The organism is Streptomyces sp. NPDC086023, assembly GCF_044540325.1.
Classification (GTDB): domain Bacteria; phylum Actinomycetota; class Actinomycetes; order Streptomycetales; family Streptomycetaceae; genus Streptomyces.
Genome location: NZ_JBITRX010000003.1, coordinates 285641 through 397825 on the forward strand (window position 1 = coordinate 285641; position 112185 = coordinate 397825).

General features: G+C 74.8%; 106 protein-coding genes and 4 pseudogenes (2 of these 110 only partly in view). 58 read left to right on the forward strand and 52 right to left on the reverse strand.

The window, feature by feature from the left end:
- Nucleotides 1-351, forward strand: the 3' portion of a protein-coding gene (locus tag ACIF6F_RS07910; protein ID WP_399942816.1) for a histidine phosphatase family protein. Its footprint begins 252 nt before the window's first position; the window shows 351 of its 603 coding nt (coding positions 253-603); the start codon falls outside the window, past its left edge; its stop codon occupies nt 349-351.
- Here the strand turns inward: ACIF6F_RS07910 and ACIF6F_RS07915 are convergent.
- A complete protein-coding gene (locus tag ACIF6F_RS07915; RefSeq protein ID WP_399942818.1) occupies nt 273-959 on the reverse strand; it encodes a cysteine hydrolase family protein in 687 nt (228 codons plus the stop codon). The genes ACIF6F_RS07910 and ACIF6F_RS07915 overlap by 79 nt on opposite strands.
- A gap of 63 nt (nt 960-1022) precedes the next feature.
- Nucleotides 1023-1883, reverse strand: coding sequence for an SDR family oxidoreductase (locus ACIF6F_RS07920; protein WP_399942821.1), 861 nt, complete (start codon nt 1881-1883; stop codon nt 1023-1025).
- A gap of 135 nt (nt 1884-2018) precedes the next feature.
- Between ACIF6F_RS07920 and ACIF6F_RS07925 the strand changes: the two genes are divergently transcribed.
- Both ACIF6F_RS07925 and ACIF6F_RS07930 read left to right on the forward strand, forming a co-directional pair.
- Entirely contained in the window at nt 2019-2489 is a 471-nt protein-coding gene (locus ACIF6F_RS07925; RefSeq protein WP_399942824.1) for a MarR family winged helix-turn-helix transcriptional regulator, read from the forward strand.
- Nucleotides 2490-2796: 307 nt separating this feature from the next.
- Complete coding sequence (locus ACIF6F_RS07930) at nt 2797-3915, forward strand: hypothetical protein (protein ID WP_399942827.1); 1119 nt, start codon at nt 2797-2799, stop codon at nt 3913-3915.
- Nucleotides 3916-4073: 158 nt separating this feature from the next.
- On the opposite strand, the gene ACIF6F_RS07935 is transcribed toward ACIF6F_RS07930, so the two are convergent.
- Nucleotides 4074-5558 (reverse strand): hypothetical protein, encoded by a 1485-nt coding sequence (locus ACIF6F_RS07935; protein ID WP_399942830.1) that lies wholly within the window; start codon nt 5556-5558, stop codon nt 4074-4076.
- 386 nt (nt 5559-5944) lie between these two features.
- Here ACIF6F_RS07935 and ACIF6F_RS07940 point away from each other — a divergent pair, with 386 nt between their 5' ends.
- A complete protein-coding gene (locus ACIF6F_RS07940; RefSeq protein ID WP_399943463.1) occupies nt 5945-7234 on the forward strand; it encodes a cytochrome P450 in 1290 nt (429 codons plus the stop codon).
- 19 nt (nt 7235-7253) lie between these two features.
- Here the strand turns inward: ACIF6F_RS07940 and ACIF6F_RS07945 are convergent, their stop codons facing one another.
- Both ACIF6F_RS07945 and ACIF6F_RS07950 read right to left on the reverse strand, forming a co-directional pair.
- The gene (locus tag ACIF6F_RS07945; RefSeq protein WP_399942833.1) at nt 7254-7787 is read right to left on the reverse strand and encodes a TerD family protein; all 534 of its coding nucleotides are present in this window, start codon (nt 7785-7787) and stop codon (nt 7254-7256) included.
- Nucleotides 7788-7898: 111 nt separating this feature from the next.
- On the reverse strand, nt 7899-8129 hold the full coding sequence (locus tag ACIF6F_RS07950; RefSeq protein WP_399942835.1) for a hypothetical protein: 231 nt from the start codon (nt 8127-8129) through the stop codon (nt 7899-7901).
- A 124-nt stretch (nt 8130-8253) separates the two neighbouring features.
- Between ACIF6F_RS07950 and ACIF6F_RS07955 the strand changes: the two genes are divergently transcribed.
- The 4 genes and pseudogenes from ACIF6F_RS07955 to ACIF6F_RS07970 form a co-directional block, all read left to right on the forward strand.
- Entirely contained in the window at nt 8254-8469 is a 216-nt protein-coding gene (locus ACIF6F_RS07955; RefSeq protein WP_399942838.1) for a hypothetical protein, read from the forward strand.
- A 151-nt stretch (nt 8470-8620) separates the two neighbouring features.
- Nucleotides 8621-9127: a DinB family protein gene (locus ACIF6F_RS07960; RefSeq protein ID WP_399942841.1), complete on the forward strand. Its 507-nt coding sequence runs from the start codon at nt 8621-8623 to the stop codon at nt 9125-9127.
- Nucleotides 9128-9683: 556 nt separating this feature from the next.
- The gene (locus tag ACIF6F_RS07965) at nt 9684-10754 is read left to right on the forward strand and encodes a beta-propeller fold lactonase family protein (RefSeq protein WP_399942844.1); all 1071 of its coding nucleotides are present in this window, start codon (nt 9684-9686) and stop codon (nt 10752-10754) included.
- Nucleotides 10755-10798: 44 nt separating this feature from the next.
- Nucleotides 10799-10894: pseudogene (locus ACIF6F_RS07970) on the forward strand (IS5/IS1182 family transposase); the annotation flags it as partial.
- Nucleotides 10895-10959: 65 nt separating this feature from the next.
- On the opposite strand, the gene ACIF6F_RS07975 reads toward ACIF6F_RS07970, so the two are convergent.
- The 3 genes from ACIF6F_RS07975 to ACIF6F_RS07985 all read right to left on the reverse strand — a co-directional run bounded on the left by ACIF6F_RS07975 (nt 10960) and on the right by ACIF6F_RS07985 (nt 13665).
- Nucleotides 10960-12504, reverse strand: coding sequence for a caspase family protein (locus ACIF6F_RS07975; RefSeq protein WP_399942847.1), 1545 nt, complete (start codon nt 12502-12504; stop codon nt 10960-10962).
- A 16-nt stretch (nt 12505-12520) separates the two neighbouring features.
- The gene (locus ACIF6F_RS07980; RefSeq protein ID WP_399942850.1) at nt 12521-12958 is read right to left on the reverse strand and encodes a hypothetical protein; all 438 of its coding nucleotides are present in this window, start codon (nt 12956-12958) and stop codon (nt 12521-12523) included.
- Nucleotides 12959-13065: 107 nt separating this feature from the next.
- Nucleotides 13066-13665, reverse strand: a complete 600-nt coding sequence (locus tag ACIF6F_RS07985) for a flavodoxin family protein (RefSeq protein ID WP_399942852.1) — start codon at nt 13663-13665, stop codon at nt 13066-13068.
- Nucleotides 13666-13881: 216 nt separating this feature from the next.
- Here ACIF6F_RS07985 and ACIF6F_RS07990 point away from each other — a divergent pair, with 216 nt between their 5' ends.
- From ACIF6F_RS07990 to ACIF6F_RS08000, 3 genes are all read left to right on the forward strand, one after another.
- Nucleotides 13882-15108 carry a serpin family protein gene (locus tag ACIF6F_RS07990; RefSeq protein ID WP_399942854.1) on the forward strand — a complete coding sequence of 409 codons (1227 nt, stop codon included), beginning with the start codon at nt 13882-13884 and terminating at the stop codon, nt 15106-15108.
- Nucleotides 15109-15351: 243 nt separating this feature from the next.
- Complete coding sequence (locus tag ACIF6F_RS07995) at nt 15352-16728, forward strand: pyridoxal phosphate-dependent decarboxylase family protein (protein ID WP_399942857.1); 1377 nt, start codon at nt 15352-15354, stop codon at nt 16726-16728.
- 490 nt (nt 16729-17218) lie between these two features.
- Complete coding sequence (locus ACIF6F_RS08000) at nt 17219-17578, forward strand: hypothetical protein (RefSeq protein WP_399942860.1); 360 nt, start codon at nt 17219-17221, stop codon at nt 17576-17578.
- Nucleotides 17579-17700: 122 nt separating this feature from the next.
- Here ACIF6F_RS08000 and ACIF6F_RS08005 read toward each other — a convergent pair whose 3' ends face one another.
- A complete protein-coding gene (locus ACIF6F_RS08005) occupies nt 17701-19131 on the reverse strand; it encodes a hypothetical protein (protein ID WP_399942863.1) in 1431 nt (476 codons plus the stop codon).
- A 499-nt stretch (nt 19132-19630) separates the two neighbouring features.
- Here ACIF6F_RS08005 and ACIF6F_RS08010 point away from each other — a divergent pair.
- Nucleotides 19631-20062 (forward strand): annotated as a pseudogene (locus tag ACIF6F_RS08010) (sugar O-acetyltransferase); the annotation flags it as partial.
- Here the strand turns inward: ACIF6F_RS08010 and ACIF6F_RS08015 are convergent.
- Nucleotides 19974-20741 (reverse strand): DUF4386 domain-containing protein, encoded by a 768-nt coding sequence (locus ACIF6F_RS08015; RefSeq protein WP_399942866.1) that lies wholly within the window; start codon nt 20739-20741, stop codon nt 19974-19976. The pseudogene ACIF6F_RS08010 and the gene ACIF6F_RS08015 sit on opposite strands and share 89 nt — an antisense overlap.
- Before the next feature lie 164 nt (nt 20742-20905).
- Here ACIF6F_RS08015 and ACIF6F_RS08020 point away from each other — a divergent pair, with 164 nt between their 5' ends.
- Nucleotides 20906-22426 (forward strand): BTAD domain-containing putative transcriptional regulator, encoded by a 1521-nt coding sequence (locus ACIF6F_RS08020; RefSeq protein WP_399942869.1) that lies wholly within the window; start codon nt 20906-20908, stop codon nt 22424-22426.
- 1436 nt (nt 22427-23862) lie between these two features.
- Nucleotides 23863-24135 carry a hypothetical protein gene (locus tag ACIF6F_RS08025; RefSeq protein ID WP_399942872.1) on the forward strand — a complete coding sequence of 91 codons (273 nt, stop codon included), beginning with the start codon at nt 23863-23865 and terminating at the stop codon, nt 24133-24135.
- 37 nt (nt 24136-24172) lie between these two features.
- Here the strand turns inward: ACIF6F_RS08025 and ACIF6F_RS08030 are convergent, their stop codons facing one another.
- Entirely contained in the window at nt 24173-24769 is a 597-nt protein-coding gene (locus ACIF6F_RS08030; RefSeq protein ID WP_399942875.1) for a hypothetical protein, read from the reverse strand.
- Nucleotides 24766-25857: a hypothetical protein gene (locus ACIF6F_RS08035; RefSeq protein ID WP_399942878.1), complete on the reverse strand. Its 1092-nt coding sequence runs from the start codon at nt 25855-25857 to the stop codon at nt 24766-24768. Before ACIF6F_RS08035 ends, ACIF6F_RS08030 begins: the two co-directional genes overlap by 4 nt.
- Nucleotides 25858-26116: 259 nt before the next feature.
- Between ACIF6F_RS08035 and ACIF6F_RS08040 the strand changes: the two genes are divergently transcribed.
- Nucleotides 26117-27268 (forward strand): PP2C family protein-serine/threonine phosphatase, encoded by a 1152-nt coding sequence (locus ACIF6F_RS08040; protein ID WP_399942881.1) that lies wholly within the window; start codon nt 26117-26119, stop codon nt 27266-27268.
- 158 nt (nt 27269-27426) lie between these two features.
- Here the strand turns inward: ACIF6F_RS08040 and ACIF6F_RS08045 are convergent, their stop codons facing one another.
- The 3 genes from ACIF6F_RS08045 to ACIF6F_RS08055 all read right to left on the reverse strand — a co-directional run bounded on the left by ACIF6F_RS08045 (nt 27427) and on the right by ACIF6F_RS08055 (nt 30798).
- Entirely contained in the window at nt 27427-28503 is a 1077-nt protein-coding gene (locus ACIF6F_RS08045; protein ID WP_399942883.1) for a hypothetical protein, read from the reverse strand.
- A 480-nt stretch (nt 28504-28983) separates the two neighbouring features.
- Entirely contained in the window at nt 28984-30192 is a 1209-nt protein-coding gene (locus ACIF6F_RS08050; protein ID WP_399942886.1) for a PP2C family protein-serine/threonine phosphatase, read from the reverse strand.
- A gap of 60 nt (nt 30193-30252) precedes the next feature.
- A complete protein-coding gene (locus ACIF6F_RS08055) occupies nt 30253-30798 on the reverse strand; it encodes a hypothetical protein (protein WP_399942889.1) in 546 nt (181 codons plus the stop codon).
- 301 nt (nt 30799-31099) lie between these two features.
- On the opposite strand from ACIF6F_RS08055, the gene ACIF6F_RS08060 reads away from it, so the two are divergent.
- Nucleotides 31100-32284 (forward strand): zinc-dependent alcohol dehydrogenase, encoded by a 1185-nt coding sequence (locus ACIF6F_RS08060; RefSeq protein ID WP_399942891.1) that lies wholly within the window; start codon nt 31100-31102, stop codon nt 32282-32284.
- Complete coding sequence (locus ACIF6F_RS08065) at nt 32281-33303, forward strand: DNA topoisomerase IB (RefSeq protein ID WP_399942894.1); 1023 nt, start codon at nt 32281-32283, stop codon at nt 33301-33303. The genes ACIF6F_RS08060 and ACIF6F_RS08065 overlap by 4 nt, the downstream gene beginning before the upstream one ends.
- Nucleotides 33304-33313: 10 nt before the next feature.
- Here ACIF6F_RS08065 and ACIF6F_RS08070 read toward each other — a convergent pair whose 3' ends face one another.
- Together ACIF6F_RS08070 and ACIF6F_RS08075 are read right to left on the reverse strand one after the other, a co-directional pair.
- The gene (locus ACIF6F_RS08070; protein ID WP_399942897.1) at nt 33314-34435 is read right to left on the reverse strand and encodes an ABC transporter substrate-binding protein; all 1122 of its coding nucleotides are present in this window, start codon (nt 34433-34435) and stop codon (nt 33314-33316) included.
- Nucleotides 34436-34603: 168 nt separating this feature from the next.
- A complete protein-coding gene (locus ACIF6F_RS08075; RefSeq protein ID WP_399942900.1) occupies nt 34604-35968 on the reverse strand; it encodes an ROK family protein in 1365 nt (454 codons plus the stop codon).
- A gap of 175 nt (nt 35969-36143) precedes the next feature.
- On the opposite strand from ACIF6F_RS08075, the gene ACIF6F_RS08080 reads away from it, so the two are divergent.
- From ACIF6F_RS08080 to ACIF6F_RS08100, 5 genes are all read left to right on the forward strand, one after another.
- Nucleotides 36144-37469, forward strand: coding sequence for an extracellular solute-binding protein (locus ACIF6F_RS08080; RefSeq protein WP_399942902.1), 1326 nt, complete (start codon nt 36144-36146; stop codon nt 37467-37469).
- 11 nt (nt 37470-37480) lie between these two features.
- Nucleotides 37481-38476, forward strand: a complete 996-nt coding sequence (locus ACIF6F_RS08085) for a carbohydrate ABC transporter permease (RefSeq protein ID WP_399942905.1) — start codon at nt 37481-37483, stop codon at nt 38474-38476.
- Nucleotides 38477-38549: 73 nt separating this feature from the next.
- On the forward strand, nt 38550-39389 hold the full coding sequence (locus tag ACIF6F_RS08090; RefSeq protein WP_399943466.1) for a carbohydrate ABC transporter permease: 840 nt from the start codon (nt 38550-38552) through the stop codon (nt 39387-39389).
- Complete coding sequence (locus tag ACIF6F_RS08095) at nt 39386-40795, forward strand: GH1 family beta-glucosidase (RefSeq protein ID WP_399942908.1); 1410 nt, start codon at nt 39386-39388, stop codon at nt 40793-40795. Before ACIF6F_RS08090 ends, ACIF6F_RS08095 begins: the two co-directional genes overlap by 4 nt.
- 56 nt (nt 40796-40851) lie before the next feature.
- Nucleotides 40852-43065 carry a discoidin domain-containing protein gene (locus tag ACIF6F_RS08100; RefSeq protein ID WP_399943469.1) on the forward strand — a complete coding sequence of 738 codons (2214 nt, stop codon included), beginning with the start codon at nt 40852-40854 and terminating at the stop codon, nt 43063-43065.
- Nucleotides 43066-43129: 64 nt separating this feature from the next.
- On the opposite strand, the gene ACIF6F_RS08105 is transcribed toward ACIF6F_RS08100, so the two are convergent.
- The 8 genes from ACIF6F_RS08105 to ACIF6F_RS08140 all read right to left on the reverse strand — a co-directional run bounded on the left by ACIF6F_RS08105 (nt 43130) and on the right by ACIF6F_RS08140 (nt 50585).
- Nucleotides 43130-43495: a hypothetical protein gene (locus ACIF6F_RS08105; RefSeq protein WP_399942911.1), complete on the reverse strand. Its 366-nt coding sequence runs from the start codon at nt 43493-43495 to the stop codon at nt 43130-43132.
- 188 nt (nt 43496-43683) lie between these two features.
- Entirely contained in the window at nt 43684-44751 is a 1068-nt protein-coding gene (locus tag ACIF6F_RS08110) for an RNA ligase (ATP) (RefSeq protein ID WP_399942914.1), read from the reverse strand.
- Nucleotides 44752-44919: 168 nt separating this feature from the next.
- A complete protein-coding gene (locus ACIF6F_RS08115; protein WP_399942917.1) occupies nt 44920-46026 on the reverse strand; it encodes a sugar ABC transporter substrate-binding protein in 1107 nt (368 codons plus the stop codon).
- A gap of 232 nt (nt 46027-46258) precedes the next feature.
- Nucleotides 46259-47188 (reverse strand): Rieske 2Fe-2S domain-containing protein, encoded by a 930-nt coding sequence (locus ACIF6F_RS08120; protein WP_399942920.1) that lies wholly within the window; start codon nt 47186-47188, stop codon nt 46259-46261.
- 179 nt (nt 47189-47367) lie between these two features.
- The gene (locus ACIF6F_RS08125; RefSeq protein WP_399942921.1) at nt 47368-48159 is read right to left on the reverse strand and encodes a hypothetical protein; all 792 of its coding nucleotides are present in this window, start codon (nt 48157-48159) and stop codon (nt 47368-47370) included.
- A 146-nt stretch (nt 48160-48305) separates the two neighbouring features.
- Nucleotides 48306-48821, reverse strand: a complete 516-nt coding sequence (locus ACIF6F_RS08130) for a GNAT family N-acetyltransferase (protein WP_399943472.1) — start codon at nt 48819-48821, stop codon at nt 48306-48308.
- Between the two features lie 137 nt (nt 48822-48958).
- Nucleotides 48959-49582: a histidine phosphatase family protein gene (locus tag ACIF6F_RS08135; RefSeq protein WP_399942924.1), complete on the reverse strand. Its 624-nt coding sequence runs from the start codon at nt 49580-49582 to the stop codon at nt 48959-48961.
- Between the two features lie 280 nt (nt 49583-49862).
- Nucleotides 49863-50585: a PaaI family thioesterase gene (locus ACIF6F_RS08140; RefSeq protein ID WP_399942926.1), complete on the reverse strand. Its 723-nt coding sequence runs from the start codon at nt 50583-50585 to the stop codon at nt 49863-49865.
- 150 nt (nt 50586-50735) lie between these two features.
- Between ACIF6F_RS08140 and ACIF6F_RS08145 the strand changes: the two genes are divergently transcribed.
- Both ACIF6F_RS08145 and ACIF6F_RS08150 read left to right on the forward strand, forming a co-directional pair.
- Nucleotides 50736-51020: a DUF6400 family protein gene (locus ACIF6F_RS08145; protein ID WP_399942928.1), complete on the forward strand. Its 285-nt coding sequence runs from the start codon at nt 50736-50738 to the stop codon at nt 51018-51020.
- Nucleotides 51007-51273 carry a hypothetical protein gene (locus ACIF6F_RS08150; protein WP_399942930.1) on the forward strand — a complete coding sequence of 89 codons (267 nt, stop codon included), beginning with the start codon at nt 51007-51009 and terminating at the stop codon, nt 51271-51273. Before ACIF6F_RS08145 ends, ACIF6F_RS08150 begins: the two co-directional genes overlap by 14 nt.
- A gap of 63 nt (nt 51274-51336) precedes the next feature.
- Here the strand turns inward: ACIF6F_RS08150 and ACIF6F_RS08155 are convergent, their stop codons facing one another.
- Nucleotides 51337-51708 (reverse strand): hypothetical protein, encoded by a 372-nt coding sequence (locus tag ACIF6F_RS08155; RefSeq protein WP_399942931.1) that lies wholly within the window; start codon nt 51706-51708, stop codon nt 51337-51339.
- Between the two features lie 159 nt (nt 51709-51867).
- Nucleotides 51868-52362 (reverse strand): cupin domain-containing protein, encoded by a 495-nt coding sequence (locus ACIF6F_RS08160; RefSeq protein ID WP_399942933.1) that lies wholly within the window; start codon nt 52360-52362, stop codon nt 51868-51870.
- A 152-nt stretch (nt 52363-52514) separates the two neighbouring features.
- On the opposite strand from ACIF6F_RS08160, the gene ACIF6F_RS08165 reads away from it, so the two are divergent.
- Nucleotides 52515-53471 (forward strand): GlxA family transcriptional regulator, encoded by a 957-nt coding sequence (locus ACIF6F_RS08165; protein WP_399942935.1) that lies wholly within the window; start codon nt 52515-52517, stop codon nt 53469-53471.
- Between the two features lie 141 nt (nt 53472-53612).
- Nucleotides 53613-54611 (forward strand): type I glyceraldehyde-3-phosphate dehydrogenase, encoded by a 999-nt coding sequence (gene gap, locus ACIF6F_RS08170; RefSeq protein ID WP_399942937.1) that lies wholly within the window; start codon nt 53613-53615, stop codon nt 54609-54611.
- A 136-nt stretch (nt 54612-54747) separates the two neighbouring features.
- On the opposite strand, the gene ACIF6F_RS08175 is transcribed toward gap, so the two are convergent.
- Nucleotides 54748-54990 (reverse strand): hypothetical protein, encoded by a 243-nt coding sequence (locus ACIF6F_RS08175; protein WP_399942940.1) that lies wholly within the window; start codon nt 54988-54990, stop codon nt 54748-54750.
- A gap of 137 nt (nt 54991-55127) precedes the next feature.
- Here ACIF6F_RS08175 and ACIF6F_RS08180 point away from each other — a divergent pair, with 137 nt between their 5' ends.
- Nucleotides 55128-55322: a hypothetical protein gene (locus ACIF6F_RS08180; protein ID WP_399942943.1), complete on the forward strand. Its 195-nt coding sequence runs from the start codon at nt 55128-55130 to the stop codon at nt 55320-55322.
- Nucleotides 55323-55394: 72 nt separating this feature from the next.
- Here ACIF6F_RS08180 and ACIF6F_RS08185 read toward each other — a convergent pair whose 3' ends face one another.
- A complete protein-coding gene (locus tag ACIF6F_RS08185) occupies nt 55395-55769 on the reverse strand; it encodes a helix-turn-helix transcriptional regulator (RefSeq protein ID WP_399942945.1) in 375 nt (124 codons plus the stop codon).
- Nucleotides 55770-55834: 65 nt separating this feature from the next.
- Here ACIF6F_RS08185 and ACIF6F_RS08190 point away from each other — a divergent pair.
- Nucleotides 55835-56120: pseudogene (locus ACIF6F_RS08190) on the forward strand (DUF3224 domain-containing protein).
- Nucleotides 56121-56228: 108 nt separating this feature from the next.
- Here ACIF6F_RS08190 and ACIF6F_RS08195 read toward each other — a convergent pair.
- Nucleotides 56229-57077, reverse strand: a complete 849-nt coding sequence (locus ACIF6F_RS08195; protein ID WP_399942948.1) for an SDR family NAD(P)-dependent oxidoreductase — start codon at nt 57075-57077, stop codon at nt 56229-56231.
- A gap of 104 nt (nt 57078-57181) precedes the next feature.
- On the opposite strand from ACIF6F_RS08195, the gene ACIF6F_RS08200 reads away from it, so the two are divergent.
- The 3 genes from ACIF6F_RS08200 (at nt 57182) to ACIF6F_RS08210 (ending at nt 59637) form a co-directional block, all read left to right on the forward strand.
- A complete protein-coding gene (locus ACIF6F_RS08200) occupies nt 57182-57793 on the forward strand; it encodes a CGNR zinc finger domain-containing protein (RefSeq protein WP_399942950.1) in 612 nt (203 codons plus the stop codon).
- A gap of 66 nt (nt 57794-57859) precedes the next feature.
- Complete coding sequence (locus tag ACIF6F_RS08205) at nt 57860-58975, forward strand: LLM class flavin-dependent oxidoreductase (protein ID WP_399942953.1); 1116 nt, start codon at nt 57860-57862, stop codon at nt 58973-58975.
- A complete protein-coding gene (locus ACIF6F_RS08210; protein WP_399942955.1) occupies nt 58972-59637 on the forward strand; it encodes a CE1759 family FMN reductase in 666 nt (221 codons plus the stop codon). The genes ACIF6F_RS08205 and ACIF6F_RS08210 overlap by 4 nt, the downstream gene beginning before the upstream one ends.
- 17 nt (nt 59638-59654) lie before the next feature.
- On the opposite strand, the gene ACIF6F_RS08215 is transcribed toward ACIF6F_RS08210, so the two are convergent.
- On the reverse strand, nt 59655-60596 hold the full coding sequence (locus tag ACIF6F_RS08215) for a LysR family transcriptional regulator ArgP (protein ID WP_399942958.1): 942 nt from the start codon (nt 60594-60596) through the stop codon (nt 59655-59657).
- Between the two features lie 68 nt (nt 60597-60664).
- On the opposite strand from ACIF6F_RS08215, the gene ACIF6F_RS08220 reads away from it, so the two are divergent.
- Nucleotides 60665-61288, forward strand: a complete 624-nt coding sequence (locus ACIF6F_RS08220) for a LysE/ArgO family amino acid transporter (protein WP_399942960.1) — start codon at nt 60665-60667, stop codon at nt 61286-61288.
- A gap of 11 nt (nt 61289-61299) precedes the next feature.
- Here the strand turns inward: ACIF6F_RS08220 and ACIF6F_RS08225 are convergent, their stop codons facing one another.
- A complete protein-coding gene (locus ACIF6F_RS08225; protein ID WP_399942963.1) occupies nt 61300-62475 on the reverse strand; it encodes a hypothetical protein in 1176 nt (391 codons plus the stop codon).
- A gap of 373 nt (nt 62476-62848) precedes the next feature.
- Here ACIF6F_RS08225 and ACIF6F_RS08230 point away from each other — a divergent pair, with 373 nt between their 5' ends.
- On the forward strand, nt 62849-63763 hold the full coding sequence (locus tag ACIF6F_RS08230) for a LysR substrate-binding domain-containing protein (protein ID WP_399942966.1): 915 nt from the start codon (nt 62849-62851) through the stop codon (nt 63761-63763).
- 83 nt (nt 63764-63846) lie between these two features.
- Here ACIF6F_RS08230 and ACIF6F_RS08235 read toward each other — a convergent pair whose 3' ends face one another.
- The 3 genes from ACIF6F_RS08235 to ACIF6F_RS08245 all read right to left on the reverse strand — a co-directional run bounded on the left by ACIF6F_RS08235 (nt 63847) and on the right by ACIF6F_RS08245 (nt 66635).
- Complete coding sequence (locus tag ACIF6F_RS08235) at nt 63847-64497, reverse strand: hypothetical protein (RefSeq protein ID WP_399942968.1); 651 nt, start codon at nt 64495-64497, stop codon at nt 63847-63849.
- Nucleotides 64498-64601: 104 nt separating this feature from the next.
- Nucleotides 64602-65642 carry a vWA domain-containing protein gene (locus tag ACIF6F_RS08240; RefSeq protein ID WP_399942970.1) on the reverse strand — a complete coding sequence of 347 codons (1041 nt, stop codon included), beginning with the start codon at nt 65640-65642 and terminating at the stop codon, nt 64602-64604.
- 81 nt (nt 65643-65723) lie between these two features.
- The gene (locus ACIF6F_RS08245; protein ID WP_399942973.1) at nt 65724-66635 is read right to left on the reverse strand and encodes an MBL fold metallo-hydrolase; all 912 of its coding nucleotides are present in this window, start codon (nt 66633-66635) and stop codon (nt 65724-65726) included.
- A 101-nt stretch (nt 66636-66736) separates the two neighbouring features.
- Between ACIF6F_RS08245 and ACIF6F_RS08250 the strand changes: the two genes are divergently transcribed.
- The 3 genes from ACIF6F_RS08250 to ACIF6F_RS08260 all read left to right on the forward strand — a co-directional run bounded on the left by ACIF6F_RS08250 (nt 66737) and on the right by ACIF6F_RS08260 (nt 70098).
- A complete protein-coding gene (locus ACIF6F_RS08250; protein ID WP_399942976.1) occupies nt 66737-67696 on the forward strand; it encodes an AraC family transcriptional regulator in 960 nt (319 codons plus the stop codon).
- A 163-nt stretch (nt 67697-67859) separates the two neighbouring features.
- The gene (locus tag ACIF6F_RS08255) at nt 67860-69497 is read left to right on the forward strand and encodes an alpha/beta hydrolase (protein ID WP_399942977.1); all 1638 of its coding nucleotides are present in this window, start codon (nt 67860-67862) and stop codon (nt 69495-69497) included.
- Nucleotides 69498-69636: 139 nt separating this feature from the next.
- Complete coding sequence (locus ACIF6F_RS08260; RefSeq protein ID WP_399942980.1) at nt 69637-70098, forward strand: protein kilB; 462 nt, start codon at nt 69637-69639, stop codon at nt 70096-70098.
- A gap of 13 nt (nt 70099-70111) precedes the next feature.
- Here the strand turns inward: ACIF6F_RS08260 and ACIF6F_RS08265 are convergent, their stop codons facing one another.
- The 3 genes from ACIF6F_RS08265 to ACIF6F_RS08275 all read right to left on the reverse strand — a co-directional run bounded on the left by ACIF6F_RS08265 (nt 70112) and on the right by ACIF6F_RS08275 (nt 72673).
- Nucleotides 70112-71188, reverse strand: a complete 1077-nt coding sequence (locus tag ACIF6F_RS08265) for a sensor histidine kinase (RefSeq protein ID WP_399942983.1) — start codon at nt 71186-71188, stop codon at nt 70112-70114.
- A complete protein-coding gene (locus ACIF6F_RS08270; protein ID WP_399942985.1) occupies nt 71181-71885 on the reverse strand; it encodes a response regulator transcription factor in 705 nt (234 codons plus the stop codon). Before ACIF6F_RS08270 ends, ACIF6F_RS08265 begins: the two co-directional genes overlap by 8 nt.
- A gap of 68 nt (nt 71886-71953) precedes the next feature.
- Entirely contained in the window at nt 71954-72673 is a 720-nt protein-coding gene (locus tag ACIF6F_RS08275; protein ID WP_399942986.1) for a VanZ family protein, read from the reverse strand.
- Between the two features lie 244 nt (nt 72674-72917).
- Between ACIF6F_RS08275 and ACIF6F_RS08280 the strand changes: the two genes are divergently transcribed.
- From ACIF6F_RS08280 to ACIF6F_RS08295, 4 genes are read left to right on the forward strand one after another with little or no spacing between them, the layout of a single operon-like run.
- Nucleotides 72918-77219, forward strand: coding sequence for a HAMP domain-containing protein (locus ACIF6F_RS08280; protein ID WP_399942989.1), 4302 nt, complete (start codon nt 72918-72920; stop codon nt 77217-77219).
- Nucleotides 77220-77266: 47 nt separating this feature from the next.
- The gene (locus tag ACIF6F_RS08285) at nt 77267-79756 is read left to right on the forward strand and encodes a SpoIIE family protein phosphatase (protein WP_399942992.1); all 2490 of its coding nucleotides are present in this window, start codon (nt 77267-77269) and stop codon (nt 79754-79756) included.
- A gap of 14 nt (nt 79757-79770) precedes the next feature.
- A complete protein-coding gene (locus ACIF6F_RS08290; RefSeq protein WP_399942995.1) occupies nt 79771-80163 on the forward strand; it encodes an STAS domain-containing protein in 393 nt (130 codons plus the stop codon).
- Complete coding sequence (locus ACIF6F_RS08295; RefSeq protein ID WP_399942998.1) at nt 80160-80648, forward strand: ATP-binding protein; 489 nt, start codon at nt 80160-80162, stop codon at nt 80646-80648. Before ACIF6F_RS08290 ends, ACIF6F_RS08295 begins: the two co-directional genes overlap by 4 nt.
- A 54-nt stretch (nt 80649-80702) precedes the next feature.
- Here ACIF6F_RS08295 and ACIF6F_RS08300 read toward each other — a convergent pair whose 3' ends face one another.
- The 6 genes and pseudogenes from ACIF6F_RS08300 to ACIF6F_RS08325 form a co-directional block, all read right to left on the reverse strand.
- Nucleotides 80703-81173 carry an ATP-binding protein gene (locus tag ACIF6F_RS08300; RefSeq protein ID WP_399943001.1) on the reverse strand — a complete coding sequence of 157 codons (471 nt, stop codon included), beginning with the start codon at nt 81171-81173 and terminating at the stop codon, nt 80703-80705.
- 181 nt (nt 81174-81354) lie between these two features.
- Nucleotides 81355-81510, reverse strand: a complete 156-nt coding sequence (locus tag ACIF6F_RS08305; RefSeq protein WP_399943003.1) for a hypothetical protein — start codon at nt 81508-81510, stop codon at nt 81355-81357.
- 132 nt (nt 81511-81642) lie between these two features.
- Nucleotides 81643-84048, reverse strand: coding sequence for a SpoIIE family protein phosphatase (locus ACIF6F_RS08310; protein ID WP_399943006.1), 2406 nt, complete (start codon nt 84046-84048; stop codon nt 81643-81645).
- A gap of 93 nt (nt 84049-84141) precedes the next feature.
- Entirely contained in the window at nt 84142-84558 is a 417-nt protein-coding gene (locus tag ACIF6F_RS08315) for a CBS domain-containing protein (protein ID WP_399943475.1), read from the reverse strand.
- A 342-nt stretch (nt 84559-84900) separates the two neighbouring features.
- Nucleotides 84901-85239: pseudogene (locus ACIF6F_RS08320) on the reverse strand (hypothetical protein); the annotation flags it as partial.
- A gap of 166 nt (nt 85240-85405) precedes the next feature.
- Nucleotides 85406-85711, reverse strand: coding sequence for a hypothetical protein (locus tag ACIF6F_RS08325; RefSeq protein ID WP_399943009.1), 306 nt, complete (start codon nt 85709-85711; stop codon nt 85406-85408).
- 673 nt (nt 85712-86384) lie between these two features.
- Here ACIF6F_RS08325 and ACIF6F_RS08330 point away from each other — a divergent pair.
- The 10 genes from ACIF6F_RS08330 (at nt 86385) to ACIF6F_RS08375 (ending at nt 95814) form a co-directional block, all read left to right on the forward strand.
- Nucleotides 86385-86573: a hypothetical protein gene (locus ACIF6F_RS08330; RefSeq protein ID WP_399943012.1), complete on the forward strand. Its 189-nt coding sequence runs from the start codon at nt 86385-86387 to the stop codon at nt 86571-86573.
- A gap of 12 nt (nt 86574-86585) precedes the next feature.
- Entirely contained in the window at nt 86586-87710 is a 1125-nt protein-coding gene (locus ACIF6F_RS08335; protein WP_399943015.1) for a glycosyltransferase family 1 protein, read from the forward strand.
- A complete protein-coding gene (locus tag ACIF6F_RS08340; RefSeq protein ID WP_399943018.1) occupies nt 87707-88780 on the forward strand; it encodes a glycosyltransferase in 1074 nt (357 codons plus the stop codon). Before ACIF6F_RS08335 ends, ACIF6F_RS08340 begins: the two co-directional genes overlap by 4 nt.
- On the forward strand, nt 88777-89778 hold the full coding sequence (locus tag ACIF6F_RS08345) for a glycosyltransferase (protein WP_399943021.1): 1002 nt from the start codon (nt 88777-88779) through the stop codon (nt 89776-89778). Before ACIF6F_RS08340 ends, ACIF6F_RS08345 begins: the two co-directional genes overlap by 4 nt.
- Nucleotides 89779-90044: 266 nt before the next feature.
- A complete protein-coding gene (locus ACIF6F_RS08350) occupies nt 90045-90914 on the forward strand; it encodes a glycosyltransferase family 2 protein (protein WP_399943022.1) in 870 nt (289 codons plus the stop codon).
- A 220-nt stretch (nt 90915-91134) separates the two neighbouring features.
- Entirely contained in the window at nt 91135-91602 is a 468-nt protein-coding gene (locus ACIF6F_RS08355; RefSeq protein ID WP_399943025.1) for a hypothetical protein, read from the forward strand.
- A 90-nt stretch (nt 91603-91692) separates the two neighbouring features.
- Nucleotides 91693-92196: an SRPBCC family protein gene (locus tag ACIF6F_RS08360; RefSeq protein ID WP_399943028.1), complete on the forward strand. Its 504-nt coding sequence runs from the start codon at nt 91693-91695 to the stop codon at nt 92194-92196.
- A gap of 11 nt (nt 92197-92207) precedes the next feature.
- A complete protein-coding gene (locus tag ACIF6F_RS08365; RefSeq protein ID WP_399943031.1) occupies nt 92208-93839 on the forward strand; it encodes a phytoene desaturase family protein in 1632 nt (543 codons plus the stop codon).
- An 83-nt stretch (nt 93840-93922) separates the two neighbouring features.
- Nucleotides 93923-94918, forward strand: coding sequence for an SDR family oxidoreductase (locus ACIF6F_RS08370; protein ID WP_399943033.1), 996 nt, complete (start codon nt 93923-93925; stop codon nt 94916-94918).
- Nucleotides 94919-95109: 191 nt separating this feature from the next.
- Complete coding sequence (locus ACIF6F_RS08375) at nt 95110-95814, forward strand: 2OG-Fe dioxygenase family protein (protein ID WP_399943035.1); 705 nt, start codon at nt 95110-95112, stop codon at nt 95812-95814.
- 140 nt (nt 95815-95954) lie between these two features.
- Here the strand turns inward: ACIF6F_RS08375 and ACIF6F_RS08380 are convergent, their stop codons facing one another.
- From ACIF6F_RS08380 to ACIF6F_RS08395, 4 genes are read right to left on the reverse strand one after another with little or no spacing between them, the layout of a single operon-like run.
- A complete protein-coding gene (locus tag ACIF6F_RS08380) occupies nt 95955-97103 on the reverse strand; it encodes a YbdK family carboxylate-amine ligase (RefSeq protein ID WP_399943038.1) in 1149 nt (382 codons plus the stop codon).
- A gap of 2 nt (nt 97104-97105) precedes the next feature.
- Nucleotides 97106-98170, reverse strand: a complete 1065-nt coding sequence (locus ACIF6F_RS08385; RefSeq protein ID WP_399943041.1) for an iron-containing redox enzyme family protein — start codon at nt 98168-98170, stop codon at nt 97106-97108.
- A complete protein-coding gene (locus ACIF6F_RS08390) occupies nt 98167-98454 on the reverse strand; it encodes a CDGSH iron-sulfur domain-containing protein (RefSeq protein ID WP_399943043.1) in 288 nt (95 codons plus the stop codon). Before ACIF6F_RS08390 ends, ACIF6F_RS08385 begins: the two co-directional genes overlap by 4 nt.
- Nucleotides 98438-99127, reverse strand: coding sequence for a HemK2/MTQ2 family protein methyltransferase (locus ACIF6F_RS08395; protein WP_399943046.1), 690 nt, complete (start codon nt 99125-99127; stop codon nt 98438-98440). The genes ACIF6F_RS08390 and ACIF6F_RS08395 overlap by 17 nt, the downstream gene beginning before the upstream one ends.
- 163 nt (nt 99128-99290) lie before the next feature.
- Here ACIF6F_RS08395 and ACIF6F_RS08400 point away from each other — a divergent pair, with 163 nt between their 5' ends.
- Both ACIF6F_RS08400 and ACIF6F_RS08405 read left to right on the forward strand, forming a co-directional pair.
- Nucleotides 99291-99659, forward strand: coding sequence for a hypothetical protein (locus ACIF6F_RS08400; protein ID WP_399943049.1), 369 nt, complete (start codon nt 99291-99293; stop codon nt 99657-99659).
- Between the two features lie 214 nt (nt 99660-99873).
- Complete coding sequence (locus ACIF6F_RS08405) at nt 99874-101004, forward strand: glutamate--cysteine ligase (protein ID WP_399943050.1); 1131 nt, start codon at nt 99874-99876, stop codon at nt 101002-101004.
- A gap of 44 nt (nt 101005-101048) precedes the next feature.
- Here ACIF6F_RS08405 and ACIF6F_RS08410 read toward each other — a convergent pair whose 3' ends face one another.
- Nucleotides 101049-101246 carry a hypothetical protein gene (locus ACIF6F_RS08410; RefSeq protein WP_399943053.1) on the reverse strand — a complete coding sequence of 66 codons (198 nt, stop codon included), beginning with the start codon at nt 101244-101246 and terminating at the stop codon, nt 101049-101051.
- A gap of 498 nt (nt 101247-101744) precedes the next feature.
- Between ACIF6F_RS08410 and ACIF6F_RS08415 the strand changes: the two genes are divergently transcribed.
- Nucleotides 101745-103727 (forward strand): amino acid transporter, encoded by a 1983-nt coding sequence (locus ACIF6F_RS08415; protein WP_399943055.1) that lies wholly within the window; start codon nt 101745-101747, stop codon nt 103725-103727.
- 127 nt (nt 103728-103854) lie between these two features.
- Here ACIF6F_RS08415 and ACIF6F_RS08420 read toward each other — a convergent pair whose 3' ends face one another.
- From ACIF6F_RS08420 to ACIF6F_RS08430, 3 genes are read right to left on the reverse strand one after another with little or no spacing between them, the layout of a single operon-like run.
- A complete protein-coding gene (locus ACIF6F_RS08420; RefSeq protein WP_399943058.1) occupies nt 103855-104883 on the reverse strand; it encodes an FAD-dependent monooxygenase in 1029 nt (342 codons plus the stop codon).
- Complete coding sequence (locus ACIF6F_RS08425) at nt 104880-105416, reverse strand: isoprenylcysteine carboxyl methyltransferase family protein (RefSeq protein ID WP_399943061.1); 537 nt, start codon at nt 105414-105416, stop codon at nt 104880-104882. Before ACIF6F_RS08425 ends, ACIF6F_RS08420 begins: the two co-directional genes overlap by 4 nt.
- A 7-nt stretch (nt 105417-105423) precedes the next feature.
- Nucleotides 105424-106488, reverse strand: a complete 1065-nt coding sequence (locus ACIF6F_RS08430; RefSeq protein ID WP_399943063.1) for a type III polyketide synthase — start codon at nt 106486-106488, stop codon at nt 105424-105426.
- Between the two features lie 1137 nt (nt 106489-107625).
- On the opposite strand from ACIF6F_RS08430, the gene ACIF6F_RS08435 reads away from it, so the two are divergent.
- The 5 genes from ACIF6F_RS08435 to ACIF6F_RS08455 form a co-directional block, all read left to right on the forward strand.
- The gene (locus ACIF6F_RS08435) at nt 107626-108540 is read left to right on the forward strand and encodes a UbiA family prenyltransferase (RefSeq protein WP_399943065.1); all 915 of its coding nucleotides are present in this window, start codon (nt 107626-107628) and stop codon (nt 108538-108540) included.
- Nucleotides 108541-108694: 154 nt separating this feature from the next.
- On the forward strand, nt 108695-109435 hold the full coding sequence (locus tag ACIF6F_RS08440) for an SOS response-associated peptidase (protein ID WP_399943067.1): 741 nt from the start codon (nt 108695-108697) through the stop codon (nt 109433-109435).
- Between the two features lie 442 nt (nt 109436-109877).
- Nucleotides 109878-110039 (forward strand): hydrophobic protein, encoded by a 162-nt coding sequence (locus ACIF6F_RS08445; RefSeq protein ID WP_399943070.1) that lies wholly within the window; start codon nt 109878-109880, stop codon nt 110037-110039.
- Nucleotides 110040-110087: 48 nt separating this feature from the next.
- Nucleotides 110088-111668, forward strand: a complete 1581-nt coding sequence (locus ACIF6F_RS08450; protein ID WP_399943073.1) for an FMN-binding glutamate synthase family protein — start codon at nt 110088-110090, stop codon at nt 111666-111668.
- 103 nt (nt 111669-111771) lie between these two features.
- Nucleotides 111772-112185, forward strand: partial view of a thiamine pyrophosphate-dependent enzyme gene (locus ACIF6F_RS08455; RefSeq protein ID WP_399943075.1) — the start only. Its footprint extends 1299 nt past the window's final position; only the first 414 of its 1713 coding nucleotides appear in the window; its start codon is at nt 111772-111774; its stop codon lies off the right edge, out of view.

Sequence of the window (112185 nt, forward strand, 5' to 3'; positions counted from 1 at the left end):
GACTACGGCGAGCTCAACGGCCGCCCCGTCGCGGAGGTGGCCGCCGTCCGGGCCCGGCACATCGACACCCCCTTCCCCGGCGGCGGCCAGGGCTACCGGCAGGTCATCGAGGCCACGGCCGGTCTCCTCGTCGACCTCCACGCGCGCCACGACGGGCAGCGCGTCCTGCTCATCGCCCACTCGGCCAACCGCTGGGCACTCCAGTGCCTGCTCGGCGGCTGCGCGATCGAGGACCTGGTGGACGCGCCCTTCCGGTGGCAGGAGGGCTGGCACTACACCTTCCCCGCGGCCCCGCGCGACAGCAGCGCCACCACCCCGGCCGTCGACCGGACGTCGCCGAAGCTGCGGTAGACCGTCTCCAGTACGGCGTTGTGCGCGGCATCGCTGCGGGTCGCGCAGGCGTCGGCGACGAGCACCGCCCGGTGGCCGAGCGTCGCCGCGTCCCGCACCGTGGCGGCCACGCACACGTCGGTGACCAGCCCGCAGACCACGACCGTGTCCACCCCGCGCTCCGCCAGCACGCCGGGCAGCGGGCAGCGCCCCGGGAAGAACGCGGAGGGCGCGCTCTTCTCCACCACGGCGTCGCCGGGCCCGGGCACCAGCCCCGGGGCCAGCCGCTCCCCGGGCGGGCCGGTGCCGCCGGACCGCCGGTACGCCTCGGCCGCCTCGGCCCCGTAGAACTCGACCGCCCACGGGTCCGGCCGCGCCGCGACGGCCGGCAGCACCCACGCGACGGTCCCGCCGGCCGCCCGCATGGCGTCGGCGAGCTCCCGCATCCGCGGCACCACCGAGGCCGCGTACGCGCTGCCCGTCACGAAGAACCGGACCACGTCGACCACCACGAGCGCGGTCCGCTCCGGGCACAGCTCCTCGTACGCGAACCGACGCCCGCGCCGGCGCTCGCTCCGCTCGTACTCGCGGCCGCCGATGGCCCACCGGTGCCGCCGGTCCTCGTCCACGGCCCTCCCGTCACCCTTCGCGGCGGCGGCCCGCGCCGCCGCCGGGTGATGGCTCCCCGGCGGTCAGGCCACCCAACCCCGCGTCATGCCGACGACCGTCGAGCCGTCCAGGTCGGCGAGCTTGCCGGAGACGAACTCGCGGGCCCAGTCGGAGGTCTGGACGCGGAAGGCGGGCCGCTCGGCGGTGAGTGCCTCGATGACCGGCGCGGCCGCCTCGGCCGAGGTCTGGGCACCGGCGAAGGTCTGCATTGTGCGGTTGATGTACGCCTCCAGTGCGGGGGCGTACGGGCCGGCGGCCTTCAGCATCTCCGGCACGTCGACGCCGATGTTGTTGACGAACTCGCTGGCCACCGCGCCGGGCTCGACCACGGTGACGTCCACGCCGACGGTCGCCGCGACCGGCGCGAGCGACTCCATGAACCCCTCGACCGCGAACTTGGCGGCGCAGTAGGCCTCGTTGAAGGGCTGGCCGACCACGCCGCCCACGCTGGTGACGGTGATCAGGCGGCCGCCGCCGGCCCTCAGGTGCGGCAGCGCGGCGTGGCTGACGTTGATCACGCCGAAGAAGTTCACCTCCATCGTGGCGCGTACGTCGCCGAGGGAGGCCTGCTCCAGGGTGCCGACGCGGCCCGCCCCGGCGTTGTTGACCACCGCGTCCAGCCGCCCGTACTCGGCGATCACCGCGTTGACGCAAGCGGTCACGGTGTCGGTGTCCACCACGTCGAGGCGCTTCACGTCGACCCGGTCGGCGACGCCCGCCGCCTCGGCGGCCTCGCGCAGCGCGGTGGCCTTGCCCGGGTCGCGCATGGTGGCGACGGTCCGCCAGCCGGCCTGCGCCGCGGCCACCGCGGTGGCCAGGCCGATGCCGGAGGAGGCGCCGGTGATCAGAACGACCTTGTCGGTGCTGTCGGGGGTGCGGGTCATGGGGGACTCCTTCTGGATTCGGTGTGCATCAATGGCAGGCAGACAGGCACATACCGCAAGCAATTGCTACTTGCGTGCACACGCACACATCTTAGGTTTGTGTGCACGTGCACGCAAGCCGGTAAACTGGGGATCATGAGCCGCGAGGACATCACCCTGGGAGAACTCTCCGACCGGGACCACGCCTTCTACGGCCTGGTCTGGGCGGGCACGACACTCACCACCCGAGTGGACCAGGCGCTCACCCGCGCCCACGACCTGCCGCTCTCCTGGTTCGAGGTCATGCTCTGGCTCAACGCCCAGACGGCCCCGATCGCACCCTCCTCGCTCGGCGCCAGGACCCTGCTCAGCCGCAGCCAGGTCTCCCGCGTCCTCGACGCCCTCCAGGCCCGCGGCCTCATCGAGCGCGTCCCCTCCGTCACCGACGCCCGCTCGGTCGGCATCGCCCTCACCGCCGAGGGCCGCAAGGCCTTCGCGGAGGCCGACGCCACCCGTCGCCAGGCACTGGCAGAGGCCTTCGACGGCCGCCTCGAACGGTCGGACATCGACGCCCTGAACACCGTCTGGGCCAAGCTGAAGGCCACCGCGCCGCCGCGCAGCCGCTGAGCGGGCGGCCGGGGGAGCCCGACGGGTGGGAACGGCCGGCGGGAAGGGGCCGGGCGGCCGGAAGGGGCCGGGCGGGTCAGCCGATCGGATGACCCCCGCGTCCACCGTGCCGCGCACGGGCGCCAGCCGGTCCGGGGAGCCTCCCGGGCAGCGCCGGAGCCGACGATGGTTGCTGCGGGCACCCGCCCGGACCGCGCGCCCACGGCGCGCCGCCGCCCATCGACCGCACGGGGACGACCACCATGAACGCACACGACGCCCGCCTGCTCACCGCGGCCGCCGCCGACGCCACGGCCGGAGCCGGCCGGTGAGGCCCCGCCGCCCCGCCCGCGTCCTGCTGCTCCCCGTCCTGGCCGCGGCGGCGGTGCTCGCCGCCTGTACGCGCGCCGACGGGGCGGAGGGCGCCACAACCCCGGCGCCGACGCGTGCCGTGGCCGCCCCCGCCGCGCCGCCGGCCCCCGGCACCCTGCTGGTCGCCGACTTCGGCGCCGACACCGTCACCTTCGTGGACCCGGTGCGCGGCGCCACCGGCTCGGTACGGGCCGGCACGGCCCCGTACGGCCTGGCCCTCGGCGCGGACGGGCGGGCCTGGGTGGCGACGGCCGAGGGCGTCGCCGTCGTCGACACCCGTACGCGCACCCGGCAGGCCCTCGTCCCGTACCGCACCGCCACCGGCCGCCCGGACACGGGGGAGTACCGCGGCGGAGGCATGGGGATCGCGCTGTCGCCGGACGGCGGCCGTGCCTACGTCGGCGTGAACGTCCCCGGCCGCAACGGCGTCCTGGAGGTGGTCGACACCGCCCGCCTGGAGGTCACGGACACCGTCCCGGTCGGGCGGCGGCCCTTCGATGTGGACGTCTCCGCCGACGGCCGTGAGGTGTACGCCACCGGGCACGACTCCTTCGACGTGACCGTGGTGGACGCCGGCTCGCTCCGCCCCCGCCGCATCGAGGTGGCCCCGTACGGCACCGAGGGCGGGCTCGGCTCCTGGCTGAAGCCGCACTACGCCGCCGTACGGCCCTCGGACGGCAGGCTGCTGCTGCCCTTCGAGGGCGAGCGGCTGGTCGTACTGGACCCGCGGACAGGGAAGTCGACGGTGGAGCCGATGACGGCCGACACGCACCAGCACGGCGTCGCCGTCGCAGCGGACGGCACCCTGCTGGTCGTCGGCACCGGTCCGATCGACCCGGAGGAGGACGCGGACGCCTCGCTCACGCTCCGGGCGTCCGACGGCCGCGAGCGCGTCGTCCCCCTGGACGGGCCGCACGAGTCGGTGGCGGTGTCCCGCGACGCCCGGACCGCGTACGTCACCGGCGGGTTCACGCGGGACGGCCACTGGGACGGCATCACCGTCGTCGACCTCGCGAGCGGCGCGACCCGCCGCCTCCCGGCGGGGGAGCGGCCGTTGGGGATCGCCGTCCTCTGACGAGGGTCGCGGACCGGTGGTCGCGAGACCGGCCGCGCGGGGCCGCGGACGTGCGGGAACGCGGGCGCGCAGGGCCGCGGAGGTGCGCGGCCGCGGACGTGCGGGGCCGCGGATGTGCGGGGCCGGCCGGACCGGGGTCCGGCCGGCCCCGCACGCACTCAGGCCGACGTCTTGCCGTGGCCGGAGGCGAGGGGCCACTCACGGTTCAGCGAGCCCAGCGGGATCCGCTTCCGGAAGACGGGAGTGCCGAAGACCGAGAGCTGGAGCTGGAGGTGTCCGCTCAGGTCGAACCCGCCGTGCACCGACCAGGAGCCGGTCAGCGTCGCGGTGCCGTCCGTGGACGCGGTGCCGGTGGCCTCGGCGCCGGCGCGGAGGTACGGCGCGAAGTCCGCGCCGACGCCGGCCATCCCGTACAGGCCGACGGACGCCTCGGCGCCCAGCGCGGCCTTCGCCCGGCCGGCCGCCGTGACCGTGGCCGTCACCGGTGTGCTGGTGACGTCGGAGCTGCTGACCGGGGTCCAGCCCTGCCCGCGGGCGTAGCTGCCGCCGACGCGGAAGTCGCCCTTGACGTCCTGGCGCACGTCGAGGGTGATCCGGCCGTCGGCCTCCAGCAGCAGGTACACGGTCAGGTCGAGGTTGACGACCACGGGCACCGGTCCGACCTGGATGACGGGGTCGGCGTGCAGCTTGGCGAAGGGGATCCGCTGGGTGGCGGTGGCGGCCGCCCGGCCCTTGACGGCCCACTGCGCGGACCAGTCGCCGCTCATGCCGAGGAAGGCCGTGCCGGGGCCGGACCGGCCCAGCGCGCCGAGCGCGCCGCCGTCGTACGAGAACTCCACCTCCGGAGCCAGCTCCACGAAGCCCGAGACGGAGGCGGCGGCCGACACGGGCGCGCCCTCCGCGGTCGCGAGCGCGGCACCGACGTCGAGCCGGAGCCGGCCCACGGGCACCTTCGCGCCGCTGGGCCCGACGTGGACCCCGTCGGGACCGGTCCAGGAGAACTTCACGCCGTCCACGAGGGGTTCGACGCCGATGGTGGACGGGTCGACCGGCACCTGGCCTGCGGCCTTGTCGTCGCCGAGGAGCGCGCTGAGGGCTGCGGGCCGGGTGACGACCTCCGTGCCGCGGCCGGTGGTCCGTACGACCTCGGTGACCTCGGCGAGGAGGCCGTCCGGCGCGCCGGGGGCGGGCGGGCTGGCGATCACGTCGCCGGCCCGTACGGGGGTGCTCCCGGCCGAGGGCTCGGCGGAGGGCCCGGCGGACGGGCCGGCCGTCGCGCCGGGCTGCGTGGCGTCCGATGCGCCGGGTGTGGCCCTCGGTGGCGGAACGGGCTTCGACGGACCGGATATGACGGCGCGTCGGGTGCGCTTGTCGTACGACGCCACCTTCAGGGGGCTGCGCTTGGCGCCGCGGGCCGCGGCCGAGCCGCCCTTGGCGTCGGGGCGGGCCACGGCCGTCGGCGTGCCGCGCGGCGCCTCGGCGACGGCGAGCTGCTCGTTGCCGGCCGCGGGGGTGGGGGCGACGGCCGCCACCGGGGTGGCGGGAGCGGCCTCGGGGGCCGTGCCGGCGGCCGAGCAGCCGGTGGCGGCGAGGGCGAGGGAGGTCAGTAACGGGACGAGGATGGTCCTGGCGGGCCTGCGCACGGGGGCGTCCTCCGCGGTTCGAGGATGAGGGGGGTGGATGCCGCCAAGATTCCTACTGGGAAGTAATGCGGCAGCGGAATCATGACATGGGCACGCGACTCGCTCGTAATCGACGGATCCTCAGAACTGCTTCAAAAAGCGACAGTTGAGCCTTGGACGGCATCGGGGAGTGAGGGCGCGGCCAGGGTCGGCCGGACGGCGCGATGCGCCCTTTCACCCACCGCACGCACTCCCGTACAGTCGGTCGTGCCCGTGCCCGTGCCCGGCCCAGGCCCCGGTCCGTGGCGCCGCGCCCGCCGCCGGAGCCGACCACCCCACCCCGCCCCAGGAGCAGCCCCGTGGCCACCCACGCCGAGTCAGGCCCCGTCCCGGCCCCCTCGTCGCCCGTGCCCTCCCCGCCGGCCGGGGACGGGGTGCCGGTGCCCGAAGCCGGCCCCGCGCTCGTCGCGAGCTGGCGCGCGGACGGCGGGGAACTGGTGGACCTGCTCACCCGGACGCGTGAACTCCTGGGCGGCGTCGCCGCGTTCCGCCTCGGCCCGGACCCCACGGTGCTCGTCACCGACCCCAGGGCCGCCCAGCAGGTGCTCGCCCTGCACCCGGACCGGTACGTCAAGCGCTCGCACCGCGCCCGCCTGCTCGTCGGCGACGGCGTGCTCGCCGCCACCGGCGACGCCTGGCGCAGGCAGCGGCGGGTGCTCCAGGGCCAGTTCACCGGCAAGGGGATGCGGCGCTACGAGGACCGGATCGAGGCGGCCGCCCGTACGGCTGCGGGGCGCTGGGCGGCGTACGCGCGGACCGGCGAGGAGTTCGACCTGGGCGACGAGATGCGGCGCTTCGCCCTGGACACCATCTGGCGGTCCCTGACGGGCCACCCCCTCGACCCGCACACCGAGCGCGAACTGGCCGCCGTGTCCGCCGTGATGGGCGCCCTCCCCACCCTGCCCGCCGGTGCCCCGGGGGCGGCGGTGGCCGCCGAGCTGGCCAGGATCGACGCCGTCGCCCGGCATGCGATCGGGGCCGCCCGCCGGGGCGAGGCCGGACCGGACGGCCCGGGGCTGCTGCACGTGCTGCTCGACGCGGCGGGGGAGTACGCCGAGTACACCGACGACCTGCTCAGGGACGAGCTGGTCACCCTGCTGGTGGCCGGCCACGAGACCACGGCCACCACCCTGACCTGGCTGTACCTGCTGCTGGACCGCCACCCGGAGGCACGGGAGGAGGCCCTCGCCGCGGGCGGCGAGGGCACACCGGAGCGCCGTCAGGCCCTCGGCGCGCTCGTCCACGAGGCACTGCGCCTGTACCCGGCCGCCTGGATCCTGCCGCGCCACGCGGTCGAGGACGGCCTGCTCGCCGGGCACACGGTGCCGGCCGGCACCGACGTCCTGGTCTGCCCGTACCTCATCCACCGCGTCCCGGAGTTGTGGCCCGACCCTGAGCGCTTCGACCCGGCACGGTTCACCACGCCGGGCCGCCGCCCGTCCGAGCCCGGCAGCCACCTGCCCTTCGGCATCGGCCCCCGGGCGTGCCTGGGCCTGCAGTTCGCGCTGCGCGAGGCCACGGCACTGCTGGAGCACCTGCTGCCGGCCCACCGGCCGCGCTTCCGTGCCACCCCGGCCGGAACGGTGTTCGGGATCACGGTCCGCCCGGACGGCCCCACCCTCGCCACCCTGGGCTGAACCCGGGGCCCGGGCCCCGTCAGCGGGTGCGGAGCGCGCCCATGGCCCGTACGAACTCCGCGGGTCCGGACTGCGAGCCGCGCAGCCCCGGTACGAAGGTCCAGGCGCCGGCCCCGTCCCGCACGAACTCGGCGACCAGCACGGCCGGGCAGTCGCCCACCTCGGCGAAGCCGCCTTCGGCCAGCACGGTGTGCCCCTCGCGGATCCGGAACCCGGCGTTGGCTATCTCGCCGAAGGTCACCCGGCCGCCCTGGTCCTGCACGGACACGCCGACCACGACGCGGCCCAGCTCGGGCCGGATCCGGTCGAGTTCGACGGTCATCACCTCGTCGAAGCCGAAGCCCTGGCCGGTGCGGCTGTCGCGGTCGAGGGTGATCGTGCCGTCGGGCGACCGGCTGCCGAAGTGCACGACGTACACCGGCTCGCCGTGCGGGTCATCGGCCGCGTACGTGGCCGCCACCAGGTCGAGGTCGTGCGGCGGCCGCCCGGCCGGCGCGGGATCCCACTTCAGCGCGACCTCGACCTTCGCCGGACCCTTGCGGAAACCGCTCATCGGCGCCCCCACCCCTCTCCTCCGCCGGCACCCGCCGGCCACCGTCGTGAACCCACCATGCTGCCACCCCAAGTGATCAGGTGTGCCGTGCATTTCAGCCGCATTCCCCCGTCACTCCCGCGCCTCGGCGCAGATGACCCGGGACCTCAACGGGTCCGCACCGTGAGGTGCGCACGCGCCGGGATCCAGCGTCGGCGGGGCGGACGGCGTCGCCGACCGCTCCCAGGCCCTCTGCGGCGCGGCCCCGCCGTCGGCCCCGCCCAGATACAGCGTGGCGACACCGCCGGCGGCCACGAGCACCCCCCAGACGACGAGCGCCCACACCCACACCCTCCGCCGCATCACGGCCCACCCCCTGACACCGCCCGGCCGACCCCTCCAGCACACGCCCGACCGCCATGCTCCATCATGGGTCCGACAACGCCGACGGAACGGCCGTGCGGTGCAGCGAGGGGGAGAGCCGGGCATGCAGCTGGTCGTGGACGGGGAACGCTTCACCGTCACCGAGCGCGAGGACGCGCGCGGTGTCTACGACTTCGCCTGGGACTCGGGCCCGAACGAGGGCTACGGCTTCACGACCGCGGTCCACGGCGCCGATTCCCTCACCCCGGCCCAACTGGAGCAGTCCGCCCGCGACTTCCTCGCCCAGATCGACCCGGACACCGGCCACCTCCCGGACTGAAACCCGTCCGGAGCTTGTCCGGCGGACCACGCCGGGCGGCCGTCGACGCCGGATCCCCGTGGCCCTCCGCCGGTGAGAGCCCCGGGGGAGCAGCTCGGGCCGCCGAAAAACGCCTGGACACCGGTCGCGGTGGTCGGGGACGCTTCGCCCGATGACCAGAACAGACGACACGCCGCCCGCGTGGGACGAGCGCACCCAGCTCACCACGTTCCTCGACTACACCCGTGACACCGCCCGTGCCAAGTGCGACGGCGTCTCCGCGGAGAACGCCCGCAAGGCCCTCCTGCCGGGCTCACCGCTGATGACGATGAGCGGAGTGATCAACCACCTCCGCTGGGTCGAGTACTACTGGTTCCAGGTGGTCTTCCTCGGCGAGGAGGACGAGGGCCCCTGGACCGAGGAGGACCCCGACCGCGAGATGCGCATCGCCGTCGACTTCCCGCTGTCCCAGCTGCTCGACGAGTACGCCGGACAGAGCGCCCGCTACCGCGAACTGGTTGCGGAGAGCGGACTGGACGACCGGGCCAGGCGAGCCGTCCGCGACGGTCTCCACGTCGACCTGCGCTGGATCCTCCTCCACCTCACCGAGGAGACTGCCCGCCACAACGGCCACCTGGACATCCTGCGGGAGATGCTCGACGGCACGACCGGCGACTAGGTTCCGTCCGCCGACAGGTCCCGGCGGGGTTCGGAAGGCCTGCTGGTCCTCGTCGAGTTCCTCCCGCAGGCGGCGCAGCTCCGCGCGAGGGGGCTCCTGGCCGTCCAGCCGGGTGCGCTGTTCGATGGTGGGGGCCTGTAATGAAAACCTGCCCGGCCACCGCCTGAGCGGGAAGCGGAAGCACAGCCACACAGAGTGCGCGATGATCCCTACCGGATGGCGGTGATTTGCGTACGACGACACCACGGACGACGCGCGTCAGGCCCCTCGCCGGACAGGCAACTCGAAGATCATCCCACCCCCGCCCCCGGTATGCGACAGTCCCACTATCTGATCTCCACCGGACCCCGGGCCGGTTCAACGTGACAGCACCGCTGTTCGTGCTAACCCTCGCTGTCACCTGTGGTGTTGCCAGGGCTTCCCGTGTGACGCCGGTTACCTTGACCACGGTAGAAGGCGTTTGCGTGCGCAATGCATCATGTCGCCTGAGTGCAGACCAGAGGAGACAGCCCACATGGCCATGCCTTCCGGGGCGTCGGGACATGCCCCCACGACCATGACCACTGCCCGTGCGAGCCGGGCCGGTCGCCTGGCCCGCTGGGCGAGGTTCGGTGTGGTGCCGGTTGCGGCGCTGACCGTCGTGCTCGCCACCTCGCCGGGGTCGGCGACGTCGCAGGACCCGCGCCGGGGCACTTTCGCGTTCGTCACGCAGGGGAACAACGTCGCCGTGGTCCAGGCCGAGCGCCGGAGCCTCGACCTGGATGCACGCATCCATCTTCAGGAGGAGAGCAGCGCCATCGGTGTGGCAGCCTCCCCCAACGGCAAGCTGGTGTACGTGCCGGACTTCGCGAAGAGCGTCGTCCACGTCTTCAAGACGAGCAACGATACCCCGGTGGCCACGATCCGACTGGCGCCCGGTACCACTCCAGTCGGCATCGCCGTCTCACGTGACGGCAAGTACGCCTACACCGCGAACTCGACCAACAACTCCGTTTCCGTGCTTGACCTGCGGACGAACACCCGCGAAGGCGATGACATCCCGGTCGGGACCAGTCCTCGGGGGGTGTCCGTCTCGGCTGACGGCAAGCGCGTGTACGCGGCCAACGACCAGAGCGGTTCGGTGTCGGTCATCGACCCGAAGGAGCGCAAGGTCAAGACGATCGAGATCGGCGACCCCGAGGACCCCGACCGTTTTCCCCGGCCCCGCGCCGTGGCGCTCTGGGACGCGCGGCACATCGGCTTCGTGACGAACAACGGCAGGCCCTCGGCGGGCGGCTCCTCCGTGTCCGTGATCGACACCAAGACCAACACGGTCAAGACCGTCATCCACGGCCTGGCCAATCCCGTCGGCGTGGCCTTCTCCTCCAGGCACAACTTGGTCTACACAGCCAACAACGGGGACACCACGGTCGGCGTGATCGATGCCGAGACCAACCGGGTCACCGACGCCATCGACATCGGGTGCAGCCCGATCGGGGTCTCGCTCTCACCGGACCAGAAGCGCCTCTTCGCCACCTGTGCGGGCGCCGGTACGTTCACCATGATCGACACCAGGAGTCACAGGGTCCTGTCCTCGCTCGCAGTCGGTGTCCCTGCGTCACAGTCCGTGGTCGTCGACGTTCCTTGATCCGGGAAGGGTCTGCACGGTCAGCGGTGGATCCTCGGGCGGGTTCCACCGCCCGCCGGCTCGTCATCGACGCGGGCGCCCGCCTGGTCGTGGTGGTCGGCCGGCCGCTGCCGGGCAACCGCCACGACTCCCGCGGCTTCCCAACGCCCCCGGAACCGGTCACATGTGACGCGCAGTGCACCTCCGGTGGTGTCGGGGAGGGCGGTCAGGCGAGGGTTGCCGCCAGCAGGGTGACGTTGCCGCCGCCGTGGTTGCGGTCGAGGGTGATGTTCACGTCCAGGAGTGCGGGCTCGGGGGTGCGGAAGGTGATTTCGTAGACCCGGTAGTAGTTCTTGTTCTGGGGTCCTGACGCGGTGTCGGCGTGGTCGCGGTAGGCGGGGCGGGCGTCCTTGCCGAGCGCGGCCGTGAAGCGCACCGCGCCCTGGCGGTAGCCGACGTACAGGCGGAACACCCGGGTCGTGCTCTTCGAGGGGACGAGGATGCGGAAGCCCGCGCCGGGCCCGCCCTGGTACACCACCGAACGGACGTTGCGCGCCGCCTGGTGCGGGGAGGTGCCGCCGGTCCACGAGAAGGTCACGGGCTGCCGGCCCGCGTACAGCCGCGTCGGTTCCTCGGTGCCCAGCGCGGTGAAGTCTCCGATGACGAAGGCGTCCGCCTTGCGGGTCACGCAGTAGACGTTCAGGTGGGCGCACTCCGCCTTCGCCTCCCGGCCGCCGGCGAACTCGCCCGTGGCGTCTTCGTCCTGGGACAGGTACCCCCACTGGACCCAGTCGGTCCGGCCTTCCGACGACAGCTCGACGTTCCCGGTGAAGGCGCTCCCGGTGCCCCGGAGCAGGCCCCCGACGGAGGGTGGGGACGCCGAACTCCCGCCGCCGCCGAACGGGTCGAGGAGCGCCACGGTCACTGCGGAGACCGCCACCACGGCCGCCACCGCCAGGGCGGCGACCCGCCTGCGCGGGCGCGGTCGGGTCCGGCCGGTGGCCGGCCCGTCGGGCGGTTCCCGGTACGCCCTGTTGCGCGCCAGGGCGAGACGCGCGGCGCTGCTCCGGGTGGCCGCCAGATCGGGGTGGGTCCCGTTGCGTCGGGCCATCCTGCCGTACAGCTCGCGGTGCAGGGTGTCCAGGTCGAGCAACGGGGGCCCCTCGGGAAGCCCCTCCGACAGGACGGACAGGAGTTCGTCGGTGAAGTCCGTCAGCAGCTGCCCGGCGGGCGAGGTCGCCCGCTCGTGGCGCTTGGTCGCGGTGAGCAGGAAGATGCCGTCCACGGGCGGCTCTTCGGGCCGCGGCCGCCTGACCCCCATCGGCTCTGACGTCGCCGTCCCGCTGTAGCAGCAGTCCAGGATCACGATGTTGCGCTCGGCCCTGGACTCGTTGTCCTTGAGGGCCTTGACCACCGCCTTGTAGAGGAGCGACCAGTGCGACCGGTGCCTGGTGGACTGGGGCATCGCCAGCTGCAGGCCGTCGTCGCCGGCCGAGTCGACGAGGCCGTGCCCCGCGAAGTACAGGACGAAGGTGTCCTCGGCCTCCTGCGTGAGGGAGTGGATCCGGTCGATCACCTCCCCGGCGACGGCGGGGCGCAGGACGACGCAGTGCTCCGCAGCCAGACCCCACACCTCCGGGTCCGTCAGGGCCGCTCGCAACGCTTCGAGGTTGTTCTCGACCGCGGGCAGGTCCGCCAGGTCGTCCGACGCGTGGCGGGAGACCCCGACCAGCAGGCAGCGTGAGCGCGCCGGGTCCGGGAGCACGGCCACGTGGGGCCCGGCCCGGCTAGGTGCTGCTGTCCGGGACGGGAGTGGGGTCGCCGGTATGGCCGGGCTCCGGCGGGGTGGCGGCCGAAACCGTGGCGTCCGGGATCCCCAGGGAGCGGGCGATCTCGGTCACCTGTCGGGGTGACGCCCCGTCGATGACGACGGTGGTGTCGCCCCGGCTGATCCGCACGGTCGGCGCCGGCTGCCGGGACCGGCGGCCATGCCGCCACGCCGCGACCGCCAACGTCAGGCTGCCGAGTGCCGTGACGTTCCCGATGATCAGGCTGATCTCCTCCAGGGCGGACCCCATGGCTCCGGGCTCGGGCGGCGCGTGCACCGGTACGGGCCGGCAGTGCCGGCGTACCTCCGAGTCCCGGGACAGCCACATGAGCAGGGAAGCGGTGGATTCCTCGCCCTCGCGGGGATCGGTGCTCGTTACGGTCAGCGTGGCGTCCATGGGGCTCCCGCGGTCGCTGGTCGGCGGATGGCGAAGCGTCTCGATTATGGCGCGAACCAGGCCAGCAGACAGGGGAGTTGACCGACCGCGGTGTGATGGCGATCCGCTCAGGAGGACGCGGCCGGGAACGCCGCCGGCAGGGCCTCGCGGGCGAAGAAGGTCTTCGCGCGGACCATCGCCCGTTCGTCGTCCCGTATCTGGCCGGGCCGGGAGCCGTTGCCGAGCAGCACCCCGCCGAACCGCATGCCGAGGTACGCCGCGGTGTGCTCCAGCGAGGCGACCAGCGGCTCGGCCCGGGCCTCGTCGCGGTCGGCCATCGCCGTCACGCCCCACAGGGTCCGGCCGGCCACGCGCTCCTTGAAGTCCGAGCCGGGTACGGACAGCCAGCCCGACCAGTAGTCGAGGTAGCGCTTGGCCTGCGCGGACAGGCTGTACCAGTACAGGGGCGAGGCGATCACGACGTCGGTGGCCTCCAGCGTGGCGCGCCGCAGGGCCTCCTCGTGTTCGCCGGCGGTCCAGCTGTCGTCGTCGTGGCGCCCGTCCTGGAAGTCCGGCAGCGGCATCCGCGACAGGTCCACCCACCGCCGGGCGACACCGGCGGGCAGCTGCTCCGCGGCCGCCCGGGCCAGGGTCTCGGTGTTGCCTCCGGGCCGGGAGCTGCCGAGGACGAAGAGGAACGAGCGGCCGGCGGTCGGGATCGTGTCCATGGTCAGGTGTGCTCCGCTCTCGGTCACCCGCCGGGCGCCGGTGCCGTCGTGGCCCCGTCCGCCCGCGGGCGGGTTGGTGATCCGTGCTTTCCTCCCCGCCAACCCCCGCCGGATCACGGGGTATTCCCGCGCCGCCCGGCCGAACGGCCGCGGCCCCGCAGGCCCGGCGGGAGAAATTCGAAGGGCGGCCCGCCCGCGGCCGCATACCCTCCCGGCATGAGGGATTCGACGATACGTGCGGTGAACCGGCTGACCGGCCGCTGGGTGGAGACCGCGGTGGACGGTGCCGAGAGCACCGTCCTGACGGCGGCCGGCGTCTGGCCGCTGCTCGCGCAGCTCGCGGACGGTGCGGGCGGCCCGGCGCGCGAGGAGCTGGCCGGGGCACTCGGGCTCCCCCCGGAGCGCGCCGCCGCCGCGGCCGTCGAACTGCTCGGCGCCCTGGGCCGCATCCGGGGCCTGGACGCCGCGACCGGCCTCTGGGCGCACCAGGACCTGCCGCTGGATCCGGCATGGACCGCCAAGCTCCCCGAAGGGATCCGCGGCACCCTCACCGGCGACCCCGAGAAGGACCGCGTGGCGCTCGACGCGTGGGCCGCCGAGAACACCGGCGGCCGGATCGACCGCATGCCCGCGCGGGTCGACGCGTCGACCCTGCTGGTGCTGGCCTCGGCGCTCGCCCTGCGCCTGCGCTGGATCCAGCCGTTCACGGCCGGACCCGGTGAGGCGTACGAAGGTCCCTGGGCCGGCCGGGAGTTCCTGTGCCTGCGTCGCACGACCTCCCTCCTGGACCGGGTCCGCGTCGCCGGCACGACCGGCGGCCGGGTCACCGTGCTGGAAGTGGTCGGCGACGGCGGCGTGGACGTCCACCTCGTGCTGGGCGAACCCGGTGCCGCGCCCGGCCGCGTACTGCGCGGCGGTGTCGACGCGGTGACGCGGGCCGTCGCGTCGGTCGACGGCCACGCCCTGCCCGAGGGTGCGCCCGGACCGGGGCTGGAGGTCGGCACGCAGCGCTCGTACAGCCGGGAGCCGCGGCTCGCCGTCGAGACGGTGGCCTTCGAGGTCGAGGGTGACCACGACCTCATGGAGCGGGCGCGCCTGTTCGGCCTGCAGACCGCCTCCGACAGCAGTGCCGGCCACTTCCCCGGCATCAGCGCCGTCCCGCTGGCCCTCAACCGGGGCAGGCAGTCCGCCATGGCGCGGTTCCACGCAGAGGGCTTCGAGGCGTCCGCCGCCACCGCGTTCTTCGCGGCGGTGGGCTGCGCGGCCACCCTGCCCCCGTACCGGGTCCGCCGGATCGGCGTCACCATCGACCGGCCTTTCGGTTTCCTCGCCGTCCACCGCACCTCCCGGCTGGTCCTCGCCGCCGGCTGGGTGGCGGAGCCCCTGCCCTACGTCCACCAGGACCCGGACGAGGACGACGACTGGGGCGACGAGGACCGGTAAGGGGGCGGGCGGGGGCATCGGGTACGCGCCCGCCCGGCCACGCGCCGGCTGCCACCGCCTGCCGCCACGCGCCGGCCGTCGCCGTGCCGCCCGGAGGCACCGTGATGCCCGCCGGACCCCGCCGGACCCGTCGGACCCTCTCCGCCCCGGCGGGCCCGTGGCCGTGACCGTCGCGGGGATGCCGGGGGCGTCGCCCGCAACCGCCGCTTGCGCGGCCGCCGGTACCGGCCCAGACTCCGAAGTATGGACGCGCGCGAGGCGGCGCTCCAACAGGCGTACGGCCACGCCGTCCGCTGGCTGGCGAGCCTGTCCGACCGCCCGGTACCCGCCCGCGCCTCGGTCGACGAGATCGTGCGCGCGCTCGGCCCCGAACTGCCCGACGGCCCCGGCACCCCCGCCGCCGTGGTCGACCTGCTGGCCACCGCCTGCGAGCCGGGCCTCACCGCCTTCCCCAGCGGCCGCTTCTACGGTTTCGTGGTCGGCGGCACCGAACCCGCCGCCCTCGCCGCGGACTGGCTGGTCAGCGCCTGGGACCAGAACAGCGTCATGCGCGCCGTCAGCCCCGCGTACGCGGCCGCGGAGGACATCGCCGGCGCCTGGGTGCTCGATCTGCTCGGTCTGCCCGGCGGGAGCGCCGTCGGCTTCACCACCGGCGCCACCATGGCCAACTTCACCTGCCTCGCCGCCGCCCGCGACGCCGTGCTCGGGCGCGCCGGCTGGGACACCGACCGGGACGGGCTGAGCGGCGCCCCGCGCGTCCACGTACTCGCCGGCGAGGACCGGCACATGGCCGTCGACCTGGCCCTGCGCTACCTGGGCCTCGGCCGTCCGGGCCTCGTGCCCGCCGACGACCAGGGACGGATCCGGCCCGACGTGCTCCGCGAGGCCCTCGCCGCGGCGGGCGCCGGCCGACCGGTACCCGCGATCGTGGTCCTGCAGGCCGGCGACATCCACTCCGGCGCCTTCGACCCCTTCCCCGAGGCCGTGCAGGCCTCCCGCGAGGCAGGCGCCTGGGTGCACGTGGACGGCGCCTTCGGTCTCTGGGCGGCGGCGTCGCCGGAGTACGCACCCCTCATGGCGGGCTGCGCGGACGCCGACTCCTGGGCCACGGACGCCCACAAGACCCTGAACGTCCCCTACGACTGCGGCCTCGCCGTCGTCCGCGACCCGGCCGCGCTGCGGGCCGCCATGGGACTGCACGGCGAATACCTCATCCACCACGAAGAGGGCGACCCGATCGACAAGGTCCCTGAACTCTCGCGCCGCGGAAGGGCGTTCACCGTCTGGGCCGCGCTCCGGTCCCTCGGCCGGTCCGGCGTCGGCGACCTGGTCGACCGCCTCTGCCGGCACGCCGCAGCCTTCGCCGAGGGCATCGCCGGCATCGAGGGCGCCACGATCCTCCACGACGTCGTGTTCACCCAGGTCTGCGCCCACTTCGGCACCGACGCGCGCACCGACCTGGTCATCGACCGCCTCCTCGCCGACGGCACCACCTGGATCAGCGGCTCCACCTGGCACGGCCGCCGCGTCCTGCGCATCTCCGTCAGCAACTGGTCCACCACCGATGCCGACGTCGCCCGCGCCCTGGAAGCCGTCCGCCGGGCGGCCACCGCCCCCTGACCGGCCACCCGGTGGCCGCCGTACGGGTGATGACGGACCGGCTGCGGTTGTTGGTCTTGCGGGACCGCCGCCCCCAGGCCGCCCGCGCGGGCGGGCCCGCCAAACGTGGCGGACCAACGCATCGAACACCGCGGGAGCTGTTGTGACGGAGGCACCGCCCGGAACCTGACCGAGACCGTGCGGCGCATCGACGTCCTGCTCGACCGGATGGGGCTGGACCGCGACCTGGTCCTGCGCATCGACGGTGAGGGCGGCCTGTCCCACGCCTCGGGAGTGCCGGCCGAGGAGGTGGCGGCGCTGCTGCGCGGAGAACCCGTGGGTTTCCCGGCCACCGGGGCCGACGCGGTGGAGGCCCGGCACCGGTGCGTGGTCGAGAGGACTCTTCCTGCGCCGCACCCGCCTGCGTACCGGCCCGGACGGCAGCAGGCGGATCAGCTCCCTCGCGGAGATCGCGGCCGGCGCGGGGACCAGTGCACAGTGGCTGGACAAGATGATCAGGACGGGCCGGGCGCCGAACCTCGACCACGCCGCCGGCATCGCGGCCTTCTTCGGCGAGCGGATCGAGTTCCTGGTGGCCGAGCCGGCGGAGGCCCTGGACCGGGTCCTCCAGCAGATCCACCGGGACCTGCTGGAATGCGCGGTGGAACGCCAGGACCAGGACCTCGCGCGACTGCGCGGGACCGGCACGGTCGCCGGCGTGGACCCCGAGCTCGGCGTCGTCGCCTACGCCGCCCGCGCGCTGGCCGACGTCCCCGAGGACACGGCCCAGCCGCTGATCGCCCTCATCGCGTCCGTCGCACGGCGGGCCCAGGAGGACCGGGCCCGGGAGGCCCGCGCCGCCCGCGACTGAGGGCGCCGCACCACGCAGGACGAAGCAGGCGGCCACGACGCCGCGACCGCCCCGTACGCCGCGACCGCCCCGTACGGCGGGAGTGCGCGTACGGGGCGGTCGCTCGGCGGCGCCGGGTTTGCTCAGCCCACGCAGGTGGGGACGCTGCCGGGCGGGGCGCAGTTGTTCGGGACGTTCGTCTTGACCGAGGTGCCGGTCAGGGTGACCGTGCCGGAGGCCTCGTAGATGCCGCCCCCGTCGCCGGCGCGGTTGCCGGTGACGCTGCTGAGGCTGAGGTTCGTGGCGCCGACGCCGGTGAAGATGCCGCCGCCCTGTGCCGTGCCGCCGGTGGCGACGGCGGTGTTGCCGCCGATGGTCGACTGGGTGGCCGTCACCGTGCCGCCGGTGGCGTTCGCGATGCCGCCGCCCCGGGCGGTGCCGCCCGCGGCGGTGTTGCCCTGCACGATGCTGCGGTTCAGCGTGAGCGCGCCCGAGGCGCCGACCTGGATGCCGCCGGACAGGGCGGTACCGCCCGGGGCGCTGGAGAGGTTGCCGCTGACCTGGGTCGCGCTCAGGGACAGCGTGGTGTTGGTCGCCACTCCGCCGCCCTGGGCGTCGCCGCCGGGGGCACTGGCGCTGTTGTTGCGCACGACCGTGCCCGTGACGGTCATCGGGGCGGCGTTGGTCAGGGCTGCGCGCGCGATGCCGCCGGGGGCGCTGACGCGGTTGTCGTCGATGGTGCCGTTCGTGACCGTCGTCTGGGCGAAGGCCGCCAGGCCGGCGCCGAACGCCACGCTCTTCCGGTCCGCGGTGACCGTGACCGCGTTGTGGTGCAGGCGGCTGTTGGTGACGGTCAGCGGGCCGTCGTTGGCGACTCCCGCGCCCGCCGCCGCGCCCTCCAGGGCGTCCCCGGTGTAGGCGGCGGTGTTGCCGCTGACCTCGACGTTGTTCAGGGTGCCCGTGCCCGCACTGTCGATGCCGCCGCCCTGGGCGAACTCGGCGGACGTGGCGGTGTTGTCGCGCACCCGGCTGTTGTTCACGGTCAGCGTGCCCAGGCTGGAGATGCCGCCGCCGCAGGAGATGCCCGGGATCTCCTGGCAGTCGGTCTCCGCCCGGCCGCCGCTGATCGTGGCGTTGTTCAGCGTCAGGTTGCCCGCCCCGGCCACGAAGAGGATGCGGAAGGCGGGGGCGGTCGGGGCGCGCGTGATGGTCGCGCCGTTGCCGTTGACGGTGATCTCGCTGCTGATGGCCGGCAGGCCGTTCGCGGCGTGGTCCGCCGCCACCAGCGTGTAGGTGCACCCGACGGCCAGACTGAGCGTGTCGGCGCCCGGCTGGCTGTTGGCCGTGTTGATCGCCGCCACCAGGGCCGGTGCCGAGCACGCCACCGGCAGGGTGGCGGCATGGGCGGCCGGGGCCGGCAGCGCCACCGCGGCGCCGGCCGCCAGGCCGGCCAGAGCCAGCAGGCGGGCCGGACCGGTCCGCCCGGCAGCGGGCCGCCCGACACCGGTTTGCCTGACTCCGGTTCTCCTGACACGGCCGTCCGGATCCGTCGCCCGGGAGTCCTGCCAAGTCATCAGAGGCTCTCCTTCACCACACGGGAGGCTCCCGTGCCGGGCGCACTCCAGCCAGGAGCCGGTTACCACGGACGAACACGGCGAACCGGCCACAACGTTTTGTGACCAGGTGAACACCCTCTGCTTCCGGGGGCTCCCCGACCTGGCCCGTTCGGGCGTCGGCCCCGGCCGTCGAACTCCGTCGCCTTGCCGCTGCCACTGCCGTGCCCGCCGAGCCGCGCGCCGCCGTGGACCAGCGCGTGGTTCTGGTACTCGTTCGGGCCGGTGTCGGCGGTGCGCGGCAGGCGCAGCTCCTGCCGGGCCGGTTCCATCCGGCCCCCGGTGCGCGAAGCGGGCGAACCGGAGCGCCGAGCAGGCGGCCGCCGCGGCGAGCGACGCCAAGGCCGAACGGGGCGTCCGTCGCGTGAGGGACCACACCCCGGTGGCGGGCGAATCGGCCTCGCCGATCGTCGGCCGGCTCAAGGGGTACTGACGGCGTGACGCCGCTGCCGGGACCGGGCTCCACGAGCTGCTCGGCTCGGTCGGCGAGGGCGTCCGCATCCGGCCGCCGTTCCACTGCGACTTCGGCCGGCTGATCCGGATCGGCGCCGGTACGTTCGTCAACTTCGGCGCCGTCTTCCTCGACACCGCTCCGATCACCCTCGGCGAAGACGTCCAGCTCGGCCCGTACGTCCAGCTCCTCACCCCCGCCCACCCCCTGGAGGCGGGGCGCAGGCGGGCCGGCTGGGAGCGCGGCCTGCCCGTCACCCTGGGCGACAACGTCTGGCTGGGCGGCGGCGTGGTCGTCTGTCCCGGTGTCACGATCGGCGAGAACACCGTCGTGGGTGCCGGGTCCGTCGTCGTCAGGGACCTTCCGCCGGGAGTGCTGGCCGTGGGGAACCCGGCGAGGGTCGTCCGGACCCTCGGTCCCGACGAGGAGAAAGGCCCCTGACGAGCAGCCACAGGGCGAGCGCCATCTCGTTCACCGCCAGTGGCACGACGAGCAGGGCGTGCAGGGGAGAGGTGAGGCCCAGCACCCCGAACAGGACGAGAACGGCGTCGGCCAGGTACGGGACCACGGCGACCAGCCCCCACACCGGCAGGGCCCGGGGCACGAGGGACGACCGCAGCAGGGCGCGGTTCAGCAGGACCGCGCTCAGGCAGAAGAAGAGGGAAGCCGCCGGGTACCCCCACGCCCCGTACGTATCCGTCCACGCGGCCACCGCGCGGAGCCCGGCGTCGGCGCCACGGGCCGTGGCGGTCTCCGCGGTGCCCGCGGTCTCGGCCGCCTCCGCGGCCGCGCGGCCGGCGGCCACGAGGGCCAACGGCCCGACGGCCCCCGGCAGGACGAGGACGACCTCGACCGTCCTGGCGACGACGTAACCCACTGCCATGGCCTCGCCCCCGTCCTCCTTCAGCACGGGGAACAGCAGCGGCGGGATCATGGCGATGGCACCGGCCATCACCAGCACCAGCAGCGCGCCGGCCGTCGTGGCGCAGGCCCCGCCCACCACCTGCTCCCGGTCCGGATCCGTGCCGGGCTCCCCCAGCAACGCCATGCCGGCCGCGCCCGCGGCGGTGGCGATGACGAAAAGGGCCCCGACGGCTCGTGCCGTTGTCCGCCTCTGCATACCCTGGCTCCTGTCGGTCCGCGGCCCTGCGGCCGCCTGTCCTCCCACCGTCCACCGGGCCGGTGTGCGGCGGGTGTGCGGGCGGTGTGCGGGTGCACTGCGGGCGGTCAACGGCGGTCGACGGGCGGCCGACGGGTGGTGTCGGGCGGGGCGGGGGCGGTCCTGTGGTGCGGATCCGGCTGCTGGGCGGCGTCGGCGCCGAGACCGACGACGGCCGTCCGCTCGACGTCGGAACGGCCAGGACCCGGACCCTGCTGGCCGCCCTCGCGCTGTCGGCCGGCACGCCCGTACCGGTCCCCCGGCTCATCGACCTGGTCTGGGCCGACGATCCGCCGGGCACCGGCGCGAAGGCGCTCCAGTGGCACGTCGCCCGGCTGCGCGCGGGGCTGGGCGCCGGCACCGTCGTCCGCACCGGTGCCGCGTACCGCCTCGACGTGCCGCCCGACGCGGTCGACGTGGACCGCTTCCGGCGGCACCTGCGCGCGGGCGACCCGGCCGCCGCGCTGGCCGAGTGGAGGGGAGTGCCGCTGGCGGGCGTCGATGCGCCCGGACTGGCCGCGGCCGTGGCCGGCCTGACGGAGCAGTGGCTCGGCGCAATCGAGGCCGACCTGGTACGCCGGACGGACGCCGACGCCTACGAGGCGGTGGCCGCGCTGACGGAGCTGGTCGGCCGGTATCCGCTGCGCGAAGGGCTCTGGGCGCTGCTGATGACCGCACTGGCCCGCACCGGGCGGCGGGCCGACGCCCTGGCCGCGTACCGGGGCGCCCGGCGGCACCTCGTCGGACAACTCGGCATCGAACCGGGCCCGCGACTGCGCGAGCTGGAGGCCCGGATCCTGACGGACCGGGAACCTTCGGCGGGCCCGGCCCTCAAGGCTTCCGCGGCTCCGCCGTCCCCCTCCCTCCCCGCGCCCGTCGCGGGCGGAGGGGGAACGAGGGGCAACCTGCCGCGCCCCCTCGGTCCGATCGTGGGCCGGGACGCCTGCCTCCGCGGCGTCGGCCGAGCCCTGGCCGACGCGCCCGTGGTCACCCTGGTGGGGCCCGGAGGCATCGGCAAGACCCGGCTGGCGCTGGCAGCCGCGCGCCGGGCGGCCGCCGCCGACGGCGCCGGACCCGCCTGGTACGTCGAGCTGGCCGAGGTCGCGTCGCCCGACGACGTGCCGCGTGCGGTGGCCGACACCCTCGGGGCTGCGCAGCGCGCCGGGCGGAACCTCACCGACGCGGTCGTCGCGGCCCTCGGGTCCGGCCCTGCGCTCCTCCTCGTGGACAACTGCGAGCACGTGCTCGACGGCGCGGCCCGGCTCGTCAGGACCGTCGCGGAGCGCTGCGCCGGGGTACGCGTGCTGGCCACCTCCCGCGAACGGCTGGACATCGAGGGCGAACAGGTGCTGGCCGTAGGACCGTTGGACGTGTCCGCGGGGGCCGAGCTGTTCCACGTACGGGCCCTGGCCGCGGACCGGGCGTACGCGCGGCCGCGCACGAGGAGGCGGTGGCGGACCTCTGCCGCGGCCTGGACGGCGTACCGCTCGCGATCGAACTGGCGGCCGCCCGGGTCCGGAGCCATCCGCCGGCGGCCCTGCTGGAGCGCGTCCACGACCAACTCCGTACGACCGGGGTACGCCGGACCGGGCCGGCCCGGCACCGGAGCCTGGGGGCCGCGGTCGACTGGTCGTACCGGCTGCTGACGCCGCCCGAACGGGAGCTGTGGCGGGGGCTGTCGGTCTTCAGCGGCCCGTTCGGCCCCGGCGCGGCCACGGCGGTGACGGCCGGTGAAGAGCCCGCCCGCGATACGGCAACGGACACCGGAACGGGTACGGGTACGGACGCGGGTACGGACACGGGCACGGTGCTCGGCGGCCTCGCCGACCGGTCGCTGGTCAGCGTGGAGCCAGGCCCCTTCGGCCCCCGCTTCCGGCTCCTCGAACCGCTGCGCCAGTTCGCCGCCGCCGAACTGCGCCGCCACGGCGGCACCGCGGCCGCCGCCGACCGCCACGCCCGCTGGTGCGTCCACAGCGTCACGCGGGACGGCGCCCTGCTGACCGGCCCGCGCGAGGCCGAGGGCGTGGCACGCCTGCGGGAGCTGTGGCCCAACCTGCGCGGCGCGGTCGCCCGGGCCTGCGCGGCCGGCGACGTGCCGCTCGCCGACGCGCTGGTACGGCCGGTCGCGACCGAACTGGCGCTGCGGGGCCGCCAGGAGATCGGCGACTGGGCCGAACGCATCCTCGCCCTGCTCCCGGACCCGGTCCCGCCGCAGGACGCCGACCTGCGGGACTTCTGGTTCCTCTGGGCGGCAGAACGGTACGTCCAGAGCGGCGACCCCGCCGGCTACGAGGCACTGGCGGCCCGGCTCGGCCATCCAGGCCACCCCGGCCACCCCGGTGCTCCGGACGGCACGGACCGCCCGCTGGCCCGCTACGTCCGCGCGTACGCCGGCGGTGACGGCGGCGGCGTGGTGCGCCTGCTCCCGGCGGCCGCGGCCGCCCTGCGTCACCAGGGCGAGCCGTTCACGGCCTCGTACCTCGAACTCAACGCCGCCGGGACGATGCTGGGCGCCGGGCGGTTCGACCGGGTCGACCGGACGGCCTCCGCCCTGGCGGCGCGGTTCCTGGCGGAGGGCCCGCCGACCCTCGGGCACTGGGCGCTCCAGACCCTCGGCTACTCCGCGGCGCTCCAGGGCCGGGCCGCCGACGCCGAGCGGCACCTCGACGCCGCGGCGGCCGTCGACGTCCCCGAGGGATCCCTCTCAGCGGACCGGGTGGTCAAGGCGCGCACGGCGTTCCGCCGCGGCCGCCGGACGGAGGCCTTCCGACTGCTCCTCGCCTACATCGACGAACTCACCACCACCGGCAACGTGGTCGCCGCCGCAGTGGTCGGCATCGAGTTCGTCGGCATGATGGCCGCCTCGCACCGCGCCGCCGAGGCCGCGCAGGTCCTGGCGTACCTGGAAGCGCGCAACGCCTTCGCCGCCCGCGCCGCCCGCACCCTCGCGACCCTCGACGTCCCCCGCACCCCCACCCCCACTCCCACCACCCCACCCCTGACCGACCGCGAGGCCCTCGCCTACATGTCCACCGTCCTCACCCACCTCACCCCGCCGTGACCCGGCGCCAACCAGGTGTACGTGGTCAACGTCAACGCCGCCGATCCCGCCGGCAACGGCACGAGCCCGATCGTCGACCCCGAGGGCACGGTCCGCCGGCAGGCCGGTCCCGGAGAGGAGATCCTCGTGGACACCCTCGACCTCGACGCGGTCGACCGGGTCGGGGCCCTCGGGGGCAACGGCCTCAACCGCCCCTGGACGCAGCTCGCCGCACACGGCCCCGCCGTGCCGCTCCCGGCCTACGGCAACGCCGCGTTCCCGCCGCCCGCCTGGGCCGGCGGCCCGGCGTCCTGACGCGATTACGGAGCCTTCGGCGGCCGCCGCGGCCCGGTCATTCCCCGCGCCAGATGCGGCGGTACGCCTCCTGGTAGCCCGGTGGGTCCCAGGACGTGGCGCCGCCGCTGTTCGCCGCCGTCACCACGTGGACGGGGCCAGGTAAGCGCTGGGTGGGCGGCCGGCGAACGCGCGGTTGAGCTCGTCGACGATCTGCCAGCCCTGCTGGGCCGGCGGCTCCGGGCACCGTGGCGGCCTGGTACGCGCGGCTGTTGATCCGCCGGAACGCCGACGGATCGCCGTCGCCCGCCCCGATGTTCACCGGCGGCCCCTCGCCCGGCAGCCCCGCGGCCCGCAGGGCCGGGGCCGCGTCGGCGAAGTACAGGTCGTTGATCGCCACGGAGTGCGTCCACCGGTCCCCGAAACGGGAGACCAGCGAGGAGACCTCCTGCGGGGTGCGCCGGGTGGCGTCCGGGATGGGGATGTTCTCGGTCGCCAGCACCTTGCTCCCCGGGCAGTCCGCCAGCCGCCGCTTGATCAGCTCGGACTTGTTGCGGGCGAACGGGATGGAGTCGTCGGTGAAGACCACGACCCCGCCGCCGCCCCCCGACTCCGCGATCACCCGGTCCGCGCTGATCCGCGCCACCTCGGTCACCCGCGTCGTGATGTTGGTGAAGAGCGGCGGCCGCGTGCTCGGCCCGGGGGTGCTGACGGCGTGCCAGCCGACTTCACCGGGATTCCCGCTGCCCCGGCCCGCGCCATCTGCCGGGCCGTCGGCTGCGGGTCGAAGCCGCCGATCACGATGCCCGAGGGCCGCAGCGTCACCGCCTGGCTGAGCGCGGCCTGGATGCCCGCCGGGGTGCCCTCCCCGTCGATCACCCTGACCCGCCAGCCCGCGACCGCCGCGGCCTCCCTCACCCCGGCCGCCGCGCCGGCCACCCCGGGGTTGGTCATGGTCTGCGCCACGTACACGAGGCTCTTGCCCGGTGCCGCCGGGGGCCCGGTCGTGGGACCGTTCCAGGCGGCGTCCGTACGCTCCGCCCGCGCCACGGCCGCCTTCGCCGCAGCGAGCACCGCCGGGCAGCCCGCGGACCCTCGGGAGGCGTCGGAGTCCGGACCGCGGGACGTGCCGCCGCCCCCGCAGCCCGCCACCAGGGCAGCGGTGGCCGCGACGGCGACGGCGGCCCTGCGGCCCACGGGAAGGGGGCGCGGCGGTTCGGGTTCACGGTGCTCCTTGCCGGGGGTGCGCCGGGGCCGGGGCAGGACGGCGGGCAGGTCGAGCAGCACGCCCCGGGTGACGAGCGGGCCGAGCGCCGCCACCGCCCCGAACCGGGCGCCGCCCGCGCCGATCACCTCCCTGGCCGCGTGCCCCTCGTACAGCCGCCCCCGGTAGGCCACGTGTGACAGCGCGTCGAGGTGGCTCACGCCCTTGCCGTGGCAGTCCGCGGCGAGGAAGTCCTTGTGGGTGGCGGGCTCGGGCGGCTCGACGTCGCCGAGGTCGGACATGTAGTGCAGGGCCGGCTTCGGGTTCTCGGGACCGGGCCGGGTGTCCCAGGGGAGGCCCAGGGACACCGGCGTACCGTCCCGGACGAGGGCGGCGGCCCGGCGTACGTGGTCCGGGGTCACGCGGTTCCAGGCGCCCCGGTCGGCGGGGGACCAGCGGCCCCACGTGCGGAGCGCGGAGAACAGGGCGTCGAACTCCCGGCGGGAGACCGGGGGAACCCCCGCGGGGTCGGTGCTCATCGGTACGGGACTCCAGAGTCGGCGGGGCCGTGGGCCGGGTCGGCGGTTGCGGTGCGGACGGGGGGTGAGGGGCCCCTTCGGGACCGCTACCCGCTCCCAAGCCGGAACCCGGCGCCCGTCGGAGCGAAGGGCCGGTGCGCGGGGCGCCGGGGAGGCCGGCGGAAGCGCAGGTGAGCGGGTGTTCCGAGGTCCGCCGGCCCGGTCGGAGGGGGCCGGCGCAAGTGGCGGCCGTACGCCCGATGGGGGCACGCTTGTAGTCATGAGAGCGCCGTTGCGCTCGCCCCCGGGCCCGGGAGCCGGCCACCACCAGGTCCTCTTCTTCATCGCGGAGTGCGTGCCCTTCGCGATCGCCCTGGTGGTGCTCGCCATCGAGCTGACCCCTGCGCACGTCGTGTACACCGGCCCGCTGCTGGTCGCGACGCCCGCGCTGGCGGCGGTGACGATGGGGCCCAAGGGCACGCTCGCAGCCCTCGGGGTGGCCGTGGTCGTCAGCGTGATCACCGCGACCCACAACGACGCATGGGGCGGCCAGCAGGTCTACACGAATCTGGTCGCCCTCTTCCTGGTGGGCGCGGCGAGCGTGGTGACCAGCCGGGCCGTCCAGACGCGCCGGGCAAGCGAGCTCCACCAGGTGCGGCGGATCGCCGCGGCCGCCCAGGAGGTCCTGCTGCGCCCGGTGCCGGCCCGGCTGGGCCCCGTACGCGCCGCCAGCCTCTACCTGGCTGCCGAGGCCGGGGCGCAGATCGGCGGCGACCTGTACGACGCGGTGCAGACCCGGTACGGGGTGCGGATGATCGTCGGCGACGTGCGGGGCAAGGGACTGCCGGCCGTACGGGCCGCGGCGGTCGTGCTCGGCGCCTTCCGGGAGGCCGTGCACTACGAGGACGACCTGGTGGAGGTCATCAGCCACTGCGGGGAGGCGCTGCGGCGGGACGCGGCTCTCGCGGGGGCGGGGGCCGCCGGCGACGACGCGTTCCGCGAGGCCTTCGTGACCGCCGTGGTGGCCCAGATCCAGGACGACGCCACCGTCGAACTGATCAACCGGGGCCATCCGCCGCCGCTGCTGATCGGCGAGGGCGCCGCGCGCTGCCTGACGCCTGCCGTCCCGCTGCCGCCGCTCGGCCTGGAGGAGTTCATCGGCGGTCCGCCCGGGCGTCTGGAGAGCTATCCGTTCGTCCCGGGGGACCGGCTGCTGCTGCACACCGACGGCGTGATCGAGGCCCGGGACGGCGACAACGCCTTCTTCGACCTGGCCAGGGCGATGGAGGCGATGCGCGGCCGCACCCGGCAGGCCTTCCTGGAGGACCTCCGGGACGCCCTGCTGGAGCACACCGAGGGCAGGCTGGCGGACGACGTGGCGCTGATCGTGGTCGACCGTGTGGACCGCTCCGACCCGGTCAAGGGCCGGTGAGCCGGCGCGTCCGCATGCCTCTGGCGGCCCCTCTCAGGTCTCCGGCCGGGCGGGGAACCGGCCGCGCCGCCCGCACGGCCCCCGAGGGCGGTGCGGACGGCGCGGTGGTGCGGGCGTGGTGCGGGGCGCAGGACCGGATCCGGAGTCCGGCCCGGGGATCAGCGCCCCGTGGACGACCAGTGGTTGGCGTCCTTCTCCGGCGGCGAGAAGTGGATGACGCCGTAGGTGGCGCCGACCGCGATCAGCTTGGCGTTGAGGCCGTTGTGCGGGGTGGTCGAGATCCTGACGCGGTCGCCGGACGCCTTGGCCACGGTCACGCTGGCCGCCGTCCAGGTCGTGTTCATGTCGATGGCCAGGCCCCGGGTGTGCAGGCTGTTCAGGGCCGGCGCCACCTTCAGCCTCGGGTCGATGCCGAAGGCGGTGACCAGGCGCTGCGCGGCGGCCACCGAGGCGGCCGGGTCGAAGGCGCCGCTGACGTCGGTGTGCTGCCAGCACACGTCGACGCGGTCCTGCCCCTTGGCGGGCTTGAAGGCGGGCACCTGGTCGGCGGACAGCTTCTTCTTCGCGACCAGCCACGCGTAGTGCATCAGGTACGCGCGCTGCGGCGGCCGGAGCGTCGCGACCGGCGTCACGCTGATCCCGCCGTTCCGCATGGCCTTCACGAAGGCGTTGACGTCGCCCCGGAAGCCGTCCGCCAGGTCGGCGGTCCGCGTGCTGGTCGGGAAGCGGGCGGCCCAGGCCCTGCCGCTCAGCGCGGTGGAGGTGCAGGTGCGGACGAAGGTGAGGGTGCCCGAGCTCGGGAGGCAGGTGGTGCCCGAGAGGACGGAGACGGCCCAGGTGATGGCGTACGTCCTGGGTGCGGTGAACGGGCTCGGCTTGGTGTACTTGTGCTTCACCGGCAGCAGTTCGGTCCCGTTGGGCCCGCCGCTGAACTCGCGGGTGCTGCTCGTCCCGTCGCCCCAGGTGGTCTTGAGGGAGAAGGTGCACGCGCTGGTGTCGCCCCGGCTGACCAGCCGGAAGGACACGTTCGGGTCCGAACTCGTGCAGTTCGGGAAGGACTTCTTGAAGCAGTTGGGGTCGTCCGCCGCGAGCTTCAGGTCCTGGTCGGTCAGGGTGACGGTGCCGGGCGGTGCGGCGACCGTGGGTACGGCCGCGGACGCGTTCCCGGCGGTCAGGGCGAATGCGGTGACGGCCAGGGCGGTGGCCCAGCGGCGCGTGGCTAAGCGCAGGGTCAAGGGAGTCCCCCCAAGGGTGTTCGTGGATGTACGGGTGCCAAGGCTCCGGCGTCCCCCCCGACAGCGGTGGCATCCGGTCAGCCGAAGCCGCGGGAAGCGTAACGGCCCGTCCCGCGTGCCGGGGTGGCCGTCCACCCGGTGCCGGGGCCGGTACGTCGCCCCCGCCCCCGGCACCGGGCCGTCGCCCGCCCCGCAGGCCGCCCCCGCCCCCGACGCGGACCAGCACCGGAAACCCCAGCTCAGCGCGCTGGAGGCCGGCCTCCCGGCACGGCTGCGGACTGTGCCGCCGACCCCGCTCCCGGGGCTGGGCACGCACGCTCGTCGCCCGAACGGGCAGTCCCCCCTACGCCATTGGACGGACCGGCGGACCCGCACGATTCACGCCACGGCACCCACCGGCGTCCACGCCGGACGCCGCGCCCCGGGCCACGGGTACGGGAGGGAACGGAGGTGCGGGACGGTACCGGCCGCCACCGGACGTCAGCCGGCCGGATGCCATTCGGTGAGGAGGATGGTCGCGTCGTCCCGCAGCCGGTGGCCATGGTGGACCAGGACGTCCTGGATGAGCCGCCTGAGCGCCTCCGGGGCGCTCTCGCCTGAGGCCGTGGACCGGATCACGCTGTCGGTCAGCCGTAGTTCGCCGAACAGGTCGCCGTCGGGGGAGCGGGCCTCGGTGATGCCGTCGCTGTGCACCAGGACCCGGTCCCCGGGCTGCAGCCGGGCCCGGTCCGCCGCGGGCGATTCCCGGCCGTGGAACCCGAAGCCGAGCGGCAGGCGGGCCGTGCGCTCCAGCGCGCCGGGCACGACCCGCCCCTCACGGATCAGCAGCGGCGGCGGGTGGCCGCAGTTGACCCATACGAAGTCCCCGTTCTCCGTGTCGAGTTCGGCGATCACCGCGGTCATCAGCCGGTCGGGGATCCAGCGCACCAGCGTCCGGTCGATCGCCGTGACGATGTCGGAGAGCGACCCGCCGGACCGGCGGGTGGACCGGCACGCGGCCAGCCCGGCGGCGCTCATGCCGCCCGAGGCGAAGTCGTGCCCCATCGCGTCCAGCAGCGTCAGGTGCAGCGTGCCGTCGATGAAGCAGTGGTCGAAGGCGTCCCCGCCGATGTCGTACGCCGGCTCCAGCGCCGCGGCCGACGTCGCCCGCTCGGTGCCGATGGTCCGCGGGGGCAGGAACGCCCACAGCAGCTCGGCCTGCAGGGTCATCGGCCTGACGCGCTGCCGCTGCACCAGCAGGTCGTGGTGCGAGGACTTGGACACCACCAGCAGGGTGGCCAGGCTCGCCAGGGCCTGCCCGGCGGCGGTCAGCCCGGGCCCCAGGCCCGGCCCGGCGACCCGGAGAACGCCCACGCGTTCGACGCCGTCGACCATCGGGAACCAGGCGACCGCCTCGTCGCGGGCCTGCTGGACGCGCTGGCCGCGGTACGCCAGACCGGCCAGCGACCCGTCGATGTCGATGCCCTCCCGCTCGTCCGCCGCCAGGCCGGGCTGGGGGAGCGGCATCAGGCGCCGCTGCTGTACGTCGACCAGGTACAGGCGGCTGCCACCCGCGCCCAGCGCCCGCGCGGCCTCGTCGATCAGACCGGCCATCTGGGTGGCGGCCGCGCCGTGCGACCGCTCCAGCACCCCGGCCAGGACCGCCCCGAGCCGGTCCGGCGCCGTCGGCGCGGGCTCGTACCCGGTCACCGGCCGCTCCCTCCGGGACCCCCGCGCACCACCGGGCCGCCCGTCATCACCGGCCGCCTCTCAGGCGGCGACCGGCACGGGACGGCCGCCGGGCGTGAACGTACGGTCGACGGCGGCCAGCCGCAGGCCCTCCAGCAGCGCGATCTGCCGCTCGGCGCGGGCGGCGAGCCGGTGCATGGCCGCCTGGTCGACCCGGCTGTCGGTCCGCGCGACGTTCCCCAGGGAGCGCCACAGCGCCAGCTTCCCCTCCACGCCCAGCCGGAGCGCCTCCAGCTCCAGCAGGTCGCTCAGGGGCGAACGCGCGATCAGGCGGCCGTTCGGCTTGGCCCGCGCGGCCTTCTCCGCCAGCCGCATCACCAGGGACTTCACGTGCATGACCGGCACGTCGAAGGCCTCCATGACCTCCAGCAGGCTGTCCTGGTCCTCCTCGATGTCCCGGAGGAGGGTGACCAGCCGGGCGCCGGCCGGCGTACCGCGGTGGGTGCGGACCATGCGGCGCAGCAGCGCCACCCCGCCGGCCGCGCCGGCCCGGTGGTCGTTGAGGTAGATGCCGAGGAGGCGTTCCGGGCCGGGGGAGGGCGCGGAACGGCCGGTGTCCGGGGTCATGTCACCATCTCCGATCGCGTCGCGGGCGGTGCCGGCCCGCTCCCGCCGTCGGGACCGGCGCTCCTCCCCGTGGAGGAGCCACGGACTCCCCGCGGAGGAGCCACGGACACAGCGCCCCTACCCGCGTGCGCCGGGATCATGGCCCCGCGCCGCACCCCGCACGGGGCGCTCGCACCCCGTTACCGCCGGGAGGTTTCGCCCGGCCCCCGCCGGTTAGGCGCGTGGCACGGCCCGCACCGGACCGCGCCCCGCGCGCATCCGGCCGGGCACCGCGCACGACCGACCAGTGCGGGAGGCACTCATGCGCGCGCTGACCTGGCAGGGCCGCGAGGACGTCCGGGTGGAGACGGTTCCCGACCCCCGCATCGAGGACCCCACCGACATCGTGGTGAAGGTGACCACCACCGGCATCTGCGGTTCCGACCTCCACCTCTACACCGTGCTCGGCGCCTACCTCGACCCCGGCGACGTACTGGGCCACGAGGCGATGGGCACCGTTGTGGAGACCGGCCCCGAGGTGCGCACCCTCAGCCCCGGCGACCGTGTGGTCGTGCCGTTCAACATCTCCTGCGGCAGCTGCTTCATGTGCGACCAGGGCCTCCACTCCCAGTGCGAGACCACCCAGGTCCACGCCCACGGCAAGGGGGCGGCCCTCTTCGGCTACACCAAGCTCTACGGCCAGGTGCCCGGCGGCCAGGCGGAGTACCTCCGGGTCCCCTTCGGCGACACGCTGCCGGTCAAGGTCCCCGAGGGGCCGCCCGACGAACGCTTCGTCTACCTCTCCGACGTACTCCCCACCGCCTGGCAGGCCGTGGAGTACGCCGACCTCCCCCCGGGCGGTTCCCTCACGGTCCTCGGACTCGGCCCCATCGGGCAGATGGCGGCCCGGATCGCCCTGCACCGAGGCGCCCGCCTCGTCATCGGCGTCGACCTCGTCGACGCCCGACTGGCCCGCGCCCGTGGCGACGGGGTGCACACCCTCGACCTGCGGCAGTACGACGGCGCCCTCGGCGACGCGGTCCGCGACCTGACCGAAGGACGCGGCACCGACTCCGTCATCGACGCCGTCGGCATGGAGGCCCACGGCAGCACGAGTGCCTCCCTGGCCCAGAAGATGACGGCCAGGCTGCCCGACTCCCTCGCCCGGCCCCTGATGGAACGCGCCGGCATCGACAGCCTGACGGCCCTGCACACCGGCATCGACCTCGTGCGCCGCGGCGGCACCCTCTCCGTCTCGGGCGTCTACGGCGGCGCCGTCGACCCGATGCCCCTGCTCACCATGTTCGACAAGCAGATCCAGATCCGGATGGGCCAGGCCAACGTACGCGCCTGGACGGACGACATCCTGCCTCTGCTCACCGACGACGACCCGCTCGGCGTGGAGGGCTTCGCCACCCACACCCTGCCCCTGGCCCAGGCCCCCGAGGCGTACGCGCGCTTCCAGGCCAAGGACGACGGCATGATCAAGACGCTCCTGGTGCCGTGAGCGGAACGCGCCTGCGGACCAGCGACCCGCACCGCCCCGGCTGGCGCCGGGTCAGGCACGGCAAGGGATTCCGCTACCTCGACGCGGACGGCCGCCCGCTGGACGGCGAACAGCGCGACCGGATACGGCGGCTGGTCATCCCGCCGGCCTGGCAGGACGTGTGGATCTGCCCGTGGCCCAACGGCCACATCCAGGCCGTCGGGACCGACGCCGCGGGACGGCGCCAGTACCTGTACCACGCGAAGTTCCGGGAGCGGCAGGAGGCGGCCAAACACGAACACGTACGCCGGGTCGCCCGCGGCCTGCCCCGCCTGCGCCGCGCCGTGGCGGAGGACCTGACCGGCCGCGGACTGGGGCGGGACCGGGTCCTGGCCTGCGCCGCCCGGCTGCTCGACCTCGGCTTCTTCCGGATCGGCGGCGAGCGCTACGCCCGCGACCACGACAGCTACGGACTGACCACGCTGCTGCGCGAACACGTAGTCTGCCGCCGCGGCGAGGTCTGCCTGGACTTCCCCGCCAAGTCGGGCCGCCGGCAGAGCCGGACGCTCGTCGACGACGACGCGCTGGCCGTCGTCCGCGCCCTGCTCCGCCGGAAGGACCCCGGACCGCGGCTGTTCGCCTACTGGGAGGGGCGCGCCTGGCACGAGGTGCGCGCCGCCGACCTCAACGCCTACCTGAGGGAGCGCTCCGGGCAGGACATCACGGCCAAGGACTTCCGCACGTGGCACGCCACCGTCCTGGCCGCGGTGGCGCTCGCGGTCTCCGCACGAGCGGCCAGGGCCGCCCCGTCCGCGCGCAAGCGGGCGGCCGCCCGCGCGGTGCGGGAGGTCAGCGATTACCTCGGCAACACGCCCGCCGTGTGCCGGGCCTCGTACATCGACCCGGTGGTCTTCGAGCAGTACGAGGAGGGCACCACCATCGCCCCCGCCCTGGACCGGCTGGGCGAGGGCACTCCGCTGGGCACCCCCGCCACCCGGGGACCGACGGAACGCGCCGTCCTGCGGCTGCTCAAGGAGTAGGCGGGCGCCCTCAGCCGGTGTGCAGGACCCGGAAGCCGTCGGCGCCGGACCCCGCCGGATCCCGGTCGACGACCTGGACCGGCGGCCGGACCCACTGCCACACGCCGGTCCCCGGCGTACGGGAGAACGTGATCCGGCCGCGGGTGCCCTCGACGTCGACGGCCGGCCAGGCCGCGGCGATGCGCGCCCGGTCCGTGCCGTGCGCGCGCAGCACCGAGGCCAGGACGGTGACGGCGTCGTAGCCCTCGAAGGCGACGAACGACGGCGCCCCGCCGAGCCGCGTGCGCAGGGCGGCCCCGGCGCGTTCGCCGAGGGGACCGAGGCGCTCGGGCAGGTACCGCAGGAACGGGATCCCGGCGCCGTCCCCGCCCAGCGCCGCCGCCCACTCCGCGAACTCGGGCTGCCCGGCCGGGGCACCGATGAGGACGCCGGAGAGGCGTGGGTCGGCGCGCGCGGCCTTGACCAGCGGGACCGAAGGCTCCGGGGAACCGGCCAGGAGCAGCAGGGCCGTGGCGCCCAGCGCGGCGAGTCCGTCGCACACGGCGGAGGGGTCCAGCGCGCGCACGTCGAGTTCGGTGACGGTGCCGCCGCGGGTGGCGAGGTGGTCCCGGAGGATGCGGATGCCCGACTCCCAGTACACGCTCGGCTGGACGGCCACGGCGATCCGGCGGTGGCCCGCGCCGAGGAGGAAGTCGGCGTACACCCGCCAGCCGTGGGACTGGACCGGGGGAAGGCGCGCGACCCAGTCGGTCGGCCCTTCGGTGAGCGCGTCGATCACCGCCGACGAACAGAGGAACGGCAGCCCGAGCGCATCGGCCCGGGCAGCGGCCGCCCGGGCCACGACGCTGTGGTACTCGCCGGTCACGGCCACCACACCGAGGCCGGCCAGCTCGTCCACGGCCGCCACGGCCCGGTCCGGATCGGCCGCGGTGTCCCGCACCAGCAGCTCGACCGGCCGGCCCCCGATCCCACCACCGCCGTTCACCTCGCCCACGCCGAGTTCCAGGCCGGCGAGCAGCTGCCGCCCCGCCTCGGCCCACCCGGGCCGGCTCAACGGAGCGAGAGCCCCGATCCGCACGGCCCCGCCTTCGTCCCGCGGCCCGGCTCCGGCTGTCGATGTCGGCGTAGTCATGTGCGTGGGCCTCCTGTTGATGGGTTTGGTGCTGGTGCTGGTGCTGGTGGTGTCGGTTGTCTTCGCTCCCGATGTGTATGCAGGCGAGGGTCGTCATGTCCCTCCGGATGCTGGTTCAGAAGGGCCGGCGGGGCGGGGCAACCGAATTGAGCCGCCCTGCCGCAGCCGTCAGGAGCCCGTGCGGTTGCGGACCGCCGACTGCCAGTCCGGGGCCGGGGTTTCGGGGCGGGCTTCCGGGCGGCGGCCGCCGCGGGCGAAGAAGTCCGCCAGGGGCTGGATCGCGGCGCCGATCGTGACCGCGTCCGGGCCCAGCGTGCCCAGGCCGATGGAGGCGCGGGAGGCCGGGAAGCGCAGCGCGTTCGCCGCGGCATACTCCTTCACCCGGTCCAGGAAGCGCGTGCCGAGCTGGAGGCCCGCCCAGCCGCCGACCAGGATGCGGTCCGGCTGGAAGAGGTTGATCAGGTCCGCGAAGCCGGCTCCCAGGTACTCGGCCGTCTCCTCCAGCACGGCCGCCGCCGCGGCCTCCGGATCGCCGCCGGCCACGGATCCGGTCTCCGGCCCGAGTCCGTCCTCCGCTCCGCCGCCGGCCTCGGCGCCCTCCGGGTAGGCCGCCGCCAGCAGGGCCGCGAGGGCGGTCTCCTGGTTCGCGCCGGGCGGGGGATTGCCGCCCGCCTCGCGCCACCGCTCCAGAAGCGCCTCGGCCCCCGCGTAAGCCTCCAGGCAGCCGCGGGCCCCGCAGCGGCACCGCCGCCCCCGTACCCGTACGGTCAGGTGGCCCCACTCGACGGCCCGCCCGGGGCCCATGTCCTCGGTGACCACGCACGCGCCCACGCCCGACCCGAACAGCACGAACACCGCGTTGCCCGCGCCGCGCCCGGCGCCGAACCACATCTCGGCCTGGCCGAGCGTCTTCGCGCCGTTGTCGATGCAGAACGGCACCTCCGGCGGCAGCTCGACCGCCTCCCGCAGCAGCCGTTCCAGCGGTACGGCGTCCCAGCCGACGGTCTGGCCGTGCACCACGGTGCCGTCCTGCGCGGTGTGTTCCACGATGCCCGGGACGCCGACGCCCACGCCGAGCAGCCGTCCGGCCGGCACCCCGGCCGTCGCCAGCACCTCGGCGATGCCGGCGCGGATGTGGTCCACGACCACCGAGACCTCGTACGGGTCGTGCTCACGCGGCCCGGCGGCGGCCAGGGGGCGCTCCACCCGGGCCAGCTCCGTGAGGGCCAGGTCGAACAGCTCGATCCGGATGCGGGTCTCGCCCACGTCCACCCCGATCATGCTGCCGCCGGCGGGGCTGACCCGCAGGAGGGTGCGGGGCCTGCCGCCCGCGGAGTCCACGCTGCCGGCCTCCTCCACCAGGCCGTCGGCCACCAGCTCGGCGACCACGTTGCTCACCGAGCCGGAGCTCAGCCCCGTGGCGGGCCCGAGGGAGAAGCGGCTCAGCGGACCGTCGAAGTACAGCCGCCGGAGCACCGCCGTGCGGTTCTCCCGGCGCAGGTCACGAACCGTCCGGCCGCTTCTCGCTTCCAACCCTGCCCCCTGAATCGCCGCCGGCCGCCGTTGGCCGCCGCTTCCCTGCTTGCACGATACCGCTGTCAGGACCCTTGACGCGACCTTCTCTTGCGATTTAACTCACGTCCTAAATTAAGTCGCCGTCCGGCACCCGCACCCCCGTCACCCACGTTCCGAAAGGTTCCGACGAGCCATGCGCAGAAGCAGGATCAGAGCCGCCCTCACCGGCGTCGTCGCCCTCTCCCTCACGTTCGCCGCCACCGCCTGCGGCGGCGGCACCACCGGCGCCTCCGGGTCCGGCGGGGACGGGGGGAAGACCCTGACCTACTGGGCCTCCAACCAGGGCGCGAGCATCGAGGCCGACAAGAAGGTCCTCCAGCCCGAGCTCGACCGCTTCGAGCAGCAGACCGGCATCAAGGTGAAGCTGGAGGTCGTCCCCTGGTCCGACCTGCTCAACCGGATCCTCACCGCCACCACCTCCGGCCAGGGCCCCGACGTACTCAACATCGGCAACACCTGGAGCGCGTCCCTCCAGGCAGGCGGCGCCCTGCTGCCCTGGGACGACAAGGCCTTCGCGAAGATCGGCGGCCGCGACCGCTTCGTCGAGTCGGCGCTCGGCTCCACCGGAGCCCAGGGCAAGGACCCCGCGGCGGTCCCGCTCTACTCCATGGCCTACGCCCTCTACTACAACAAGGAGATGTTCCGGCAGGCCGGCATCGCCAAGCCGCCCGCCACCTGGGACGAACTCGTCGCCACCGGCAAGCGGCTCACCGCGAAGGGCGGCTCCGCCATCGGTGTCGAGGGCGGCAACCTCTCGAACAACATCCACCAGGTGTTCGTACTCGGCAAACAGCACGGCGCCGACTTCTTCACCCCCGACGGCAGGGCCGACTTCACCTCCGACGGCGCCGTCGCCGCGGTGAAGCAGTACGTCGACCTGATGGCCGCCCACAAGCTGGTCGCCCCCGGCAACGCCGAGTACGCCCAGAACCAGTCCCTCAGCGACTTCGCCAAGGACCGCACCGCCATGGTCCTGTGGCAGACCCCCTCCGCCACCTTCGCCTCCCAGGGCATGACCGAGGACGAGTGGGGCGTGGCGCCCGCGCCCGTCCCGGCCGGCACCCCCGGCCGGGGAACCTCGGTCAACTCCATGGTCGCGGGCATCAACATGGCCGTCTTCCGGAACACGAAGAACCTCGACGGCGCCCTCCGGTTCGTCAATTTCATGACCAGCGACGAGGAGCAGAAGACCCTCAACAAGGCCTACGGATCCATGCCGCCGGTCAAGAGCGCCCAGGCGGACCCCGCCTTCGCCACCCCCTCGCTCGCCGTCATCCGCGACACCCTGGCCACCAGCGCCGTCCCGCTCCCGCAGATCCCCGAGGAATCGCAGTTCGAGACCGTCGTGGGCACCGCGGTCAAGGAACTCTTCGCCGACGCGGCGGCCGGCCGCCCCGTCACCACCGCCTCGGTCCGGGCCAGGCTCCACAAGGCCCAGCAGCAGATGCCGAACCAGTGACGGACACCGCGATGACCACCACCGCCACTTCACCCGCCGGCGGGCCGGCGGTGCGGGCGGGCGGGCCCCGGGCGGCGCACCCCGCGCGCCGCCCCCGGCGCGGGCGCCGCGTACCGCTGCCCTACCTGCTCCTGCTGCCCGCCCTGCTGCTCGAACTCCTCGTCCACCTCGTGCCGATGCTCATCGGCATCGTCATGAGTTTCCGGGAGCTGACCCAGTTCCACATCGCGCACTGGAGCGGCGCGCCCTGGGCCGGCCTCGACAACTACGCCGTCTCCGTGGACTTCGACGCCCCCGTCGGCGCCGCACTCCTCCGGTCCTTCGCCACGACGTGCGTGTTCACCCTGTCCTCGGTCGCCGTGTGCTGGCTGCTGGGCACCGCCGCCGCGCTCTTCCTCCAGGACTCCTTCCGCGGCCGGGGCCTGCTGCGCGCCCTGTTCCTCGTCCCGTACGCCCTGCCCGTCTACGCAGCCGTCATCACCTGGGCCTTCATGTTCCAGCGGGACAACGGCCTGGTGAACCACGTGCTCCACGACCAGCTCGGCATCGGCGACGGCCCGGCCTTCTGGCTGATCGGCGACAACAGCTTCTGGGCCCTGCTGGCCGTCTCGGTCTGGAAGGGCTGGCCCTTCGCCTTCCTGATCGTCATGGCCGGCCTGCAGAACATCCCCCGCGAGCCGTACGAGGCGGCCGCCCTGGACGGGGCCGGCGTGTGGCGGCAGGTCCGGCACGTCACGCTGCCCGCCCTCAGGCCGGTCAACCAGGTCCTCGTGCTCGTCCTCTTCCTCTGGACCTTCAACGACTTCAACACGCCGTTCGTGCTCTTCGGCAGGGCCGCCCCGGAGGCCGCCGACCTGATCTCGCTGCACATCTACCAGTCCTCGTTCCAGACCTGGAACTTCGGCACCGGGTCGGCCATGTCCGTGCTGCTCCTGCTGTTCCTGCTGCTCGTCACGGGCGGGTACCTGCTGCTCACCACCCGGGGGAGGAACTCCGCCGATGTCTAGCCCGCCGATGTCCAGCCCGCAGATCTCCGGCCCGCAGATCGCAGGCCTCACCCCCCGGACCGCGCGGTCGCCCATGGCACCGCCCCGCGGCTTCCTCTGGGCCCGCCGGGTCTTCCTCACCCTGCTCACCGGCTTCGTGCTCCTGCCGGTCTACGTGATGGCCTCCAGCTCCCTCAAGCCGCTGGAGGACGTGTCGGGGAAGTTCCGGTGGCTGCCCTCCGGGCTCACCGCCCGCCCGTACCTCGACATCTGGCGCACGGTGCCGCTCGCCGACTACTTCGTGAACTCCCTGGTGGTGGCGGGGCTGGCGACCGTCTGCTCCGTGACGGTCGCGGTCCTCGCCGCGTACGCCGTCAGCCGCCACGCCTTCCGCGGCCGCCGCGTGTTCACGGTCACCGTCCTGTCGACGCAGATGTTCCCCGGCGTCCTCTTCCTGCTGCCGCTCTTCCTCCTCTACGTCAACATCGGCAATGCCACCGGGATCGCCCTGTTCGGCTCCCGCGGCGGCCTGGTCCTCACCTACCTGACGTTCTCCCTGCCCTTCTCCATCTGGATGCTCATCGGGTACTTCGACTCCATCCCGCGCGACCTCGACGAGGCCGCCAGGGTCGACGGCTGCGGCCCGCTCGGCGCCCTCTTCCGGGTGATCGTCCCGGCCGCCGTCCCCGGGATCGTCGCCGTCGCCGTGTACGCCTTCATGACCGCCTGGGGCGAGGTGCTGTTCGCCTCCGTCATGACCAACGACACCACCCGCACCCTCGCCGTCGGCCTCCAGGGCTACGCCACGCAGAACGACGTCTACTGGAACCAGATCATGGCCGCCTCGCTCGTCGTCAGCGTGCCCGTCGTCGCCGGCTTCCTGCTGCTCCAGCGCTACCTCGTCACCGGCCTGACCGCCGGTGCCGTCAAATGACCCCCGCCGAACGCCCCGTCATCCGAGAGGCCCCCGTGACCGCACCCGCCACCGCTCCCGCACTCGACCTCGCGGCCTTCCCGCCCGGCTTCTCCTGGGGCACCGCCACCTCCGCGTACCAGATCGAGGGCGCCGTCACCGCCGACGGCCGGGGCCCGTCGATCTGGGACACCTTCTCCCACACGCCCGGCGCCGTCGACAACGGCGACCACGGGGACACCGCCTGCGACCACTACCACCGCTGGCCCGAGGACATCGCCCTGATGCGCCGCCTCGGCACGGACGCCTACCGCTTCTCGATCGCCTGGCCGCGGATCCTGCCCGCCGGCGACGGCCCCCTCAACCCCGCCGGACTCGACTTCTACGACCGCCTGGTGGACGCCCTCCTCGACGCCGGCATCACGCCGTCCGCCACGCTGTACCACTGGGACCTGCCCCAGGCCCTCCAGGACCGTGGCGGCTGGACCGTGCGGGAGACCGCCGAGCACTTCGCCGCGTACGCCGGCCGGGTCGCCGCCCGCCTCGGCGACCGGGTCACCCAGTGGGCCACGCTCAACGAACCCCTCTGCTCCGCCTGGATCGGACACCTGGAAGGCCGGATGGCCCCCGGGCTCACCGATCTCGCCGCCGCCGTGCGCGCCTCCTACCACCTGCTCCTCGGGCACGGCCTCGCCGTCGCCGCGGTCCGCGCGGCCGCCCCCGCCGCGAGCATCGGCCTGGTCACCAACCACTCCACCGTGGCCCCCGCCTCCGCGCGCCCCGAGGACGTGGCCGCCGCGAACCGGGTGGACGGCCACGTCAACCGCTGGTTCCTCGACCCGGTGTACGGCCGTGGCTTCCCGGCCGACATGCGCGAGCTGTACCGCGTCGACCTGCCGGAACACCCCGGCGACGCGGCCGTCATCGCGGCCTCGCTGGACTGGCACGGCGTCAACTACTACTTCCCGGTGACCGTCGAGGACGACCCCGCGGGCCCGGTCCCGCACGCCCGCGACGTCCGGCAGCCCGGCCTGCCGCGCACGGCCATGGACTGGCCTGTCGATCCGGCGGGCCTGGAGTCGCTGCTGCTCAGGCTCACCGAGGAGTACGGCGTCCGCCGCCTGTACGTCACCGAGAACGGCTCCGCCTTCGACGACCGCCCCGCCCCGGACGGATCGGTCGACGACCCGGAGCGCGCCGCCTACCTGGAGGACCACATCGCGGCCTGCGCCCGCGCGGTCCGCAGGGGCGCCCCCCTGGCCGGCTATTACGCCTGGTCCCTGCTGGACAACTTCGAGTGGGCGTACGGGTACGCCAAGCGCTTCGGCCTCGTCCACGTGGACTACGCGACGCAGCGCCGCACCCTGAAGTCCAGCGGCCTCAGGTACGCCGACATCGTCCGCCGGCACCGCGCACAGGCGGACTGACCGCACATCCCCCCACCTCCGAGAAGGAGAGAGCCGCAGTGTCGTCTGTCATGCGCATGCTAGGAATCTCGGCCCCGCCGGGCCGCGGCCGCCCCCACTCCGCGTTCGCCGGCGGTCGGACCCGCCCGGGCCCCGACCGCCGCCCCCTGGCGGCCGGCCTGGTCACCGCACTCCTCGGGGCCCTGCTGGCCCTGGCCCCCGCCCCACCGGCCGCGGCCGCCCCCGTCCTGCTCTCTCAGGGGAGGCCCGTCACGGCCTCCAGCACCGAGCACGCCGGCACCCCCGTGGCCGCTGCGGTGGACGGCGACCCCGGCACCCGCTGGTCCAGCGCCTTCGCCGACCCCCAGTGGCTCCAGGTGGACCTCGGCGCCCCCGCCCTCCTCGACCACGCCGCCCTGCGCTGGGAGACCGCGTACGGAAAGGCGTACCGCATCGAGACCTCGCTCAACGGCGCCGACTGGACCACCGCCTACAGCACCGCCACTGGCACCGGCGGCAACGAGACCGTCCCGCTGTCCGGCACCGCCCGCCACGTCCGCCTCACCGGCACCACCCGCGCCACCGGATGGGGCTACTCGCTCTGGGAGTTCCAGGTGTACGGCACCCCCGACGGCGGTCCGACGCTGCCCGGCGGCGGCGACCTCGGGCCCAACGTGCACGTCATCGATCCCGCGACCCCGGACATCCAGGGCAAGCTCGACGCCGTCTTCCGGCAGCAGGAGGCGGCCCAGTTCGGCACCGGCCGGCACGCCTTCCTCTTCAAGCCCGGCACCTACCACGGCCTGAACGCCCAGATCGGCTTCTACACCCAGATCGCCGGCCTCGGCCTGCGGCCCGACGACACCCTCATCAACGGCGACGTCACCGTGGACGCCGGCTGGTTCGGCGGCAACGCCACGCAGAACTTCTGGCGCTCCGCCGAGAACCTGGCCCTCAACCCGGTCAACGGGACCGACCGGTGGGCCGTCTCACAGGCCTCGTCCTTCCGCCGGATGCACGTCAAGGGCGGCCTGAACCTCTCGCCCGACGGGTACGGCTGGGCCAGCGGCGGCTACATCGCCGACTCCCGGATCGACGGCCAGGTCGGCAACTACTCGCAGCAGCAGTGGTACACCCGCGACAGCTCCATCGGCGGCTGGTCCAACAGCGTGTGGAACCAGGTCTTCTCCGGCGTCGAGGGCGCACCCGCGAACTCCTTCCCCGAGCCCCGCTACACCACCCTCGCCACCACGCCGGTCTCCCGCGAGAAGCCGTTCCTGCACTACGAGGGCGGCGAGTTCAAGGTGTTCGTGCCGGCCAAGCGCACCGGCGCCCGCGGCGTCAGCTGGGCCGGCGGCACCCTCGCGGGCACCTCGGTCCCGCTGAGCCGGTTCTACGTCGTGCGGCCCGGCACCACCGCGGCGACCATGAACCAGGCCGTCGCCCAGGGCCTCCACCTGCTCTTCACCCCCGGCGTCTACCACGTGGACCGCACGGTCGAGATCAACCGCCCCGGCACCGTCGTGCTCGGCCTCGGCCTCGCCACGATCATCCCGGACAACGGGGTCACCGCGATGCGCGTCGCCGACGTCGACGGCGTGCGCCTCGCCGGGTTCCTCATCGACGCCGGACCCGTCAACTCGCCCACCCTGCTGGAGATCGGCCCGCAGGGCGCTTCCGCCGACCACTCCGCCGACCCGGTCACCGTGCAGGACGTCTACCTCCGCATCGGCGGCGCCGGCCCCGGCAAGGCCACCACCTCGATGGTGGTCAACAGCGACGACACGATCATCGACCACACCTGGGTCTGGCGCGCGGACCACGGCGACGGCGTCGGCTGGGAGACCAACCGCGCCGACTACGGCGTGCGCGTCAACGGCGACGACGTCCTGGCCACCGGCCTGTTCGTCGAGCACTTCAACAAGTACGACGTCGAGTGGTACGGCGAGCGCGGCCGCACGGTCTTCTTCCAGAACGAGAAGGCCTACGACGCCCCCGACCAGGCCGCCATCCAGAACGGCTCCGTGAAGGGCTATGCCGCCTACCGCGTCGACGACTCGGTGACCACCCACGAGGCCTGGGGCCTCGGCAGCTACTGCTACTACAACGTCGACCCGACCATCCGGCAGGCCCACGGCTTCCGCGCCCCGGTCAGGCCCGGCGTGCGCTTCCACAGTCTGCTGACCGTCTCCCTCGGCGGCAACGGCCAGTACGACCACGTCGTCAACGACACCGGTGCCCCCACCTCCGGCACCTCCACCGTCCCCTCGACGGTCGTCTCCTACCCCTGACGACCGCGTCCCGCAGAGACGGACGCCCCGCCGGCCGGTCAGCGGCCGGCGGGGCGTCCCGCGGTCAGGAGGTGCGCTTGAGCGTCCAGGTGTTGGCGCTGAAGCTGGGCACCGAGGAGTAGCGGCAGCCGCTGGAGTAGTACGAGCTGGTGATCGTCCAGCCGGCGGGCGGCCAGGTGGAGGCGCAGGCGTTGACCTGGGTACCGACCGGGTAGCCGGTCAGGTCCTTTATCTGCTTGGTGTTGGGGTTGAAGCCGGTGCCGCAGCCGCTGCTGTTCCACCACTGCACGTCCACCCAGCCGGCCGGGGTGAGCGTGCTGGAGCACATGTTGAGCGTGTCGCCGGGCGCCGCCGAGGCGGGGCTCGCGGTGAGCGCGAGGGCGGCACAGGCCAGGGCGGCGAGGGCGGATGCGGAGCGGGTGCGGATCACGGACGTCCCCTTCTTGGCAGACCGGAGCGGCCACCGACGGTCGGCGGCGCGTCATCCGGGAAGCAGGACATTGGTATCCGATATCCGGACTTGGCGGACAGTCACCTTTCGGGCACGACCGGGCGGCGGTTTAAGGCCGCCCGACCGCGCCGCGCTGCCGGTGCGCCCCCAGGTTCGGCGGGCGCAGGTCACTCGTACTCGGTGCCGCCCTTGCGGGTCAGGTAGGCCGGGCTGACCGCCTTGGCGATGGCCCGCCCGCCCGTCACCGGGCTGTAGCGCTCGGCGGCCGGACGCACCACCACGCCCTCGCGGACGTGCAGTTCCCGGCCGGAGACCGTCTCGCGCCCGGTGGCCGCCGCGAGCACCGTGGCCTGGTCGTACGGACCCTCGTAGAGCCGCGGGACCAGCGGCAGTTCGCCGTCGAGCACCTCGGCGGGGTCCAGCCAGCGGACCTCGCCGCCGATGTCGGCGGACACGTCGAAGACGGCGTAGCCGGGCCCGGTGGTCCGGGCGTCGGACCCGTACGCGAGGTCCTGGACGCCCGCGCCGAAGACCTCGCCGAAGATCCCGACCCGGGTGGCGCCGAGCCGCTCGGCCAGCCGGGCGGCGGCCTCCGCGACCCCGTGTCCCCGCACGGCGCGCCAGTAGACGTTGCCCTCCGCCTCCTTGAGCGCCAGACCGCGCGATCCGAACCCCTTGGAGGAGACCAGCACGCGGCCGTCCGCCGCCAGGAAGGTGAGCAGGCAGGCCGTCCCGTGCAGCTTCTCGGTCAGCACGACGGGCTCGCCGGGCTCGAAGATGTGCGGGTACCGCTGCAGGTTCTCGATGTCGACCCAGGGCAGCAGGTCGGGTGCGGACTCCACGTCGCCGCTCATCGTGGTCGGCACCGGGGGCACCCACTTGGTGACGCCCAGCAGTTCGGCGAAGTCCTCGCCCTCCGCGGCCGCCCGGTGCAGGTCGGTGCCGGCGACGGCGGCCGGTACGCAGACCAGCCCCTGGGACAGCTCCCCGCGCAGCCGGACCGCCTTGACCCGGTTGGCGGCCCCGCCGGCCAGCCGGCCGGTGAGCCCCAGCTCCTCGATCAGCGCGTCCGGGAGCACCGCCTGCTCGGGTATGTACAGGGCGACGTCGCCGGTGCGGAACCGGCCCTTCGCCACCACGGCCCGGTACAGGCCCACTTGGGCGAGTTCGAGGGCGTCGGCGTCGGGATGCGCGTGGACGGTCAGGACTTCTGCGGTGACGCGGAACGTGGACATGCCCCCACCCTGGCCGTCCGATATTCGGAGCGCGAGGCGTTTTCCCTCTGCTAGGCGGCGTTCCCTCGACCGCGCCGCAGCGGCCTCCCGCTGCGGCGCACCCGGAGGCCGAACCGGCCCCGCGCCCGCGGGCCACTCCCCGGCGGTGGCCCGCGGGCGCGGGTCCGGCTACTCCAGGCCGGCCTCGGCGCAGGCGGCCTTGAGCCGCGGGGTCGTGCAGATCTCGTCGACCGTGTAGATGCCGTCGCTGACGACCGTGCTCTGCACGGTGTCACGGGTCACGGAGATGCCCGGCACCAGCACCGCCGGAACCCGCCGGCCGCCCGCGCTGCCGACCATCTGGTTGATCATCCCGTCGAACTTCTGCCCCTCGGCGAGCAGGACGGCCAGCTCCGCCGCGGCCGAGGCCTCGGCGACGTACGGCTTGTAGACGCTCATGTACTGCTCGCCCAGCAGGATCCGCTGGACGCCCGCCAGCTCCGCGTCCTGGCCGGTCACCGGGGGCAGCGGGCTCACGCCGGCGGCCTTGAGGGCGGAGATGATGCCGCCGGCCATCCCGTCGTTCGCCGAGTAGACGCCGACGATGCCGTCCTTGCCGAGCGCGGCGATGGCGGACTGCATGTGGGCCTTGGCGTTCTCCGGCTTCCAGTCGGCGGTGTCGTACTCCTTGCCGACCGTGACCTTGCCGTCGAGCACCGAACGCGCCCCGGACTTGAACGCGGCGGCGTTCGGGTCGGTGACCGCTCCGTTGACCATCACGATCCGACCGCTGCCGGCCTTGTCGCCGAGGGCGTCCAGCAGCCCCTGGCCCTGCACCTTGCCGACGTCCTCGTTGTCGAACGAGGTGTACACGTCGACGGGTCCCTCCGCGAGGCGGTCGTAGGCGATCACCGGTATGCCGGCGTCCTTCGCCCGCTTCACGGCCCCGGCCACCGACTTGGCGTTCACCGGGTCGATGATCAGCACGTCGACCTTCGCGGCGATCATCTCGTCCACCTGGCTGTCCTGCCGGGCCGCGTCGCCCTCGGCGTTGGCGTAGACCACCTTGCCCTTGCCGAAGGTCATCCGGTCGACCTTCTTCTCGATCAGCGGCCTGTCGAACCGCTCGTAACGCGCCGTCTCCGTCTCGGGCAGGAGGAGGCCCACCTTGATCGCACCGCGGCTGTGGCGCTCGTCCGCGCCGCCGCCGGAGTCCGAGCCGCACCCGGCGAGGGCGGTGGCCCCCACTGCGGCGGCGCAGACGGCGGCGGCGATGCGAAGGCGATGTGCGTGCACGTGGTGAACCTCTCCGAAGGGCCATGTCTTTCGTGGCCGAAGTGGAGGCAGTCAACTCCGCTGCGGAACCGCCGTCAAGCTATTGATTCTTAACGATCCGGCAACCTGCCGGAGGGGTGGTTAGCCCGAATTCATGCCATATTTGTGCTTCTTTCGTGTGCGGCGCGGGCGGCACACACTTCAAGCCCTGAATGCAAGCCGCGAGTGCAAGTCGCCCCAGGCGGAAGCTCCTTCACGACTCCTGGCGCAGCCGGGCCTCGACGAACCCGTCCACGAGTCGGGTCTCGAACGAGGGCTGCGGAGCCGTGGCCGGACCGCGTACGTTCCACCCGTCGGCCAGCCGGAAGACGCTCCCGTGCCACGGGCAGCGGACGCAGCCGTCGGACACCTCGCCCTCCGACAGGGGCCCGCCCATGTGGGCGCAGCGGTCGGCCAGCACGTGCACCTCGCCGCCGGCCTCCCGCACGGCCAGCACGTCCACCCCGTCGACGGAGGCCCGTACGGCCCTGCCCGCCGGGAAGGCCGCCACCGGGCCCAGCCGGTGCCAGCCCGGCCCCACCAGGTGCGGCACCACCTCGGCGTGGTTGGCCCCGGCCGCCTGGCGGTACGCGAGGTGCCCGCCGAGGGCCCCGCCGACGCTCACGCAGGCCAGCCCGGCCAGCGCGAGGAGCTTGCCGCGGCCGGTCCGGCCGCGCACGCGGTGCGCCAGCGAGGCGGCGTACAGGGTGACGGCGCCCGTGTTCGACAGGGCGTGGACCAGTCCCACGCGGGCCTGCTCGGGCGGCAGCTCCGCCCAGTCCGTCCAGCCCGAGAGGGCGGCGGGGCCCGCCGATGCCAGCCCCACCCCGATGAGCGTGCGCGCCCCGCGGGCCTCCCCGGGCACCAGGTCCAGCACGGCGGCCGACAGCCAGGCCCCGATGGGCACCTGCACGAGCAGCGGGTGTGCCGGATGCCCCAGCGGGACGCCGTGCAGCACGTCGCGGGCGCCGCCCAGCGGCAGCGCCCGCACGGCCTTGCGCACCCCGCCGATCAGGCCGTCCGGGGCGGTCGACCGCTCCAGCCGTTGCACGGCCCGCAGGACGGGGCCCGGCCCGCTCCGGCGATCGCTCGGTGCCCCACGGTGTGTTCCCCGGTGTACGTGCCTCGCGCGGTGAGTATGCATGCCGGGCGGCTACCCGGGGCGGGTGCCGGGATGCGCGCTTCCCCGGGGCGGGGGAGCGGCCGGCGGGCCCGCCGGGCCGCCCCAGGGCGGTCACGCCGCCCCCGCGTCCGGTGGTTACGGCCGCCCCGGCACCTCGGCGGGTTCTTCGTGCCGACCGCCGGCCGGGCGTGCCCGGCCGGTCAGTCCGCGGCCACCGCCGCCAGGATCAGCCCGCCGTGGAACCGCTGGTAGACGGGTGTCCCGCCCGGCCACGCCGGGCTGCGCCCGAACGGCACAGCGACCGGACCGCAGGCCGTACGCAGGTCGGCCAGCAGCGCCCGCTCAGGCAGCCGGGAGCCGGCGTCCACAAGCACCGGATCGCCTGACCCGAGCGCCTCCGCGACGGTCATGACCCCGACGGTCCCCGGCTCGCGTGCGGCCGCCACCGCTTCGGGTGCGTCCTCGGGGAACTCGTCGTCGGCGTCGGCGAAGTCACCGGTGAACCAGTTCAGGAAGGCCGTGGCGAAGCCCCCGAAATGCTCCTGGTACCGGGCGGCGCAGCACACCACACCGGCCACGCCGACCAGCCAGTGCTGGAACGAGGGTGCGACCAGTCCGGCACCGTGCCCCTCCCGGAAGCCGAACACCGGCCCCCACGCCCCCGTCTCGCGGTCGACGTCCACGTAGTACGTCTCGGCGCCCGCGTTGGTGTGGACGATGCGGTACGAACCGGGGTCGCCGCACCGCCATCCGGCACCCGGGCGCCCCGAGTTGGCCGGGTGCAGGGCTCCGAACGCGTCGTGGTCGCCGACCGCCAGCAGCCCGGCCCGACGGCACACCTCCCGGACCGGGTCGGGCACCGCAACGCCCCAGCCGTCCATCTCCGCGTCGGTCGCCCCGTCGTCGAGCCGCACGCTCTCCTCGGCCCCCGCGGCCTCCCGCAGGGCCCCCACCACGTCCCGCCACGCGGGCGGTTCAGCTGTCCAGATCACGCCCGCAGCCTTTCACAGCGCCCGCCCGCCTCCTTGCCACCCGGTCACGGGGAGGCACGCGCGCTCCCCGCGGGTCCAGCGGCCCGCCGCCCTGCGCCCGGGCGGCCGTCTGACGCACCGCCCGCACCCGCCCGTCGCCCCGCGGGCTACGCCTGCCCGGGCAGCTCCCACTCGATCTCGCCCTCGTGCACGTGGGCGGTGGGTGCCAGGCCGGCGGCCGCGGCGACGGCGGCGGACGCCTGGTGGTCGGGATGGATGTGGGCGCGGACCGTCCGTACGCCCTGCCCGCGCAGCCACGCCACCAGCCCGCGCGCCGCCTCGCCGGCGATCCCGCGGCCCTGCCACGGCGTCCCGACCACCCAGGCGACCTCGGCCGCGCACTCCACCCCCGGGCCGGCGAGGGACACCGTCGCCTGCACCGTGCCGGCCAGGCTGTCCTCCTCGCGGACGCGGATCACCCAGTTCCACCACAGCACGGAGGGGTCGGGGGAGCCTGCCACCAGCCGTACGTACCGCTCGCTCAGAGCCTCGGGGGAGTACGGGGCACCGCCGATGAAGGCGTGCAGCGCCGGATCTCCGAGGACCGCGGCCATCTCCTCCGCGTGCTCCACGGCGAGCGGCTCCAGGCGCAGCCGCTCGGTCCCGATGGCCGCGATCCGCATGCCGGCCTCGCCGTCGGCCGCGCTCACGCCGTCCGCCCCGTTCACGCCGTCTCCCTTCCGGGCCCGGCGCCCTGCCGCCCCGGGGCCGACCCTACGGCCCTCCCGTGCAGACCCGCGTACGGGCTCCGCGCACCGGCTCAGACGTGGAGCTCGGGCGGGAAGCCGGTCCAGCGGAGCTCGGCGGGGAGGTGGCCGGTGTCGTTGAAGAGCAGGACCGCCGGCGGCCGGCCGGGCGCGTAGCGGATGACCGTCAGCGCCGCGTTGGCGTGATTGATGCCCAGCCAGCGCCACTGCGGGGCGTCGAGGGCGGCCCGGACGAGCCAGCCGACGAGGAAGTTGTGCGTGACGAGGAGTTCGTGGCGCGGTTCGGTGCCGGCGACGGGGCCGGTGAACTCGGCGAGCGCCGCGGCGGCGAGCCCGGGGCCCTGCTCGCGCTCCTCGGCCGGGAAGCCGTTCAGGAACCGCAGCATGGCATCGGCCGTCTCCGGGGGCAGTTCCTCGCGGGCGGGGAGGTACGGGATGTAGTCGCCGGCGGCCGCGCTGCGCCGCACCGGGACCCCGTCGAGCTGTTCGCCGACCAGCCGAGCGGTCTGCTCGGCCCGGGGGAGGGGCCCGTGGTGGATCGCCGCCAGCGGGACCCCACGGAGGCGCTCACCCAGCAGGGCGGCCTGGCGGCGGCCCGCCGCCGTCAGCTCGGTCTCGTCCGAGGAGGCCTCGCCGTGCCGGGTGAGGTACAGGTAGCGGTCGGCCGTGCCGGTCATGTGCGGGTCCTCCAGCGGAAGTCGATCATGCGGACCTGCGGAGTGACGCGGGGCCGGGACCTGCCGGTTCCCGGCAGGTGCGCGCCTCCGCCCGGACGCGGGGCGGAGGCGTGCTCTAGGGGGTGTTGCGAAAGTCCTGTGTGGTGCCCGCGGTGTCCGGTGCGTGCTCTCGGCGTGCCGGACGAAGACCCTCGTACTGGGCGTACTCGGGGCTTTGGCCGGTGCGGCGAGAGCGCGTGCCGGGCGCCGTGGGCACCGTGCGGGACTTTCGCAACACACCCTAGCTCCGGGGCTGCACCCACAACGCCTCGGCCGTGGCGCACAGTTCGCCGTCCGCGGTGGCCAGGGCCGTGCCGACGGTGTACTTGCGGCCCGAGCTGGACAGCAGCCAGGCGTACGAGACGAGAGCCGCGCCCACCGGCACCGGACGCAGCAGCCGGGCGCTCAGCGAGGCCGTGACCGCTCCGGCGGCCCGGCCGTCCAGCAGGCGCCCGGCCGCGTTGCCCGGGCAGTCCAGCGCGCCCCACACCAGCTCGTCCGGCAGCAGGGAGTCCGCGCCGCCCAGGTCCCGGCCGGGCGTCCAGGCGGTGGCGACCAGGTCGCGGCCCGGCACCACACCGCAGTGCAGGCGCAGTCCGGTGTCGGGCGTACGGTCCAGGCCGCAGCCGAAGCAGTCGACCTGCCCCGGCGGCGGCGCGGCCCGGTACGCCTCGGCCGCGGCGAGCGCCTCCTCCCACGACGGCGCGGCGGGCACGTCCTGACCACCGCCCGCGGCCGGGGTCGCCGCCGCCAGCACCACCTCGTCGGCCCTCAGTTCGCAGCCGCCGTCCGGGGTGCCGGCCAGCCGTACCGGCTGCTCGGTCGGCACCGGCCGCCGGAAGTCGACCCGAACCGCCTCCGCGGCCGCCCGCCCGGCCAGCACGCCGGCCACGTAGCCGCCGAACGCCACCCCCGGATACCCGTGCAGATGTTCCGGCACCTTGATCGTCTCGAAGTCGTTCATGGCGCCACCCCATCACAGGCGGGGCGTCCTGCTCCAGAGCCGGCCGGCCCGACCTGCCGCACCGCACCACCCCGGCCCCGCCGGGCCCGGGCCTGTGACCCCGCACACCCTCCCTTGACCCGAAAAGAAAGGTTTGCCTAATTTCCTGGCATGACCCCCCACGACCCGATACCCGGACCAGACCGTCCGGACGGCCCCGGCAGCCCGCTGACCGGGTTCGACGTCGACTTCACCGGGCACGAGATCGAGCGCCGCGCCCAGGTCCTCGCCGCGCTCGGCGCCGACTGGGACCCGGTCGAGGTGCTGCGCGGCGAGGAGCAGGCGTACGACCTCCTGTACTCCGGCCTCGACGCCGAGCAGCAGCGCCTCTACGACGACCTCGTGGCGGCCGGTGTGCTCCCGCGCCGCCCCGGCGGTGGCCGTGCTGCCGCTTGACCCGCAGGCCGATCCGGGCCGCCGCGCCTGGGTGACCTGCCCGAACTGCGACGACGAGCGCGGCTGCGGGCCGTGCACGGCCGGCCGGAACTGCGCCGACCACTGGCGTTACCTCCTGACCCACACCGGCAGCCTGCTGCACCTCCAGTGCCCCGGGTGCACCCACGTGTGGGTCCACGAGAGCGGCTTCGGCGCGACGAGGCCCGTACTCGACCACCACGCCCGCGCCCGCACCGACCTGGGCGCGCTCTAGGCAGGCGCTCCGCCCGGGCCGTCGGGGACGGCCCGGGCGGAGGTTCCACGAGCGGTGGCGGCACTACTGGTCGCCGGTGACGGGCGGCGGGCCGCACGGCGCGGTGATGCACTGCCACTGGGGGTTCTCGGGGACGTGGATGCGGTCCGGCTTGTGGGGCCGCTTCCCCTTCTTGCCGTGGTGCTTCTTCCCGTCGTGCTTCTTGCCCTGGTCGTGGTGCGTGCCGGAGCCGTCGCCCGGGTCGATGACGATCTGTTTCTCGTTCGTCCGCAGGAACAGCGTGGACTTGTTGTCGTCGCCCGCGTCCGCCACGACCGTGTGCGAGGTCGAGGGGGCGGCGGCGAAGGCGGTCGCGGGGACCAGCACACCGCCGGCGGCGATCGCGGTGGAGGCGGCGAACAGGACGAAGCGGTGGGGTCGGAAGGGGCGGGTCATGAGGTTCTCCTCTGATCGAGCGGAAGGGGTGATTCCAGTACGCCCTGCCGCCGCCCCCGCGTCATGCCCCTGGATCTCGTGTCTTGACAGGACCCCGAGACCGTGCGGGAGGGGACCCAGCAACCCTCCGGCCCGGCGCGCGCCCGCCCGCCGGGTGCCTCAGCCGGCCGCGCGGCGCTCCGGCAGCGGCGTACCGCAGGCGCTGCAGTAGCGCGCGTCCACCTCGATGGCGTGCCGGTGGCAGTTCCCGCACACCAGGTGCACCGCGCACTCCGCGGGACCCGACCGCGCCGGCGAGCTCCGGCCGATGCGCAGACCGGTGCGCCGGCGGTGCGCGGTGAGCAGCATCAGCCCGTCCGGGCCGGCGTCGATGCCCCGGGCCTTCCCCCGCGGCACCAGCACCACCATCCCGGGCCGCAGCTCACGGGCCTCGCCGCCCACGGTGAGGGTGCCGCCCCCGGCGACCACTATCACCAGGACGTCGACCTCGGCCTCCTTGTGGGCGGCCACCGAATGCCCGGCAGGGAAGCGGACCACGTTCGCGTCGAGCTGGCGGGTACGGCGCCGCAGCCGCCAGAGCGCGCCGCTCTGCTCGTGCCCGGGCTCCCGCACGAGGCCGGTGAGGGTGACGCCCTCCATCTCCGTCTCGGTCAATGCCAGCCTCGCCCCGTTCTCGACTTCCGTTCTCGCCCCGCCATGATCTCCTACCCGGACCGGCCGGGGAGGGCGGGCCCGCAGATCGGAGCGGCGGGAACCGTGAGCCGGGGGTCCGGGCCGACGCGACGGCACCACGTAACCTTCCCTGCGTGTCAGCCTCCCACCCGCACCGTGTCGCCGTCCTCGTCCTCGACGGGGCCAAGCCCCTCGACGTGGGCATCCCCGCGCAGGTCTTCACGACCCGCGCGAGCATGCCGTACGAGGTACGGGTGTGCGGCGCGGAGCCCGGCCTCGTGACCGGCGGCGACGGCCTGTCGTACGCGGTCGCGCACGGTCTGGAGGCACTGGCCTGGGCCCAGACCGTCTTCGTGCCCGGCTACCGGTTCCCCGACCGCGACGACCCGCCGGGCGCCGTCCTCGACGCGCTCGTCGCCGCGCACGAGCGCGGCGCGCGCCTCGCGGGCATCTCCACGGGGGCCTTCGCGCTCGCCGCCACCGGCCTGCTCGACGGCAAGCGCGCCACCACGCACTGGCACTACACGCGGGCGCTCGCCGAGAAGCGGCCGCTGGTACGGGTCGACGAGAACGTCCTGTTCGTCGACGAGGGCAGCGTCCTCACCTCGGCCGGTGCGGCCTCCGGCATCGACCTGTGCCTGCACGTCCTGCGCCGCGACCTGGGCGTGGCGGCCTCGAACCACGCCGCCCGCCGGCTCGTGGCCGCCCCCTACCGCAGCGGCGGCCAGGCGCAGTACGTACCGCGCAGCGTGCCCGAACCGCTGGGCGAGCGGTTCGCCGCGACCCGCGAGTGGGCCCTGCACCGGCTCGGCGACCCCCTCACCCTCCAGGACCTGGCCCGGCACGCGGCGGTGTCACCGCGCACGTTCTCCCGCCGCTTCGCCGAGGACACCGGGTACACGCCGATGCAGTGGGTGATGCGGGCCCGCATCGACCTGGCGCGCGAGTTGCTGGAGCGTTCCGAGCGCAGCGTCGAGCAGATCGCCGCGGACGTCGGCCTGGGCACCGGCTCCAACCTCCGGCTGCACTTCCAGCACATCCTGCGGACCACGCCGAGCGAGTACCGGCGCACCTTCACCCGCGGGGAGTGACCCCCGGGAGCGGGCCGTCCGCCGTCCGCCGGTGCACCCGCCCGCGAGGCTTGGCGCGATCCTTGCGGACCGTGGCAATCACGCCGCTGTCATGACCGTCCCGGACCGGCGAACCTGATCACGAACACGGAGGGACACACCATGACTCGCATCGCCATCAACGGATTCGGCCGCATCGGCCGCAACGTCCTCCGCGCCCTGCTCGAGCGCGACAGCAAGCTCGAGATCGTCGCGGTCAACGACCTGACCGAGCCCACCGCCCTCGCGCGGCTGCTCGCCTACGACAGCACCTCGGGCCGGCTCGGCCGCCCGGTGACGGTCGACGGCGACACCCTCGTCGTGGACGGCCGCCGCATCAAGGTGCTCGCGGAGCGCGAGCCGGCGCAGCTGCCCTGGGCCGAGCTCGGCGTCGACATCGTGCTGGAGGCCACCGGCCGCTTCACCTCCGCGACCGCCGCCCGCGCCCACATCACCGCGGGTGCCAAGAAGGTCCTGGTCAGCGCCCCGTCGGACGGTGCGGACGTGACCCTCGCGTACGGCGTGAACAGCGACACGTACGACCCCGAGGTGCACACGATCGTCTCCAACGCGTCGTGCACCACCAACGCCCTCGCGCCCCTGGCCGCGGTCCTCGACGAGCTCGCGGGCATCGAGCACGGCTTCATGACGACGGTGCACGCCTACACGCAGGAGCAGAACCTGCAGGACGGCCCGCACCGCGACCCGCGCCGCGCCCGCGCCGCCGGCGTCAACATCGTGCCGACCACCACGGGTGCCGCGAAGGCCATCGGCCTGGTGCTGCCGAACCTCGACGGCAAGCTGTCCGGCGACTCCATCCGCGTGCCCGTCCCGGTCGGCTCGATCGTCGAGCTGAACACCACGGTCGCCCGCGACGTCACGCGTGAGGACGTCCTGGAGGCCTACCGTGCCGCCGCGCAGGGCCCGCTCGCCGGCGTCCTGGAGTACTCGGAGGACGCGCTGGTCTCCGCCGACATCGTCGGCAACCCGCACTCGTCGATCTTCGACTCGGAGCTCACCCGCGTCGAGGGCCGGCACGTCAAGGTCGTCGCCTGGTACGACAACGAGTGGGGCTTCTCGAACCGCGTGATCGACACGCTGGAGCTCATCGCCGGTCGCTGAACCACCCCCGGGGCCGGTACGGCCGGCCCCGGACCAAGACCCTGACCGGGGAAAAGGGCCGCACGGAGCGGAACGGGCGTCACGACCCGCACCGCACCGTGCGGCCCCCATCCGTTCCCGCGGCGACGCGGAGCGCTCAGTGGGCGCCGCGGTCCTTGCCCTTCCGGCCCTGCCGCGCCGTCTCCTCCTGCGCCCCGGTGCTCGGGCTCAGGGCATCCCCGGCCTCGCCGTCGCGGCCCGCCGTGCTCCGGGAGCGCGCCCGGTCCGCCGCCCGCTCCGCCTCGCGCGGATGCGACGGGCCCGGCCGCCTGCGCCGGCTCTCCTGGCTGTCGTCGTCGAGCGGCACGCCTCCCGCACCGCCCTGGGGCACCTCGTCCATGGCACACCTCTCCCTTCACGTCGGGTCCGTGCAAGGACGCGGGTACCCGTTCCCGCCGGGAGCATCCGGCCCGCCGCGGCGGCCCTCCGCCGGGCCCCGGGTCGCGGTGCGCCGCGACCCGGCGTAGAGGTGGGGTCATGAACGAGGACAAGACGTCGTGGCACCCCGGCGAGATCGTGCCGGCCAGCGGGATCTACGAATGCGACTGCGGCGGCGAACACCACTGGAGCACCGACGTGCGGGGCCACCGCTTCCCGCCCCTCCCGGACGTGTGCCTGGGCGAGTACTGGACGCTGAAGACCGAGACCCACCCGGAGGCCCCGCAGGCCTGAGTCCGGGGCGCCGCCCGGCCTGACGCCGCCGGCCGGCGCGGCGGGTCGTCCGTTCCCGCGTGCCCGAGGGACCTACGAGGCCGCCCGGGTCCGGGCCGTCGGCAGCCGGCCCGGGCGTACTCGCCGGGCCCCGGTCGGCCTGGACCCCGTACAGCCCGGCCAGTTCCCGTACGGCCTGCCGGACCGCGGCGCGGAGCCCCGGCGGGTCCAGCACCTCGGCCTCGGGACCGAGCCGCAGCAGGTCGCGGCGAGGCCGAACCCCTCCGGCCGGTCGAACGTTTCGCCGAGCACCTCCACCGCCAGGAAGCGCGAGACCCGGTACGTACGGGGCTCGGGAGCCCCGTCGGCCCGCGCCACCAGGTACCAGGAGCCGCCCTTCAGCACGAGCCCCAGGGGCCGCAGTTCGCGCCGCACCTCGCCCCGCCACCGCCGGTAGTCGGCCCGCACCAGACGCCTCCGGCACCCTGCCGCGGCTGGCCGGTGCCACCGTCACGAACACCTTCTCCGGCGGCATCGAGGCCGCCGGCACCCTGTGCCGCTACGCCATCGCGTACCTCGGCCCCGCCGAAGGCACGTTCACCGGCCTCGAACTGCTCGCCGGCAGCCTCGACGGCCGCAAGGGCGGCTTCGTACCGGCCGAGAGCGGCACCTTCGGAGGGCACGCACTGCACGTTCGAGGTCGTGCCCGGCCCCGGCACCGGGGAACTGACCGGTCTGCGCGGCACCGGCCACTTCTTCTCGCCGCACGGCCCCGAGTCGGTGGCGTACGCCTTCGACTACGAACTGCCCGGGGCCTGACGGCCGCAGGCGCCCCCTGCCGGCGTGCGCCGCCCGTCGCGACGGCGACGCGTTCCGGCCGCCGGGGGCACCTCGGCCCGGTGCCGCGGCCCCCGGCGGGACGGGTTCCTACGCGTCGACGGCCTCGGTCACGTGCCGCCAGCCGTCGAGGTCCGTGATGCGTCCCTCCAGGGCGGCGCGCATGCCCGTGGCGCCGGAGGTGCCGAGGGCCAGGCGCAGCGGGGGACGGGGGCTGTCGACCGCGGTCCGGATGCCCGCGGCGATCCGCGCCGCGGGGGAGAACGCGGACTCCGGCAGCTCTCCGATGCCCTTCTGGACCTCGCGGACCGTCGCGTCGTAGTCGGCCAGGCCGGCCGCGACGTCGAGGTTGGCGAGGAAGGGGGTCGCGGTCATCCCGGGCTGGACGAGCGTGACCTTGATGCCGAGCGGCGCGACCTCGGCCACCAGCGCCTCCGACAGGCCCTCGACCGCGTACTTGGTGGCGGCCAGGAGACCCACGCCGGGGTGCGCGTACTGCCCGTACACGGACGAGCCCTGGAGGACGTGCCCGGACCGCTGGGCGCGGAGCACCGGCAGCGTCGCGCGGAGCACGTTGAGCACTCCGAAGACGTTGGTGTCGAACACGGCGCGGGCCTGCGTGTCGGAGGCCTCCTCGACGGCGCCGAAGAGTCCGTAGCCGGCGTTGTTGGCCACCACGTCGATGCGGCCGAACCGGGCGACCGTGCGCTCCACCGCCTCCCGGACGGCCTGCTCGTCACGCACGTCCGCCGGGATGAGGAGCAGCCGCTCGCCGTGGGCTTCGGCCAGCTCCGCCAGGGGAGCGGTGTCGCGGGCGAGTGCCGAGACGGTCTCGCCGTTCTCGAGCGCCTGGAGCGCCAGTTCGCGGCCGATGCCGGACGTCGCGCCGGTGATCAGCCAGGTGCGGGGACGGGTCTGGTGGTCGGGTGTCGTATTCATGTTGCGACCGTAGATAGTTAGCTCATAACGCGTCAAGTCCAATGGTGATCCAAGTTGTTTGTCAGAAGGGTTAGCGACTCATCCTGCTGAGGTACGGTGAGGGCATGGTCAGTGCAGCAGCCGGATCCCCGAAACACAGCCCGCGCGCCGTCACGGCGGCGGTGGAGACCGTTCTCGCGTTCGTGAACACCCGCGCGGACGGGTCCGGCCGGCTGGAGTCGTTCGGGGACGGGGGCTCGTTCACGGCGTGGCTGGCGGAGTCCGGCGCCTTCGGCGGTGGTCTTGCCGGCGAGCTCGTGGCGACCGACGCCGACGCCGCGGCCGCGCGCGAGCTGCGCGACGCCCTGGTGACCGTGCTGCTCGCGCACTCGGGTGACGAGGAGGGGCTGGGCGAGCCGCTGCGGCGGGCCGAGCGGCACCTGCGGCGGGCGGGCTCGCTCTACCCGCTGGCGACGGTGGTCACGGCCGACGGTGTCGAGCTGGCGTCGCCGCAGGCGGGGGTGGAGGGGGTGTTCGGAACCGTCCTGGCTGCGGTGACGACCTTCGCCCAGAGCGGCGACTGGGGGCGCGTCAAGGCGTGCCGGAACCCCCCGTGTCACTTCGGCTTCTTCGACCGCACCCGCAACGGGGCGGGGCTCTACTGCAGCCCCGGCTGCGGCTCTCAGGTGTCCATGCGCAACTACCGTCGGCGGCAGCGCGAGGGTGGTGGGGAATAGGCCCGGGATGCCCCTGGTTCCACGGTATGGTTGAACAATCAACAATCATGCGAAGGGGAGCCAGCCATGCAGTTCGGCATCTTCACCGTCGGCGACGTCACGCCCGATCCGACGACCGGCCGCGTGCCGAGCGAGCACGAGCGGATCAAGGCCATGCTCGCGATCGCGCAGAAGGCCGAGGAGGTCGGCCTGGACGTCTTCGCCACCGGTGAGCACCACAACCGGCCCTTCGTCCCCTCCTCGCCGACGACCATGCTCGGCTACATCGCGGCGCGCACCGAGAAGCTGGTGCTCTCCACCTCGACGACCCTGATCACCACCAACGACCCGGTGAAGATCGCCGAGGACTTCGCGATGCTCCAGCACGTCGCCGACGGCCGCGTCGACCTGATGATGGGCCGCGGCAACACCGGCCCGGTCTACCCCTGGTTCGGCAAGGACATCCGCGACGGCATCGACCTCGCCATCGAGAACTACGCACTGCTCCGCCGCCTGTGGGACGAGGACGTGGTCACCTGGAAGGGCAAGTTCCGTACGCCGCTGCAGTCGTTCACCTCCACCCCGCGCCCCCTGGACGGCGTCGCGCCCTTCGTCTGGCACGGCTCCATCCGCTCTCCGGAGATCGCCGAGCAGGCCGCGTACTACGGCGACGGCTTCTTCCACAACAACATCTTCTGGCCGGCCTCCCACACCGAGCAGATGGTGAACCTGTACCGGCAGCGCTACGCCCACTACGGCCACGGCACCCCGGAGCAGGCCATCGTCGGCCTCGGCGGCCAGGTGTTCATGCGGAAGAACTCCCAGGACGCCGTACGCGAGTTCCGTCCGTACTTCGACAACGCGCCCGTCTACGGCCACGGCCCCTCTCTGGAGGAGTTCACCTCGCAGACGCCGCTGACCGTCGGCTCGCCGCAGCAGGTCATCGAGCGCACCCTGTCGTTCCGCGACTACGCCGGCGACTACCAGCGCCAGCTCTTCCTGATGGACCACGCGGGCCTCCCGTTGAAGACCGTCCTCGAACAGCTGGACCTGCTCGGCGAAGAGGTCGTACCGGTCCTCCGCAAGGAGTTCGCCCGCCTGCGCCCGGCCGGCGTGCCGGACGCCCCGACCCACGCCGCCCGCGTGGCGGCCGCCCAGGACGAGGCCCAGGACAAGGCCCAGGAGCAGGAGGTACGGGCATGAAGCTCGTCGTCGTATCGGCAGGGCTCAGCTCCCCGTCCTCGACCCGCCTGCTCGCCGACCGCCTGACGGCCGCGACGCTCGCCCGGGTGGACGCCGAGCCCCAGGTCGTCGAGGTGCGGGACCTGGCCACCGAGATCGCCCAGCACTTCGTCACCGGCTTCCCGCCCGCCCGGCTGGCCGCCGCGCTCGACGCGGTGGCGGCCGCGGACGGCCTGATCGTCGTGACGCCGGTGTTCGCGGGCTCGTACAGCGGGCTGTTCAAGTCCTTCTTCGACCTCATCGACAAGGACGCCCTCACCGGCAAGCCGGTCCTGCTCGGCGCGACCGGCGGCACGGCCCGGCACTCGCTGGTCACGGAGCACGCGCTGCGCCCGCTGTTCAGTTACCTCCGCGCCCTCGTCCTGCCGACCGCCGTGTACGCGGCCTCGGAGGACTGGGGCGAGGAGGGGCTCGCCCAGCGCATCGCCCGTGCGGGCGCCGAACTGGCCCGCTTCATGGCCCCCGCGGCCCGGGACGCCGCCCCGGCAGCCGTCCCGGACGTCGACACCAGCGCCGCGATCGCCCCGCGCTCGCTGACCGGAGCCATCACCTCGATGGACCCCGCGGCCGCCTTCGGCCTGGTCCCGTTCGAACAGCGCCTGGCGGCCCTCCGGGCCGACTGAGGCCGCGGTCCTTCCGGTCAGGTCCGGCGCCCGGGCCGGGCCCGGGCCCGACCCGCCCGGCCCGGGGGCAGCAGCGCCTCGGCGGCGGTCGCCGCGACCGCTTCGGCGACCGCCGACAGGGCCGGCGAGTCGAGCTTCCACTGCTGCCAGTACAGGGGGACGTCCAGGGGAGGGGCCGGGGCCAGCAGGACCAGCCGGCCGGCCCGCAGCAGCGGCTCGGCCTGGGGTTCGGGTACGAGGCCCCAGCCGAGGCCCGCCGCGACCGCGTCCCGGAACCCGTCCGACGCCGGCACCAGGTGCCGGATCGGCCCGGCCCCCGACCGGCCGCGGGTCAGCGACCGTACGAAGGCGTCCTGGAGCTCGTCCCGCCGGTCGAACACCACGGTCGGCGCCACCCGCAGGTCCTCGGCCAGGGTCCCGGTGAAGTGCCGGGCGGCGAACTCCGGCGTGGCCACGGGCAGGTAGCGGGCCAGCCCCAGCGGCCGTACCGTGCAGCCCGCCACGGGATCGGGCGAGGACGTCACGGCCGCCATCACCTGCCCTTCCCGCAGCAGGGCGGTGGTGTGCGACTCGTCCTCGCGGTGCAGCTCGAAGCAGACCGGGGGATCCTGCGGCACGCGGGTGAGCGCCGGGAGGAACCAGGTCGCCAGCGAATCGGCGTTCACGGCCACGGGCACCCGCGCCGGCCCCCCTTCCTCCGCCAGGCCCAGCTCGGCCCGGGCGTCCCGCTCCAGCCGGGCCAGCTGCCGCGCGAACCGCACCACCACCTCGCCGGACCCGGTGGGCCGCACCGGCTTGGTGCGCATCAGCAGCACCCGCCCGGTCCGCTGCTCCAGGGCCTTCACCCGTTGGCTCACGGCCGAGGGCGTCACGTGCAGGGCGGCGGCCGCGGCGTCGAAGGTGCCCTCGTCGACCACCGCGAGCAGGGTCCTGACCTGGTCCAGGGGAAGCTCTTCCATAAGTACGGCTAACGGTACCTGAGAATCTTTAGCTGTACTCATCTCTTCGTGATCCTTACGGTCGAACCATGACCAGCAGCACCATCGCCGCCGTACTCGCCGGCTTCGGCACCGGACTCTCCCTCATCGTGGCCATCGGCGCGCAGAACGCCTTCGTCCTCCGCCAGGGCGCCCGCCGGCAGGCCGTCCTCGCCGTCGTGGCCGTCTGCGCCGTCTCCGATGCGGTGCTGATCGCGCTCGGTGTCGCCGGAGTGGGAGCGTTCGTCACCGCCTGGCCGGCGGCGCTGACCGCGGTCGCCCTGACGGGCGGCGGATTCCTCCTCTGCTACGGCTTCCTCGCGGCCCGGCGGGTGCTGCGCCCGGACCCCGCGGCCGCCCTCACGGCGGGCGGACCCGACACCGGATCCGCCCGCCGCGCGGTCCTGACCTGCCTGGCCCTGACCTGGCTCAACCCGCACGTGTACCTCGACACGGTCCTGTTGCTCGGCTCCCTCGCCTCCGACCGCGGCGACCTGCGCTGGGCCTTCGGCGCGGGTGCGGCCCTGTCGAGCCTGACCTGGTTCTTCGCCCTCGGCTTCGGCGCCCGCCTGCTGAGCCGCGCCCTCTCCCGCCCCAAGGCCTGGCGCGTCCTCGACGGCCTGGTGGCGGCGACGATGCTGGCCATGGGCGGCATGCTCGTCGCGGGCGCCTGAGCCGGGCCGGGTCAGGCGATCGGGCCCCGCCGGGCGTCGAGAACGGCGACGGCCTCGGCGAAGTCGGCGTGCGCGGGCCCGAAGGACCCCGCGGCGGTGCGGAACATCGCGCGGTCCGTCAGGGCGCGGGCGAGACGCCCCGGGTCGCCGGACAGGCGGCGTGCGAGCGCCACGCCTTCGTCGAAGTACGGCTCGTAGCGCTCCGCGAACCGGTAGGGGTGGTCACCGTCCCGGACGGTCACACGGACGCTGATGCGGCGCTGGACGTCGACCAGTTCGGGCAGTCGGCCGTCCTCGCGCAGCCCCGTCGCCGCCGCCTCCAGCTCCGGCAGGCCGCCGACGAAGGCATCCCGCACGTCCCTCGACCACCCCATGCCGGTGCCGAACGGAGGCATCGGCGACCCGGCGCTCGCCACCGGTTCGCCGGGCCGCCCGGAGAGGACGAACAGGGTGAGCCAGGACGAGGTGCGCCCCGGGCCCTTCGGCCCGCCCGCGGCCAACTCCTCCAGGAGGGTCAGGGCCTCCCCCCGCGCGGCCGCGGCCTCCGCCCCGTCCCCGGCGGCCTCGCGCATCCGGGCGTGGTGGACCAGCGCCCAGGCGAGCTCGTTCCGGTCCACCCGGTGCTCCGTGACGAACCGCAGGATCGTGTCGAGGAACCTGCGGAAGACGGCCGACGCCTCGTCGTGCAGGCCGGCGCCCTCCAGGTTCGCGGCCCACTCGACGAGGTTCCCGAAGGAGTACTCCAACGAGTCGCTCCGGGCCTCCTCCTCGTTGAGCTCCGCGGCCTCGCGGAAGCGGCCTTCCTCGGCCAGGACGGTCGCGAGCCGCGCGCTCCGGCCGGCCTCGGCCATCTCCTCGCAGACCGCGCGCCCTTCCGCCCGGCGCCCGACGGCGAACAGGGCCCCCTGGTAGGAGTCCAGCGCCCGGCACAGCCGCTGCGTCCGGGACGGCGTGCCGGCGTCGATGCTCCGCGCGACCTCGACCGCCTCGGCGGCCAGCGCCAACTCCGCCTCCGGGTTCCGGCCGGGCATCGCGAGGAGCGCGTCCACCAGTTTCGGGGCGTACGCCTGCCGGTTCACCTCCAGCAGGACCCGGTACGCGGACACCAGCTCGCCGACGGACGGCCGACCGGACCCCAGCAGCAGCACGCGCGCCTGCAGTACCGCGTCGTGATCGATCTTCCCCATGTTCCCCCCTGACTTCGGATGATCCGAGAAGCAGATTCTGGGAGTTCGGGGGCGGACCGGACAAGGCTCGCGAACTGTGCGTTCCGTCCTAGGAGAAATGCGTCTGACCTGCGATGATGTACACGTCTTTACGCCAGACCGCCGCCAGGGCGGCCCCGTCGGCGTCGCGGGCGTGGTCCGGGGAGTTCACCGTCGTCCGGATTCCTTTCGTGGAAGTGGTCGGCACCCGTCCGGTGGGCGCGCCCGGTTCCGGAGACCGGTCGTGCCCACCGGACGGGTTGCCGCCTGGGCCCGCCACAGATCCTCCAACCGGGCTTCCCTCAAGTCAATCCTTGGGTTTCCTTGGCTAAGCCCAAGCGGTAGCTTGGGTGTTGTGACGCTGGACGACCTGCGGGTGTTCGTGGCCGTGTGCCGCGCCGGGAACCTGAGTGCCGTGGCACGCGAGCAGGGCTGCACGCAGTCCGCCGTGAGCCAGCACGTGAAGCGGCTGGAGCGGGAGACCGGGGTGGCGCTGTTGGAGCGCCGGCCCCGGGGCGTGGCGCCGACCGAGTCCGGCCGGATCCTCTACGAGGCCGCCGCCGACGGCCTCGCCGGCCTGGACCGCGCGGTGCGCCGCCTCGCCGACCTGGCGGCCGGCGGGGGCGGCACCGTACGCGTCGGCACCGGCGGCGCGACCGTCCGGCACTTCATGGCCGAGGCGATCGTCGGCTTCCGGCGGAACCACCCCGCGGTGAGCCTGGAGTTCCGGACCGAGACCGCCAGCCGCCGCTGCCTCGACGCGCTCCTGGCGAACACCCTGGACCTGGCCTGGGTCACGATCGGGGCCCCCGTCCCCGGCCTCGAACAGCGGCCCGTGACCGAGCTGCCCTGGGTGCTCGCCGTACGCGCGGACGACCCCCTCGCCGGCCGCCCGGCCGTCGACGCCCGGGACCTCGCCGACATCCCCCTCGTCAGACTGCCGCCGAACTCCATCTCCGGCGCCCGCCTGGACGCGGCCCTCGCCGAACTGGGCGTCCGCGGCGGCTCGGACACGAGCGTCGCGGACTGGGACACCGCCCTGCTGCTCGCCGAACTGGGCCTCGGGCCCGCTGTCGTCCCCGCCGTGCCGGGGCTTCGGGCGCCCGCCGACGGCCCGCTCCGCCTCGTCCCCGTGCCGGCGCTGCCGCCCCTGCCGGTCGGCTGGGCGGTCCGCCGCTGGGACACCCTCACCCCGCCGGCCAGAGCCTTCGCCGCCGCGGTCGCCGCGAGCTGCGCCTCCGACCCGGACGGTGCACCCCTGCGCCCCTGAGGGACCCCCCACGGCCGCGCGCAGGGCGGTCAGAGGGGGCCGGGCACCCGGAGCTCACCGTCACCCGGATCCGGGCGGGGCGCTCAGACGGCCGGTGCGGTCACCGCCAGCAGGCCGGACGCCTCCAGGGCGCGTACGACGGCCGCCGCGTCCTCCGGCGCATACGCCGGGGCCAGTGTGGTCTCCACCTCGTCGCGGGCCAGGGCGCGCCGCTCAGCCCCGTCCAGCAGCAGGGCTGCGCCCTCGGCGGAGCGGAGGTGCTCGAAGTCGGCCAGCAGCGACAGCAGCCGGTCCCGGTCGGCGAGTTCGCTCATCCCGCAGTCCAGGCCGTCGTCCGCCAGGGTGGCGGGGTACGGGGCGCGCGCCCAGGCGCCGTCCTCGTACCAGTAGACACAGCCCAGCTGCCAGCTCTCGCGGAGCTCGTGGAGCGTCTCGTACGGAAGCCAGTCCGGGCCGCCGGCCAGCATGTCGACGGCCGGCTCGTGCCACTTGACCCCGCTGGACTCGTCCTCGCCGTACAGCACGTAGCGGCCCGGCCCGAACGGCGCGAGGGTCCACCAGGTGCAGCCGCAGTCGTCGTACCGGAGCCCGTCCTCGTCGAGCCAGTGCCCGGAGTCCCGGCGGGACGACTCCTTGGCGGCCGTGGTCTCCAGCGCGCCGAGCAGCGCCCACCGCGCCCACAGCAGCTCCGCCGCGGGCAGGTCCTCCGGCCGTCCCGGCCGCTCGATCGCCATGTCCCGTACGCTCCTTCACTCGTCCCCGGTCGGTCGTCGGCACGATCGTACGACCCGTCAGTGACACTCGCCGACGGCCGTCGGCCGCGCCCGGCCGCCCGGCCTCAGACCATCAGCAGCAGCCGCGTCGACGGTACGAGCTTGCGGTTGACGCTCGTGCTCTGCACGAAGATCGTGAAGTCGTCGTTGTGGTCCGGCCGGATCCGGACTTCCGAGTCCGGCAGGCCGAGCAGCGTCCGAGCCTCCGGACCCGTGTACACCCGGTCCGTCCCCTTCTCCAGCACCGCGATCCGCTTCCGCGCCTGGATCTTCTCCGGCTTGCTCAGCTGGTAGAAGGCACACCCGGTGCGGTACGTGTGTCCGCTCTCGACGACCCATTCCCGGATCGCCGTCTCGCGGGCCACCGGGATCAGCTCGTACCCCGACGGGTCCACCGCGCTGAGGCCGGCGGCCGCGATGGTGTCCTTGTTGACCGCGTCCGCGCCCGTCGAGAACACGGCGCGCGAGCCGCGGATGCCCTTCGTGCGGCCCACCATGAACTTCTCGGTGGCCTCCTGGATGACCTGCCCGGCCTCCTCCATGCCGCGGGTGCTCGTGGCGTCCCAGACCGCGATGTTGTCCTTCGGGAACCCGTACTGCATGGCCTCCCGCTTGCCCATCTGGTCCGGCACCAGCACAGCCAGCGTCCAGTTGTCCTGCTGCGTCTCGATCATCGTGGCCACGGCCCGCACCAGTGCCCGCGGATCCTTGGAGGGAGCGCCCGGGCAGCGGTGGCTCGCGTTCTCCTGACCGTCGGTCAGCACGAAGGTCAGGAAGCTGTGGTCGCCGTACAGCTGGGCCGTCTGCGCCAGCTCGTGCTGCGACTTGAGCGTCGCCGCCAGCAGGGACGTCATGCCGCCCGCGCGGTAGAGCTGCTTCAGGGACGGCATACGGAGCACGTCCTTGTCGTAGATGACGCACTCCACCTGGTTGGAGAACACGTACACCGTGACGCGGGTCTCCTGCTCCAGCTCCTGCGAGCGGCGCGCCAGGTACGCGATCTGCTGGTCGGCGACCTCGACGACCTTGCCGCTCAGGTGCGACATCGACGAACTGGCGTCCAGCACGAGTGCGACGTGGTTGATGTAGTTCTGGCTTCCGGACATGTTGGCCCCCCTCTTCGAAGCGATGATCCGATCCTGTCAGTCACCACTGACAATCGACCGGGACCCGCTCCCGCGCCCCTGTCACGACCCGAACGCCGCCCACGGCCCCAGCGCGAAGCCCGCCCCCGCCCGCCGCACCTCCACGGCGCCGGCCCCGCCGAAGTGCGCGGGCACGACCAGCTCCCGCAGGTCCGCGGCCCGTTCGAGGATCCGCCGCCGGGTGGCCGCCGCGCGCGCCGGGTCGAGGCAGAAGCAGCTGTTGCACGACGGCGCGAGGACCTGCACCGGGCTGTGCAGCACGTCCCCCGCGAAGACCGCCCGCTCGCCCCCGGACTCCAGCCGCAGCACACAGGAGCCGGGCGTGTGGCCGGGCGCGGCCTCCAGCGTGAGGTGCCGGTCGATGCGCTGCGCCCCGTTCCACAGGACGGCCTGCCCCGACCGGTGGACGGGCGCGATGCTGTCCTCGTAGATCAGCCGGTCGTCCACGCGCACGCCGCCGCCGTACGCGTTGTCCGGCCCGAAGTGGAAGTCGTCGGCGGCCGGCAGCAGGTACCGCGCGTTGGGGAAGGCCGGCACCCATTCCCCGCCCTCCTCCCTGGTGTTCCAGCCGACGTGGTCCGCGTGGATGTGCGTGTTGACCACCACGTCGACGTCCTCGGGCCGGATCCCGGCCCGGGCCAGCCCGCCGAGGAAGTCGCCCTGCCACCGGTGGAACGCCGGACTGCCGGGCCGGTCGCGGCCGTTGCCCACGCCCGTGTCGACCAGCACGGTCCGTCCCTCGCTGCGCAGCACCCACGTCTGGAGGGCCATCACCGCACGCCCGTCGACCGGATCCCGGTGGTCGGGCACCAGATGGGCCGCGTCGTCCCGCCACAGCCGTTCCGGCGCGTCCGGCACCAGCTCGCGGGCCGGGGCGAAAGCCCCCTGGAACTCGACCACCCGGATGACCTCCACGTCGCCCAGCACGATGCTCTGTCCGCTCTCGTTGTCCATGCGCACGACCCTAAGGAGCCCCTCGTGAGGCTCTCAATGCCCATCCGGCTCAACGGAATACGCGTACGTCTCACCGGCGCGCGGCCGGATACGCTGCCCCGATGGACGTGGTCAGCGACGCGATCTCCGCCGTACGCATCGGACGGGCCTCCTCCCGGCGCGTGCGGGTGGACGGCACCTGGTCCGCCCGTCTCGCACCGTACGAGGGGGCGGGGTTCCACGTGGTGCTGGAGGGCGGCTGCCGGCTGCTCACCGGTGCCGGGGAGGCGCTCGTCCTCGGACCGGGGGACGCCGTGCTGCTGCCGCACGGGGCGGAGCACGTGCTCGCCGACGCCGGGGCGGACGCCGGCGCGGCGGCGCGGGCCGTCCCCTTCGAGTCCTGGCACGCCGTCAGCCGGACGCGGGAGCAGCCGGATCCGCTGCCCCGAGCCCCGGAGCCCGGCAGCCGGGAACGCCCGGTCGGGCCCGGTGAGGTGGAGCTGCTGTGCGGCAAGTACCGGCTCGACCGCAGCCGCGCGCACCCGCTGATGGCGGAGCTGCCGGACGTGGTCCACCTCCCGAACCGGGTCGGCAGGCACCCCGAACTCCGTTCCGCCATCGACCTGTTGGGGCGGGAGCTGGGAGAGTGGCGGCCGGGCGGCGGCATCGCCGTACCCGGTCTCCTCGACCTGCTCCTCGTCTACATGGTCCGCGCCTGGCTGGACCAGGACACGGCCGGTGCCTGGCCCGCCGTATTCGGTGACCCCGTGGTCGCCGCCGCGCTGCGCGCACTGCACGAGGAACCCGCGGCCCCGTGGAGCAACGACCGGCTGGCCGCCGAGGCGGGAGTGTCCCGCGCGACCCTGGCCCGCCGCTTCACCGCGCTGGTCGGCCGCCCACCCATGGCCTACCTCACCTGGTGGCGCCTCACCTCGGCCGCGGCGCTGCTCCGCGGCACGGAGGATTCCCTCTCCGCCGTCGCCCGGCGCGTCGGGTACGGCACCCCGTACGCCTTCTCCCACGCCTTCCAACGGGAGTTCGGCACGACCCCGGGCCGCTACCGCGCGCAGACCGCACCGTAACCGCGCGGACCGGCACCCACACGCCACGGGAGCGGGCACCCACGCGCCCGGTGAGCGGACCCGCCCACCCCCGGAGCGGCAGCGGGAATCCGCCGCACGCGATCTTTACCGCCACCCCAACTCCTGCAATCCTGGCCGGGTTTGAGCAGCCAAAGGAGGTAACTTGTCTCGCATATCCACTCTGGCGGTGGCGTTCGGCAGCGCGTTAGCCCTGCTCTCCGGTGTCGCCACCACGGCATCGGCGGCGCCCGTCGGAGCGACGGCCACCGCCCCGACCGCCCCGGCCACCGCCGGCACGCCGGTCGCACCGGTGCAATGGACGCCCTGCAACCCGGACCCGTCCAAGCCCGACCCCAGGATCTACGACTGCGCCGTCTACCCGGTCCCGCTCGACTACGCCGACCCGTCCGGCGAGCAGATCGGCATCGCCATGATGCGGAGGCGGGCAGGCGACCCGGCCAAACGCATCGGCTCGCTGTTCCTGAACCCCGGCGGCCCCGGCGGCAGCGGCTACCTGTGGGCCACCACCGCCCGGTTCGAGCCGCGCGTCCAGGAGCATTTCGACGTGATCGGGTTCGACCCCCGCGGCGTCGCCCGCAGCAACCCCCTGCGCTGCTTCACCACCAACGAGGAGGCCGACGGCGTCTTCGGCCGGATGACCGGAGTGCCCGTCACCCGAGCCGAGGTCGACGGCACCCTCGCCGCCACCCGCGACTACACGGACGCCTGCGCCCGCAACGCCGGGCCGCTCATCCGCCACATGTCCACGATCAACGTCGTCCGAGACCTCGACCGGATGCGCCAGGCGGTCGGCGACGACCAGCTGACGTTCGCCGGCTTCTCGTACGGCACGCTGATCGGCTCCACGTACGCCAACATGTACCCGGACAAGGTCCGCGCGATCATCATCGACGGCAACGTCGACCCCAACCTGCGCCTGCACAACGGCCTGGAGTACGACCGCCAGCGCGCCACCGGCGGCTTCGAACTCGCCCTGGCCGAGTTCCTCAAGCGCTGCGCCGCCGCCGGCACGCCGCGCTGCGCCTTCGCCGAGGGCGACACGCGCGCGAAGTTCGACGCGATCCGCGACCACCTGCGCACCGCCCCGGTGACCCTGCCGAGCGGCGCCGAGGTCACCCTCAGCAGCTTCACCAGCCAGGTCGCCAACGCCCTGTACGCACAGAGCCGGCTGGCACCGCTCGCGGCCGCCCTCGAAGCACTGCACCAGGTGATCGGACAGCAGCAGGGCCTGGCTCCCGGCGCCCGCGGAACCGCGGCCGGAGCGGCGGACCGGCTGGCCAAGGTCGTACCGGCGGCGCTCCGCGAGGCCCCGGCCGACTCCCCGTACACCTCGGACGACTCGTACTACGGGGTCAACTGCCAGGACAAGCCGTACCCGTCGAACCCGAGGGCCTTCGCCCTGCTGGCCCGCGCCTGGGAACACGGCGCGCCCACCTTCGGCCGGTACCAGGCCTTCGACGCGCCCGCCTGCGCGACCTGGCCGTCGCCCGCGCGCAGCGCCGAGCGGTACGCGGGGCCCTGGAACCGGCGGACCGCCAACAAGGTGATGGTCATCGGCAACACCTTCGACCCGGCCACCCAGTACCGGTTCTCGCAGCGGATGCAGCGCCAGCTCGGCAACTCCGTGCTGGTCACGGTCGACGTGATCGAGCACTGCGCGGTCGGCCGGAGCAAGGCCCTGAACGCGCTGGTGACCTCGTACCTGGTCGACGGGACCGCCCCGAAGCCCGGCCAGGTCCTCAAGCCGGACCTTGACCCCTTCCCGGCCCCGACACCCTGACCCACCCCACCCGCCCACGGACGGGCACCGGCACCACCCGGACGCGGCGGGGCACCCACCCCGCTGCGCCCGGTGGAGTCGGTCGGGCAATCGGGCATGATCTGCTCGTCCGACCGACTGAAGGGGATCCGGAACCTCGATGTGGCCTTCGATCATCGCCGTACTCGGCACCCTGGCCGGCGCGCTGACCGCCGGGATGCTCCAGCAGCGGACGGCGCGTACCGCGCGTGCCGAGCAGCGGGCCGACGCCCACCGGCAGGACCAGCTCGGTGCCGTCACCGAGTTCGCCGCCGCCCTGGACGCGCACCGCTCGGCGATGTTCCACCGGGAGCGGCTGGCCCTGACCGACGCCGGTGCCGAGCAGCAGCTGGAGGCGCAGACGAACTCCCACGACACGCGCACGGCGATCACCGGGCCCCACGTCCGGCTCCAGGTCCTGGTCCCCGAGTTGGCCGTCCCCGCCCAGCGGGCCGCCGACGCCACGTACGCCCTGCGCACGGCCACCACGCGCGCCGAGCTGGACGCCCTGCGGCGTACGGCCAAGGAAGCGGCCGCGGCCTTCGTCGCCGCGGCCGCCGCCCGGATGACCCCCGACCGCTGACCGGCCTTCGGGGTCAGGCGGCGGGCAGCCGGACCGTGACGACGAGCCCGCCGGCGGGGCGCGGGGCCAGGTCGAGGGTCCCGCCGTGGGCGCGGACCACGCTGTGCGCGATGGCGAGGCCGAGACCGACGCCGGCGTGCTCGTCGGTACGCACCCGTTCCCTCCCGCGCTGGAACGGCTCGGTCAGGGTCGGCAGCAGCTCCGGTGGCACCGGAGGGCCCGTGTTCTCCACGCGCAGCACGCCCGTGTCGCCGTCGGCCGCGGTGCGGACCGTCACGCTGCCGTCGGCGGGGAGGTTGTGGACCACGGCGTTCTGGACGAGGTTCGTCACCATCCTGAGCAGCAGCTCGGGGGAGCCGCCGGCCCTGGCCTCCCCGCCGGTGACGACGAGCGAGGCCCCGCGCTGCTCGGCCAGGGGCAGGAGGGTCTCGGCGGCCTCTTCCGCCACGAGGGACAGGTCGACGTCCTCGCGGTCGAAGCCCCCGCGGTCGCTGCGGCTGAGGAGCAGGAGCGCCTCGGTGAGACCGATGGCGCGCGCGTTGACGGTCCGGAGGCGTGCGAGGACCTCGTCCCGGTCCCGCGAGGGGTCCTTGAGCGCCACGTCGAGCAGCGTCCGCGAGATGGCCAGCGGGGTGCGCAGCTCGTGGGAGGCGTTGGCGGCGAACCGCCGCTGCTCGGCGACGTGGGAATCGAGCTGTTCCAGCATCGAGTCGAACGCGTCGGAGAGTTCCCGGAACTCGTCCTGGCGGCCCTCCATGCGGATCCGGTGGGACAGCGACCCGCCGCCGGCCAGCCGGGCCGCGGCCGTGATCCGCGTCAGCGGCGCGAGCATCCGGCCCGCCAGGAGCCAGCCCCCGACGAGGCCGAAGACGAGGAGGAAGCCCATCGCCCCGGCCGCGGCAGGGGCGAAGGTGTGCACCAGCAGGTAGCGGTTCGGCGAGATGCCGAGGAGGCCCTGGGAGTTGTCGGGCACGTGGCGCAGCAGGAACAGCCAGACCACGGCCAGCAGCAGGGCGCCGGCGACCGCGAGGAACCCGGCGTAGCTGAGCGCCAGCTTCAGACGGGCGCTGGGCCCGGGGCGCCTACGCACGCGCGGTGCATGGTCCCGGGCCCGCGCCCCCGCCCGGACCGGCGTCGATGCGGTAGCCGACGCCCGGCACCGTGCCGATGACCCAGGGCTCGCCGAGCCGTTTGCGCAGCGCGGACACGGTGATGCGGACGGCGTTGGTGAAGGGGTCGGCGTTCCCGTCCCACGCCCGCTCCAGCAGTTCCTCGGAGCTCACGACCCCGCCCTCGGCGGCGACGAGCACCTCCAGCACGGCGAACTGCTTGCGCGTGAGCGCCACGTACCGCCCGTCGCGGTGCACCTCGCGGCGGAACGGGTCGACCCGCAGGCCCGCGATCTCCCGGACCGGCGGCCGGGCGTAGGCGCGCCTGCGGTCGAGAGCCCGCAGCCGCAGCACGAGCTCCCGCAGCTCGAACGGCTTGGTGAGGTAGTCGTCGGCGCCGAGCGCGAAGCCCGAGGCCTTGTCGTCGATCCGGTCGGCGGCGGTCAGCATGAGGACCGGGATGCCGCTGCCGGACGCGACGATCCGCCGGGCGACCTCGTCGCCGGAGGGGCCCGGGATGTCGCGGTCGAGCACGGCCAGGTCGTACGCATGGACGCCGAGCAGTTCCAGGGCGGAATCGCCGTCGCCGGCGACGTCGGCGGCGATCGCCTCCAGCCGCAGGCCGTCACGCACGGCCTCGGCCAGGTACGGCTCGTCCTCCACGATCAGTACACGCATCCCCGCAGCCTAGGCAGCGGCACGTATCGCCCGCGTATGCGGGACCGGCACATACCGGAGCACCTCCCTCATCCCGCCCGCGCCGGCACGGTCAGGGTGCGGTCCGACGGGTCGGGCGGCTCGGTCGTGGCCCACCAGGAGCGCGACGCCAGCGCCGCCAGCCCGGCGCCGGCGGCGTTGACCAGTACGTCGTCCACGGAGGACACCCGGTCCAGCCGCAGCACGTACTGCGCCGTCTCGACCAGGACCGAGCAGCCCGCCCCGAGCGCCAGCACCCGGGGCACGGACGCGAGCGCGGCGAACCGCATCGGCGCGAAGCACCCGAGCGACGCGAAGACCAGCAGGTTCCCGGCGATCCCGAGCGTCCCCATCGTGACGAGGTCCCGCAGGGGTACGAGGCTGACGCGGCCGGGCACCGCACCGGCCGCGCCGCCCGGCATCATGGTCAGCCAGAGGAACGGCACCGTCCCGTGGACCATCCCCACCTCGGCCAGCGACCTCCGCCACGCCGACGCCACGCCGGCCGCCCGCCGGCGGCGCGCCGCCACCCACGCCACCAGCACGGCCGGCGGGATCGCGGCCAGCGTCACCAGCACGACACCGTTGAAGGTGTCGAGGCAGCCGTGCCACCGCCGGGCCAGGCACGAGGGCGCGGACATCAGGAGCGGCCGCCGCAGCACGAACAGGCCGGCCACCAGCCCGCTGACGGCCAGGACCACGCCCAGGGCGCGCCGCACACGCCGGAACGGAAGGGACGACCAGGACGACGGGAACGCTCTCTGCTTCACCCCTCCACTGCGCCCGAACGCCCGTTGCGGCGACGTATGGGATTTCCGATACGCCCGCGATACATGGACGCCGCTGACGTAATCCCGTTGGTTTTCCTGATCCTTTGAGGGGTGGGGTAGCCTCCTGCACGGTACGTGCCCGCCCCACGCACCTGCCCTGGCGGCCGCCGCAGGACGCCTGCGAGCGGCGCGTCGCGAGCCTGTGCCGGGGCCGGGTCCGGCGTTCTACGGAAGGCGACGTTCGATGGCTGCCTCACCCCTCCCCGACGGCTCCCGGGCACAAGCGGGACCGGACCTCGGGGCCGCGCAAGTCGGGGAGCCGGAGCTGAGACTGCTCCTCGCGGGCCTGACCGCCGTACGCGACGGCGACTTCGGCACCCGGCTGCCGGGCGACGCCGACGGGCTGCTCGGTGAGATCGCCACGGTCTTCAACGGCATGGTCGACCAGTTGTCGCGGTTCACCTCCGAACTGACCCGCGTGGCACGCGAGGTGGGCACCGAGGGGCGCCTCGGCGGCCAGGCGCAGGTGCCGGGGGTGTCCGGGACGTGGGAGGACCTCACCGACTCCGTCAACGCCATGGCCGGCAACCTCACCACGCAGGTCCGCGACATCGCGCAGGTCGCGACCGCCGTGGCCAAGGGCGACCTCTCGCAGAAGATCACCGTGACCGCGCGCGGCGAGATCCTGGAGCTCAAGAACACCGTCAACACGATGGTGGACCAGCTCAGCTCCTTCGCCGTGGAGGTGACGAGGGTGGCCCGCGAGGTCGGCACCGAGGGGATCCTCGGCGGCCAGGCCGACGTCAAGGGCGTCTCCGGCACCTGGCGCGACCTGACCGACTCGGTCAACTTCATGGCGGGCAACCTCACCAGCCAGGTCCGTGCGATCGCGCAGGTGGCCACGGCCGTGGCCGAGGGCGACCTCTCGCAGAAGATCACCGTGACCGCGCGCGGCGAGATCCTGGAGCTGAAGAACACCATCAACACGATGGTGGACCAGCTCAGTTCGTTCGCCGGCGAGGTGACCCGCGTGGCGCGTGAGGTCGGCACGGAAGGCCGGCTCGGCGGCCAGGCCGACGTACGGGACGTCTCGGGCACCTGGCGGGACCTGACCGAATCCGTCAACGTCATGGCGGACAACCTCACCGCCCAGGTGCGCTCCATCGCCGAGGTCACCACCTCCGTGGCCCAGGGCGACCTGACGCAGAAGATCCGGGTGGACGCGCGCGGCGAGATCCTGGAACTCAAGGAGACCATCAACACGATGGTCGACCAGCTCTCGGCGTTCGCCGACGAGGTGACCCGCGTGGCCCGCGAAGTGGGCACCGCAGGCAACCTCGGCGGCCAGGCCACCGTACGCGGCGTGTCGGGCACCTGGAAGGACCTGACCGACAACGTCAACGTCATGGCGTCCAACCTCACCGGACAGGTCCGCTCCATCGCGCAGGTCGCCACCGCCGTGGCCCGCGGAGACCTCTCGCAGAAGATCACGGTCGAGGCGAAGGGCGAGGTCGCCGAGCTGGCCGGGGTCATCAACACCATGGTGGACACCCTGTCGGCCTTCGCGGACGAGGTGACCCGCGTGGCCCGCGAGGTCGGCACGGAGGGCATCCTCGGAGGCCAGGCGCGGGTGCCGAACGTGGCGGGCACCTGGAAGGACCTCACCGACAACGTCAACTTCATGGCGCACAACCTGACCAGCCAGGTGCGCAACATCGCCCAGGTCACCACGGCGGTGGCCAACGGCGACCTGACCCGCAAGATCGACGTGGACGCGCGCGGCGAGATCCTGGAGCTGAAGACCACCATCAACACCATGGTGGACCAGCTCAGCTCCTTCGCCGCCGAGGTGACCCGCGTCGCGCGAGAGGTCGGCAGCGAGGGCCGGCTCGGCGGGCAGGCCGAGGTCGAGGGCGTCTCCGGTACGTGGAAGCGGCTCACCGAGAACGTGAACGAGCTGGCCGGCAACCTCACGCGGCAGGTCCGGGCCATCGCCGAGGTCACCGGCGCCGTCGCGGAGGGCGACCTCACGCGGTCGATCACCGTCGACGCCTCCGGTGAGGTGGCCGACCTGAAGGACAACATCAACTTCATGGTGGAGTCCCTGCGCGAGACCACCCGCGCCAACGAGGAGCAGGACTGGCTCAAGACCAACCTGGCCCGGATCTCCGCCCTCACCCAGGGCGGGCGCGACCTCGCGGTCGTCGCCGACGCGATCATGGACGAGCTGACCCCGCTGGTGTCGGCCCACTGCGGCGCCTTCTACCTGGCCGAGGACGACCCGGACGGCACCGTCCTGCAGTTCGTCGCCTCGTACGCCTTCCCGGAGGGCGCCCGTCCGACCCGCTTCCGGCTGGGACAGTCGTTCGTCGGGCAGGCCGCGCGCAGCAAGAGCCCCATCGTGGTCGACTCCCTGCCGCCGGACTACCTGGCGGTCTCCTCGGGACTCGGCCATACCGAGGCACTGCACCTCGTCGTGCTGCCCATCGTGGTCGAGGGACAGGTGCTCGGGGTGATCGAGCTCGCCTCGGTCCACCCCTTCACCCAGGTCCACCGGGACTTCCTGCACCAGCTGACGGACGTCATCGGGGTCAACCTCAACACGATCATCGCCAACGCCCGCACCGACGAGCTGCTGGGCGAGTCCCAGCGCCTCACCGCGGAACTGCAGACCCGCTCCAAGGAACTCCAGGCACGACAGGAGGAACTCCAGGCCTCCAACGCCGAACTGGAGGAGAAGGCGGAACTGCTCGCCGCGCAGAATCGTGACATCGAGACCAAGAACCTGGAGATCGAGCAGGCCCGCCAGGAACTGGAGGCCCGCGCCCACCAGCTCTCCCTGGCGTCCAAGTACAAGTCCGAGTTCCTCGCGAACATGAGCCACGAGCTGCGCACCCCGCTGAACAGCCTGCTCATCCTGGCCCAGTTGCTCGCACAGAACCCCACCCGCAACCTGACCACCAAGCAGGTCGAGTACGCCGGCATCATCCACTCCGCCGGCTCCGACCTGCTCCAGCTGATCAACGACATCCTCGACCTGTCCAAGGTCGAGGCCGGCAAGATGGACCTCAACGCACAGCCCGTCCCACTGGGCCGGCTGCTGGACGACGTCGAGGCCACCTTCCGCCCGATGACCAGCCAGAAGAACCTCTCGTTCAGCGTGCGCTCGGCCCCGGACGTGCCGGACGAGCTGCTCACGGACGACTACCGGCTCCGCCAGATCCTGCGCAACCTCCTCTCCAACGCGGTCAAGTTCACCGAGAGCGGCAGCGTCGAGCTGAGCATCGCGCACGCCGAAGAGGAACGCATCCCCGAGGTCGTCCGGCGCCCGGGACCCGTGCTGGCCTTCCGGGTGGCCGACACAGGCATCGGCATCGCACCGCAGCACCTGGAAACCGTGTTCGGCGCCTTCCAGCAGGCCGACGGCACCACCAGCCGCAAGTACGGCGGCACCGGGCTCGGCCTCTCCATCAGCCGTGAGATCGCCTTCCTGCTCGGCGGCGCCATCACCGCCGAGAGCACGGTCGGCCAGGGGAGCACCTTCACCTTCTACCTGCCCGTCACCCGGCCCGAACTGCCGGCAGGGGAAACCTCCGGCGCCCCGGCGGCGGCAGCCGACGGCGCGGGCGGGCCGGCCGGCCGCGCGGAGGAGCGGCGGTCGTCGGACGCCGGGCCCGACAGCCCCGCCGGCCCCCGCCGGCTCCTCGTCGTCGAGGGGCGCCCGCGCGGCCTGCTGTCCCTCGTGGCCGAGAACGCCCTGACGGACCTCCCGGCCCGCGTCGACTCGGCGGGCCACCGCGAGGTCGAACTCATCACCACCGTCGGCGCCCACGAGGCGGCGGCCGCCCTCGCGACCAGCCCGTGCCACTGCGTCGTCCTCGAACTCGACCTGCCCGACGGCGCCGCCGTCGGCCTCCTGGAGGAGATGGAACGCGACCCGGCCCTGCACGCCGTCCCGGTCCTGGTCCACAGCAGCCGGGGCATCGCGGCCGAGGACGAGCGGCTGCTCCAGGAACGGAGCGGCACCCAGCTCGTCGAACTCCTCACGAGCCTGGACGAACTCCGCGAGCGCATCGCCCTGCACATGAGCGCGGACCGCCCCGGCGACCTCCTGCCCCTGGTCCGCCGCCCCGAGCCGGGAGGGGGCTGGGAACCCGGCCACATCTCCCCGCTCACCGGCCGCACCGCCCTCGTCGTCGACGACGACGACCGGAACCTCTACGCCATCACGGGAATCCTCGAACTCCACGGCATGCGCGTGCTCCAGGCGGAGAACGGACGGACCGCCCTCGACGCACTCCGCGCGCACCCCGGCATCGACGTGATCCTGATGGACGTGATGATGCCGGAGATGGACGGGTACACCGCGACCGCCGCCATCCGGGCGATGCCCGAACACGCCCACCTGCCGATCATCGCCGTGACCGCGAAGGCCATGGTCGGAGACCGGGAGAAGAGCCTGGCCGCCGGGGCCTCCGACTACATCACCAAACCCGTCGACGCGGGCGACCTGGTCGGCAGGATCCGCCGTCACCTCACCTCGTGACCCGCGCAGCGTCCACGAGCCGCCGGCCGACCCCCAGGAGCTGAAGAGTGCGCAACCCCCACGAGCCGCGCGGTGCGGACACCCGCGCCCGGATCGCGGCCCCGCCCGGTGCTCGCCGCGTCGGGGCACAACGCGACGCCGAGGCCGGCCCGCTCCGGCGGGCCGACGGCGGCCCGGGCGCCGGGGCCACCGCCGTGGGGCGCCTCGCCTCGACGGTCGAACGGCTGCAGCGCGAGCTGGAGCAGGCCCACGCGGATGCCGCCGGCCGCGCGCTGGCCGAGATGGCCGTCGGCGTGCTCGTGGAACGGCTGCGCTGCGGGCCCACCGAGGCCGCCGCGCAGCTGTCCACACTCGCCGAGCAGGCCGGCGTACCCGTCATCGAACTGGCCGCCGACCTGGTCAACCAGGTGGCCGCCGACACCATCTCCGCGGCCGCCCGGGAATTCGTGGCCGCGCAGGCCGCCCCCGCCGCCGGATCCGTCGGGCTGCGGCTGCGCAGCGCCGAGGCACACACCCTCGTCGCGGCCGACACCGAGGCCGCGGCCCGCTCGATGCTCGACCACGCCCTGCGCCCCCTGGGCGCGGTGGCCGTCGCGGTCTGGGCGGCGCACCCCGACCAGTCGCTGTCCCTGGCCGGCAGCGCCGGGTTCACCGAGCAGGAGGCCCACCGCTGGCGCCACGTGCCCCCCGGCGTGCCGACGCCCGCCCGCCGCGCCCTCGACGAGCGCTCCGCGGTCGGGTACGGGACGCTCGCCGACGCCGGACTGCCGTCCATCGGCCAGCACGAGGTGTCCGGCGGCCGGCTCGCCGTACCCGCCGGCATCGGGGGACGCCTGACCGGAGTGCTGGAGATCTGCTGGCGGGACGAGCTGCCGGACCGCTCCCAGCCGCTGGAGCGGCAGTTCGAGGCCCTGGCGGAACTCGCCGCGGCGACGCTGGAGACCTGGGCCGACAGCGGCTCCCCGACCCCCGGCGCACCGGACGCACAGCTCGAAGGGCTGCGCCAGCTCACCGACGGCCTGGCCGACCCCTGCCTCATCCTGCACGTCGCCCCGGACAGCGGGGAACTCCCCCTCCAGTTCACCATCGGGCACGTCAACCCGGCGTTCGTCGACTTCGCCGGGCGGCCGCGCAGCGCCGTCCTCGGCGCACGCCTGCTGGAGGCCTACCCCCTGGCGGCGGAGTCCGGCGGCCTCCTGGAGAAGGTCGAGCACGTCTTCGTCACCGGGGAGCCCTTCCGGACCCCCAACATGACCCTCGCCGCGCTGGTCGACGGCGTCCCCATCAGCGCGCAGGCCAAGGTCGGCATCAGCCGGCACGGCGGCTACCTGGTGGTCGTATGGCGGCTGGACGACGGCACCCCGCGCGTGGCGCGCCTGCTCCAGCACGCCCAACGCCTCGGCCGCATCGGCGGGTTCGAGGAAAATCTGCCGACCCGGCAGATCGTGTGGAACGAGACGATCTACGAGCTGTACGGCCTGCCGGCGTCCGCCCCGCCCGTCCCGCTGGACCAGCTCGCCGACCACGCCCACCCCGACGACCGGCCCGCCATCGGCCGCTTCCTGCGCACGCTGCTGCACCACCAGCGGCCGGCTTCCACCGCGTTCCGCCTGCAGCGCCCCGACGGCGTCGCCCGCCACATCCGGGTCGTGGCCGAGCCGGTGCACGACCCCGACGGCCGCCTGGGCGTCGTACGCGGCGCCTATCAGGACATCTCCGCCCAGCACTGGACGGAGGTCGCCCTGGCGGCCACCAGGGACCAGCTCGCGCAGACCGAGCAGCAGGCCGCCGAACGCAGCCGTCTCGTCCTCCAGCTCCAGCACGCCATCATGCCGCCAGCCCGCGGGCCGCAGGACCTGCACGACCTCCAGGTCGCGGTCCGCTACCGCCCCGCGGAGAAGGAACACCTGGTCGGCGGCGACTGGTACGACACGCTCACCCTCCCTTCGGGCGCGGTCCTGCTCTGCGTCGGCGACGTGGCGGGCCACGGCATCGAAGCCGCGACCGGCATGGTCGCCCTGCGCAACGCCCTGCGCGGCCTCGCCGCCACCGGAGCCGGCCCGGCCCAGCTGCTGACCTGGCTCAACAGCATCACCCACCACCTCACGGAGAGCCTCACCGCGACCGCCGCCTGCGGCCTGTACGACCCCGCCACCCGCCGGCTGCGCTGGGCCCGCGCCGGGCACCCGCCGCCGGTCCTGCTCCGGGACGGCCGGGCCGAGACCCTGCCCCAGATCGGCGGGATCCTCCTCGGCGCCCTGGACCAGGCCGAGTACGACGAGGACGAGTTCACCCTCCGGCCGGGCGACACCCTGGTGATGTACACGGACGGGCTGATCGAGCGCCGGGACCAGTCCCTGCACACCTCCCTGGCCAACCTGCTCGCCCTCACCGAGCAGGCCGTCGGGGAGTGCGACGGCGGCCCCGGCGCGCTGGAGGCCCACCTCGACCACCTGCTGCGCTACAGCGCTTCCGACACCGACGACGACACGTGCCTGGTCGGGGTGTCCGTACGCGGCGGGGCGGACCGGTTGTGAAGGAGGAGACGAGCATGCGTGCCGAGAACGATCCGGAGACCTCCGGGCAGCAGCCCGACGAGGAGGTACGGGGAGTGGTGGTCGAGGTGCGGCACACCGAGGCGGGGGCAGCCCTGTGTTCGGTGGCCGGCGACCTCGACATCGAGATGATGGAACCCGCCGAGCGGGCGCTCACCGCGCTCGTCGGCCAACTTCCGCCGCTGCTCGTCGTCGGCCTGGAAGGCGTCGGGTTCTGCGACTCCTCGGGTCTCAACCTGCTGCTGCGGACCCGGGCAGCGGCGGCGGAGGCCGGCATCGCGTTCCGGCTCGCCGCGGTGCCCCCGGCGGTGATGCGCGTCCTGGAACTCACCGGCGCGGAGTCCGTGTTCTCGCTCCACGCGACGGCCGAGGAGGCCCTCGCGGCGTGAACCGGACCAGCCGGGAAGACGCGGCCGGCCGGGCCGGCCGGCGGGCGGGGGAGGGCACCCGGGCCTCCGGAGACAGGCGGCGACTGGAACTGGCGGGTGCGTCCCTGCCGTCCGCCCGCGCCAGGGCGTTCACCCGCAGGACGCTGGCCGACTGGGCGTGGTCGGGCGGCTCACCGCGTGCCGCCGAGGACGCCGTCCTGGTGGTGGCCGAACTGGTCGCCAACGCCGTGGTGCACGCCGGAGGAGCCCTGGACGTCACGCTCGACGCCCGGGGGCCCCGGCTGAGGATGGAGGTGGGCGACGGCGCACCGGAGCTGGCGGTCCCGCGCCGGCACCGCCGGCGGGCCCTCCCCGGCGGTCACGGCCTGTTCATCGTGGAGCGGGCCGCCGCCCGGTGGGGGGTGGTACGGCGTGGTGCGGGCAAGGTCGTCTGGGCGGAGCTGGACGCCGTACCCGCGTCGCCGCGTCCGGGCGGGGGCGCCTGACGGCGCCGAAGGGAACCGGCGGCCGGCGGACCGGGGTCCGGCGGACCCGCGTCGTCACCAGCCCCGGGACGCGCCCGTCCGCAGCCGGTCCGCCTCGAACTCGGCCCAGACGACCTTGCCGTCCGCGCGGGCCTCGGCACCCCAGCGGTCGGAGAGGCGCCGCACGATGTGCAGCCCGTGCCCGCCCGGCACCCCGCGCCGCGGAGCCGGCTGCAGCCGGGGCATGGCCGGCAGGCCGTCGTGCACCTCCACGCGGAACACCTCCCCGGCGATCAGGACGAGTTCGTGGCAGCCGCCCGCGTGCAGACTGGCGTTGGTGACGAGTTCGGACACCACCAGGAGAGTGTCCTCGGCCGCCTCACCGGCGTCCCATCCCCAGTCGGCGAGTGCTGCGCGGGCGAACTCCCGGCCGCGCGTGACCTGCCGGCGCGCGCCGCGCAGCAGGAGGATGCGGCGCTGACACAGGGTCAGGTGCCGCTCGTCCGGCGCGGGCTCGCCGGAGGTCCCCGGTCCGATGGTCTGCACGGCGGTCTCACTCCGTCCTCTGGTCGGTCGTTCCCGGCGCAGGTGTGCTCGGCACGGCCCCCGCGCCCCCTCCGCGCGACGCCACTCTACGGCGACGGCCTCGAGAGGCGGAGGGGCGGCCGTACGACGCCGGCGCGACCGGGCCGGGAGGCCCGGCCGCGCGTCACCGGGGCGGCTTCGCCTACGGTGCGCCCGCCAGCCTACGCCGGGCCGGGCGGCCGTGGCGGTGGCTGTGCCGGGCACTCCCGCGCCCCGCGTGCCTGCCGCGCTCACGGCGGCCCAGGGTGAGGAGCAGGGCCAGGAGCATCGGCACGGTGAACAGCGCGACGGTCGTCATGACGGACCCTTCCGGTCGTCGGGCACGATGCCTGACGTCTGGCCGCTGGGCGCGCGGCCAAACCCCCGGTCCCCCGTACGAGCGGTGCCGCCCGGCGCGTTCGGGCGCGGGCGCCCCGGGGGCGGATGGTCCCTACGGCAGGCGGAGGCGCACGACGCAGGTGTCGTCCCGCCGCACGACGCGCCCCAGCAGCGGCGACAGCAGCGCGCCGAGCGTTTCGACCGGCCCCGGCGTGCCGTTGCGCGTCGCGGTCGACGCCAGCCGGGCGAAGCCCTCGTCCAGGTGCTCGGCGGGCTTCTCGACGAGCCCGTCCGTGTACAGGAGCACCTGGTCGCCGGGGAGCAGGCGGCAGCGCGCCTCCTCGAAGCGGGGGCCGGCGGTGGCGCCGAGCAGGACCCCGGCCGGCCGGTCGAGGTAGTGCGCCCGGCCGTCCCGGACCAGCAGCGGCGGCGGGTGCCCCGCCTGCGCCCAGGTGAGGCACCGGTCGGCGGGATCGTAGACCGCCATGATCATCGTAGCCGTGCCGAACCGGGCGTCGCCGGTGTGCAGCAGCAGCGTGTTCAGCCGTTGCAGGGCCTCCACCAGCGGGCTGCCGGTGACGATCATGCCCTTCGCGGTGAACCGCAGCTGCGCCATCGTGGCCACCGCGTCGAGCCCGTGGCCGGCCACGTCACCGACCACGAACAGGGCGTTCCCGTCGGGGAGTTCGATGGCGCTGTACCAGTCCCCGCCCACGTTGACGCCGTCCTCGGCGGGCCGGTACGCCACCTCCACGTCCAGCCCGGCCAGGCGCAGCGACTGCTCGGGGATCGGCAGCAGCGCGTGCTGGAGACGGGCGGCCAGGGCGCGCTCGGCCCGGAGCAGTCCGCGCTGGTGCTCCACCGCCCGCTCGGAGCGCACCAGTTCGTCCTCGGCGTGCCGCTGACGCGTCAGGTCCTGGAAGAGGCCGTGAACCTCGACGGGTGCCCCCGTGGCGTCGACCACGGCCTCGGCGATGACGCGTACGTGCCGGACGCCCGCCGGACCGGCGATGCGGACCGTGCGGTCCAGCGGCTCGGCGTGGCGCAGCAGGCGGTCGACGGCGGCGGCGGTCCCCGGCGCGTCCTCCGGGACGAGGTGGTCCGGGAGGTCCTTCCAGTCGACCGGTCCCAGGGCGGGGTCCCGCTGGAAGATCGTGTATGCCTGGTCCGACCACTCGGCGTCGCCCGTGGCCGGATCCCACTGGCTCCAGCCGAGGTTGCCCAGCCGCTGCAGGTCCGCCAGCCGGGTGGCCTCGCGGGCCTCGGTGTCGTGCCGGACCCAGGAGACGACCAGGCGCCGGCCGAGCGGGACCGCCCGGACGGAGTAGGTGGTGTGCCGCGGACGGCCGGCGGCGACCTCCTCGTACGCGAACGGCTCGCCCTCGTAGGCGGTGCCCGTCTCCAGGGCGTCGAGGAAGCCGTGCCACAGCGACGTGCCGAGGATCGTCGGGTACCGCTCCAGCAGGCGTGCGCCGGTCAGCTCCTTGCCCCGACGGCCCGCGACGTCGAGTGCCCCGGGCGACGCCGCGTCCACCCGGAAGTCCTCCACCGTGCCGTCTCGTCGTCTGAGCGGGGTGATCACGACCACCGAGCCCGGCAGCGCGTCGAGCATCCGCTGCGCGTCCCTGTCCGGGGCCTTGGCCCCGGCGGGGGCCGGCAGCGTGCCGAGCGCCGCTCCGCACAGCCGCGCCGCGTGCCGGAGCAGGTCGCGGGTGGCGGGGTCGAACGGCTCGGCCCGGCCCCGGAGGAAGCCCACGGCCGCGATGCTGGCCTCCGGTGCCGGGCAGGGGAGCCAGGCACGGGTGGGCCACCTCTCCGGCCGGCCGATGAGCGTGTAGCGTTCCGCGTCCCGGGCGGGGTCCTCCAGCCAGACGGGACGGCCCGTCTCCAGAGCGCGCAGGGGTGCCACGGCCACGCCGGGCGGCAGGTGGCGCCACCGCCGGGCCAGGTCGGGGTCGAGTCCGGCGTCTCCCCACAGGTCCGCCCCGCCGCCGGCGGCGGCCGCGTAGATCACCACGCAGTCCACGCCGGTCGCCGCCCGGAGGTGCCGGTGCAGGCCGGCGGCCGCCCCGTGCGCGGAGCGGACCTGCGCCAGCGCCCCGGCCAGGGCGCTGGGGATGACGGTGCGTTCCGCGTCACCGGGGCGCGGCCGGGGCCCGCGCGGCGTACGGTTCCCACCGCGGCCGGGAGCCGGCCCGGCACCGTTGCGGCGGACCGGTCCTGCACCGGTGGCGGACCGGTCCGCCCGGGGCTGCTGCCCCGCGGTACCGTCGAGCACGGCCGAGCACTCCACCGTCAGGGAGTGCCCGTGGAGTTCCGCCCGCGCCACGAGTGCCGCGTGCGCCTGATGCGCCGAGAGACCCTCGGCGCCCATCAGCAGGCCCTTCGCCCGTTCGACGACGGCCTCCTCGGCCGATTCGCGTCTCACGTCGGCCAGTTCCTCGCGCAACCTGGCCACGACCTTGGCCAGGGCGAGCGTTTCGGCCGGTCCGTCGGACTTCTCGGGGCGGCGGGTCATGATCCGAGCATCGCACGTGAACGGGCCGCGGACGGCACGCGATCGCGCCACGGTCGACGCGGGCCTCCCGGCCGGTGACCGCCGGCCGGGACGTCAGTCGGAGGAGAGTGCCTGCAGGAGGTCGCCCACCTGGGGGTCGGGCAGCGCGCGGGCGACATCGGCCTGGGCCACGATGCCGACGAGCGTGTGTCCGTCGATCACGGGCAGCCGGCGGACCTTGTGGTCGGCCATGGTGCGCATGATCTCGGCGGCGTCGTCGTCGGCGCCGATGGTGACGGCCTCGCCCTGGGCCAGCTCTCCGGCGGTGCAGGAGTCGGGGTCCTTCCCTGCGCCCAGCACCTTCACGACGATGTCGCGGTCCGTGAGCATGCCCTTGAGCTTGTCGTCGCTGCCGCAGATCGGCAGCGCGCCCACGCCGAGTTCGGTCATCTTCCGTGCGGCCGTCAGGACGCTCTCGTCCCAGCGGACACAGGCGGCGTCGGGCGTCATGATCTGGCGTGCGGTGGTCATGCGGATGCCTCCAGTCCTTCCCGGCGCCCGGCCGGCGCCGGATGGTGGTGATTCCTCCGGGCCGGGCAGCGGGCGCCCGTCCCGGACCACGCGCATGCCCGCCGTACGGGAGCCCATGCGGCGTACTCGGGCGGAGACGACGCGGGCCCGGGGCGGAGCCGGTGGCGGCGCTGGAGGCTCGCGAGAGCCGGGGAGGCGCCGGGGCGGCGGGACGGGCCCGTGCCCCGGGTCCGGCGGGCCAGCCTGCCGGGGCCGTGAAACGGCGTACCGCGTCGACCACCACGGAGCGGTGGCGGTGCGGCCCGTGTCCGGCCACCCGTCGCCGCCCGAGCCGTTCACGGGAGCGCCCCCCGCGGTGAACCAGGCCTGCGCCGGCGCGAGCACCAGGCTGAGGACGTCGGCGGGGGAGTGGGCGGAGTCGACCTGCCCGTTCCGCTGGGCCTCGGCGAGCGCGGCGTTCTTGCGCCCGTACGCCTCGGCCTCGACGGTGGTGGGGGCCGTCCGTTCCAGGCGCTTCCACAGCATGAGCCGCACGCGCCGCGGGTCGGCTGCGAGGTGGTCGAAGGCGGCTCCCGCGTAGCGGGGGCAGGTCCGCGGCGTCGGCGCGACCGCGACGCGGTCGTGGTCGCAACCAAGACCGGCGTCGAGTTCGACGACGACACCCGAGGACATCGCCGCCATCGAGTCCGTCGCCCCACGCGGCGTCGTCTCGGGCGACTGCTACGCGCCGGAACTCATGGGGAGCCTCGACGGCTGACCCGCGGCCCGGCGCCGGCCGGACCGGGGCCGGGAGACGGCTGCGCGCCGCCCCGCGCCGACCGGCCGGACACCTTGCCGGGGCCGCGGGCTACAGGGCCTCGGACTCCGCCACGTCGCAGTCGGTGAAGGCCGGCGGCCGGGTGGAGAGCGCGGCGAGCCGGGCCGCGAGCTCGCTCGTCTCCGGCGCCTCGCTGTTGGCCATGGCGTCCTCGTACGAGTCGAACTCGACGACGGCCAGGTAGCGGTTCGGATTCGCGCGGTCGCGCAGCAGCGTGCGGTGGGTGGGGCCGAGCTTGCGGCCCGACGCGCGCGCCGTCTCCTCGTACTGGCGGATGAGTTCGCGCATCTCGTCGGCGCGCTCGGTCTCGAAGTCGATGATCTGCGCGAACTTCACGAGGTCCTCCAGCGGGTGGGGCCCTCACGGGCCGGGATGTCTCCTGCGACCAAGCAAGCACCGGACGAGCGCCTCGGCAACTCCGCGCGCGGCCGATCGCCGCGCGCGCCGGTACGGATGCGTCGAGCGCCCCCGCCCCGCCCGGCGACCGCCCGGGGCAGCCGTTTCCCCTCGCCAAGCGCCCCCGGGGCCGGCTCCCCCCGTGGGCCGTCCCCGCCAGGGCGCACCTTCCACCACCGCTGCGGTCCGAGGCCGCCGCTCCCGCTCGCCGCGCCGGTCGTAGGCGGCCCCCACTGCAGGCACGGCGGGAGACCGTCGGGCACGCTCTCAGGCGGTGCGGCGCAGCGGGTCAAGGCGATCCGCCACGTCGGGTCAGGGCAGCGGCGCCCGCCCTGGCGTGCGACCTGCCGGGCCGGCCGGGCGGGCGCCAGGGCGGCCGGGGCCGGGCGGGGATGTGCCCCGCCCCCCACCGGCCCTGCGCGTCCGGCCGCACCGCCGGCCCGGGGGCTCGGTCGCGCCGGGCCCCGCGTCCGTCGCCGGCCGCTCCCATGCGTCCGGTCGCCCACCGCCCCGTACCCCGGCCGCCGCATGGCGGGTCCGTCCGCGGGTACCCGCCCAGCGACCGGGCGGGCCGTACGGCCCGCCATCCACGTCAGACGGGGAGGTGCCGGCCGTGGAAACGCAGGCGGACACCCAGCCGATCAGCAGTCACATCCCGGCCGAGGAGCGCGTCCGCACGTGCCGTCCCGCGGTCGTCCGGCGCGCCGGCCCTCCCGGCGGCGCGGTCAGGCCCCGCCCCGGCATCCGGTCCGAGGCGCCCGCCGACGGCCCGGAGTGGAACATCGTCCGGGGCGAGGACTAGGCGGCGCGGGCCGTGCCCCCCGCCGTCCCGCCGCCCGGCGGCACCCCGTACCCGCTCCTCCGCCGCCCCGCCCGGCGGCGTGAGATCCGGGTGGCCTCGGTGCCGTCGGGGCACGTGTACGTACGGCACATCCACGCCTCGGACGGTTCCGACGCGGTGACGCTGCTGCCGGACCCCCGCCCCAACGGCGCCCCCAGCACCTCCCAGCAGTGGTGGCCCCCGGTCATGCTCGACCCCGGCTGGGTCCGGGCCAACCACCGCGCCTTCGACGTCTACCACCTGCACTTCGGCTTCGACGCCCAGACACCGGACCAGCTGGCGGACCTGGTCGGTCAGTTGCGCCGGCACCGCAAGCCGCTCGTGCAGACCGTCCACGACCTCCGCAACCCGCACCACCCCGACCGCCGCGCCCACGACGCGGCCCTCGACGTCCTGATCCCCGCCGCCGACTGCCTGATCACCCTGACCCCGGGCGCGGCGGAGGAGATCGCCGCCCGGTGGGGCCGCGCCGCGCACGTGCTGCCCCACCCCCACGTCGTCGACGAACCGGCGCTGTCCCGTCCCCGCGGAACCCGAGCCGGCTTCGTCATGGGCGTACACGCCAAGAGCCTGCGCCCCAACATGGCGCCCCTGCCCGTGGTCGCCTCCCTGGCCCGGATCGCCGCCGCCCTTCCCGACGCCGTGCTCCGGGTGGACATCCACCCCGACACCCACGACCCGGGCTCGCGGGCGCACGCTCCGGACGTGGTCGCGGGCCTGCGCGCGCTCGCGGCCCGCGACCGGCTGGACCTGCGGGTGCACGACTACTTCGACGACGACGCCCTCTGGACGTACCTCCAGTCCCTCGACCTGTCCGTGCTGCCCTACACCTTCGGCACGCACTCCGGCTGGCTGGAGGCCTGCCACGACCTCGGCACCGCCGTCGCAGCCCCCGACTGCGGCTACTACGCCCAGCAGCGCCCCTGCCACACCTACCGCCACGGGCAGGACGGTCTCGACGAGGAGTCCCTCGAAGCGGCCGTGCGTGAGGCCTACGAGCACCGGCCCGCCTGGCGCGCCCATCCGCCGTCCCGCGCCGCCGAACGGCAGGCCCTGGCCATCGCCCACCGGGCACTCTACGAAGCCTGCCTGCCATGACCCGGCCCCTGCGCATCGCCCTGATCGCCTCGGCGCGCTTCCCGATCCGCGAGCCCTTCGCGGGCGGCCTGGAGGCGCACACGTGGGTACTGGCCGCGGCACTGCGCAGCCGGGGCCACCGCGTCGCGCTGTTCGCGGCCCCCGGCTCCGACCCCGCCCTCGGCGTCTGCGAACTGCCCGTCCACACCCCCCGGCTGAGCGACGCCGCCCGGGCCGACCTGAGCATGACCGACCCCCTCGCCCTGGCCGAGCACCACGCGTACCTGCGGCTCATGCTCGACCTGTCGCCGAGCCGTGGCGGGGTCTCCTACGACGTCGTCCACAACAACAGCCTCCACTACCTCCCCATCGCCATGGCCTCCTCCGTGCCCGCCCCCGTCGTGACCACGCTCCACACGCCGCCCACCCCCTGGATGGAGTCGGCGATCCAGGCCGACGCCACCGGCTCGGTGGTGTTCACCGCCGTCAGCGCCCACACGGCGCGCGCCTGGCGGCCCCTGGTGACCGCTGCGCGCGTGGTGCGCAACGGCGTCGACGTCCGGCGCTGGCCGGTCGGTCCGGGCGGGGGCGGTCTCGTCTGGTACGGCCGGATCGTGCCCGAGAAGGGGCCCGCCCTGGCCATCGCCGCGGCCGAGGCCGCCGGGCTGCCGCTGACCCTGGCCGGACCGGTCACCGACCGCCCGTACTTCCGCGATCGGGTGCTGCCGCGTCTCGGCAGCCGGATCCGGTACGCGGGACACCTGGCCGGGGCGGAACTCGCCGCCCTCGTCGGATCGGCCTCGGCCACGCTGGTCACCCCCTGCTGGGACGAGCCGTACGGGCTGGTGGTGGCGGAGTCGCTGGCCTGCGGCACACCGGTGTGCGGCTTCGACCGCGGCGCGCTGGGCGAGATCCTCACGCCCGACTGCGGTCGGCTCGTGCCCTACCCGGACGTGCAGGCACTCACCGCGGCGATCGCCGAGGCCCGCACGCTGAGCCGCCGCGCCTGCCGCGAGCGGGCCGAGTCCTTCTGCTCGGTCGGCCACATGACGGACCGTTACGAGGCCCTGTACGAGGAGCTGTTGTCGTGATCGGCTACTACGTCCACCACCAGGGGCTCGGCCACCTCCACCGGGCGCTCTGCGTCGCCGGGCAGGCCCGCAGCCCCCTCACCGGCCTGTCCAGCCTGGACCCCCCGGACGGCTGGCCGGGGGACTGGGTGCGGCTGCCGCTCGACACCGGGGAGGAACCGGCGATCGACGTCCGCGCGCAGGGGCGGCTGCACTGGGCGCCCCTGCGGCACCCCGGCTACCAGGGACGCATGGCCGCCATCGCGGACTGGCTCGCCAGGACCCGGCCCTCGCTGCTGGTCAGCGACGTGTCCGTCGAGGTGGCCTGCCTGGCCAGGCTGATGGGCGTACCGGTGGTGGTCGCCGCCATGCGCGGGCGGCGCCGCGATCCGCCGCATCGGCTCGGGCACGACATCGCGCTGCGCCTGCTGGCACCCTGGCCCGCCGCCTTCCCCGAACCCGGCTGGCCCGCCCACTGGTACGAGAAGACCGTCTACACCTGTGCCTTCTCGCGGTCCGACGGCCGGCCCCGCCCGCCGCAGCCCTTGCCGGGCGGACACCGGAGGGTGCTGCTCATGCTGGGGGCCGGCGGCAGCCGCATCACCGCCGACGAGGTGCGCGACGCCCGGGCCGCCACCCCGCAGTGGGAGTGGGACGTGCTGGGCGGGCCCTTCGGGGCCTGGTCGGGCGACCCGTGGCCCCGCATCTGTGCCGCGCACGTGGTCGTCACCCACGCCGGGCAGAACGCCGTCGCCGAGTGCGCGGCCGCCCGCCGGCCGGCGGTGATCCTGCCGCAACCCCGGCCGTACGACGAGCAGTACGGCACCGCACGCGCCCTGGCGGTCGCCCGCCTCGCCGTGGTCCGGCCGGCCTGGCCGCAACCAGGGGAGTGGCCCGCGGTCCTGGACGAGGCGGCCGCCCTGGACGGTGGCGCCTGGGCCCGCTGGGCGCCCGGCGACGGAGCCCGCCGCGCGGCCCGCGCCCTGGACGAACTGGCGGGCACCCGATGGGATCCGTGACGCCGTCCGGCGGGGCGCCCGAGACGTTCCCGCCGAAGGGGGCGCGCGGGACGCACCGGCCCGGACCGGCTGCCGAAGCCACCGAACGGGCCGCCGAGGTCCCTGCGCCCACCCCCGTGGCTGAGCGGTCCGGGGAGGTTCCCGTGCCCGGGCGGTCGGGCGAGGCCCCGGGGCCTGCCCGTGCGGCCCCCATGTCAGGCCGGGCAGGTGCAGCCCCCGGGCCGGCCGGCCGGGCACCCGCTCCCGGCCCGGACCGCGGTGCGGTCGTGCGCGCCCGGGAGTCCCCGCCCGCCGGCACCGCGGGCCGCGTCGGCCACGGGCGGGTCGCGGTGGTCACGCCCGTCTCGGGGCGCCACCGGCACCTCGCCTTCCAGCAGGCCGGACTCGCCCGCGGCACCCGGCGGCCCGACCACTACGTCGTGGCCACCATGGCGGACCCGGAGGCCGGCCGCATCGCGGCCGCCGGTGATCCGCACGGCGACGCCGTCCCCGTGCCGGTGCCCGTTCCCGGCCGGCTGCCGCTGGCCGCCGCCCGCAACGCAGGCGCCCGGCGCGCCCTCGACGCGGGGGCACGCGTGCTCGTCTTCCTGGACGTGGACTGCGTGCCCGGCCCCGGCACGGTCGCCCGCTACGCCGCCGCCGCGCGCGACGGCATACTGCTCTGCGGCACGGTCGCCTACCTGCCGCCCCCACCCGCGGCCGGATACCGGCTCGCCCGCCTCCCGGAGCTCGCCGCCCCGCACCCCGCCCGCCCGGACCCCGGCCCCGGCGAGCTTCTGACCGGTGGCGACCCGGACCTGTTCTGGTCGCTGTCCTTCGCGGTCACCGCCGCCACCTGGGCGCGGATCGGCGGGTTCTGCGAGGAGTACACCGGGTACGGGGGCGAGGACACCGACTTCGCCCGCCTCGCGGACCGCGCCGGGGTCGGGCTGGGCTGGCTGGGCGGCGCCCCGGCCTACCACCAGTACCACCCCGTCGAGGACCCGCCGGTGCGGCACCTGGACGACATCCTGCGCAACGGCGCGTTGTTCCGGCGGCGTTGGGGCCACTGGCCGATGGACGGCTGGCTGCGGGAGTTCGCCCGCCTCGGGCTGGTCCGGCACGACCCCGCCACCGACACCTGGTACGCCACCTGAGCCCGCCGTCGCAGCGCCGGCACCACACGTGGACCGCGCCGCCGGGGGCCGGCCCGACCCCCGGGCCCCGCCGCAAGCCCCCGGCACGACACCCGGCCCCCCGCCGCAAGCCCCCGGCACGACACCCGGCCCCCGCCGCAAGCCCCCGGCACGCCGCCCGAGCCCCGGCCCGCCCGGCACCACGCTGGTTGAACACGGCGAACCGGGGCAGCAGCGGTCCATGGACCGACGACCGGCCGTGCGCTCCTCCACGGCGCTCCCGCCGCCCGAGGAACTGCTCGGCATCGCACGCCAGGTGGGCCGCGACTACCTGCGCTGGCGCGAGCGGCTGACGGCCTCCGAGGACGAGGGCAGCTGGGTCCAGCTCTTCCGGGCCGGCCCGCTCGGCGTCTGGGCCGTCGGCTGGGACCGCGTGCCGCCCGGCACCTGCTATCTGGCCCACGAGGACGTCCGCGGCGCCGTGTACGTGGCCCGCGGCACCCTCCTCCACGAACGGGTCCGCTTCGGCAGCGCCCCGCACTCCACGCAGGTCTCCGCGGGCGACGGCTTCTGCTTCGACGAGACCTTCTACCACCGGATGCAGGCGGCGCGGGAGCACGGGCCGACCGTCAGCGTGCACGTCTTCGCCGCGGAACCCCCCGACGACGCCGCGCCCCCGCCCGGACCGCACCCGGCCCCGTTCGGCTGAGCCCTTCCCGCCGAGGGAGTGTGCCGCGGCCGGGCCGGGGTAGGCGCGCGCCACGGCTCCCGCAGACGGCACACCGGCGAAGGAGGAGGAATGGCGGTACGGCACCAGCTCGTCGAAGCGCCTTCCGACCGGGTGTGGGCGGTGCTCGCCGACCCCGGGCTGTACGGCCGGTGGGTGGTCGGACCCACCGGATCGCGCCCCGTCGACGGCGACTGGCCGGACGAGGGAGCGCGCCTGGAGTACACCGTCCGCCTGGGGCCGTTCTCCGGCTCAGGCGTCACCACCGTCCGGTCCGCCGACCCCGGCCGGCTCCTGGAACTGGAGGCGGACAGCGGGCGGCTCGGCACGGCGCGGATCGCCATCGAGCTCAGGCCCTGGGGAGCGAACACCCTGGTCATCGTCGACGAGCACCCGCTCCGCGGGCCCGGCGGCGCCCTGCACAGCGCACCGCTGGACGCCCTGCTGCACGTACGCAACCGCCGCATGCTGCGCCGGCTGGCCGACCTCGTCGAGGAGCGGCCCCGCACCGGCGGGCACACCGGCGGGCCCGCCGCCCGCCGCCACGCCGCACGAGCGGCCGGCAACGGACCCTGAGAGGAGAGCCGATGCCCGACGCTGTGGTGATCGGCGCCGGCCCCAACGGGCTCGTGGCCGCGAACGTGCTGGCCGACGCGGGCTGGAGCGTCGAAGTCCTGGAGGCACAGCCGGAACCCGGCGGCGCCGTACGGAGCGACCGCCTGGTCCACCCCGACTACGTGTCCGACGTCTTCAGCGCCTTCTACCCCCTGGCCGCCGCGTCCCCCGTACTCGACCGGCTGGAACTCGGGCGCCACGGCCTGCGCTGGTCCCGGGCGCCCAGCGTCCTCGCCCACCCCCTGCCCGACGGCCGCTGCGCCGTGCTGGAGGACCGGGTGGACGCCACCGCCGCCGGCCTGGACGCCTTCGCGGCCGGTGACGGAGCCGCCTGGCGGGACCTGTGCGCGACGTGGGACAGGATCGGCCCCGATCTGCTGCGGTCCCTCTTCACCCCGTTCCCGCCCCTGCTGCCCGCCCTGCGCCTGCTGCCCCGCCTGCGCGCGGCCGGCGGCCTCCACCTGGCCCGCAGCCTGCTGCTGCCGGTGCGCAGGCTGGGCGAAGAGGAGTTCGGCGGGGACGGCGGACGGCTCCTGCTGGCCGGCAACGCGCTGCACGCCGACCTGGCCCCGGAGGCCGCGGGCAGCGGCGGCTTCGGGTGGCTGATGTGCATGCTCGGGCAGAAGTACGGGTTCCCGGTCCCCGTCGGCGGCGCCGGCGCCCTGACCGCGGCCCTCGTCCGCCGGCTGGAGGCCGCCGGGGGAGTGCTGCGCTGCGGGACTCCGGTCCGCGAGGTCGTCGTCCGGCACGGCCGGGCCGTGGGCGTCCGCACGGCCGACGGCGGCCGGGTGGCCGCCCGCCGCGCGGTCCTGGCCGACGTGGCCGCCCCGGCCCTGTACGGCGCCCTGGTCGACGAGGCCCTGCTGCCCGGCCGGCTCCTGGCGGACCTGAAGGCCTTCCACTGGGACTTCGCGACCGTCAAGGTCGACTGGGCGCTGAGCGGGCCGGTGCCCTGGACCGCCGCCGGGGCCGCCGGAGCCGGTACGGTCCACCTGGCCGACGGCGTCGACGCGCTCACCCGCTTCTCCGCCCAGATCGCCATGGGCCAGGTGCCGGACGAACCGTTCCTCCTGATGGGCCAGATGACCACCGCCGACCCCGCCCGCTCCCCGGCCGGCACCGAATCGGCCTGGGCCTACACGCACGTCCCGCAGCACGTGCGGGGCGACGCGGGCGGCCAGGGGCTCAGCGGCACCTGGGACCACGCGGAACAGGAGCGGATGGCCGACCGGGTCGAGGACCAGATCGAACGCCACGCACCCGGGTTCCGCTCCCGGGTCCTGGCCCGCCGGGTCCTCACCCCGCCCACCCTCGAACAGCTCGACGCCAACCTGCACGGCGGCGCCATCAACGGCGGCACCGCCGCGCTCCACCAGCAACTGCTCTTCCGCCCGCTGCCGGGCACCGGGCGCCCCGAAACCCCCGTACGGGGCCTCTACCTGGCGTCCGCCAGCGCGCACCCGGGCGGCGGCGTCCACGGCGCGCCCGGCGCCAACGCCGCCCGGGCCGCCCTGCGCGGCCGCCACACCGACCGCCTGCTGACCCGCACCCAGCGCGTCCTGGCCCGCCGGGACCGGAAGGGACGGGCGGCGGGCTCCGCATGAACGGGCCCGCGCGCGAACAGGGCCCGCCCGAAGCCCCCCGTGGCGGGCCCGCCCCGCCACGGCATTCCTTTGCAGGAGGCGGCATGGCACCGCACGACAGCCCGCTGCGCGGCAGGGTCGCCGTCGTCACCGGCGCGGCCCGCGGCCTGGGCGCCGGCCTGGCGCGCGAGCTCGCCGGCCGCGGCGTACGCACGGCCCTCGTCGGACACGAGGGCCCGCGGCTCGCCGAGGTCGCCGCGCCCTTCGGCGCCCTGGCCGCCTGCTGGGAGGCCGACGTCACGGACGACGCGGCCATGGCCCGCGTCGCGGAGGAGGTCACGGCCACTCTGGGACCACCGTCCGTCGTGATCGCCAACGCCGGACTTGCCGAGGGCGGCCCCTTCCCCACCTCCGACCCCGCCACCTGGCGACGCGTGGTCGACGTCAACCTCACCGGGAGCGCCACGACCGCCCGCGCCTTCCTGCCCGCGCTCCTCCAGACGCACGGCTACTTCCTGCAGATCGCCTCCCTCGCCTCGTTCGGCGCCGCACCGCTGATGAGCGCGTACTGCGCCTCGAAGGCCGGCGTGGAGGCGTTCGCCCACTGCCTGCGCGCCGAACTCGCCCACCGCCACGTCGGCGTCGGCATCGCGTACCTCAACTGGACGGCCACCGACATGATCGAGGACGCCGACCGGTACCCGGTGCTGCGCGAGCTGCGCGCGCACATGCCGCCCCCGGCCCGCCGGGTCCGCCCGGTGGGCGCCGTCGCCGCCCGCCTGGTGGACCGCACCGAGCGGCGTGCGGTGGCCGTGTACGTCCCCGCCTGGCTCCGCGCGGTCCAGGTGGTGCGCGCCGGCCTGCCGCCCCTGGTCACCCGGGTGGCACGCCGCGAACTGCCGCGCCTCGCGGCCGACGGGGACCTCGGAACCACGGGACTGCTGGGCGCGGGCGGCCGGGCGGACACCGCGGCAACCGACGAGCGGCCCGGTCCCACCGTCGGCAGCGGCCGTCCGGACCGATCGGCAGCCGCCGGCCGTCCGGGCGACCCGGCAACCGGCGGCGGGCCCGGCGACACGGACTCCCGAGGCCGGGGCTGACCGCCATGCAGCCCCGAGGCCGGGGATGACCGCCACGCACCCCGGCGTCCGGTGCTGACCGACCCGGATCCCCCGCCGGTGCTGGCGGCCAGGCCCCCGCGTCCGGTGCCGACCGGCCTTGCCTGGGCGCCGGGGCCGCGCGGGCCCGGGCCGGACGGCATGTGCGGCCCCAGCCAGGGCACACGCCGGGCATGGACGACACACACACCCTCGCCGCACTGGCCGGACCCGGTTACTGCCTGCTGCCACCCGACGAGGTCGGCGGACGTCTCGGCGCAGACCGGCACCGCTGGGCCGAGTTCGACCGGCACTGGGACCGCCTGGTGACGGACCCCTACACGGAAGAGGCGGGCACACACCGGCTGCGGCGCTACGGACACTTCGGCATGAGACCGGGACGGGCCGCGCAGCCCCGGGCGCACGGGGAATTCCTGCAACCGGAGGACAGCAACCCCCTGTACGTCGGCAGGGCGCGCGAGTTCGCTCCGCTCACCGGCGAGTTCACCGCCGATCCGCTGCTGGCGGGGCTGCTGGAACTGCTCGCCGAGGCGGCCGCAGTCCTCGCCGACCCGCCCGAGTGGACGGTGAAGGTCCACCCCTTCCGCGTCACGGCCACCGGCGGCCACGGTGGCGAACCCACCCCGGAGGGCGTCCACCGCGACGGAGTCACCCTGGTGTCCTCCCTGCTGGTGTCCCGGGTGAACGCCGAAGGCGGCGAGAGCACCGTCTACGCCCCCTCCGGAGACCCCCTGCTCAGCACCGTCCTGACCGAGCCCGGGACGCTGCTGCTGGGCGACGACCGGCACACCCTCCACGGGGTCTCCGCGGTCACCCCCAGCGACCCGGACCGCCCCGCCCACCGCGACGTCCTGGTGGTCACCTTCGCCGCTCCCTGACCGGGGCGCGCCCCAAGTGACCCGCTCGGGCCAGCCCGTTCCCCTCGGCCGCCCCGTTACCCTCGGCCGCCCTGGGCCTCTTCGGCCACCCTTGGCCCCCCTTGCGCCCCATGGGGCCCGCGCGACTGGCGCCCACCCCGTCACCCGAGGCCGTCCCCGCCCCCGTCCGGCACCCGCTCCGTCGCCTCCACCAGCCACCGCACCGCCCCCTTGAGCCCGCCGGGCCCCGCCGCGGCCGCGCGCTGGGCGGCCGCCCCAGCCCCCCGCCCCCCACGCACCACGCCGGACAGCCCGGCCCGTACGAGGTCCAGCTCACCGGTCTCGGACAGCGCCTCCCCCACGTGCTCCAGCAGGCCCTCCAGCAGCTCCGCACCCGGCCTGCGGCGGCCGGCGAGCAGGTCGATACCGGTGGCCGCGGGCCCGTCCCTGGCCGCCTTCCAGTACGCGGCCCGCACCTCCTCGGCCGCGACCGGCGGCCCCACGTCGCCGGCCCGCACCGCCCGCATCGACACGCGCACGAGGCCCCGTACGAGTGCCGCCAGCGCCACCGCGTCGTCGAGTTTCGGCACCACGTCCAGGCACCGGACCTCCACGGTGGGCAGCCGGGGGTTGGGCCGCACGTCCCAGAACGGCAGCGAGGCGTCCAGCATGGCCTCCGCATCCGCGATCAGCCGCGCGGTGCGCCCGGCACCGGCAGCCGAGGCGGCGTACGGCGGTGGCCCCAGGCACGGGAAGCGCAGGCGCACCACGGAACGCCAGCTCGCGTAGCCGGTGTCCCGGCCCTGGTCGTACGGCGAGTTGGCGCCCAGCGCGACGAGCAGCGGCAGCCAGGGGCGCAGGTGGTTGCCGACCAGCAGCGCCTCGTCGGCGTCGGGGCAGTGGACGTGGACGTGCTGGGCGCAGAGCGCGAAGTCCGCCATCATGCCCCGGTACTGGGCCGTCCCGGCCCGGTAGCGGGGATGGTCGGCCACGGCCGCCGGGTCGACCCGGCCGAGCACCGGCGTTCCGGAGGCACACAGGCGGAGGCCGTGGGCGCGGGCGGCGGCGCCGGCCGCCCGCCGCGCCGCGGCCAGTTCGGCACGCAGGCGGGAGAGTCCGGCGCACGGCGGGGTCCGCGTCTCCACCTGGTAGAGGGTGAACTCGCCCGAGACCGCACCGCCGTGACCCGCGGCGCGCGCCGCGGCCACCACCTCCGCCGCGCGCGGCCGGATCCGCCCGGTGGCGGGGTCGACCAGGAAGAACTCCTCTTCCACCCCGAGCAGCGGCACCCCGGGCCCGCCACCGGACACGGTCACTCCCCGGGCAGCGGCCGGCGCAGCGCCGACGCCCCTGCCGCCCACCGGGCCCGCAGGCGGTCCGCGAGACGGTCCTCCAGCAGTCCGGTGGCCGCGCACCCGAAGGCGACGTCCGCCTCCAGGCCGGGCTCGGACCGGAGCAGTCCGCCGACCACCCCGTGCCGCACGACCTGTTCGTGCACGGCGTCCGCCTCCACGTGCTCGGCGTAGAAGTGCTCGGCCGCCGCACCCGCGCCACAGCGCCGCATGGCCCCGGCCAGCCGCCGCGAACCGGGCGAGGACGTCACCTCGACCCAGGCGAAGTGGCCGACCAGCGCCCCGCGCAGCTCCCGGTGCAGCCCGAACAGCGACATCAGGTTGACCGTGGCGAGGACGGCCGCGGGCGCCTGCTCCAGGTAGCCGCCGTACGCGGGGTCCAGTCCGAGGCCGGTCATCAGGTCCGCGAAGAGGCGGGCGTGCACCCGCTCGGCCCGGCCGGCGCCGAACTCGTCGTACTCGATGGCCGCCATGGCCGACTTGGCCTCGCCCGTGAGCCGCGGCAGCACCCACGCGTGCGGGTCGGCCTCCTTGAGGTGGTACAGGGAGCGCAGGGCGGCGTACTCGCGCAGCTGCCACAGCTCGCCCTCGGTCTCCAGGAAGTGGCTCAGGCTCCCCTCCGGGTCGGCGGGCTCCTCCAGCAGCGGCCCGAACGCCGCGTCCACGGTCGCGGGTACGTCGCCCAGCGCGCCGCGCAGCGCGGTCAGCATGCGGAACTCCAGCCGGGCGCGCAGCCGCAGCAGGTCCGGGTCCCACTCCAGGGCGTCGGACACGCCCGCGAAGCCGCGGTAGTGCAGCTCGTACAGGACGTACAGCGCCAGCTGGAGGTCCTCGCCCCACGGGTCGGCCGCCGCGACGTCCCGCTCGGGCACGGCCGGATCCGACGGGGAGCCGGTGCGCAGGGCGTCCAGCACGGACGCGGACAGTGGCCCGCGGGCGCCGGGCAGCCGCGGCGGGCCGCCGTCCGGCCCGGCAGCCACGGTCCGGTGATCCGCCGGGCTCTCGGTCGCGGTAGGCGGTTTCATCGCTCGCTCTCCTTCCCCTCTGGATCGGCCGCCGCGGCACGCGCGGGGGCGCGCCGGCGGCGACGGTGACTGGTGTCGCACCACGGGGGCGTCCGGGTACGCCGGCAGGTGCACAGGGCCACCGCGAACCGGTCGGAGGCCGCGACGCTGCCGTCGGGCATCACCACCTCGACCGGCCCTTCGAGCAGCACCGGCCCGCCGGGCTCGAACCGCACCCGGCACACGGGCGCGCCCCGCTCCGACCCCACCCCACCCGTCTCGGGCATCTCAGGCGTACCGGCCACGGATGACCACCAGTTCCTCCCGGTCCTCGCCCGGCGCGGCGAAGCCCTGCTCGGTGAGCCACGCCCGGCGCCCGCGCAGGACGGGCCCCCACCCGATCCGGCGACGCACCTCGACACGCGCCGAGATGCCACCGCGCGCGAGCATCGCCAGAGTGCGCTCGCTGTCGCACATGGCGGAATGGACCATGAGCAGCACACCGCCGGGCCGCAGCAGGGTCGGGGCGGCAGCACATATGGGGTCGATCACGGCCCGTCCGTCGCCCCCGGCGTCCCATGCGCGCCGTTCCCCGCGGACCGGCAGGGCGGCGTCCGGGGACGGCACGTACGGGGGATTGGCGAGGACGAAGTCGTAGCGCGGCCCGCGTCCGGCACGTACGGCGAAGTCGCCGTGGCGCACCTTGACCGGCAGGCGGCGCAGCCGCGCGTTGAGCCAGGCGGCGAGCACGGCCGCCCACGACGCGTCGACCGCCGTGACGGCCGCACCCGATTCCGCGGCGCGCAGCGCGACCACTCCCGTTCCGGTACCGATGTCCAGCACCGACCGGCCCGGACCGATGTCCTCACGGGCCACCGCGGCCTCCAGCAGCCGGCTGTCGGCCTGCGGCCGGTACACCCCGGGCAGGGCGACCAGCCGATCAGGGACGGCGCCCCCGGCACCTGCGGCAACGGCCATCGTCCACCTCCATGCGCACGAAACCTCCAGTGATCACCGCGCCTACCCCGAACCCCCGCCCGCATCCCACCCACCTCGCCCCCACCTCCGGCAACGGATTGCCCGACCGCCGCCGGGGCAGGCGCAGGGCCCGAATCATCGGCCCACGACGCGAGGAGCTCCCATGGCCACCAGCCCGAAGTCACACCCCCCGCACGGCGAGGGCCCCACCCGCCACGAAGGCACGGAACAACACGGCTGGGCGGTCGACGTCGACTCGACGCACACCGAGGAGAACCCCAGCGCCCGGCGCTCCTTCGACACCCCGGCCCGGCGCCCCGAGCGCAGGGGCCCGCCGCCCGGACCGGACGAGGGCGTCCCGGTGGAGAGCACGACCACCAGCGGCGAGGACCACGCCCGCCGCCCCCAGAAGGGCCACCACGACACGGGCCCCCGAGGCCGCTCCCAACGCCCCAGCGGCACAAAGGACGCCTCGGCATACACCGGCATCGCCCCGAAGAAGAACCCTGACCAGCACCCCCACGACGCCTGAGCGCAGGCTCACCGGCCTCCCGGACCACCGCACGGGTCACCGGCCGATCCGGGTTTGGGCACCGGGAAAGTGGTCAGACGGCACCCATCATCGCCTCGACAGGAAGGTCCGGGATGGGGACCATGCTGCTGCTCACCGCTCCCGCATTGCTCGCGCTGCTGCTCGCCTTCTCAGGGGGCGGCAGCCGGGCGCGCCACCGTAGCGGGGGGTCCCGATGACGGCCGCCGCGCGGAGCGTCGGCGTCGAGGAGGAGTTGCTGCTCGTCGCGCGTACGACCGGCGAGCCGCTGGCCCTGTCCGCCGCCGTGCTGGCCGCCGCCTCCCGCGCGGCGCCCGCAGGACTGGACGAGGCGTTCGAGAAGGAGCTCAAGAACGAACAGGTCGAGTTCGCGACCCGGCCGGTCACGTCCATGGGCGAGCTGGCGGAGGAGATCGGCCGCTGGCGGGCCGAGGCCGCCCGGCATGCCGCCGGCGTCGGCGCCGGCGTCGCCGCGCTCGCCACCTCGCCGCTGCCCGTCCAGCCGTCCATGAGCCCGGGCGAGCGGTACCGCTGGGTCGGCGAGCAGTTCGGGCTGACGGCCCAGGAGCAGCTGACGTGCGGCTGCCACGTCCACGTGTCGGTCGAGTCCGACGAGGAGGGCGTCGCCGTCCTGGACCGCATCCGCCCCTGGCTGCCGGTCCTGACGGCCATGAGCGCCAACTCTCCCTTCTGGCAGGGCGCGGACACGGACTACGGCAGCTACCGCAGCCGCGTGTGGAACCGCTGGCCCTCCGCCGGGCCCACCGAGGTCTTCGGCACCGCGGACCGCTACCACCGGCAGGTCGACGACATGCTCGCCACCGGCGTGCTGCGCGACGTCGGGATGGTCTACTTCGACGCCCGGCTGTCGGCGAACTACCCGACGGTGGAGATCCGTACGGCCGACGTCTGCCTGCACGCCTCCACCGCGGTCCTCCTCGCCACGGTGTCCCGCGCCCTGGTGGAGACCGCCGCCCGCGCCTGGCGTGCGGGCGACCCGCCGCCGCGCATCGGCGTCGGCCTGATGCGCCTGGCGTCCTGGCGCGCCGCCAGGTCCGGGCTCGACGGGCCGCTGATCGACCCCCGGTCCATGGCCCCGGCCCCGGCCGCGGCCGTCGCCGAGGCGCTCCTGGAGCACGTACGGGACGCGCTGGAGGAGACCGGCGACCTGGAGGACGCGCGCAAGGGCATGGCCCACCTGCTGGAACGGGGCAACGGCGCCCGTGTGCAGCGCGACGTCCTGCGCGAGCGCGGCGGCCTCCCCGCCGTGGTGGAGGAGTGCTGCCGCATCACCGCCGAGGCTCCGCATCCCCACGGGGGCGTGTGAGCGGGGCCGGGCAGCAGGTCCTGCACGTCGTCGTCCAGCAGCTCCTACACGTCGTCGTCGCGCATGTCCTCGTCACCGCGGTCACGCTGCATCTCGTCCTCCCGACGGCGCAGCTCCTCCGGACTCTTCCCTTCCTGGCGGGAGGAGCGGGCGGAGCCCTGCCCGGGCTCCTTGCCCCGCTGGTCCTGCTGCTCCTCGCGGCCCTTGCCCGGCTGCCGCTTCCTGTCCTGCATTCCGCCCATGGCTCTCGACTCCTCCGGGGGACTTCGCGGGTACCTTGCCGGACCACCGTGGCACGACGCGTGACATGGCGCACCATTTCGGTGACGCGAGGTGACGGAGTCCGTGGGTGCCGCCGCCGCGGTGCGCGTTAACGATGCGTCAAGATTTTCCCCGAGCGGGGGCGCCGGGCCGCCCGCCCGCCGGCCCGGACCGTGCCCTGCGCCGAGCCCCACGGCCTGGGCTTTCCGCCCGTACGGAGCCCCGGCCGCCGGATTCCGCCGTACCGGACCGGCCCGTCGCCCCCGGCCCCATAGCCCGGCGAAACGGGCAGACGCGCCCCGGTCCCGGTGGCCCCGGGGCCGGCGGGGCCGGCGCCGGGCCCATACTCGGTGATCGTTGTGAGAGCCCTGTGGCTGCGGCCGCGGTGCGGCCGCGGTGTGGCTGCCATCGCAGTCGAGGACAGCCGGGGGCGGCCGGTGCGCGTGCGCCGGACGGATCGGGATGGGTTGATGGGGGACATGAGCCAGGCAAACGAGCCGGTGATGCCGGAGGTAGTGGACAAACCCGTGCTGCGGCCGCAGCCCACGGGCAAGCTGGCGCAGTGGATGCTGCGGCACCGGGTGCAGCCCGTCGGCCCGGCGGCCGGCGAGGAGCACGCCGAGCCGCACGCCTGGTGGAAGGTGATGTGCCTGACCGGCGTGGACTACTTCTCCAGCCTCGCCTACGTCCCCGCCATCGCCGCCCTCGCCGCCGGCGCCGTCTCCCCGCTCGCCACCCTGCTGATCGTGGCGCTGACGCTCCTCGGGATGCTGCCGATGTACCGGCGGGTGGCCAAGGAGAGCCCGCACGGTGCCGGTTCGGTCGCGATGCTGGAGGACCTGCTCCCGTTCTGGTGGGGCAAGCTGTTCGTCCTGGTCCTGCTCGGCTTCGTCGCCACGTCCTGGATCATCACGATCACCCTCTCCACCGCCGACGCCTCCGTGCACGTGGTGGAGAACCCCTTCTTCCCGGCAGCCCTGCACGGCCACGAGGTCGCCCTGACCGTCGCGCTCCTGCTGGTGCTCGGCGGGGTGTTCCTGCTCGGCTTCAGCGAAGCGGTCAGCGTCGCCATCCCGCTCGTGGCCGTCTTCCTCGCCCTGAACGCCGTGGTCATCGGCGTCGGCCTGGTCGACGTGGTCAGCACCCCCGGCGCCTGGTCCGCGTGGACGGACGCCCTCGCCGATACCGGCGGCAGCTTCGGCGACCTGCTCGGCCCGGCGCTGCTCGCGTTCCCGCTCCTCGTCCTCGGCCTGTCCGGTTTCGAGACCGGCGTGAGCATGATGCCGCTGGTCGCAGCCGAAGGCGCCGACGCCGAACAGCGCCTGCGCTCGCGGATCCGCAACACCCGCCGCCTGCTCACCACCGCCGCCGCGATCATGAGCGTCTACCTGCTCGCCGCCAGCTTCGTCACCACCGTCCTGATCCCGCAGGAGGCGTTCGAGCCGGGCGGCGCCGCGAACGGCCGCGCTCTCGCGTGGCTGGCGCACGAACACGTCGGGGAGGGCTTCGGCACCGTCTACGACATCAGCACGATCCTGATCCTCTGGTTCGCCGGCGCCTCCGCCATGGCGGGCCTGGTCAACATCGTCCCCCGCTACCTCCCGGACTACGGCATGGCCCCCGAGTGGGGACGCGCCGTCCGCCCGGTCGTGATCGTCTACACGGTGCTCTGCGTCCTCATCACGATCGCCTTCGACGCCGACGTCGACGAGCAGGCCGGCGCCTACGCCACCGGCATCCTGGCCATGATGGTCTCCGGGGCCTTCGCGGTCACCGTCTCGGTCGCCCGGCACCGCCGGCGCGTGCCCACCATCGGCTTCGCGCTCCTGACCGCGGTGCTGCTCTACGCCCTCGTCGCCAACATCATCGACAAGCCCGACGGCATCGTCATCTCCGCCTTCTTCATCGCGGGCATCATCGTCGTCTCGCTGGTCTCGCGCGTGTCCCGCACCACCGAGCTGCGCGCCGACCGCATCGTCTTCGACCCGGACGCGCGCCGGTTCATCGACGACACCCTCGCCTTCGACAACGCCATCAACCTCGTCGCCAACCGCCGCCAGGCCGGCGACGCCGCCGAATACGCCGACAAGGAGCGCGAGCAGCGCGGCGCCAACCCCGTCCCGGGCACGGCCGACGTGCTCTTCCTGGAGATCGACGTGGTGGACCCGTCCGACTTCAGCGACACGCTGACCGTCCACGGCGTGGAGGTCGACGGGCACCGGATCCTGCGCGCCGAAGCGCCCGCCGCCCCGAACGCCATCGCCGCCATCCTGCTGGCCCTGCGGGACGCCACGGGTGTGCAGCCGCACTGCCACTTCGCCTGGGCGGAGGGCAGCCCGCTGGTGCACATGGTCCGCTACTTCCTCCTCGGCCGCGGCGACACGGCACCGGTGACCCGCGAGATCATCCGCAGCCACGAGCCGGACCCCGACCGCCGCCCCGGCATCCACGTCGGCGGCTGAGGACCGGTACGCGCCCGGGGCCGGCCGCACGCACGGCCGCCCCGGGCCCCGCAGACAGCGACCCCGCCGCCGTACCGCCGCGGCAGCCCCCACCGCCCCTGCCCCGTTCCGCCGGGCAGCACGGCACTCACGCCAGCAGGTTCACCGCACGCCCGAAGACCCCAGGGAACCGCGCCGCCGCCGGAACGATCAGCGGGGCGAGCCGGGGCTGGTTACGGGCCCACAGGAGGGACCTCGTCAGCAGCCGGTAGCTCCGCGACAGCCGGCACCAGGCCCCCTCGTACGCCGCCGGCCGGCCCTCGCGCACGCAGCGCACCAGCTCGCCCGCCGAAGCCAGAGCCAGCGCGAGGCCCTCCCCGGTCAGGGCGTCGACGTACCCGGCGGCATCGCCCACGAACAGCACCCGGCCGGCCACCCGCGTCCGGGCCTCCCGGCGGAGCGGGCCCGCGCCCCGCACCGGCGTCCGCCCGGCACCGCCCAGCCGGGACAGCAGCAGCGGGAAGGCCGCGAGCTGGGCGTCGTACGCGCACTGCTCCGAGGTCAGCACGGCGATCCCGACCTCACGCGGGCCCACCGGGGTCACGTACGCCTCCCGCCCCGCCGACCAGTACACCTCCACCAGGTCGCTCCACGGCTCGACCGCGTAGTGGCGGCGCAGCCCGTACCGCGCCGGCCGCGCCCGCCCGGCGGGCGGCACCTCCAGCCCGAGGGAGCGGCGGACCGGCGAGTGCAGGCCGTCCGCGGCCACCAGGTACCGGGCAGAGGTGCCGTCCGCCTCGACGTGCGTGTCGTACTGGCCGACCCGGCGCACCCGGCGGGGGACCACCGTGACGCCCAGCTCCGCGGCCCGGGCGGCGAGCGCCGCGTGCAGCAGCGTGCGCCGCACCCCGAGGCCGGGTCCCGCCAGGAACTCCGCCTCGGCGCACCGCCCGCCGGCCGCGTCCAGGTAGCGGATGCCGCGCAGCGGCCGGCCCGGCGCCGCCACACCGAGCGCGTCCAACGCACGTACCGCGCCCGGCATCAGGCCCTCGCCGCACGCCTTGTCGACCGGGGTGCCACGCGGTTCGGCGACCACGACCTCGAACCCGGCGAGCGCCCCGTGGATCGCCGTGGCCAGCCCCGCCGGGCCGCCGCCCACGACGAACAGGTCGATCACGGGGCCGCGCCGGCGGCCGTGAGCGCACGGGCGGACGCCAGCGCGCCGTCCTCGCAGCGGATGCGCACGGACAGCAGCGCGGCGTTCAGCACGGTGAAGCCGAGCGCGGTCACCCAGGCGGAGTGCACCAGCGGCAGCGCCGCCCCCTCGACGACGACCGCGAGGTAGTTGGGGTGGCGGAGGAAGCGGTACGGGCCCGAGGCGACCAGCGGCAGCCCCGGGACGATCAGCACGCGGGTGTGCCAGCGGCGCCCGAGCGTGGCGATGCACCACCAGCGCAGCCCCTGGGCCGCCGACACCAGGGCCAGCGCGGGCCAGCCCAGCAGCGGCAGGAACGGCCGGTCCGCCACCCAGGGCTCGACCAGGCAGCCGGCCAGCAGTGCCGTGTGCAGGGCGACCATCACCGGGTAGTGGCCCGCCCCGTGCTCCCGCCCGCCCCGCGCCCGGCTCCAGGCGCCGTTGCGGCGTGCCACGGCGAGTTCCGCGAACCGCTCGGCGACGACCAGCAGCACCAGTACGACGTACGCCGTCATGCGCGCCTCACCAGCCCAGCAGCACGAGTTCGGAGGAGAACCCCGGCCCGAACGCGATCATCAGGCCGGCAGCGCCGGGCGGCGGTGCCGAGGCGCGGGCGTCGCGCAGGATCTGCAGCACCGAGGCGGAGGACAGGTTGCCGGTCGCGGCCAGGGCCCGCCGGGAGGGGGCCAGCGCGGAGTCCGGCAGCCCGAGGGCCCCGGCGAGGGCGTCGAGGACCTTCGGGCCCCCGGGATGGCAGATCCAGGCGGCGACGTCCCGGGGCTTGAGGTCGTGACCGGCGAGGAAGGACTCGACCTCCTCGGCCACGTGCAGCCGGACGAGTTCGGGGACCTCGCGCCCCAGGACCATCCGGAACCCCCAGTCGCCGACCTCCCAGCCCAGCAGGTGCTCCGTACCCGGGTACAGGCGGCTGCGCGTGCCCCTGACCACCGGTCCGGGTGCGGGGACCGCCGGCGCGGGCTCGTGCTCGTCACCGACCGCGACCAGCGCCGCGGCCCCGTCCCCGAACAGGCTCCCCGCCACCAGGTTCGCCATCGACGTGTCGGACGGCTGGAGGGTGAGCGAGCACAGCTCCGTGGACAGCAGCAGCGCCTTGCGCCCCGGCCGGCCGTCCAGCAGGCCGTGTACGCGGGCCAGCCCGGCGGCGCCTCCCGCGCAGCCGAGACCGAAGAGCGGCACCCGCTCGACGTCCGGCCGCAGCCCGACCCGCGCGGCGAGCCGGGCCTCCACGGAGGGCGCGGCGATGCCGGTCACGGTCGTGGAGACGACGACGTCGATCTCGTCTGCCCGCACCGCGGCCTCGTCGAGCGCCCGCTCCACCGCCTCGGCGCCCAGCGCCACGGCCAGGTCCACGAACAGCCGGTTGGTGTGCCCGAACCCGCCCAGCTCCCGGTACCCGTCCAGGGGGAGGGCGAGGTGACGCGTCTCCACCCCGGCCGCTCCGTGCAGCCGGCGCAGGAGCGCGGCATCGGCCCCGGACGGCAGGCAGGAGGCGAGGACCTCGGCGATCTCCTGCTGCGTGTGGCGGTGCGGCGGAAACGCCGTACTCACCGCGAGGACGCGTGTCATCGCTCCAACATAGGGACAGGTGCCCGCCGGACCCCTGAACACGGCCACCCCGGGCGCGCCGGGGGCGCCGGGCGCAGGGGTGCCGAGGGTTCGGAGCGCGGATGCGCCGGGCGGCGGGGGCGGGCGTGACTCTGCGGGGCACGTCGAGACGCTGGACACGGGCGCGCCAGGGGTTCGGGGCGCTGGATTCGGGCGGGCGCGGGCGCGCCGAGGGATTCGGGCTGTGCCCGGCGCGCCCAGCGTGTGTACGCAACCCTGAGCGGCGGGCCGAGCCGCGGAGCGTGGCTGCGCCGACCGAGCATGCCGGAGCGTTCAGCACCGCCGTCACGAGTGTGCCGGGCGCGCAACGCGGCCGTGCCGGCTGTGCCGCGTGGCGCGACTGCCGTGACGCGTGCCGGGCGGCCGATCGCGGTCCGGACGGCGGCGACGAGTTGCCCATGGCAGCCGTCATGCGTCGCCGAGGCGGCCGGACGTCGCGTCGGCGGTGCCCGGCAAGTCACTCCCGGCCGTCACGGATGCGCAGAGCTGCGAACACGGCCTGGAGGCCCCCGACTCGCCGGGCCCGCCTCGGCAGGCGACGCGCGCGGGCCGCAGGCCCGCCGAGGCAGGCCCCGGTCGTGCCGACCCCGAGGTGCTGGTGCCTTGTCGGCACGACGAGCGCCTGGCCCCTCCGGCGACGCGGGCGGGCCGGACGCGTGCCGCGGCCGGCGCTGGTGGTGCCGAGCTGAGGCGTTGGCGCCCCTTGCAGAGGCGGCGACTACCCGCCGCGACCGCCCCCGGGCGCGGCGCACGCCTGCCGAGGGGCCCCTTGTTGTGCCGAGCCCAGGTGCCAGCGCCCGGGGAGGCGGGGCGACCACCCGGCGGACCGCCCCGGGTGCGCCAAGGCTCGGCCCAGTAGGCGACATGGGCCGGCCGAACGCCCGGCGCAGCAGGCGACGCGGGCCGGCCGAACGCCCGGCAGCAGGCTCCAAGGGCGCGTGCATGCCCGCCGAAGCGGGCTCCGGTCATGCCGGGCGCGAGGTGCCGGCGTCCCGAAGGGCGCGGCCGTCACCCGACGCGGGCGCCCCGGGCGTTCGTCGGACCGCCCCCGGGCGCGCCGGACGCCCGTCGTGGGAGTCGGGCGCTTACCGTGGCGCGGTGCCCGCCACCACCGATGAAGGGGCCGCCGAAGCGGCGGGGCTCGCTGCGGCCGCCTCAGGACCGTCCGGCAGCGCCCTCCTCCGCGGCGCGGGCGGCCTCCTGGGGGCCAGTCACCCCGTCCCCGCCGCGGGGGTGACGCTGCTCGCCGCCCTGCTGGCCGCCGCCTCCGGACTCGGCTTCCGGACCGGCGCCACCGCGGTGGCCGCGGTCGCCGCCGGCCAGTTCTCGGTGGGCTGGAGCAACGACCGGCTGGACCTGCGCCGCGACCGTGCGGCCGGGCGCCGTGACAAGCCCCTCGCCGTCGGCGGAGTACGGCCCGCCGCGGTGTCCGCGGCCGCCTCCGCAGCGCTCCTCGCCTGTGTGCCGCTGTCGCTGGCCTGCGGTGCCCGGGCGGGCCTGGTCCACCTCGGCTGCGTCGCCGCCGCCTGGGCGTACAACCTGTGGCTGAAACGCACCCCCGCCTCCTGGCTGCCGTACGCCCTCGCCTTCGGACTCCTGCCGGCCTTCCTGACCCTGGCCGCCGCGCCCGGCCGCTGGCCCCCGCCCTGGCTGACGGCCGCGGCGGCGCTGCTGGGGACTGCGGCGCACTTCGCCAACACCCTGCCCGACATCGACGCGGACCTCGCCGCAGGCGTCCGCGGGCTGCCGCAACGGCTGGGGCGGCGCGGTTCCGTCGCCGTGGCCTCCGTACTGGCCTTCGGCTCCGGCGCCGTACTGGCCTTCGGCCCGCCCGGCCCGGTCACTCCCGCCGGACGGCTGCTGCTCCTGCTGACCGCAGTCCTGTCCCTCGGTGCGGTGGCGGCGTCGCCCGCCCTCGCACGCAGCCGGATGCCCTTCCTCGCCGTACTGGCCCTGGCCGGAGCGGACGCCGTGCTCCTCGTCCTCGCGAGCCGGGGCCTCGCCGCGCCCTGAAGCGGCGGAGCCACCGAGCCGCGGAGCCGCGGAACCACCGGGCCCCCAGCCCCCAGCCCCGGAGCCACCGAGCCCCTGCGGTCCCGGGTGCACGATCCCGCCACATCCCCCGCGCTCAAGCCGGCCCCGGCCGCCGGGTGGCAGAGTGGGCCACATGTGCGGCCGCTATGCATCTTCCCGTGCCCCCGAGGACCTCGCGGGCCTGTTCGACGCCGAGCTGGACCCCGCCCGCGGGCTGCTGGGGCCCTCGTGGAACGTCGCCCCGACCGACGACGTGTGGGCGGTGCTGGAACGCGTCGACAAGGGCTCCGGCGAGGTGCTCCGGTCGATGCGGCCGGTGCGGTGGGGGCTGGTGCCGTCCTGGGCGAAGGACCCGTCCGTGGGCTCCCGGATGATCAACGCCCGGATGGAGACCGTCCACGAGAAGCCCGCGTACCGCAAGGCGTTCGGCCGCAGGCGGTGCCTGCTGCCGGCGGACGGCTTCTACGAATGGGTCGCCGTCCCCGCCACCGAGCAGGCGAAGGCGTACAAGCAGCCGTACTTCATCCAGCCGGAGGACCGGGGCGTGATGGCGATGGCGGGCCTGTACGAGTTCTGGCGCGACGCCACCGTCGAGGACGACGACGATCCCGCGGCCTGGCTCACCACGGCCACCATCATCACCACCGAGGCCACCGACGCCGCGGGCCGCATCCACCCGCGCATGCCGCTCGTCCTCCACCCGGACGACTTCGGCACCTGGCTGGACCCCGCCCACCACGACACCGACGACCTCCGCGCCCTCCTGCACACGCCGGCCGACGGCATCCTCACCACGACCGCCGTGACGACGGCCGTCAACAGCGTGCGCAACAACGGTCCCCACCTCCTGGACCCGGCCCCCCAGCCGGGCTGAGCGCCCTCGCGGTCCTTACGCCGCCCACCGCCCCGGCACGCAGCCGCGCCGACCGCCACCCGAGGGTGAACGACCGGCGCCTGCAGGGGGGACTCCGCATCGAAGGTTTCCACCCCGCGCCTGCCCACTCGCGCCCCGTCCATGCACGCCCGTCCATGCGCGCCCCGCCCCTGCACAAGGCGCTCGCCCGTACAGGGGCCGTCGCCCGCCACCCGTACGCCGCCGGCGTGTTCGACCCTGCTGCGGGCGACGCCGGGCCTTGCCTTCCCCGTCGTGCAACCGCCGCCACCCGCAATGGAGTTGGCCGCCTCAATCGCTCCGTGTGAGTTCCGGAGCCATGGGTACACGCGGGCAACGACTCACCAAGCGGCACCTGTCTCCGCCCTCTGCCGGGCACGAGCGGTGCCGTCATCGGGCCATCGGGCCCAGGAAGGTTTCGACGATGATTCCGCTGCTGCTCGTACTGCTCCTCGCCCTCGTCCTCTTCGGTGCCGGCTTCGCCGTGAAGGTGCTGTGGTGGGTGGCCGTCGCCGTGCTCGTCGTCTGGCTGCTCGGCTTCGTCGCCCGTCCCGCCGGCCGGGGCGGGCGCTGGTACCGGTGGTAGTGCCGTCCCGGGTGCATGGCGGGCGGCGGCCGGGACAGATGCGGGGACGTGCTGAAAACACCCCTTCTGCTGTCCACGGCCGCCGCCGGTGCCGCGGTTGCCGCCACCGTCGCGGTCTCGCCCTGGTGGTGGGCCGCGGCCCTGCCCCTGCTCCTGCTGACGGCCGTCGGAATCCACGACGTCCTCCAGCGCCGCCACTCGGTCCTGCGCAACTACCCGCTGCTCGGCCACCTCCGCTTCGCGCTGGAGGCCGTGCGCCCCGAGATCCAGCAGTACTTCGTCGAGCGCAACTTCGACGGCCGCCCCTTCGACCGCGACACCCGCAGCATCGTCTACGAGCGGGCCAAGGGCACCGACGCCGAGGAGCCCTTCGGCACCGAACGCGACCTCCACCTGCCCGGCAGCGAGTACCTCACACCGTCCATGGCTCCCAGGCCGGTCCGCACCGACCCGCCCCGGGTACGGGTGGGCGGCCCCGACTGCACCCGGCCCTACGACATGGCCCTGCTCAACGTCTCGGCGATGAGCTTCGGCTCCCTGTCGGCCAACGCGGTGCTCGCGCTCAACGCCGGTGCCCGCATGGGCGGTTTCGCTCACGACACCGGAGAGGGCGGCCTGTCCGAGTACCACCTGGGGCCCGGCGGCGACCTCGTGTGGGAGATCGGTACGGGCTACTTCGGCTGCCGCACCGACGACGGCGGCTTCGACGAGCGGCAGTTCGCGCTCAAGGCCGCGCACCCACAGGTGAAGGCCCTCTCGTTGAAGATCAGCCAAGGTGCCAAGCCCGGCATCGGAGGCGTCCTGCCGGGCGCCAAGGTCACCGCCGAGATCGCGCGCGTGCGCGGCGTCCCGCAGGGACGGACCGTCGTCTCGCCGCCCTACCACCGGGTGTACGGCACCCCCAGGGAGCTGGTCCGCTTCCTGCACCGGATGCGCGAGCTGGCCGACGGCAAGCCCGTCGGGTTCAAGCTCTGCGTCGGCTCGCGCCGCGAGTTCCTCGCCGTGTGCCGTGCCGTGCTGGAGGAGGGCACGGCGCCCGACTTCATCGTCGTCGACGGGGCGGAGGGCGGGACCGGAGCGGCGCCGCTGGAGTTCGCCGACATCGTCGGGCTCCCGCTCGGCGAAGGCCTGATGACCGTGCACAACGCCCTCGTCGGCACCGGCTTGCGCGACCGCGTGCGCATCGGGGCCGGCGGCAAGGTCGCCACCGGCGGCGACCTCGTGCGGCGCCTCGTCCAGGGAGCCGACTACACCAACGCCGCACGCGCCATGATGTTCGCCGTCGGGTGCATCCAGGCCCAGCGCTGCCACACCAACACCTGCCCCGTCGGGGTCGCCACCCAGGACGCGCGGCGCGCCCGCGCCCTCGACGTCGCCGACAAGGCGGTGCGCGTACGGCGATTCCAGGAGGCCACGGTCCGGAGCGCCCTGCAGATCATGGCGGCGATGGGCGTCGACGGCCCGGAAGGGCTGCGCCCGCACATGCTCGTCCAGCGGACGGCCCCGCACACCGTCCGCTCGTACGCCGAACTGCACGAGTGGCTGGCTCCCGGCCAACTCCTCGCATCCCCGCCCGAATCGTGGGCAGCCGACTGGGAGGCGGCCGACCCGGACCGCTTCACCGGCTGACTTCTCGACCTGATCCGAAGCATCCCCCCCCCGCAAGCCCGCAAGCCCGCAAGCCCGCAAGCCCGCAAGCCCGCAAGCCCGCAAGCCCGCAGGAGGTCTCCCCATGGCACGAACCGTCGCCCGCGTGATCGTCGACGCACTGCGGGAACTGGGCGTCCGGCACGTCTTCGGCGTGGTCGGCGACGCCCTGAACCCGCTCACCGAGGCCATCCGCACCACCGACGGCCTGCAGTGGGTCGGCTGTCGGCACGAGGAGGCGGCGGCCTTCGCGGCCGGTGCCCAGGCGCAGCTGTCGGGCAGCCTCGGGGTGTGCATGGGCACGGTCGGGCCCGGTTCCGTGCACCTCCTCAACGGCCTGTACGACGCCGCCAAGAGCCACGCGCCCGTCCTCGCCGTCTGTGGCCAGGTCCCGCTGGCGGAGATCGGCAGCGACTACTTCCAGGAGGTCGACAACGACCTCCTCTTCCGCGACGTCGCCGTGCACCGCGCCACCGTCACCTCTCCGGAGCAGATGCCG

Coding starts and splice junctions, on each gene's coding strand:
- ACIF6F_RS07945 (WP_399942833.1), bottom strand. CDS start 7,787: ATGAGCGGTTTCCGCAAGGGTCCGGCGAAGGTCGAGGTCGCGCTGAAG.
- ACIF6F_RS08080 (WP_399942902.1), top strand. CDS start 36,144: ATGCGCAGAAGCAGGATCAGAGCCGCCCTCACCGGCGTCGTCGCCCTC.
- ACIF6F_RS08220 (WP_399942960.1), top strand. CDS start 60,665: ATGACCAGCAGCACCATCGCCGCCGTACTCGCCGGCTTCGGCACCGGA.
- ACIF6F_RS08015 (WP_399942866.1), bottom strand. CDS start 20,741: ATGCAGAGGCGGACAACGGCACGAGCCGTCGGGGCCCTTTTCGTCATC.
- ACIF6F_RS08355 (WP_399943025.1), top strand. CDS start 91,135: ATGGACCGACGACCGGCCGTGCGCTCCTCCACGGCGCTCCCGCCGCCC.
- ACIF6F_RS08395 (WP_399943046.1), bottom strand. CDS start 99,127: ATGGCCGTTGCCGCAGGTGCCGGGGGCGCCGTCCCTGATCGGCTGGTC.
- ACIF6F_RS07950 (WP_399942835.1), bottom strand. CDS start 8,129: ATGCGGCGGAGGGTGTGGGTGTGGGCGCTCGTCGTCTGGGGGGTGCTC.
- ACIF6F_RS07955 (WP_399942838.1), top strand. CDS start 8,254: ATGCAGCTGGTCGTGGACGGGGAACGCTTCACCGTCACCGAGCGCGAG.
- ACIF6F_RS08430 (WP_399943063.1), bottom strand. CDS start 106,488: ATGACACGCGTCCTCGCGGTGAGTACGGCGTTTCCGCCGCACCGCCAC.
- ACIF6F_RS08225 (WP_399942963.1), bottom strand. CDS start 62,475: ATGGGGAAGATCGATCACGACGCGGTACTGCAGGCGCGCGTGCTGCTG.
- ACIF6F_RS07980 (WP_399942850.1), bottom strand. CDS start 12,958: ATGGACGCCACGCTGACCGTAACGAGCACCGATCCCCGCGAGGGCGAG.
- ACIF6F_RS08250 (WP_399942976.1), top strand. CDS start 66,737: ATGGACGTGGTCAGCGACGCGATCTCCGCCGTACGCATCGGACGGGCC.
- ACIF6F_RS08365 (WP_399943031.1), top strand. CDS start 92,208: ATGCCCGACGCTGTGGTGATCGGCGCCGGCCCCAACGGGCTCGTGGCC.
- ACIF6F_RS08130 (WP_399943472.1), bottom strand. CDS start 48,821: ATGCGGATCGCGGCCATCGGGACCGAGCGGCTGCGCCTGGAGCCGCTC.
- ACIF6F_RS08375 (WP_399943035.1), top strand. CDS start 95,110: ATGGACGACACACACACCCTCGCCGCACTGGCCGGACCCGGTTACTGC.
- ACIF6F_RS08260 (WP_399942980.1), top strand. CDS start 69,637: ATGTGGCCTTCGATCATCGCCGTACTCGGCACCCTGGCCGGCGCGCTG.
- ACIF6F_RS08100 (WP_399943469.1), top strand. CDS start 40,852: ATGCTAGGAATCTCGGCCCCGCCGGGCCGCGGCCGCCCCCACTCCGCG.
- ACIF6F_RS08135 (WP_399942924.1), bottom strand. CDS start 49,582: ATGACCGGCACGGCCGACCGCTACCTGTACCTCACCCGGCACGGCGAG.
- ACIF6F_RS08000 (WP_399942860.1), top strand. CDS start 17,219: ATGATCAGGACGGGCCGGGCGCCGAACCTCGACCACGCCGCCGGCATC.
- ACIF6F_RS08195 (WP_399942948.1), bottom strand. CDS start 57,077: ATGAATACGACACCCGACCACCAGACCCGTCCCCGCACCTGGCTGATC.
- ACIF6F_RS08415 (WP_399943055.1), top strand. CDS start 101,745: ATGAGCCAGGCAAACGAGCCGGTGATGCCGGAGGTAGTGGACAAACCC.
- ACIF6F_RS08140 (WP_399942926.1), bottom strand. CDS start 50,585: ATGAACGACTTCGAGACGATCAAGGTGCCGGAACATCTGCACGGGTAT.
- ACIF6F_RS08405 (WP_399943050.1), top strand. CDS start 99,874: ATGACGGCCGCCGCGCGGAGCGTCGGCGTCGAGGAGGAGTTGCTGCTC.
- ACIF6F_RS08310 (WP_399943006.1), bottom strand. CDS start 84,048: ATGACCCGCCGCCCCGAGAAGTCCGACGGACCGGCCGAAACGCTCGCC.
- ACIF6F_RS08385 (WP_399943041.1), bottom strand. CDS start 98,170: ATGAAACCGCCTACCGCGACCGAGAGCCCGGCGGATCACCGGACCGTG.
- ACIF6F_RS08445 (WP_399943070.1), top strand. CDS start 109,878: ATGATTCCGCTGCTGCTCGTACTGCTCCTCGCCCTCGTCCTCTTCGGT.
- ACIF6F_RS08270 (WP_399942985.1), bottom strand. CDS start 71,885: ATGCGTGTACTGATCGTGGAGGACGAGCCGTACCTGGCCGAGGCCGTG.
- ACIF6F_RS08005 (WP_399942863.1), bottom strand. CDS start 19,131: ATGACTTGGCAGGACTCCCGGGCGACGGATCCGGACGGCCGTGTCAGG.
- ACIF6F_RS08095 (WP_399942908.1), top strand. CDS start 39,386: ATGACCCCCGCCGAACGCCCCGTCATCCGAGAGGCCCCCGTGACCGCA.
- gap (WP_399942937.1), top strand. CDS start 53,613: ATGACTCGCATCGCCATCAACGGATTCGGCCGCATCGGCCGCAACGTC.
- ACIF6F_RS08175 (WP_399942940.1), bottom strand. CDS start 54,990: ATGGACGAGGTGCCCCAGGGCGGTGCGGGAGGCGTGCCGCTCGACGAC.
- ACIF6F_RS07985 (WP_399942852.1), bottom strand. CDS start 13,665: ATGGACACGATCCCGACCGCCGGCCGCTCGTTCCTCTTCGTCCTCGGC.
- ACIF6F_RS08145 (WP_399942928.1), top strand. CDS start 50,736: ATGACCCCCCACGACCCGATACCCGGACCAGACCGTCCGGACGGCCCC.
- ACIF6F_RS08340 (WP_399943018.1), top strand. CDS start 87,707: ATGACCCGGCCCCTGCGCATCGCCCTGATCGCCTCGGCGCGCTTCCCG.
- ACIF6F_RS08040 (WP_399942881.1), top strand. CDS start 26,117: ATGAGAGCGCCGTTGCGCTCGCCCCCGGGCCCGGGAGCCGGCCACCAC.
- ACIF6F_RS08290 (WP_399942995.1), top strand. CDS start 79,771: ATGCGTGCCGAGAACGATCCGGAGACCTCCGGGCAGCAGCCCGACGAG.
- ACIF6F_RS08410 (WP_399943053.1), bottom strand. CDS start 101,246: ATGGGCGGAATGCAGGACAGGAAGCGGCAGCCGGGCAAGGGCCGCGAG.
- ACIF6F_RS08235 (WP_399942968.1), bottom strand. CDS start 64,497: ATGGCGATCGAGCGGCCGGGACGGCCGGAGGACCTGCCCGCGGCGGAG.
- ACIF6F_RS08085 (WP_399942905.1), top strand. CDS start 37,481: ATGACCACCACCGCCACTTCACCCGCCGGCGGGCCGGCGGTGCGGGCG.
- ACIF6F_RS08090 (WP_399943466.1), top strand. CDS start 38,550: ATGGCACCGCCCCGCGGCTTCCTCTGGGCCCGCCGGGTCTTCCTCACC.
- ACIF6F_RS07960 (WP_399942841.1), top strand. CDS start 8,621: ATGACCAGAACAGACGACACGCCGCCCGCGTGGGACGAGCGCACCCAG.
- ACIF6F_RS08070 (WP_399942897.1), bottom strand. CDS start 34,435: ATGACTACGCCGACATCGACAGCCGGAGCCGGGCCGCGGGACGAAGGC.
- ACIF6F_RS08245 (WP_399942973.1), bottom strand. CDS start 66,635: ATGGACAACGAGAGCGGACAGAGCATCGTGCTGGGCGACGTGGAGGTC.
- ACIF6F_RS07920 (WP_399942821.1), bottom strand. CDS start 1,883: ATGACCCGCACCCCCGACAGCACCGACAAGGTCGTTCTGATCACCGGC.
- ACIF6F_RS08215 (WP_399942958.1), bottom strand. CDS start 60,596: ATGGAAGAGCTTCCCCTGGACCAGGTCAGGACCCTGCTCGCGGTGGTC.
- ACIF6F_RS08360 (WP_399943028.1), top strand. CDS start 91,693: ATGGCGGTACGGCACCAGCTCGTCGAAGCGCCTTCCGACCGGGTGTGG.
- ACIF6F_RS08400 (WP_399943049.1), top strand. CDS start 99,291: ATGGCCACCAGCCCGAAGTCACACCCCCCGCACGGCGAGGGCCCCACC.
- ACIF6F_RS08110 (WP_399942914.1), bottom strand. CDS start 44,751: ATGTCCACGTTCCGCGTCACCGCAGAAGTCCTGACCGTCCACGCGCAT.
- ACIF6F_RS08280 (WP_399942989.1), top strand. CDS start 72,918: ATGGCTGCCTCACCCCTCCCCGACGGCTCCCGGGCACAAGCGGGACCG.
- ACIF6F_RS08440 (WP_399943067.1), top strand. CDS start 108,695: ATGTGCGGCCGCTATGCATCTTCCCGTGCCCCCGAGGACCTCGCGGGC.
- ACIF6F_RS08055 (WP_399942889.1), bottom strand. CDS start 30,798: ATGACCCCGGACACCGGCCGTTCCGCGCCCTCCCCCGGCCCGGAACGC.
- ACIF6F_RS08370 (WP_399943033.1), top strand. CDS start 93,923: ATGGCACCGCACGACAGCCCGCTGCGCGGCAGGGTCGCCGTCGTCACC.
- ACIF6F_RS08305 (WP_399943003.1), bottom strand. CDS start 81,510: ATGACGACCGTCGCGCTGTTCACCGTGCCGATGCTCCTGGCCCTGCTC.
- ACIF6F_RS08155 (WP_399942931.1), bottom strand. CDS start 51,708: ATGACCCGCCCCTTCCGACCCCACCGCTTCGTCCTGTTCGCCGCCTCC.
- ACIF6F_RS07995 (WP_399942857.1), top strand. CDS start 15,352: ATGGACGCGCGCGAGGCGGCGCTCCAACAGGCGTACGGCCACGCCGTC.
- ACIF6F_RS08210 (WP_399942955.1), top strand. CDS start 58,972: ATGAAGCTCGTCGTCGTATCGGCAGGGCTCAGCTCCCCGTCCTCGACC.
- ACIF6F_RS07925 (WP_399942824.1), top strand. CDS start 2,019: ATGAGCCGCGAGGACATCACCCTGGGAGAACTCTCCGACCGGGACCAC.
- ACIF6F_RS08035 (WP_399942878.1), bottom strand. CDS start 25,857: ATGAGCACCGACCCCGCGGGGGTTCCCCCGGTCTCCCGCCGGGAGTTC.
- ACIF6F_RS08240 (WP_399942970.1), bottom strand. CDS start 65,642: ATGTCCGGAAGCCAGAACTACATCAACCACGTCGCACTCGTGCTGGAC.
- ACIF6F_RS08200 (WP_399942950.1), top strand. CDS start 57,182: ATGGTCAGTGCAGCAGCCGGATCCCCGAAACACAGCCCGCGCGCCGTC.
- ACIF6F_RS08425 (WP_399943061.1), bottom strand. CDS start 105,416: ATGACGGCGTACGTCGTACTGGTGCTGCTGGTCGTCGCCGAGCGGTTC.
- ACIF6F_RS08180 (WP_399942943.1), top strand. CDS start 55,128: ATGAACGAGGACAAGACGTCGTGGCACCCCGGCGAGATCGTGCCGGCC.
- ACIF6F_RS07990 (WP_399942854.1), top strand. CDS start 13,882: ATGAGGGATTCGACGATACGTGCGGTGAACCGGCTGACCGGCCGCTGG.
- ACIF6F_RS07965 (WP_399942844.1), top strand. CDS start 9,684: ATGACCACTGCCCGTGCGAGCCGGGCCGGTCGCCTGGCCCGCTGGGCG.
- ACIF6F_RS08120 (WP_399942920.1), bottom strand. CDS start 47,188: ATGCATACTCACCGCGCGAGGCACGTACACCGGGGAACACACCGTGGG.
- ACIF6F_RS08205 (WP_399942953.1), top strand. CDS start 57,860: ATGCAGTTCGGCATCTTCACCGTCGGCGACGTCACGCCCGATCCGACG.
- ACIF6F_RS08315 (WP_399943475.1), bottom strand. CDS start 84,558: ATGACCACCGCACGCCAGATCATGACGCCCGACGCCGCCTGTGTCCGC.
- ACIF6F_RS08060 (WP_399942891.1), top strand. CDS start 31,100: ATGCGCGCGCTGACCTGGCAGGGCCGCGAGGACGTCCGGGTGGAGACG.